Raw genomic sequence first — 86,413 nt, forward strand, 5'->3', positions numbered from 1 at the left:
GTACCGGCGTAGCGGAGGGGCACCGCCGCGCCCAGGGTGCTGTCCCACCAGCGGTAACCCCGCTTCTTCACGTCGAAGGGGAACTTCAGGTAGGCGTCGCCCTGGAACCGTCCAGGGGACTCGTCGCAGCAGTGCACGGGCTTGTTCGTACGGCGGTCGGTGACCCAGCGCTCCGTCGTCCACTGGAGCGACTTGCGCGGGTCCTTCAAGGGCAGCGTGCCCGGGGTGTCGATGGTCGTGGACACATCCCAGATGGCCTTGCCGCTGCGCTCGCTGTCCTCGACGTCGCCGAGCACCCGCCGGGTGATGGTGAGTTTCTGGTCGCGCTTGACCTTCACGGCTCCCGCGTCGAAGTAGTTTCCCTTGCCGGTGAAGACGGTGGTCACATTGACGTCGGTGGGCGTGCGCTTGGCTCGTGGCTCGACATACCAAGCCAGTAGTGGTGCCAGGACCAGCAGAAAGACGCCGAATCCCAGAATGATCAATGACAGAGGAGAGGTGGAACGGCGCATGGCAGTGCACTCCTGGGGAGGATGGGTCTCAGAGTGGTGCACGTCCTCGCGGCCGGGCCGTGGGGGCCCGCGCCGCCGGGTCCCGTCGTGCCGAGGGTCCCTGGGCCGGGAACCGTAAACGCAGGGTTGACTAAGTGTCAATGCTGATTACATGCTGGTGAACCAGCGGACCGGGCCGGTGCGCGGCTAGATGGAAGGGGCTCACCCCGCCATGCCCAGATTGCTCGCCGCCGCTTTGACCTGTGTGTTCGCCGCGGCCCTCGCCGTAGGTGCCGCGCTGGGCATCGTCGCCCTCCTGGGCGCCACGCCCGACCAGCCAAACGTTCCCCTGGTGACCTTCCCCTCGGCTTCAGCGGGGGAGCGATAGAGGTGCCCGCGCTCCGTCAGGCCTGGGCCGACGTCCCGCGCGTTCGCGTACGGCAGTTCGCCGACCTGGCACTGGCCGAGACCCCCGCTCTCGCCGACGACATCCTGCGGGAGATCCGCCGCGAGTACCCCAACCTGCTGCTGATCCCCGACGAGAACGGAGAGCCGCGAGCGCTCGTCGGCATCCGGCGCGCGCTGGAGCACTTCGTCCGCCACATGGCACACGGCCCCAGCCACAACGGCGACCACGCCCAGGTCTTCCAGGAATTCGGCCGGGGCCAGGTCCTGCACGGCCGCAACCTGGACTCACTCCAGGCCATGTACCGGCTCGGCGTCCGGCTGGCCTGGCGCCGCCTCGCCGAGATCGGCCAGCAGGTCCAGATCCCGGCACCCGCGATGTACGAGCTCGCCGAGGCGGGTTTCCAGTACCTCGACGGGCTCGTCGCCGAGTCCATGCGCGGCTACGCCGAGGCCGCGGCCCGGCAGGCCGGTGAACGGCTGCGGCTCCAGCGCCGCCTGCTTGACCTGCTGCTCACCGAAGCGCACCGGCCCTCCAGCGAGGTGCTCGCCGAGCGCGCGGCGCGCATCGGCTGGCCCCTGCCCGAAACCGTCGCCGTCGGCGTGCTGCTGCCTCCCTCGAAGGACGCGGTGGCGCCCGCCCTGGGCAAACGCGTCCTGCTCGACATGGAGAGCGAGCAGCCCCGGATCGTCGTCCCCGACCCCGACGCGGCCGGGCGCCCGGAGCTGCTGCGGCGGGCGATGGCGGGCTGGTCGGGCGCGCTCGGCCCGCCCGTGCCGCTCGCCGACGCCGCCAAGTCGCTGCGCTGGGCGGTGACGGCGGTACGGCTGATGGAACGCGGTCTGCTGCCCGGTGGCGAGGTGCTGCACTGCACCGAGCACACCGAGGCGCTGGTGCTGCTGCCCCCCGAAGAGCTGATCGAGGACCTGGCCAGGCGCCGTCTGGCGCCGCTGGCGCACTGCGGCCCGGTGCACGCGCGCCGTCTCGCCGAGACGCTGCTCGCCTGGCTGGAGACGCGCGGCGGAGCGCCGGAGGTGGCGGCCAGGCTGGGGGTCCATCCGCAGACGGTGCGCTACCGGCTGCGCCAGATCCGCGAACTGTGGGGCGACGAGGTGGACGACCCGGACAGCCGCTTCGAGCTGGAGCTGGTGCTGCGCGCCCGCCGGTTGCGCGGTGAGATGGCGCCGTACCAGCAGTGAGCGGCGGGCCGCACGGGAAGGTCGCGGGGCGAGGTCCGGGCCGGTGCCGGTGTCCGGACCTCGCCGGCCGCCGTGGCTCAGCTGAAGTCGAGGTCGCCCGTGCGCGTCCGCTTCAGCTCGAAGAACTGGGGGAAACCGGCGAGCAGCCGGGCGCCGTCGAAGACGCGCACCGCTTCCTCGCCGCGCGGGATGGCGGTGAGCACGGGACCGAAGAAGGCGACGCCGTCGATGTGCAGCGTCGGCGTTCCGACGTCCTCGCCGACCGGGTCCATGCCCTCGTGGTGGCTCTTGCGCAGGGCGTCGTCGTATACGGTGCTGTCCGCCGCGTCCGCAAGGTCGGTGGGCAGCCCGGCCTCGGCCAGCGCCTCCTCGATCAGGGCGCGGCCGACCTCACGCTTGTCGTTGTGGATGCGGGTGCCAAGAGCGGTGTACAGCTCGCGCAGCACATCCTCGCCGTGCTGCTGCGCCGCGGCGACGCAGACCCGGACCGGGCCCCAGTTCCGCTCCATCGACTCCTTGTAGCGCTCGGGCAGGTCCTCCCTGCCCTCATTGAGCACGGACAGGCTCATCACCCGGAAACGAAGGTCAAGGTTCCGGTGCTGTTCGACCTCAAGAATCCAGCGTGAGGTGATCCAGGCGAAGGGGCAGGCGGGGTCGAAGTAGAAGTCAACGCTGTGGCGTATCGATTCATCGCTCATGGTGTGCATCCAACCACTCGGGGGACCCGGCTATTCCTGGGTTCCGGCCGCCTCGCCGAGCATGCGCCGCAGCAGGTCCCGCAGCGCCGTGCGCTCCTGCTCGGAGAGGCCCGCGAGCGGCTCCCGCGCGAAGCCGAGGGAGCCGCGCAGCTGGTCGGCGGTCTCCAGGCCGGCCTCGGTCGCGGCGGCGAGCTTGACGCGCCGGTCCGCCGGGTCGGGGCGGCGCTCGACGAGGCCGCGGGACGCGAGCCGGTCCACGATGCCGGTGACGTTGGACGGCTCGCACTTGAGGCACTTGGCGATCCGGCGCATGGGCAGTGGCCCGCGGGCGAGCAGCGCGAGGACCCGCGCCTGGGCGCCGGTGAGGGCGTGGCTGGCCGCCGCCCGCTCGTATTCCTCGTGGTAGCGGGCCACAACGGTGCCGATGAGCTCGACAACCTCAAGGGTCAGTGGATCGGTGCGAGGGGCCATACACGCCAGGATACCCACTTGCTTGACATCATTAAATATATAGGTGCATGGTTGTTTCACCTAGTGAAGTATTTGGAGGGCTAGCCGCATGTCTGTCACCCACCCGACCGGTCTCCCCGCCACCAGCCGCGCATGGCACCTCGTCGCCCGCCCGCACGGCTGGCCGAAGCCCGAGGACTTCGCCCTGCGCGAGGTGGCCGTCGCCGAGCCGAGCCCAGGGCAGATCCTGGTCAAGAACACGCACATGTCGGTCGACCCGTACATGCGCGGCCGGATGAACGACGTCAAGTCGTACGTGCCCCCCTTCCAGCTCGACCAGCCCATGGACGGCGGCGCGGTCGGCGTGGTCGTGGCCGTCGGCCCCGACACCCCCGGCTTCACCCTCGGCGACCACGTCCTGCACGGCCTCGGCTGGCGCGAGTACGCGGTGGTCGACGGGAAGAGCGCCGCCAAGGTGGACCCGGACCTCGCCCCGCTCACCGCGTACCTCGGAGTCCTCGGCATGACCGGGCTCACCGCGTACGCGGGCCTTCTCAGCGTCGCCTCGTTCAAGAAGGGCGACGCCGTCTTCGTCTCCGGCGCGGCGGGCGCCGTCGGCAGCGAGGTCGGCCAGATCGCCAGGCTCAAGGGCGCCTCCCGGGTCATCGGCAGCGCCGGTTCCGACGAAAAGGTGCGCGTCCTCCTCGACGAGTACGGCTTCGACGCGGCCTTCAACTACAAGAAGGGCCCGGTCGCCGAGCAGCTGAAGGAGGCCGCGCCCGACGGCATCGACGTCTACTTCGACAACGTCGGCGGCGAGCACCTTGAGGCCGCTCTCAGCTCCCTCAACGTGCACGGCCGTGTCACCGTCTGCGGAATGATCGCGCTGTACAACGAGACCGAGCCGTCCGCGGCGCCGCGCAACCTCCCGCTGATCATCGGCAAGCGGCTCCAGATCACGGGCATGCTCGTCTCGGACCACTTCGAGATGCGGCCCCAGTTCGTCGCCGAGGTCGGCAGCTGGATTCGCGACGGCCAGCTGCGCTACGACGAGACGATCGTCCCCGGCGTCGAGAAGGCCGTGGACGCGTTCCTCGGCATGCTGCGCGGCGAGAACACCGGAAAGATGATCGTGAGTCTCGCGGACTGACCATCCCCCTGTCCGCACGCCGCCGGGCGGTTACGCTCGGGGTCAGCGTGTCGCGGTCGTGGGCGCGAGCCGTGGCACCCAACAGGAGGATTCACTATGACTGTCCAGCCCGTTGACGTCATCTACACCGCGGTCGCCACCGCTGAGAACGGCCGCGACGGCCGGGTCGCCTCCGACGACGGCAAGCTCGACGTCGTCGTCAACCCGCCGAAGGAGATGGGCGGCAGCGGCGCGGGAACCAACCCCGAGCAGCTGTTCGCCGCCGGTTACAGCGCCTGCTTCCAGGGCGCGCTGGGTGTCGTGGCACGCAAGGAGAAGGCCGACATCTCCGGCTCCACCGTCACGGCCAAGGTCGGCATCGGCAAGACCCCCGACGGCGGCTTCGGCCTGAAGGTCGAGATCTCGGCCTCCATCCCGGCCGTGGACGCCGCCACCGCCAAGGACCTGCTGGAGAAGGCGCACCAGGTGTGCCCCTACTCCAACGCCACCCGAGGCAACATCGAGGTCTCCCTCTCCGTCGCCTGACCACGGCCGCCGCGCCGCCCGTTCACATACGGGCGGCGCGGCGCCGCTGTCCCCACAGGTGCCCCGTCAGGGGCGCGGGGAACCGCGCGCCCAGCCGCGACGCACTCGCGGTCCGCGACGCACGGACAGTGTCTCGTCTTCCGAGGCCGCCGGGCTCGGGGGGAAGCAGCCCTGGCGCAGCCAAGGGGTGTGCCCCGTCAGGGGCGCGGGGAACCGCGCGCCCAGCCCCGGCGCACCCGCGGTCCGCGACGCACGCACAGGGCTCCCCCGTACGAGCCGCCGGCGACGGCTTAGGCTGCGGGCCATGCGAGATCTTGCGGCGGGCTTCGGCTATCTGATCAACGGGCAGCGCTGGGTGGCCAGGCACGGGCGGTGGTGGGGCTTCGGCATGCTGCCCGCCCTGATCACCCTGATCGGCTACGTGGGCGCGCTCATCGCCCTCGGCTTCTGGACCGACGACGCCATCGCCTGGCTGACGCCCTTCGCCGACGACTGGGGCACCCCGTGGCTCGGCCTGTTCCGCGGCGCGCTCGCCGTGCTGTTCTTCGGCGGCTGCCTGCTGCTCGCCCTGCTCACCTTCACCGCCGTCACGCTGCTGGTCGGCCAGCCGTTCTACGAGTCGCTGTCGGAGGCGGTCGATCGCTCGGTGGACGGCGTGGCCCCGGAATCGGGACTGCCGCTCTGGCGCGAACTGCTCATCTCCGCGCGGGAGAGCAGCGCCGTCGTCGTACGGGTCGTCCTCTGGGGCACGCTGCTGTTCGCCGCGGGCTTCCTTCCCGTCATCGGCCAGACCGCGGTCCCCGCCCTGGGCTTCTGCGTCACCGGGTTCTTCCTCACCGAGGAGCTCGCCGCCGTCGCCCTCCAGCGCCGCCGCGTGTCACTCGCCGACCGGCTGCGGATGCTGCGCGCCCGCAAGCTGCTCGTCCTCGGCTTCGGCGTGCCGCTGGCGCTGCTGTTCCTCGTGCCGCTGGCCGCCGTGTTCGTGATGCCGGGCGCCGTCGCGGGGGCGACGCTGCTCGCCAGGGACCTGCTCGGTGAGGAGACCGCGACCGGGGATCACGCCCCCGGCGAGGCGGCGGCGGGACCGGCGACCGCGTAGGTCGACGGGTCGGCCACCGGGCGAGCGGCACGACGCCGCGTGGGCTGAACCGTAAGCCGCCTTGGGGCGCTACGAGGCCGACCGCCCCGCCGCGGTCACGCGGTGCTGCCGCGCCGGGTCACCGTCCGGTAGGCCATGTCGGCCAGCTTCTGCTGGCCCTCCTTGCTCGGGTGGAACCAGTCCCACTTGCTCAACTCGTCGCCTGTGAAGCGGTAGTCGTGCACGGCCTGGTCGTACCGGCACAGCGCGTCCTTGGCGCACTCGTCCTTCAGGACCGTGTTGTAGTCGAGCACCCGCTGATGCACCTGGCCGCGGCGGTCGTCGGACGCCGCGTCCATGGACTGCGCGTCCCGCAGCATCGACGGGCAGATCCCCAGCTTCCACACCTGCCGCCCCAGTGGGTTCTTGCGCCCTTCCGACCACAGCCGTTTCAGGTCGGGCACGCTCGCCACGTACACCTGCGTCTTGGGCAGCGCGCGGCGCAGTGCCGTCATTGAGGCGTGGAAGTCGGCGCGGAAGCCGTCGACCGACGTCATGGCGGAGACCGAGTTCTGGCAGGCGTCGTTGGCGCCGATCATCACGGTCACCAGCTCCGGCTTCCGCACGGCGGCCGACCGGACCTGACCCGGCAGATCCGCCATCAGCGCCCCGGTCTTGGCGTAGTTCCAGCTGCGCTGTTCCGCGCGCGGCAGCAGCCGCCGCGCCAGGCTGTCTACGTCCGTGCCGGTGGACCAGGAGACCTCGGGGCAGTCGGAGAGCACGGAGCAGGCGTCGAACCCCCGGGAGATGGAGTCACCGATCGAGGCGATGGAGCCCGGACGGGTGTCCCACGTGGGAGTGGGTTTCACGGCGGGCCGCTTGGCACCCGAACGGCCGCTCTTGGCGGCGGAGTCGTCCGCTCCGCCACCACTGCAACCGGCGAGCAGAGAAGCCGCCGTGAGCAGTGCCGCCACGGCTTTGGTGTGCCGGAGCCGATGTGACCGACCGCGGTGCCGCATCGCTGTTCCCCCCTGCTGCCGACCAATGATATGTATCCGGGACCGACGGTACGTCACTCCTTGGGGTGGCCACCGCGCGGTAGCTTTTCCCGTGTGAGGTGGGCTCCAACCACTGGAGTACGCGTCCCGGCACCGGCTAAGTTACATCGCGTCACTTCCTGTCCCTTTTCGAGAGAATTACCCCCAGTAGTGTTTACTGCAGGTAGCCTCGGAGGCTGGTGCAGGTGTGATCGTTGGGGCAGAATGTCAGCTGCTGTCCCGGACTCGACCGGTACGGACGCGAGGCCGCTGGGGAAGGCGAACCTCGAACCGCACTGGAGGTCCCGGTGACGACACGTGGAGTTCTGTACGTTCACTCCGCTCCGCGCGCGCTGTGTCCGCACGTCGAATGGGCCATCGCGGGCGTTCTCGGCGTGCGCGTCACCCTGGACTGGATCAGACAGCCGGCCGCCCCGGGCACGTGGCGTGCGGAGTTCTCCTGGCAGGGCGAGGCCGGTACGGCCTCCAAGCTCGCTTCCGCGCTGCGCGGCTGGCATCTGCTGCGCTTCGAGGTGACCGCGGAGCCGTGCGCCGCCGCCGAGGGCGAGCGCTACAGCTCCACACCCGAACTCGGCATCTTCCACGCGGTCACCGGTATCCACGGCGACATCCTCATCCCCGAGGACCGGCTGCGGGCCGCCCTGGGGCGCGCCTCGCGCGGCGAGAGCGAGCTGGCGGCCGAGCTGACCAAGCTGCTGGGCAAGCCCTGGGACGACGAGCTGGAGCCCTTCCGCTACGCGGGCGAGGGCGCCCCGGTCCGCTGGCTGCACCAAGTGGTCTGACGCCGCCCCGGCGGCATCACGTACGACGCCCGCGCCCCGGCGCGCCGCATACGACGAAGGAGCGCCTGTCCGGTCGTGGTGACCGGACAGGCGCTCCTCTTATGACTGCCGTATGACTGCCGGGGACTGCCTCGCTCAGCGGCGGGTTCAGACGCTCCGGAAGGCCAGCACCACGTTGTGGCCGCCGAACCCGAACGAGTCGTTGAGCACGGCGATGGTGCCGCCGGGCAGATCGCGGGGCTTGTCGCGTACGACGTCCGCGTCCGCCTCCGGGTCGAGGTTGTCGATGTTGATCGTCGGCGGGGCGATCCGGTGCTTGAGCGCCAGCACGGACGCCACCGTCTCGATGCCGCCCGCGCCACCGAGCAGGTGGCCCGTCATGGACTTCGTCGCCGACACCGCCATGTGGTCGACGTCGTCGCCGAAGACCTTGCGCAGCGCCTTCAGTTCCGCGACGTCACCCTGCGGGGTGGAGGTCGCGTGCGCGTTGACGTGCGCGATCTCGGCGGGCTTGAGGTCGGTGGAGTCCACCAGGTTCCGCAGCGCCTGGGCGATGCCGTTCCCGGACGGCTCCGGCTGGGTGATGTGGTGGCTGTCGGCGGAGATGCCCTGGCCGATGGCCTCCGCGTACACCTTCGCGCCACGTCGGCTGGCGTGCTCGGCGGACTCCAGCACGACAACGCCGGCGCCCTCACCGAGCACGAAGCCGTTACGGGCCACGTCGTACGGGCGGGAGGCGCCCTGCGGGTCGTCGTTGCTCTTCGACATCGCCATCATGTTGCCGAAGGCGGCGATGGGCAGCGGGTGGATGGCCGCCTCCGTACCACCGGCGACGACCACGTCGGCGCGGCCGGTACGGATCATCTCGATGGCGTAGCCGATGGCTTCCGCGCCGGAGGCGCAGGCGCTCACCGGGGTGTGCACGCCGGCTCGCGCGCCCACCTCAAGGCCGACGTTGGCCGCCGGGCCGTTGGGCATGAGCATGGGGACGGTGTGCGGGGAGACCTTGCGGACGCCCTTCTCCTTCAGTACGTCGTACTGATCGAGCAGGGTGGTCACGCCGCCGATGCCGGAGGCGACGACAGCGCCGAGCCGGTCGGGGTTGACCGAGGCGTCCTCGCCGGCCTTGCCGGTGAACCCGGCGTCCGCCCACGCCTCGCGGGCGGCGATCAGCGCGAACTGCGCCGACCGGTCGAGCTTCCTGGCCTGCGGCCTGGGGATGATCTCACCGGGTTCGACGGCGATCTGCGCCGCGATGCGGACGGGCAGCTGCTCGGCCCAGTCCTGCTGGAGGGCGACGACACCGGAACGTCCGGCGACAAGCCCTTCCCAGAATGACGCGCTGTCGCCACCCAGCGGTGTGGTTGCGCCGATACCGGTGACGACCACCGTGCGATTGGTCGCGTTCACAGGAATTCTTTCTCCACGAGTAGAGGTGCGGAACCGCCACCGCCGAGGTGGCGACAGGCGAAATTTGAACTCAGACCTGGTGCTTGAGGATGTAGCTGGCCGCGTCGCCGACCGTCTTGAGGTTCTTGACGTCATCGTCGGGGATCTTGACGTCGAAGCGCTCTTCAGCGGCGACGACGACCTCGACCATGGACAGCGAGTCGACGTCCAGGTCATCGGTGAAGGACTTGTCCAGCTGGACGTCCTCGGCCGGGATTCCGGCGATCTCGTTCACGATCTCGGCGAGACCGGCGAGGATCTCTTCCTGAGTGGCGGCCATGATGGCGCTCTCCTTCGATTTGTGCGGTGAGGTACGCAGCGCCGACTGACCCGGGCTGCGTGATCTTGGTAGATCCGGGGGTTGATCGTACGGACTAGGGGAGGGTAACGACCGTAGCTGCGTAGACGAGACCCGCCCCGAAGCCGATGAGAAGAGCGGTGTCGCCGCTCTTCGCCTGCCCGGTCGCCAACAGCCGCTCCATAGCGAGCGGGATGGAGGCTGCCGAGGTGTTGCCGGTGGTCTCCACATCGCGGGCTACCGTGACGTGCTCCGGCAGCTTGAGGGTCTTGACCATGGAGTCGATGATCCGCATGTTGGCCTGGTGCGGGATGAAGACGTCGAGGTCCTCGGCGTCCACCCCGGCCCGGTCCAGGGCCTCCTGGGCGACCTTCGCCATCTCGTAGACGGCCCAGCGGAAGACCGCCTGGCCCTCCTGCGTGATGGCCGGGTAGCGCAGGTCGCTGACGTCGGTGGCGTCGCGGAAGATCTCCCACGACTCGGTCTGCTTGATGGTGTCGGACTTGTCACCCTCCGAACCCCACACGGTGGGGCCGATGCAGGGCTCGTTGGCGGGGCCGACGACGATGGCGCCGGCGCCGTCACCGAAGAGGAAGGCCGTCGCGCGGTCCGACAGGTCGGTGAGGTCGGACAGCCGCTCCACGCCGAGCACCAGCACGTACTCCGCGCTGCCGTCGGCCACGAGCCCTTTGGCGAGGGTCAGGCCGTAGCCGAACCCGGCGCACCCGGCGGAGATGTCGAAGGCGGCGGGCTTGCCCGTGCCGAGGCGGTGCGCGATCTCGGTGGCGATGGCCGGGGTCTGCTTGAAGTGCGAGACGGTCGAGACGATCACGGCACCGATCTGGTCCGGGGTGATACCGGCGGCGGCGATGGCCTTGCCGCCCGCTTCGACCGACATGGCGGCCACGGTCTCCTCGGGACCGGCCCAGTGCCGGGTGGCGATGCCCGAGCGGGACCTGATCCACTCGTCGGAGGAGTCGATGTGCTTGAGGATCTCCTCGTTGGGCACCACACGGGTCGGGCGGTAACCGCCGACGCCGAGGATGCGCGCGTACGGGGAGCCCTTGGCGGGCTTGATCTTCGACGTCATGCTCTGGGGACTCCTATTCGGCCGGGGGAGCCGGGATGGCGGCGTACTCGGCGATCAGTTCGCGGGCCGCCGTGAGGTCGTCCGGCGTCTTGAGAGCCAGCGTCCGCACCCCCGGCAGCGCCCGCTTGGCGAGCCCGACGAGCGTGCCCGCCGGAGCCACCTCGATCAGCGCCGTCACACCCAGCTGCTTGAAGGTCTCCATGCACAGGTCCCAGCGGACCGGGCTGGAGACCTGCGCGACGAGACGCTGGACGATCTCGGCGCCGGTGGTGACCGGCTGACCGTCCAGGTTGGAGACGTAGCGGGTGCGCGGGTCGTCGACGCTGACGCCCGCCACCAGTGACTCCAGCGTGGAGACCGCCGGGGCCATGTGCGAGGTGTGGAACGCGCCCGCCACCTTCAGGGCGAGCACCTTGCGGACGCCCTCGGGCTTGTCCTCGGCCAGCGCGGCAAGCTGCTCGGCGCTGCCCGCGGCGACGATCTGACCGGCGCCGTTGATGTTCGCCGGAGTCAGGCCGAGCTTGTCGAGGTGGGCGACGACCTCATCCGGGTCGCCGCCGAGGACCGCCGACATACCGGTGTCGGAGACGGCGGCGGCCTGCGCCATCGCAAGGCCGCGCTGGCGCACCAGCACCAGAGCCGTCTCAGGGGAGAGCACACCGCTGACGGCGGCGGCGGTCAGTTCACCGACGCTGTGGCCGGCGGTCACGTCGAAGGGACCGGGCAGGGCGGCCGCACCGGGCTGCCCCGGCTCGCCGAGCAGCGCCTGCGCGGAGACCAGACCCGCGGCGACCAGCAGCGGCTGCGCCACAGCCGTATCGCGGATCGCGTCCTCGTCGGCCTGGGTCCCGTAGTGAATCAGGTCCAGGCCGGACACGGCCGACCACCAGGTCAGGCGTTCGGTGACGCCGGGGAGGTCGAGCCAAGGAGTCAGGAAGCCGGGCTTTTGAGCACCCTGGCCGGGAGCGACGAGTACGAGCACTCTCACACTCTCTCTTGTGAGGGCCCCTGCCCGCCCGTGGGGACAGGGACGAAGAACCGTCTAGGGAATTGTGGGGCTTCGACAAAACGGAAGGGTCACGCTCCGGCGTCTGCCAGACGCCCCAGAATCAGGGCGATCCGGAGCGTGAAGGCTGACCGTACGTCGGATGGCGACCACCCGGTGACGTCGGTCACACGTCGCAGCCGGTAGCGCACGGTGTTGGGGTGGACGAACAGCATCCGGGCGGCGCCCTCCAGGCTGCTCGCCTGTTCCAGGTAGACGCTCAGCGTTTCCAGCAGCGCCGAGCCCGCCTCACCCAGAGGTCTGTAGATCTCCTCCACCAGCTGTTCACGAGCGGCGGGGTCGCCCGCCATCGCGCGTTCGGGCAGGAGATCGTCCGCCAGAACCGGCCGCGGGGCGTCCGGCCACGCCGGGCTCGCCTTCAGCCCGGCGGCGGCCGCCGCCGCCGAGCGGGTCGCCGAGAGCAGGTCGTTCATCACCGGGCCCGCGACGACGGGCCCGGCGGCGAACGGCCCGATCAGCGCCTTCGCCGTCTGGAGCGGGTTGTCCGAGCCGCCCGCGATGACCACCAGACGCTCGCCGAGCACCCCGGTCAGCACCTGCACCTTGGCATGCCGGGCGGCGCGCCGGATGGCCTCGACCGTCAGCTCGCTGTTGCCGTTGGGCGCCGTGCCGAGCACCACGCACACCGACTCGGGCGCGGTCCAGCCGAGCGCCGCCGCCCGGGACAGCGCGCCCTCGTCCGCCTCGCCGGACAGGACCGCGTTGACGACCAGCGACTCCAGCCGGGCGTCCCAGGCGCCGCGCGCCTCAGCGGCCTGCGCGTAGACCTGCGCGGTCGCGAAGGCGATCTCCCGCGCGTAGACCAGGACCGCCTCGCGCAGCACCGACTCGTCGCCGGGGGCCGCCACCTCGTCGATGGCGGACTCCATGACCTCGATGGTCGTACGGACCATCTCCACGGTCTGCCGCAGGGTGATCGCCCGGGTCAGCTCGCGCGGCGCGGTGCCGAACACGTCGGTGCTGATCGCCTGCGGAGTCTCCGGATGCCGGAACCACTCGGTGAACGCCGCGATACCGGCCTGCGCGACCAGACCGATCCACGAACGGTTCTCAGGTGGCATCGCGCGGTACCACGGCAGCTGCTCATCCATGCGGGCGATGGCGACCGCCGCCAGCTTGCCGGAGGACTTCTCCAGTCGGCGAAGGGTGGCGGGATGCGGGTGCGGGGTGGCGGAGGCGGGTTCAGGCACGAGGACAAGCCTGCCTTATCGGGTGGGGTGCACGGGGGCATGGGGTACCGGCTCGGGCTACCGTGGGCCGATGACGTGGGTGCAGCGGGCCGGTGAGCGATATCGGGGCGGCGCGGAACCGGGGATCGAGACCTGGCACGCCTTCTCCTTCTCGGGCTTCTACGACCCGGACAATGTGCGGTTCTGGCTGCTGGCGGCCTGCAACGAGGAACACCTCGCGCCCGGCGCCGGATTCGCTGAGCATCCCCACCGCGACCTGGAGATCGTCACCTGGGTGATCGAGGGGGAGCTCACCCACGAGGACTCCACCGGCCGCCGGACGGTTGTCAGGCCAGGCGATGTTCAACGGCTGAGCGCCGGGAGCGGCGCCAGGCACACCGAGCGGAACGCGGGCCGCACACCGCTGCGCTTCGTCCAGATGTGGCTGACGCCCGCCACCTGGGGCGGCGAACCGGAGTACGAGGTGGTGCGCGGCATCGCGGACGCCACCCCGTACGCGCTGGCGCGCACCGAGGCGGTCCTCCACGTCCGGCGGCTCGCCGACGGCGAGCGCACCGCGCTGCCGGACGCGCCCGCCCTCTACGTGCACGTGGTGCGCGGCGAGGTGCGGCTGGCGGGCGAGACGCTCGGCCCCGGCGACGCCGGGCGGCTCGACGAGCGCACCGGCCTGCAAGCACAGGCGCGCGGCGACGCCGAATTCCTGGTGTGGGAGATGCACGCCGAGCCGGACTACGGCTACTGACCTCCGGCTATCGCGCGCGGCCGGCACCGCCGGCCAGCTCGCCGAGCACCGCGTCCGTGAACACGGGCCAGCCCTCGACGGCCCACGGCCCGAACGGGCGGTCGGTCAGCGCCACACACGCCGCCCCCGCCGCCGGATCGACCCACAGGAACGTGCCGGACTGCCCGAAGTGGCCGAAGGTGCGCGGCGAGGAAGCGGAGCCCGTCCAGTGCGGGGACTTCGCGCCCCGGATCTCCATGCCCAGACCCCAGTCGTTCGGCTTCTGGTGCCCGTAACCGGGCAGCACACCGGTCAGCCCGGGGAAGACCACCGACGTCGCCTCGCTCAGCGTCCCGGGAGAGACCAGGCGCGGGCGCTGGAGCTCGGCGGCGAACCGGATCAGGTCGGCGACGGTCGAGACGGCGTCCTTGGCGGGGGAGCCCGGCAGCTCGCTGTCCGCCATGCCGAGCGGCTCGAAGACCGCCTGCCGCAGATACTCGGGGAACGGGATGTCGGTGGCCTTGGCGATGTGGTCGCCGAGGACCTCGAAGCCCGCGTTGGAGTACAAGCGGCGCTCGCCGGGCCCGGCCATCGTGCGATGCTCGTCGAAGGCGAGCCCGGAGGCGTGCGCCAGCAGATGGCGCACCGTGGACCCGGCGGGCCCGGCCGCCTCGTCCAGCTCGATGGCGCCCTCTTCGACGGCGACCAGCGCCGCGTAGGCGGCCAGCGGCTTGGTGACCGAAGCGAGCGGGAACCGCCGCCCGGCCGGGCCATGTGACCCGGCGACCGTTCCGTCGGCGCGTACGACGGCGGCGGCCGCCGTGGGGGCGGGCCAGTTCTCGATCATCCGCAGGCTCTCCATGGCAGCGAGCCTAACGCGGCCGGGCCTGACCCCGGAGGGGCCGAGGGCAGGTCAGGGGGCGGGGCGGGGCGGTGCGCGGAGCGCCTGATGACGGGGAGTGACGGGGGATGACGGGGCGGTACGTCAAGACGCACTCAAATATCCGCTTGCTTGGAGTGCACTCCAGCTCTCTAGCGTTGAGGGCATCGCGAGGGAACGAACCTGCGAAGGGTGGACAGCATGACCGTGATGGACAGCGTGATCGCCGAGACAAGGCCCAGCCTGTGCATCGGGCCCGTGGCGCATCCGCGTCCCGACGGGCAGGACCAGTACACGATCAGCGAGGTCGTCGCGGCGACCGGACTGAGTGCGCACACCCTGCGCTGGTACGAGCGGATCGGGCTGATGCCCCACGTGGACCGGTCGCACACCGGGCAGCGCCGCTACAGCAATCGCGACCTGAACTGGCTCGACCTCGTGGGCAAGCTGCGGCTGACCGGCATGCCGGTCGCGGACATGGTCCGCTACGCCGAGCTGGTCCGTGAGGGAAAGCACACCTTCCCCCAGCGCGAGGAACTGCTGACCGCGCACCGGGAGGACGTACGCCAGCGGATCGCCGAGCTGCGGAGCACGCTCGCCGTCCTCGACTACAAGATCGATATCTATGCTGACGCCCGGCGGGCGTCGGAGAGGGCCTGAAGGCTATGAGCACCGACAAGATCGCGACCGTTGGACTGGGCAAGGGCGGACCCCGGGTCGGCGTGCAGGGCCTGGGCTGCATGGGCATGACCCACTCGTACGGGCCGACGGATGAGGCCGAGGCGCGGGCCACGCTGGAGCGGGCGCTGGAACTGGGCGTCACCCTGTTCGACACGGCCGACATCTACGGCTTCGGCCTGAACGAGAAGTTCATCGCCCCGTTCGTCCAGGCCCACCGGGACGAGATCACGCTGGCCACCAAGTTCGCGATCGTACGGCGCGAGGAGGACCCCTCGTTCCAGGAGATCCGCAACGACCGCGCGTACATCCGGCAGTCCATCGAGGGCAGCCTGCGCCGCCTCGGCGTCGACCACGTCGACCTCTACTACATGCACCGGCGCAACCTGGACGTGCCGATCGAGGAGACCGTCGGCGCCATGGCCGAGCTGGTCACCGAGGGCAAGGTCAAGCACCTGGGGCTGAGCGAGGTCTCCGGCAACGAGCTGCGCGCCGCGCAGGGCGTGCACCCGATCGCGGCGGTGCAGTCCGAGTGGTCGCTGTTCAGCCGGGACGTCGAGGAGGGCGTGGTGAGCGCCGCCAAGGAGCTCGGCGTCACCTTCGTCCCGTACTCGCCGCTCGGCCGCGGCTTCCTCACCGGCTCCTTCGTCAACGCCGACCAGGAACTGGGCAGCGACGACTGGCGCCGCACCCAGCCCCGCTTCACCGGCGACAACGCGGCCGCCAACGCGGCGCTGCTTGAGCCGGTACGGAAGATCGCGGCGGCTCACGAGGCGAGCCTGGGCCAGATCGCGCTGGCCTGGGTCCAGCAGCGGGCCGACGTGCACGGTCTTCCCGTGGTCCCGATCCCCGGCACCCGCAAGCGCACGCGCATCGAGGAGAACACGGCGGCCACCCGCATCGTGCTCGGCGCGGAGGAACTGGCGGAGCTTGAGCCCATCGCGGGCCAGGTCGCCGGTGGCCGCTACGCGGACATGACCTTCACGTCGGTCGGCCGGGCGTAACCGCTGGCGCTCAGCTGGGGGAGCCTCTGCCCATGGGTCGCCCTCTGCGGGTGTGTTGTGGCCGGTCGCGCAGTTCCTCGCGCCCCTGAGGGGGTGCGCCCAAGGGGACGGGGAGGGAGCCGCGCGGACCCGGCGAGGAGCGCGGTGACCGTCGTGTGGAACAGGCGGCGGACGAAGGCCACGGCGAGGAGTACCCGCCGTGGCCTTCGCGCCGTGTCGCCGCCGGGGCGTGGACTCAGACCAGGTCAGCGCGGCACTTGGTGGCGTCCTCGGGCTCGCTGCCGGAGTCGACCGCGCAGCGGACGCCGCCGAAGTCGCCGAGGGTGACCCGGGCGAAGTTGCGCAGCGACTCCGTCCCCGGCGCGAAGTAGCCGGTGTGGCCCTCGGCCCGGGCGGTGGACAGCACCCGGGCGCCGAACCCGCTGGAGGCGGGGTCCGCGCCGTGCCCCAGGCCGAACAGCTCGATGTGGGGCACGTTGCCGATCCAGTCGGAGCCGTCCTTCGCCGCCCAGACCCGGGCGCCGGTGTGGAGACCGGCGGCGCTGTTCGTCCGCATCCCCGGGCTGCCGAGGACGACCAGGTCGGCCACCTCGCCGCCGTCGAGCCGGGACGCGGCGAGCCCGCAGACGACGGAGCCGTAGCTGTGGCACAGCACGGTGGGCGCGGCGGCGGGCGCCCCCTCGGCGGCGGCGAGCCCGCCCAGGAACCGGTCGAGCCGAGGCGCGCCCGCCGCCGCCAGGCGGCCGGTGGCGGCGTCGGGGCCGAGGCCGACCGGCGTCGAGTAGCCCGTCCAGGAGATCACGGCGGTGCCGGTCGACGGGGCCTGCCGCGCGAGTTCGGCACGCAGCGACTTCGCCATGCCGACCGGTGTCCCGTACGGCTCGGCGCCCTCGTCACCGGCGTTCCCGCCACCGGCGTCCTGCCCGGTGTACGCACCGAGGTCGATGTCCGACCCCGGCACGATCACCGCTGCGCGCCGGGCGGTCGTCAAGTCCCCGTAGACCTCGGCGATCTGGCCCCGGTCGCGTGGATCGAAGGCGAGGATGTGCCGGTCGCCTTCGAGCAGCGTGGCGTACTGCCCGGCCCGTTCGCGCGCCAGTTCACGGGTCCGCCCGGTCAGGCCGGTATCGGCGGCGCGGGCCAGCTCCTTGCCGCGTTCCGCCGTCAGCGCCCGGGAGTTGGCCTCGTAACGCAGCCGTACGGGCGCACCGTCCAGGTTCCCCACGACCAGCGGGTGCCTGGCGGCGAGCGACCGCTGCCGCGCCGGGTCGAGTCCGGCGAAGAAGCGGGCGACGGCGGTGGGCGAGGCGTTCGCCGGGTCGGGCCGTTCGCGACCGAGGGAGTGGTCGGCACGCCAGGCGGCGGCGCCGGGTGGCGGGCCGGTGATGGCGGGCTGGGTGTGCCCGACCGCCCATCCCGCGCTCCCCGCGACGGCGGTGACCGCGAGCGCCGCGGCGACGAGCGTGCGCTTGCCGCTGCCACGCCGCCTCTTGAAGAGCGCGAACCGCAGCCCCATGATGACCTTCTCCCTCGTCCGGAGGCTCGCCTTGTGGCGGCCTGGCGGAGGGAAGGTAAGAAGCGGACGGGTGAGGCGGCGTCACCCCACGGAGCCAACTCCCGGGTGGTACCGGGGTATCGCCGGGTGATACCGCAGTAGGGGGGCGGGGAAGCCAGGCGTGTCAGCAGCGGGCGGGGCACCGTGCTTCCGTGCGCGGCGCGCGGGCGCACGGCGGGCCAGACGCACGCATCGAGCGCTGATACCGAGCGCCGTGACCGCGCGCCGGTCACGGCCCGCCGGTCGACTGATCGCCGGTCAAGGTCGACTGCCTGCCGGTCACCGCGTGCCGGGGGCCACCAGCCCTGACTCGTACGCGAAGATCACGGCCTGGGCGCGGTCGCGCAGCCCGAGCTTGGCCAGCACCCGGCCGATGTGGGTCTTGACCGTCTGCTCGGCGAGGATGAGTGAGGCGGCGATCTCCGTGTTGGACAGGCCGCGCGCGATCAGCTCAAGCACCTCGGTCTCGCGGGGTGTGAGCCCGGCGAGGCGCAGCGCGGGGTCCTTGCGGGGCGCCGGGCGCTGCCGGGCGAAGTCGGCGATCAGGCGCCGGGTCACCGAAGGGGCGAGCAGCGCTTCCCCGGCCGCCACCACGCGCACGGCGGAGATCAGGTCGGCGGGCGGCGCGTCCTTGAGCAGGAAGCCGCTGGCACCCGCGCGCAGCGCCTCGTACACGTAGTCGTCCACGTCGAACGTCGTCAGCATCAGCACCTTGGGCAAGTGGGTCACGCCGGGCGGCGGGGACAGCAGTTGCCGGGCCGCCTCCAGGCCGTCCATCTCGGGCATGCGCACGTCCATCAGCACCACGTCGGGGTGGGTGCGGCGGCTGACCTCGACGCCCTGCCGCCCGTCCGGGGCCTCGCCGACGACGTCGATGTCGCTCTGCGCGGCGAGCAGCGCGGCGAAGCCCGCCCGCACCATGGCCTGGTCGTCGACAATGATCACCCGGGTCGTCATGGGGCTGTGGGGTCCTTCTTCTCTGGGGAGTGGCCGGCGTCAGCGGACGGGGGGACGTGGTGAGCGGGACCGAAGGCGCCGTCAGCCGTGGCGGACCCGGGTGGGCCGATGGGCAGCCGGGCGGCGACCCGGAAGCCGCCGTCGGGCAGCGGGCCCGTGTCCAGCGCACCGCCCACGAGCCGGACGCGCTCCCGCATGCCCACCAGGCCGTGGCCGGTCCCTGCGGTCTCCAGCGGCTGGTTCGCGGGCTGAGCCGGCGCGTAGTTGATGACGAGCACATTGAGATCGCTGCCCGTGGCGGTGAGGGAGACGTGGGTGGCGGCGCCCGGCGCGTGCCGCACCACGTTGGCCAGGGCCTCCTGCACGATGCGGTACGCGGACAGATCCACGGCCTGCGGAAGCCGGCCGAGGCGGTGCACGGCGTCGGAGATCTCCCACTCGACCGGCACCCCGGCCCTGACGGTCGCCTCGACGAGCTGCGGCACCCGGTCGATGCCCGGCTGCGGGGACCGTTCCGCGCTGCCGTGCGCGCCCGCCTGCCCGTCGTTGCGGAGCACACCGAGCAGGCGGCGCATCTCGGTCAGCGAGTCACGCGCGGTGGCGGCGATGGTGCCGAACTCCTCCTGTGCCGCGGGCGAGAGCCCCTCGATGCGGTACGGGGCGCTGTCGGCCTGCACGGTGATCACCGACATGTGGTGGGCGACCACGTCGTGCAGCTCCCGCGCGATCCTGGCCCGCTCCTCAAGCAGCGTGCGCCGGGAGCGCTCCGCCTCGCTGATCGTCTCCTGCTCCGCCAGCCGCCGCTGCGCGTCGCCGCGTTCCCCCAGTGCGCCGCCGATGAGGAGGGCGACGCCGGACAGGACGAACAGCAGGACGGGGGAGCCGTCGCTGCGGTCCTGCGAGACCAGTTCGAAGATCAGCCCGGCGGCCCCGGTCAGCAGCCAGACCGTGACCAGCGTGGGCCGCTTCTCGCGAAGGCCGAGAGCGAGTGACAGCAGCACGTATCCGCCGATCGCGCCCGGAGTCCACGGCCAGCCGTGGTCGTCGACACGCGGCGCGGCCAGCAGGGTGAACGCGCCCACGACATGGGCGGGAAAGATGATCCACCACGCCTGGAGCGGCCGGGTCACGCTGAGCAGCAGCGGAATGGTCTGGGCCGTCGCGAGCGCTCCGGCGAGCGCCCCTGGCTGCCCGTACTCGGTGGTGAGCACCGTGATGGTGGTGCCCAGCAGGATGACCGTGAGGGCGGCGGTGAGCAGGAACTGCAAGCGGCGCGGCCAGCGGCGCTCGGCGGGCCCGAGCCGCAGCGTGGCGGGGTCCACCGGGGTCCCCAGGTCGTGCACGACGCCACGCAGCGCGCGCCGCGCGGTGTGCACGGGGTTCTGCCGTGGCGGCTGCGGCGGCCTCGGGGGCGGTGGGGGCGGCGTGGTGGGCATGACGTCCCCAGCCTAGGCGTGCGCCGCGGGCGCCACGTCATACCGGAGGGCTGGGCCGCAGGTCATACCTGGGTAGGGGGTCGTGGCTCCCCGGCGCCGCGTGCGCCAAGACGCGTCCCGCACGCTCCCCGCAGGGTGCTTCCCGCACGGCTCGCGCCGACAGCGGACCAGCCGGACTTCCGGGTTCCGCGGGGACCGGGTCCGCGGGGACCGCGACCGCGGACGGGACCCTCCCGCACGGCCCCGTCCCGACCCTCCGGCGCTGACCTGCCCGGTACGCACCGCTCCCGGACGGACTCTCCGGCGCCGACCCGCCCGGCACGGGCCTGGAGCAGGCCCGCACGGGGTTCCCGGAGCCGCGGGCCGGTACGGCTCCGGGGCGGCCCCCGGAGCCCGGTGTGCCGGCTACAGCTCCGCCAGCAGCTCCGCCTTCTTCGCGGTGAACTCGTCGTCGGTCAGCAGACCGGACTGGTGCAGCTCGCCGAGGTGGCGGATGCGGTCGGCGATGTCGGCCGGGTCGGGCCGGGCGCCCGATGGCTTCTCCTCGGCGACCCCGGAGTGCTGGGCGCCGCGCCGGGTCAGGCCCAGGGGCCCGTCGACCGGTGCGGTGGCCCGTACGGCCTCCAGGACGGCGGCGGCGAACGGCAGCGAGTCGTGGACGAGGCCGTAGCCCATACCGAAGACGACCGCGGCCGGGTCCTGATCGGCCTCGCCAGGCTGGTCGCCGTCGGCTCCGCGCGCGATCAGCCGCAGGTGGCCGTTGAACACCTCGGGCGAACGCCACTCGACACCGGACAGCTCGGCGACCGAGAAGCGCTGGTCACCCGCCTTCCATTTGGCGGAGGACGCCCCGGTCCAAAACCAGCGGAAGGCCACGGCCGTCCCGTCGAAGGACGCCTTGCCGTCGTACGCCTTGAAGGTCAGCGGCGGCGCGGGCGCCGCCACCAGATAGGTGTCGGCGGGTGTCTTCGCCTCGGGGCCCAGGACCGCTCGTATCTCGTCGGCGTAGTACTCGGCGAGCGTCTCCCGCTCGGCTGGGAGCACCAGCCGGTACGGATCGCACCCCTCCTTCAGTTGCCCGTCCGCCGCTTCCATCAGCGGATCGGCGCCGGGTCGCGGCACCGCGCGCAGCGCCACTGTTCCGCGCTTGCCAGGAGTCAGCTCGACGCCTGCCAACGCCTCGTAGGGGACGCGGCGTTCGCCGAGTGCCTGGAGCAGCTTCGGCGTACGAATCCCCCGTTCGAAGCGGATGAGCACGGAGTCGGTGTCGAACTCCCAGACCGTGTGAAAACCGGCCAGCACATCACCCATGTGGCTCATCGTATGTGGCGGTCGCCCGCCCGTCCCCCCTTGGTGCGCTACGCGCGTCAAACCTCTATTCGGCATGCGGCGGCCCCCAGTCCTGCTCGGTGCTCAGCCGAGCCCCGTCGTGCAGGCGTCTCCGTGATCGCAGCTCACTGACGCGAACGCGCCGACGCCGACCTTGGCGAAGTTGGTGAGGCTTGTGGTGCCCGGTTCGAAGTAGCCGGCGTGGCCTGCGGCCCCGTCGGCGGACATCACCCGCGCTCCGAAGCCGGAGGAGACCGGATCGGCGCCGTGCCCGAGCCCGGCGACGTCGAGGTGCGGCACGTCGGCGATCCAGTCCCCGTTGTCCCGTGTCGCCCAGACCCGCGCCCGGGTGCGCAGGTCGGAGGCGTGGTCGGCGCGCATGCCGGGACTGCCGGAGACGGCGATGTCGGTGACGCTGCGCGGCAGGTCGTGGGCGGCCACCCCGCAGACCACGGAGCCGTAGCTGTGGCAGAACAGCGAGACCGTGGAGCGGGTGGGCAGGCCGCTGAGGGTGGCCCGCAGCCGGTCCGCCCCGGCCCTCGCGCGGCTGCCGGTGGCGGCGTCGATGCCGATGCCCGCGGGGCTGGTGTAATCCGCCCAGGCGATCACGGCGGTCTTCGCCTTCGGCTGGGCCGTCCGCTCGGCGGCGTACAGCGAGCGGGCCATGCCGACCGGTGCGGCGTTCTCGTGGTCGGTCCGCTCGAACGTCAGGAGGTTGGTGTCCACACCGGGCACCACGACCGACACCCGCTTCGCCTTGCCGAGGTCCCCGAACACCTCGGCCGCCCGCCCCGCTCCCGAGGGGTCGAACGCCAGGATCTGGCGCCCCGTGCCGAGCAGCGACTCGAACCGGTGCATGCGGCGGCTCGCTTCCTTCTGCCCCAGCGGAGTGAGCCGGTCGTCGTGCGTGCGCTCGCGCTCCACCAGCCTGGCGTCGTTGAGCGCGAGCCGGTTCGCCTGGTAGCGCAGAGCGACGGGGGCGCCGTTGAGGTTGCCGACGGCCAGCGGGTAGCGCTGGACGAGGCGGCCGAGCTGGGCCCCGGTGAGCGAGTCAAAGAACCGCGCCAGGCGGCGCGGCGGGGAGTCCGGGTCCGGGAGGGCACGTCCGCTGATGGTGCCCTTCCGCCAGTCGGCAAAGGAGACGCTCAGCGGGTCACCGGTGGCTCTGTGGCTTCTGATGGCCGTCCAGCCGGTGGTGGCGAGCAGCACGAAAACCACGGCCAGCGCGAGGAGCGTGCGCCATGCGGTAGCCGTGTGAGCCCATGACAGCGAAAAGGGGGAGCCAAGCTCCGGGAAGGAAGTCACCACGCAACACCCTAGGAGACGGGGGGCGGCGCTCGCCAAAACGGGTGAGCCATCTCACGATTAAATACGGACATTTGAGTGCACTTGGTTGGGTTGATGGCGCTGTTCTCGCGGAATTCGGCGGGGATTCTGACGGGATTCGTCCGCTGGTGCGGTGTGTGCCCCTCTGCGCCCCTCAACTTCCGTACGTCCCGCGCTTCCTCTGCGTCCGTACATCCCGTACACCTCGCACATCCCGCACGTACGGGCCCTCGCGCTTCCGCACGCCCCCGCAGATCCCCGTACGCCCCGCTGCTCCCTCAGCCCCGCTGGTCGCGCTCGTCTCGCTGCTCCCGCGCGGCGGGCCCGGCGGGCCGACGCGCCTCCGCGGGGCCGTGCCAGTCCCCGGCGAGCGCCGGGCCGAGGCCGTCCAGATAGGACTCCGTGAGCCAGCGCAGCGCTTCGACCGTCCAGTCCTCGCCCTCGCTCCAGACCATTCCCGACACCCGCATCACTCCGCCGAACGCGGCGACGATGACGCGCGGTCGCGGATCGGTGTCCATGTCCACGCCTTCGCGGCGGGCGATCTCCCGGGCGAGCCGTTCCTCCAGCTCGGCGAAACGGCGCAGATGGACGGCGAGCAGTGCCGGGGTGGACTCGATCATCCGGTACGTGCGCAGGTGGAGATCGAGCGGGACGATTTCCTGGATGGCCTCGTTGATGCTGTCCCAGGCGGTGAGGACGCCATTGCGCAGGGCGGTCAGCGGCGCCTCGTGGGCGGGCCGGTCGAGCACGGCGGAGTAGAAGTGAGCCTCCACCAGATCCTGTACGGCGAAGGCGACTTCCTCCTTGTTCGCGAAGTAGCGGAAGAAGGTGCGCTGCGAGACATCGACGGCGTCGGCGATCTCGTCCACCGTCGTGTCGTCATATCCCCGCTCGGTGAAGAGTTCCAGCGCCGAGCGCACCAGGGCGTCGCGGGTCCGCTGCTTCTTGCGCTGGCGCAAGCCGGTCGGTGGTGCCACGTACTCCGTCATCACCTTTCCGGTCTCTCCCTGGCCACGGGGGCTCCGGCCGGTCCGGCTCGGGCGGCTCAGGATACTCGGAGGCTATATGGCAGCCACCAGCTGTTGAACATGTTTGTCAATTGTCAGAGGCTGACATTAATCTCCTCGTATGACTTCTCGGACCACCGTCGCCGACGCGGCGCCGGAGAACCCTGGACCGGAGCCCCGCCGGGGGCTGCGGGGGCATCCGTGGCTGACTCTCATATCCGTCGCGATCGGCGTCATGATGGTCGCCCTGGACGGCACGATCGTCGCCATCGCCAACCCCGCCATCCAGCAGGACCTCGGCGCCTCGCTCGCCGACGTGCAATGGATCACCAACGGCTATCTGCTCGCCCTGGCTGTCGCGCTGATCACGGCGGGCAAGCTCGGCGACCGCTTCGGCCACCGGCAGACCTTCCTGGTCGGCGTCGGGGGATTCGCCGCCGCCTCAGCGGCCATCGGCTTCTCCGGCGACGTCTCGGCGGTCGTGGCCTTCCGCGTACTCCAGGGCCTGTTCGGCGCCCTGCTCATGCCGGCCGCGCTCGGCCTGCTGCGCGCGACGTTCCCGGCCGAGAAGCTGAACATGGCGATCGGCATCTGGGGCATGGTCATCGGCGCGTCCACGGCGGGCGGCCCGATCGTCGGCGGCCTGCTCGTCGAGCACGTGAACTGGCAGTCGGTCTTCTTCGTCAACGTGCCGGTCGGCGTCATCGCGCTCGTCATCGGCCTGGTGATCCTCAGGGACCACCGGGCGGAGAACGCCCCGCGCTCCTTCGACGTGCCCGGCATCGTGCTGCTCTCCGCCGCGATGTTCTTTCTCATCTGGTCGCTCATCAAGGCCCCCGAGTGGGGCTGGGGCGACACCACGACGCTGTTCTTCCTCGGCCTCGCCCTCGTGACCTTCCTGGTCTTCGCGCTCTGGGAGACCCGCGCCAAGGAACCTCTGCTGCCGCTCGCGCTGTTCAGGTCCGTGCCCCTGTCCGCCGGTACGGTCTTGATGATCCTCATGGCCTTCGGCTTCATGGGCGGCCTCTTCTTCGTGACCTTCTACCTCCAGAACGTGCACGGCATGAGCCCGGTCGACAGCGGCCTGCACCTGCTGCCGCTGACCGCGATGATGATCATCGCTTCCCCGGCCGCCGGAGCGCTGATCACGAAGGTCGGACCGCGCGTCCCGCTGGTCGGCGCCATGGTGCTGACCGCTGTCGCGCTGTACGGCTTGTCGACCCTGGAGGCGGGCTCGGGGACCGGCCCGATGTCCCTGTGGTTCGCGATGCTCGGCATGGGACTCGCGCCCGTGATGGTCGGCGCGACGGAGGTCATCGTGGGCAACGCGCCACTGGAGCTCTCGGGCGTCGCCGGTGGCCTCCAGCAGGCCGCCATGCAGGTCGGCGGAAGCCTCGGCACGGCCGTGCTCGGCGCCGTGATGGCCGCGAGGGTCGACAACGACCTCCCTGGCAACTGGGCCGACGCCAAGCTGGCGCCCGGTTCCGAGCACGAGATGGGCAAGGCGGCCGACGCGGTCGCCGTCGGGCTCCCGCCCGTGGACAAGCAGAACCCGCCGCCGCCGGAGATCACCGAGAAGATCACCCACGTCGCCCACGAGACGTTCATGTCCGGCATGGGCCTCTCGTTCACCGTCGCCGCCATCGTGGCCGCGCTGGCGGCCGGCGTCGCCGTGTTCACCAAGCGCGGCAGCAACGCGGAGGCGGCGGCGGGCTCGGCACACGTTTGAGGGAGCGCGCGGCCCCTCGGACCGCGCTGGGAGCGCCGGGAACGCGCGGGCGCGGCCCCGGCCGCCTCCGCTGAACCCCGGCTCCCGCCCCCGCCGGACCTGGCTCGGTCCCCCGCCGGGAGCCGTGCCCGGCGGCTGCCCGCCGCCGGCTCCCGCGCCGCTGCCTCCGGCGCCGGGCGGGGCGGCGTCAACCTCGCGTATCGACGGCCCCGCCGGGCTCAAACCGGCGGGGCTGTCCCCTATCCGGGTCGAGTGCCGGGCGGGCCCTTGGCGCGGTGTCGCGCGGCCCAGCAGGCTGCGGTCACGAGGGGGCGGACCGGCGACGGCCCGGCTTCCCGGAGGCGGGCCCGCCCGGTGCGTCCCGCCCGACCGACTGAACACCAACGACCGAACGACCACACACGGGGAGTGATGGCCATGCGCATGATCATGACGACGGTGGCAGCCGCAGGGGTGCTGGCGGCCGCGGCGGTGGCCCTGGCGCCACCGCAGGCGACGGCCGGGCAGCCGGGGGCGTCCGGTGCGACGCCTGCGGCCCAGGCCGGGGCGAAGGGGCGGCTCGGCGAGTGCGCGGCGGGCCAGCTGTGCCTGTGGGAGCGTTCGCACTTCACGGGGCCCCGCCATGCCTACGAGCTGTCCGGGACCGACATCGAAAGCTGCGTCCCGCTTCCGGCGGGCGCGACGGCCGCCTCGCTGGCGAACCGGACGGGGCGGCCGGTCACGACGTACCAGAGCGCCGAGTGCCAGGAGACGGGCGAGTACGACACGTATCCGGGGCAGGGCACGTGGGCTCCGGAGTCGCCGTACCAGATCCGGGCGATCAAGATCTGGGAACGCTGACCCGCAGGAAGCCGACCGGGGACGCCCGCACGAAGCCGGCAGCCGGGAAGCCGGCAGCCGCGCAGAGGCACAGGCCGCGACAAACAGCCACCTGGCGACGGCGGAGCGGGTGACGAAAGACGGCACGAAAGACGGCTGGGCCCGGACCAGAAAGGTCCGGGCCCAGCCGTCTCACCCTCAGCCGGTCAAGGCTCAGCGCCGCGTCACGCGTCGCCGCCCGCCGCGCCCGGGTCCGCGGCGGCGGCGTCCAGGAGCTGGTAGCGGTCGATGGCCTGCTTCAGGGCCGAGCGGTCGACCTTGCCCTGCTTCGCGAGCTCGGTGAGCACACCGAGGACGATCGACTGGGCGTCGATGTTGAAGAAGCGGCGAGCCGCCCCACGGGTGTCGGCGAAGCCGAAACCGTCGGCACCCAGCGACTGGTAGGCGCCGGGCACCCAGCGCGCGATCTGGTCGGGAACGGCGCGCATCCAGTCGGAGACGGCCACGAACGGGCCCTCGGCACCGGAGAGCTGCCGCGTCACATACGGGACGCGCTGCTCCTCTTCCGGGTGAAGCAGGTTGTACTCCTCCACCTCGACGGCGTCGCGGCGCAGCTCGTTCCAGGAGGTGGCCGACCAGACATCCGCCCGGACGTTCCACTCCTCGGCGAGGACGCGCTGGGCCTCGACCGCCCACGGCACCGCCACACCGGACGCGAGGATCTGCGCCGGGATGGCGCCCTTGTCGCCGTTCTTGAAGCGGTAGACACCCTTGAGGATGCCCTCGATGTCCACGTCGGCGGGCTCCGCCGGGTGCTGGATCGGCTCGTTGTAGACGGTGAGGTAGTAGAAGACGTCCTCGCCCACCTGGCCGTCGGCGGTCTCGCCGTACATCCGGCGCAGGCCGTCCCGCACGATGTGCGCGATCTCGTAGCCGAACGCCGGGTCGTACGCGACGACGGCCGGGTTGGTCGAGGCGAGCAGCTGCGAGTGGCCGTCGGCGTGCTGGAGGCCCTCACCGGTCAGCGTCGTCCGGCCGGCGGTCGCGCCGAGGACGAAACCGCGCGCGAGCTGGTCGGCCATCTGCCAGAACTGGTCGCCAGTGCGCTGGAAACCGAACATCGAGTAGAAGACGTAGACCGGGATCAGCGGCTCGCCGTGCGTGGCGTAGGCCGAGCCCGCCGCGATCAGCGAGGCCGTGCAGCCCGCCTCCGAGATGCCGTCGTGCAGCATCTGGCCGGTCGGCGACTCCTTGTACGCGAGGAGCAGGTCGCGGTCCACGGCCTCGTACTGCTGGCCCAGCGGGTTGTAGATCTTCGCCGAGGGGAAGAACGCGTCCATGCCGAACGTGCGGTACTCGTCGGGGGCGATCAGCACGAAGCGCTTGCCGATCTCCTTGTCCCGCATGAGGTCCTTCAGGACCCGCACGAACGCCATGGTCGTGGCGATCGACTGCTGGCCGGAGCCCTTCCTGGCCGCCGCGTAGGTCTTCTCCTCGGGCAGCGGAAGGGGCTTCGCGCGCACGACACGGGTCGGCACATAGCCGCCGAGGCCGTGGCGGCGGTCGTGCATGTACTGGATTTCCTCGGAGTCGCGGCCCGGGTGGTAGTACGGAGGCAGCCCCGACTCCAGCTCCTTGTCCGCGATCGGCAGGTGCAGCCGGTCCCGGAAGCGCTTGAGATCCTCGACCGTGAGCTTCTTCATCTGGTGGGTCGCGTTGCGGCCCTCGAAGTTCGGCCCGAGGGTCCAGCCCTTGACGGTCTGGGCGAGGATCACCGTCGGCTGGCCCTTGTGCTCCTTGGCCGCCGCGTACGCCGCGTAGATCTTCTTGTGGTCGTGACCACCGCGGCCCAGGTGCAGGATCTGGTCGTCGGTCATGTTCTCGACCATGGCGCGCAGCCGGTGGTCGCCGCTGAAGAAGTGGTCCCGGATGTACGCGCCGGTCTCCGTGGCGTACGTCTGGAACTGGCCGTCCGGGGTGGTGTTGAGCTTGTTGACCAGCACGCCGTCGCGGTCCTGCGCGAGCAGCGGGTCCCAGCTGCGGTCCCACACCAGCTTGATCACGTTCCAGCCGGCGCCGCGGAACTGCGACTCCAGCTCCTGCATGACCTTGCCGTTGCCGCGCACCGGGCCGTCGAGCCGCTGGAGGTTGCAGTTGACGACGAAGGTGAGGTTGTCCAGGCCCTCGCGGGCGGCGATGGACAGCTGGCCGAGCGACTCCGGCTCGTCCATCTCGCCGTCGCCGAGGTACGCCCACACGTGCGACTTGGAGGTGTCGGCGATGCCGCGCGCCTCCATGTAGCGGTTCATCCGCGCCTGGTAGATCGCCCCGAGCGGGCCGAGGCCCATGGAGACGGTCGGGAACTCCCAGAAGTCCGGCATCAGCCGCGGGTGCGGGTAGCTGGAGAGGCCGTACGGCGCCTTCGACTTCTCCTGGCGGAAGGCGTCGAGGTGGTGCTCGTTCAGCCGGTCCAGGAGGAACGCGCGGGCGTAGATGCCGGGCGACGCGTGGCCCTGGAAGAAGATCTGGTCGCCGCCGTCGCCCTCGTCCTTGCCCCGGAAGAAGTGGTTGAAGCCCACGTCGTAGAGGGAGGCGGAAGAGGCGAAGGTGGCGATGTGGCCGCCGACGCCGATACCGGGGCGCTGCGCGCGGGAGACCATGACGGCCGCGTTCCAGCGGGTCGCGTTCAGGACCTTGCGCTCGATCTCCTCGTTGCCGGGGAAGAACGGCTCGTCCTTGGTCGCGATCGTGTTCACGTAGTCCGTGCTGCGCATCTCGGGCACGGCTACCCGCTTCTCACGGGCTCGCTCGATCAGGCGGAGCATCAGATAGCGGGCCCGTTCCCGGCCTCGCTCATCGACGGCTGCGTCGAGCGAGTCGAGCCATTCCTGGGTCTCTTCGGGATCGAAGTCCGGGACCTGGCTGGGAAGGCCGCCAATGATGATCGGGTTGCGATCTGATCCGGAAGCCACGCTGTTCCTTCACTGTTCGGGTCGTGTCGTGCTCTGCACGCGAATGATGCTGCGCACGCGCGGGTCGGTTACCTGTCCCTCGGGTATCGCGCCGTCCTCCATCGTGTACCGCGGAAACCGGATACGTCATCTCTACCGGGTGGTAACCACCACGGGGTGAGACGGGAAGGCGCTGAGAGACCCGTCGGCTGGCGACGGCCAAATCGCAACCTTACGCCCCCTATGGGAGTCCCTTGTGTACGGCCGTTCGGGCCCCGGTGGCCTAAGGTGGCCGAATAACTTCACAAGCCGGGCAAATGCCTGTGCTCTGGATCACTGCGCCCTGTGGCGTCTGATGGGGAGTGCGGCGAGCCTCCCCCTTCACTCCGTATGCTCCGCATAACGCCGTATGGGGGCGGCCCCACGCGTTTGGGCGGGATCGGTGGCCGGGTACTTGCGCGAACAGCCCGGCCCGTGTGGACTACGCCCAATGCCCCGCGCCCGCGCGGGGCGATCAAGACAATTTCTGCAGGATGACAGGAGGCAATCCGTGAGCGCGACCGCGGACCACGCGGAGGAGCGGACCAACCCGGCCGCCAGGCTGGGTTTCGAGCCCGGGCAGGTGGTCCAGGAGATCGGCTACGACGACGACGTCGAGCAGGAGCTGCGTGAAGCCATCGAGGAGCTCACCGGTACCGAGCTCGTCGACGAGGAATACGGTGATGTGGCCGATGCCGTGGTGCTGTGGTTCCGAGAGGACGACGGCGACCTGACCGACGCGCTCGTGGATGCCATCACCATGATCGACGAAGGCGCCCCGGTCTGGCTGATGACCCCCAAGACCGGTCGCGACGGGTATGTGGAGCCCAGCGACATCGGTGAGGCGGCGCAGACCGCCGGTCTGTCCCAGACCAAGAGCATCAACGCGGGCAAGGACTGGAGCGGGAGCCGCCTGGTCACCCCGAAGTCGGCTCGTTCAAGCAAGCGCTGAGGTCGCTCGGCAGCACCCGTGTGAGAGCCCCCCTCCGACGACGTTCGGGCGGGGGCTCTGCGCGTAGGGTGGTCGCGATCTGTTGAGCTTCCTTCGAAGGGATATCTCCCCGTGGCTGTCGTGGTCGGTACGAAGGCCCCCGAATTCGCGTTGAAGAACCAGCATGGCGAGCAGGTCACGCTCTCCCAGTTCCGCGGCAAGAAGAATGTCGTGCTGCTCTTCTACCCCTTCGCCTTCACCGGCGTCTGCACGGGCGAGCTGTGCGCGCTCCGCGATGAGCTGCCGACGTTCGTGAACGACGATGTGCAGCTGCTCGCCGTCTCCAATGACTCGCCGTTCAGCCTGCGCGTCTTCGCCGAGCAGGAGAACCTCGGTTACCCGCTGCTCTCCGACTTCTGGCCGCACGGCGAGGCGTCGCGCGCTTACGGCGTCTTCGACGAGGAGAAGGGCTGCGCGCTGCGCGGCACCTTCGTGATCGACAAGGAGGGTGTGGTGCGCTGGACCGTTGTCAACGGTCTGCCCGACGCCCGTGACCTGGCCGATTACGCGCGGGCGCTCGAAGCGCTCTGACCTGCCCGGTGCGGATGGCGCCCCCGGCGGGCGCGACACCCCCGAAGACCGGCGCACGGTCGTACCGGTCGGAGGGAACCGCTCACTAGGATCGACACGTTGATCCGATGGCAACCGTATGCACGGGGGCACGATGTGCTCCTGACGAAACTCGAATGGGAGGACTCGTGGGAGTCAGCCTCAGCAAGGGCGGCAACGTCTCGCTGACCAAGGAAGCCCCTAACCTGACCGCGGTCATCGTCGGTCTCGGCTGGGACGCCCGTACCACCACGGGCACTGACTTCGACCTTGACGCCAGCGCGCTGCTGGCCAACGCCGAGGGCAAGGTCACCAACGACGGCAACTTCGTCTTCTTCAACAACCTGAAGAGCCCCGACGGGTCCGTCGAGCACACGGGTGACAACATCACCGGTGAGGGCGAGGGCGACGACGAGCAGATCAAGGTCAACCTCGCGGGCGTTCCCGCCGACGTCGACAAGATCGTGTTCCCGGTCTCGATCTACGACGCGGAGACCCGCCAGCAGAGCTTCGGCCAGGTGCGTAACGCGTTCATCCGCGTCGTGAACCAGGCCGACAACGTCGAGCTCGCCCGCTACGACCTGAGCGAGGACGCCTCGACCGAGACCGCGATGGTCTTCGGCGAGCTGTACCGCAGCGGTACGGAGTGGAAGTTCCGCGCCATCGGCCAGGGCTACGCCTCGGGCCTGCGCGGCATCGCCCAGGACTTCGGCGTCAACGTCTGACCGACGCCCCTCAGGCCGTACCGCTCCGGCGCCGCACACCTCCCGACCTTCCGCCGGGGGCCCGCTCATCCCGGGAGTGCGGCGCCGGACGCGTCCCGCGACGCGGCACCCACGGGCGCGGTGCCGGGGGCGGCGCGGTGCCGCCACGCGGTCGCCGGGCCCGGACGCCGGGACGTCCTCGCGGAGCGGCGCGCGGGGAGCGAGCAGAACGAGCGGAACACGCAGTATGAGCAGTACTGGCAGGACCAGCAGAGCGCGCGGTACGAGTAGTGCGGGTGACGCAGTGCGAGTCGTACGAGGCGCCAGATTTCCGGGGAGGACGTAAAAACATGGGCGTAACACTCGCCAAGGGGGGCAATGTCTCCCTCTCGAAGGCCGCGCCGAATCTCACCCAGGTGCTGGTGGGACTGGGCTGGGACGCGCGTTCCACCACGGGAGCGCCGTTCGACCTCGACGCCAGCGCGCTGCTGTGCCAGTCGGGCCGGGTGCTCGGCGATGAGTACTTCGTCTTCTACAACAACCTCAAGAGTCCCGAGGGCTCCGTCGAGCACACGGGCGACAACCTCACCGGCGAGGGCGAGGGTGATGACGAGTCGCTGATCGTGGATCTGTCCAAGGTTCCGGCGAATGTCGACAAGATTATTTTTCCGGTGTCGATCCATGACGCCGACAGCCGGGGCCAGAGCTTCGGGCAGGTGAGCAACGCGTTCATCCGCGTCGTCAACCAGGCGGACGGCAGCGAGTTGGCCCGCTACGACCTCAGCGAGGACGCCTCCAGCGAGACGGCGATGATCTTCGGTGAGGTCTACCGGTACGGGGGAGAGTGGAAGTTCCGTGCCGTGGGTCAGGGGTACGCGTCGGGTCTGCGAGGTATCGCTCTAGACTTCGGGGTCAACGTTTCGTAAAACCGCGCACAAGCGCGCGGGGGACCCTCACACACGATTGGGTGGCCAGTGCTCCTGAGAACCTTCGGCTGGTCCTTCGGCGTCACCGCCGCGGGACTCGCCTGTGCCGCGATCTTCTGGGGCTGGGAGGCGTTCGCCATTGTCGCGATCCTCTCGGTGCTTGAGATCTCGCTGTCCTTCGACAACGCGGTCGTCAACGCCGGTGTGCTGAAGAAGATGAATGCCTTCTGGCAGAAGATCTTCCTCAGTATCGGCATCATCATCGCCGTCTTCGGCATGCGGCTGGTCTTCCCCGTCGTCATTGTGGCCGTCACCGCGCAGCTCGGTCCCATCGAGGCCGTGAAGCTGGCGATGAACGACGCCGACAAGTACGAACAGCTGGTCACCGACGCCCACCCGGCCATTGCCTCCTTCGGTGGCATGTTCCTGCTCATGATCTTCCTCGACTTCATTTTCGATGAGCGTGAGCACCAGTGGATCGGCTGGCTGGAGCGCCCGCTGTCCCGGCTCGGCAAGATCAACGGGTTCTCGGTGTGTGTCGCGCTGATCGGTCTGCTGGTCGTCGCGACCACCATCGCCACCCAGGCCGCCCAGCACAGCGGCGGGCATGTGGACAAGGCGGCCACGGTGATGCTCTCCGGCATCGCCGGTCTGATCACGTATCTCGTCGTCGGCGGGCTCTCGGGACACTTCGAGAACAAGCTGGAGGAAGAGGAAGAACGGGAACACGAGGCCGAGGAAGAGGCCAAGCGGGAGGGCAAGGACCCCACCCTGGTCGGACTCGCCGGCAAGGCCGCGTTCTTCATGTTCCTCTACCTCGAAGTGCTGGACGCCTCCTTCTCGTTCGACGGTGTGATCGGTGCCTTCGCCATCACCAACCACATCTTCTGGATGGCGCTCGGCCTCGGCATCGGCGCGATGTACGTCCGTTCGCTCACCGTCTACCTGGTCCGCCAGGGCACCCTTGACGACTACGTCTACCTGGAGCACGGCGCGCACTACGCGATCGGCGCTCTCGCCGTCCTGCTGATGATCACCATCAAGTGGCACATCCACGAGGTCATCACCGGCCTCATCGGCGTCGGTCTGATCGCTGCTTCCTTCTGGTCCTCCGTTCACCGCAACCGCCGCATCGCGGCGAACGGCGGCGAGGGCCCCGGTGGCTCGAAGGAGAAGTCCGAGGTCTCCTCAGGAGTGTGACCTGGGGCAGGATGAGGGAACGCTCTGAAGGGGGCGGCCGCGAGGGTTCACCTCGCGGCCGCCCCTTCGTTGTGGGCACCGAGAGTGGGGGAGTGCGGGCATGGCATTCTGGGACAACTGGGGACGCGGGACCGGGCAGGACTTCGACAGCGGCAGCGCGTCAGGCGCCGTCGAACTGACCCGACGACATCCCTCGGTCTCCCTGACCAAGCAGGGCGCGGCGAGCGGCAACCTCCGGGTCAACCTCTCCTGGCGCATGCGGACCTCCGACTTCAACACCAGGTCGGCGCGCGGCAAGAGCCTGCTGCGGCACCCGATGCGGATGTTCCAGCCGGAGATGGTGCAGGCCCAGGGGCCCGCGATGGTCAATGTGGACCTCGACCTGGCGTGCATGTACGAGCTCAAGAGCGGCGGCAAGGGCGTCGTACAGCCGCTCGGCAGCTTCTTCGGCTCGCTCAACGAGCCGCCGTATGTGCAGCTCAGCGGCGACGACCGGTTCGGGTCGCCGTCAGGCGAGACGGTCTACGTCAACATGGACCACAAGGACGACTTCAGCAGGCTGCTCGTCTTCGTCTACATCTACGACGGCACGCCCGCCTTCGACCGCACCCACGGCATAGTGACGCTCTTCCCGAGCAACGGGCCGAGGATCGAGATCACGCTCGACGAGCGCGCTCCGCAGGCCCGCTCGTGCGCCGTGGTGCTCATAGAGAACGTCAAGGGCGAGATGATGGTGCGCCGCGAGGTGAAGTACGTCTACGGCTTTCAGGCCGAACTCGACCGGCTCTACGGGTGGGGTCTGCAGTGGGGCCGGGGATACAAGCAGGCCAAGGTGTGACGCGGTGAGCGCGTGCCGGGGAGGCGCGCCGCCCGGCGCCGCGACGGCCGTGGCCTGAGACGCCCGGCGGTGCGCTGCCGTGCCTCCCGGCCGGGTGCCGGGTGTCTGCCGGGTGCCGGGTGTCTGGGTGCCGCGTGCCGCCCCGGCTCACCTCCGCTGGAACTGCGGTCCCTGCGGTGGCAGCCGGAACGCCGGGTCGGGCACGCGCTGCGGGTGCTGCGGATAGCCGTAAGCGGGGTGCTGCGGGTAGCCGTAGGCGGGCTGCGGCGGGAGCGGCGGTGGAGCGGGTGGGGGCGGCGGAAAGCCGTAGCCCGTGCCGGGCTGCCGCTGCGGGACGGGCTGCGGCGGGACGGGCGCGGGGGCGGGCGGGGGCTGCTGCGCCTGCGGCACCGGCATCGGCGCCGGGATGGTGGGCGGCTCCGGCTCCGTGGCGGGGGTGCCCGCGCTCTCATCGACGGAGATGCCGAACTCGGTGGCCAGGCCGACCAGTCCGGAGTCGTAACCCTGACCCAGCGCGCGGAACTTCCAGCCTTCCCCGCGCCGGTACAGCTCGCCGCAGATCAGTGCCGTCTCCTCGCCCGTCTCGGCGGTGACGTCGAAGACCGCGACGGGGTCGGCGGCGTCCCCGGCCGCCGCGTCGTACAGCAGAACGCTCAGGTCGCGGACACGGCCGAAGGGGCCGCCGTCCGCGGAGGCGGCGAGTACCACGCGGGTGACGCCCGCTTCCAGCGCCGCGAGATCGGCCTCGATGGTGTCCGTGAGACCCTCGGTAAGCCGTTTTTTGGGCAGATGTCTCACCAGACCGGAAGGGTGCCGTGGCTGGTTGTAGAAGACGAAGTCCTCGTCGGAGCGGACGTGGCCGTCACCGGCCAGCAGCAGCGCGGAGGCGTCCACATCGGGTACATCAGGCCCCGGAGTCCAGCGCAGCACCGCTCGTACGGCTGTGGCCTGCAGCGGGATGTTCGACCCCTTCGACATCGCGTGCGTCATAGCCGCAATCCTGCCCTCCTGACGGGCGATGGAACAACGTGGGGGCGACGGAGGGCAAGGACATCGTACGGATGCATGTGAGTTACGCGATTTTCACGCTCTTGGGGAAGTCTTGACCGAGCATCGGCCGTACGATAATCGGCCACACTTCCGGCCGGTGGGGCCGTGGGAGTACTGCGGCAGCGCGGGGAGTTATATGCGTCATTTCGGACACTTGTCGGCTGAGGTGCGGAAGGATCTGTTCCATCGAGAGCCCGTCTCCTTTACGGCGGACTCCCCGAGCCAGATCCTCGCCACCGCCCTGGGCGCCACGCTCTACAGCCCCGCCACCCGCCCCAACCTCGCCGACGCCGTCGTCAAACAGGCAGGTCAGGGTGTGGTGTCCATGGTGCTGTGCCTGGAGGACTCCATTGACGACAGCGAGGTGGCACCGGCGGAAGCCAACCTCGTGCGGCAGTTCGCCGAGCTCGCCGAGCGCGGCGTCGGTGAGCTGCTGCCGCTGTTGTTCATCCGGGTCAGGGCGGCCGAGCAGATCCCGGACCTGGTCCGGCGGCTCGGTACCTCCGTACGGCTGCTGTCTGGATTCGTGCTCCCCAAGTTCACCGAGGAACGAGGCGTTCCGTTCCTTGAGGCGCTGGCCGCCAGCAACGCGGGGCTCGAACGGCGGCTCTACGCCATGCCCGTACTCGAATCACCCGAGCTGCTGCACCTGGAGACCCGCGCCGAGACGCTGAGCGGCATCGCCCGCACCGTCGACAAGTACCGCGACCGCGTCCTGGCGCTGCGGCTCGGAGTCACCGACTTCTGCTCGGCGTACGGGCTGCGCCGGGCACCCGACATGACCGCGTACGACGTCCAGCTCGTCGCCTCCGTCATCGCCGACGTCGTCAACGTGCTCGGGCGCGCGGACGGCACCGGGTTCACGGTCACCGGGCCCGTCTGGGAGTACTTCAAGCCGCATGAGCGCATGTTCAAACCGCAGCTGCGCCGCAGCCCCTTCATGGGGCAGGCGGAGGCGCTGCGCACGGCGCTCATCGAGCACGACATGGACGGGCTGCTCCGCGAGATCGAACTCGACCGCGCCAACGGCCTGCTGGGCAAGACCTGTATCCACCCCACCCACGTGGCGCCCGTCCACGCGCTGTCGGTCGTCAGCCACGAGGAGTTCAGCGACGCGGCGGACATCCTCGAACCGGACCGTTGCGGCGGCGGTGTGCTGCGCTCGGCGTACACCAACAAGATGAACGAGGTGAAGCCGCACCGCGCCTGGGCGGAACGCACCATGCTGCGCGCCGAGGTCTTCGGTGTCGCGCGGGAGAACGTGGGCTTCGTGGAACTGCTCTCGGCCGGGCTGCCCACAGGATGAGCCAGAAGCGGCAGCGCGGCGGCACGGCAGCGAACAGCGGCAGCGGACGGCGGCAGGGCGGGGCAGGAGCGGCGAGGCTGGTGCAGGTATGGCTCTTGTGGCTGGTGTGACAGATGTGATGGGTGTGAGCGCTGCTGATGGGGTTGCCACTGGCGCGTGGGACGGTCGGTACGTGGGATGAACGGGAACAACAGAGTGGGGCATGGCGTGATGTGGTCAGGGCAGTGGGTCGCGGACCAGCTGGGAGTCGGTCTGGACGACGCACCCACGGGCCCGCACGGCGGCGGCGACGGGAGTGCCGACGGCAGCGGCGGTGCGGGTGAGAGCGGTGGCGCCGGGCTGCGTGAGCTGCTCGGCCTGGCGCTGCGGCGCAACCCGAAGCGGGCCCATCTGCTCGTGTCGAACGTCCTGGGCAAGCACGTACCGCAGCGGCCGGCCACCGTGTACGGCGCGGGCGTACGGCTCGGCGAACGCGTCAGGGAGCTACTCGGCGACGCGGACGCGGCCCGCGCGGTCGTCCTCGGCTACGCGGAGACGGCGACCGGCCTCGGGCACAGCGTCGCCGACGGGCTGGCCCTCGCGCCCTACCTGCACTCGACCCGCAGGCCGGTGGACGGCGTCGAGCCGGTCGGCGGGTTCGAGGAGGAGCACAGCCACGCGACCTCGCATCTGCTGCTCCCCGAAGACCCCGGACTGCTCGCGGGGAACGGCCCGTTGGTGCTCGTGGACGACGAGCTCTCCACCGGCCGCACGGTCCTGAACACCATCGGGGCGCTGCACCGGCGCTTCCCCCGCGACCGGTACGTCGTGGTGGCGCTGGTCGACATGCGGTCGGCCGCGGACCGGGACGGGCTGGAGCGCTTCGCCTCTGAGCTGGGCGCTCGCGTCGATCTGGTCGCCCTGGCCTCCGGTACGGTGCGGCTGCCCGGCGATGTGCTGGGGCGCGGCCAGGCGCTCGTGGCCGCGCACGAGGACGCGGCCGCCGGGGCGCCGACACTCCCCGCGCCACGGTCGGCCGACGGGCGCCCGGCGGCCCACCGCGTGGACCTCGGCTGGCCCGCCGGGCTCCCCGACGGTGGCCGCCACGGCTTCACCCCGGAGCACCGGGCGACGCTGGAGGCCGCACTGCCGACGATGGCGGCACGGATCGCCCAGGGGCTGAGCGCGGTCCCGGAGCACGGTGCCGCCACGGCCGCCGGCGGTCCCGGCGAGCCGGCTCGCACGCCGCGCGTGCTCGTCCTCGGCTGTGAGGAGCTGATGTACACGCCGCTGCGGCTCGCCGGCGCCCTCGACGACGCGCTGCGGGCACCAGGGACCCAGCCGTGGGCCGGAGCCGACGTGCGGTTCTCCACCACCACCCGCTCGCCGGTGCTCGCCCTCGACGACCCCGGGTACGCCATCCGTACCCGCCTCACCTTCCCCGCCCACGACGCCCCCGTGGACGGTCCAGGCCCGCGCTTCGCCTACAACGTGGCCCCGGGCAGCGACGACGGCCGCAGATTCGACGCCATCGTCGCCGTCGTGGACTCGACGGCCGACACCGCCGGACTGCACCCCCCGGGCGGTCTGCTCGACGTGCTCGCCGACCACACCGACCGGCTGCTGCTCGCCGTCGTCCCCTCCTACGCCCCCGCCGCCCACCCGCGCACGCGCCCGCGTGTGCCCGACCGACAGGCGCCCCCCATGCCAGAACCGCTTCGCGGGCCCGACTTCTCCTCGTACGCCCCCGACGAGATCGGCTGGCTGCTCCAGGACTTCTCCGCCGTCACCCTGGAGGCGCCGACCGAGGAGCGGGAAGAGGCCATCCAGCGCGGCGGGGCGCACTACGCCGAGTCACTGCCCGTCGAGTACCAGCCGAGCGAGGCGTACCAGGCGCTGTTCCGGGCCGCGCTGGACACCTCGGCGGACCGGATCGCCCGGGCGGTCGGCGCCGTCACCGAGACGGTGCTCGCCGAACACCCGCTGCGGCCCGGCCGGAGCCCCCAGTCCCGCCCCGTGCTCGTCTCGCTGGCGCGGGCGGGCACCCCGGTCGGCGTACTGATGCGGCGCTGGGCGCGCCACGCGCACGGGTACGAACTGCCGCACTACGCCATCTCCATCGTGCGCGGCCGGGGCATCGACGCCGCGGCGCTGCGCTGGCTCGCCGACCACCACGATCCGGCGGACGTCGTGTTCATCGACGGCTGGACGGGGAAGGGCGCCATCACTCGCGAACTGGCGGCGGCCGTCGAGAAGTTCGAAGCGGCGGAAGGGGGCCGGCGCGGGGCGGGCCGGTTCGACCCGCGGATCGCCGTGCTCGCCGACCCCGGGCGGTGCGTGGAGACCTACGGCACCCGCGATGACTTCCTCATCCCCTCCGCGTGCCTGAACTCCACCGTCTCCGGCCTCATATCGCGCACCGTGCTCCGCGCCGACCTGGTCGGCCCCGGTCAGTTCCACGGTGCGAAGTTCTACCGCGAGCTGGCGGACACGGACGTCTCCGGCCTGTTCCTCGACACGATCTCCGCCTGCTTCGACGACGTGGCCGAGGAGGTGGAGGCCGACGTGAAGGCGTTGGCGTCCGCCGACCGGACCCCCACCTGGGAGGGCTGGGCCGCCGTCGAGCGGATCAGCGAGGCGTACGGCATCCACGACGTGAACCTCGTCAAGCCGGGCGTCGGCGAGACGACCCGGGTGCTGCTGCGCCGCGTCCCGTGGAAGATCCTCGCCCAGCGCGGTGTCGGCGCCGACCTCGACCATGTGCGCCTGCTGGCCGACCAGCGCGGCGTCCCGGTGGAGGAGGTCGACGGCCTGCCGTACACCTGCGTCGGACTGATCCACCCCCGCTACACGCGCGGCGCGACCGGCGCCGACGGAAAGGCCGCCGCACAGTGACCACCACCGAACCGGTACCGAACACCCCGGCGGCGCCGACGCCCACCGGGCCGACGGCGCACGCTCCGGCGCACCCGGCCGCGGCCCGCCCCGGCCCGACGCTCATCGCCAGCGACCTCGACCGCACCCTGATCTACTCCGCCGCCGCGCTCGGGCTCGACATGCCGGACGCGCTGGCGCCCCGGCTGCTGTGCGTCGAGGTGTACGAGCGCAAGCCGCTGTCGTACCTGACGGAGACCGCGGCGGCCCTCCTCGCCGACCTCGCGGCGACGACGGTGTTCGTGCCGACGACGACACGGACCCGGGAGCAGTACGGGCGCCTCAGCCTGCCCGGCCCCGCCCCTCGGTACGCGATCTGCGCCAACGGCGGCCACCTCCTCGTCGACGGCGAGAGCGACCGCGGCTGGCAGGCGGTGGTCCGCCGGGCGCTGACCGCCGAGTGCGCGGGCCTCGATGAGGTGCGGCGGCACCTCATCGCCACGGCGGACCCGGCCTGGCTGCTCAAGGAGCGCGTCGCGGAAGACCTGTTCGCGTATCTCGTGGTCGAGCGCGCGCTGCTGCCCGACGGCTGGGTGCGGGAGCTGACCTCGTGGGCGGACGAGCGCGGCTGGGGCGTGTCGCTCCAGGGCCGCAAGCTGTACGTGGTGCCGAAGCCGCTGACGAAGAGCGCGGCCGTCGCCGAGGTGGCGCGGCGCAGCGGAGCGGGCCACGTTCTCGGCGCGGGGGACTCCCTCCTCGACGCGGACCTCCTGCTCGCCGCCGACCTGGGCTGGCGGCCCGGTCACGGTGAACTGGCCGACGAGAACTGGTCGGCGCCGCATGTGACCGCCCTCGCCGAGCGCGGCGTGGCCGCCGGGGAGGAGATCCTGCGCCGCTTCGCGGCGGCGGCAGCGGCGACGGCTCGGACAGCGGGCACGGCAGGAACGCCCGGAACGGCACACACAGCGACAGACACAGCCGCAGGCACACCGACAGCCACAGGCACAACGACAGCCGCAGCCACAGGCACAACGCCAGCCGCAGCCGCTGCCGCCGCCGGGACGCTCACCCCCGCCGCTTCCCCTGGCCGGGCCGGGTGAGCCGGACGGCGACGAACGCGGCGACCGCGAGAGCGGCCGCGGCGAGCACCGCCTTGGAGTAGACCGACATGTAGGCGGAGACGTCCTCCCAGTTGTCGCCGAGCGCGTAACCGGCGAGGACGAACACGGTGTTCCAGATCAGGCTGCCCAGCGTGGTCAGGCAGACGAAGGCGGGCATCGGCATGCGTTCGATGCCCGCCGGTATGGAGATGAGGCTGCGGAAGATGGGGATCATGCGGCCGAAGAACACGGCCTTCGTGCCGTGCCGGGAGAACCAGCGCTCGGTCCTGCCGATGTCGGCGGCCTTGACCAGCGGCAGCCGCCCGGCGAGCGCGATCACCCGGTCCCTGCCGAGCAGCGCGCCCACCCAGTAGAGCGCGAGCGCTCCGACGACCGACCCGGCCGTGGTGCACAGCAGCACGGCCGGAAGGTTCATCTTGCCCTGCCCGGCGGAGAATCCCGCGAGCGGCAGGATCACCTCGCTCGGCAGCGGCGGGAACAGGTTCTCCAGTGCGATGGCGAGACCGGCGCCGGGCGCCCCCAGGGCGTCCATGAGCCCGGTCGCCCAGTCGGTGATGCGATCTGTCATGCCCCGAACGCTAGAAAACCGGGCGGTGCGGCGGCGATAGGGCGGGCCACCGGTTCCAGCGGCCGCGCTCCACAGCCGTAACCTGCGGAAATCCTCAGTGTGCGGGCCGGGGCATGCGGCTAGCGTGCGGGGCATGGGGAAGTGGGCGTGGCGTGGACTGCGCATAGCGGCGGGGCTCACCGTCGGCGGGTGTACGGCCGTCGTCGGGCTGCTCTACGCCGCCGTGGCCGGTCTCGCGCTGCTGAGTGTGTTCGTCTGGCCCCGGGCGCGGCACCACGTGCTGCGGGTGGTGGCGGGCGGGGCGCGGTGGCTGACCGAGCTGGAGCGGTGGCGGCTGGGGCGCTTCCTGGGCATCGAGATCGGCTCGGCGTACGGGGGCAGCCGGGCGCTCGGCTACCTCGCGGTCCGCTGGGTGCTGGGGGCGCTCGGCTCCCTGGTGGTGTTCACCGCGCTGGTCGGCCTGGGGTACGGATCGCTGCTGATCTGGGGGTGGGTGATCTTCAAGAGGGAGAACATCGACGCCCAGGTCCTCTCGGCGATCGCCGGGCTGTTCCTCCTCTTCCTCACCGCGCAGAGCGTCTTCGGCGTGGCCGCTCTCGAACGGCAACTGGCCTGGCGCCTCCTCGGCCCCAGCCCGCACAACGTGATGCGCCGCCGGATCGAGGAACTGGCCAGCAGCCGGGCGGGTGTCGTCGCGGCCGTCCACGACGAGCGCCGCCGCATCGAACGCGACCTGCACGACGGGGTGCAGCAGCGGCTCGTGGCCCTCGGCATGCTCCTCGGCAGGGCCCGTCGCAGCCAGGACCCCGAACGCGCGCACACGCTCCTCGTGCAGGCCCACGAGGAGAGCAGGCAGGCGGTGGAGGAACTACGCGCCGTGGCCTGGCGGGTCTACCCCACGGTGCTCGACGAGGCGGGTCTGCGCGCCGCGCTGGAGACCGTCGCCGAACGCTCCAGCCTCCCCGTACGCCTCGACTACGAGCTGACCGCGGAACCCGCGACGCCGGTCCGTACGGTGGCCTACTTCGTGGTCTGCGAGGCGGTCACCAACACCATCAAGCACGCGGGCGCCGCACGGATTCACATCACGGTCACGCGCGCGCCCGCGTCATCCGGACGCATGGCGCTCATGGCCGCCGCCGCGGTGGCCGACCGTACGCCGGTGTCTCCCGCCGCCCTCCCCGGTCAACTCCCGGCGCGCGTCCTGCGCGTACGGATCGCCGACGACGGCTCCGGCGGCGCCGACCCGGCGGGCAGCGGTCTGTTCGGGCTGGCCCAGCGGGTCGCCGCGATCGACGGCAGCCTGCGGGTCGACAGCCCGCCAGGCGGCCCCACCACCATCACAGCGGAGCTGCCGTGCGCGTGATCCTGGCCGACGATTCGACACTGCTGCGCGAGGGCCTGATCCGCCTGCTCGCGGAGGAGGGCCACGACGTCGTGGCGGCGGTCGGCGACGCCGTGGCCCTGCTCAGGGCCGTCGACGCGCACCCTGCCGACGCCGTCGTCGTCGACGTCCGCATGCCGCCCACACACACCGACGAGGGGCTGCGCGCCGCCCTGGAGATCCGGCGCAGCCACCCCGGGCTCGGCGTGCTGGTGCTGTCGCAGTACGTCGAGAAGCGGTACGCGACCGAGCTATTGTCCGGCGAGCTGACGGGGCACGGAGGTGGCGTCGGGTACCTGCTCAAGGACCGGGTGGTGGAGGTGGACGAGTTCCTGGACGCGCTGGAACGTGTCGCCGCGGGCCAGGCCGCCTTCGACCCGGAGGTGGTACGCCGGCTGCTCGCCCGCAGCACCCACACCGACCCGCTCGCCCGGCTCACCCAGCGGGAGCGGGACGTGCTCGACGCGATGGCGCAGGGGCACGCCAACGCCGCCATCGCGGCACGGTTGCACGTCTCCCGCAGCGCCGTCGAAAAGCACATCAACGCGATCTTCGACAAGCTCGAACTGACCGGCACTTCGGGCTACAGTCGCCGAGTACTCGCCGTGCTTCGTTATGTGGGAAGTTGAGGGATTACGTGCCGGAGTCCAAGCGCCCGCCGATCTCACCCGAGCTGCATGACTACGTCCTCGCGCACAACCCGCCACTGGACCCCGTACAGCGCGCGCTGGTGGAGACCACCCACGCCCAACTGCCGGGCCAGGCAGAGATGCAGGTCGCCGAGGAACAGGGTCCGCTGCTCGCCTTTCTGGTCCGGCTGACCGGCGCCCGGCACATCGTGGAGGTGGGCACCTTCACCGGTCTGTCCGCGCTGTCCATGGCGCAGGCGCTCCCGGCCGACGGGAAGCTCATCGCCTGCGACGTCTCCGAGGAGTGGACGTCGTTCGGGCGGCAGGCGTGGCAGAAGGCGGGTGTCGCCGACCGTATCGACCTGCGCATCGCCCCCGCGCTGGAGACGCTGCGCGCGATGTCCACCGACCCGCACATCGACCTGGCGTTCGTGGACGCGGACAAGCCCGGCTACATCGGGTACTGGGAGGAGTTGGTGCCGAGGATGCGCCCCGGCGGGCTGATCATCGCGGACAACGTCCTCTACCACGGCGAGGTCGTGGAACCCGCGGCCTCGGGCAACGCCGCCGCCATCCGCGCCTTCAACGACCATGTGCTGGCCGACTCCCGCACCGAGACGGTCATGCTTGAGGTCGCCGACGGCCTGACGCTGGCCCGCCGCGTGACCGACTGAGCGCCGACCGGCGGCCGCGGCCCGGGTTCACCTCGGAAACCGGGAACGGCGCGGCTGGAACCGCCCCGCCGACGGCCTCTGGCGGCGGCGTGGCAGCCGCGCCGCCGCACCCGCGGGTGATGGCCCCACCCTCCTCGGCCGAGCCCCGCACACGGCGCGGGAAGCCGCCCACGTACCCCACCTGACGTGGGCTTTTGTCGCCCCTGGGCCTACGATTACCCCCTGGGGAAAGGGGCTCGGATGGACCGGGATATCCGTACGGTGGACGACGTGCTCAGGCTGCTGGACGGCCTGTTCGCACCCGAGGCCGACCGCTGGACAGCTGACGGGGCCTCGTGGTGGGACGGCTTCTACGCCGACCGCTCCAAGCCGGTGCCGTTCTTCGTGGCGAAGCCCGACGAGAACCTGGTCAGCTACCTCGACCGCGGCCTGATCACCGCGGGGCGCGCCCTCGACCTGGGCTGCGGGCCGGGCCGCAACGCGCTCCACCTCGCCTCGCTGGGCTTCGAGGTGGACGCCGTCGATCTCTCCCCGGCGGCCATCGCCTGGGCCGAGGAGCGCGCCCGGGAGGCAGGGGCGGAGGTCCGCTTCCGCCGCGGTGACGCCTTCTCCCTCGTCGGCACCGAACCCGGGGCCACCGAACCCGGGGCCACCGAACCCGGCAGCACCGAACTCAGCGGCATCGAACGCAGCGGCCCGTACGACCTGATCTACGACTCCGGCTGCTTCCACCACCTGCCGCCGCACCGCCGCATCAGCTACCTCGCCCTCCTGGACCAAGTCCTCGCGCCGGGTGGCCTGTTCGCCCTCACCTGTTTCGCGGCGGGCGGTATGGGCTCCGAACTCCCCGACGCCGACTTCTACCGGCAGTCCGGCCTCCAGGGCGGCCTCGCCTACACGCCGGAGGCCCTGCGCCGGATCTTCTCCGACCTCACGGAGGTCGAACTGCGCCGGATGCACGACGAACCACCCGAGTCGCCCAGCTTCGGCGAACCCTTCCTGTGGACCGCCTTGTTCCGCCGCGCCGCCCAGCCGTAGCCGCCGCGCCAGGGCCGACGGGCCCCGAGCCCGTCACGACGACGACTGCGCCTGCGCCGCCGCGCGTTCGCGGGCGCGTGCGGCGCGTACGGGATCGCCGAGCCGCTCTTCGAGGCGGGCCTGGGCCGCCCAGTTGTACGGGCACACCGGGCGCAGCTGGATGCGTTCGCTCAGCAGAGTGCGCGCCAGCTCGGTGTGGCCACCGTGCAGGGCCGCCTCCACCAGGGTGCGCTGGACGGCGTCGCGCTGAGCGTGGCTGCCGCCGAACTCGTGCAGGCGGTGACGCACGGGCAGCAGCAGATCGACAGTCCGGCCGTAGTCCCGCAGCCCGTACGCGATCAGCGCCCGGCAGACCGGCAGGCCGATGTCCGCGGTCATGGCGCGGTTGGAGAGACCGCCCCGCGCCGTGGCCAGCCACGCCTCCCGGTCGCGCACCAGGCGTTCCGCCTGGGCGAATCGGCCCGCCCCCACGTAGGCCATCACGGCGTGGGCGTCGTTGAAGGCGTAGTAGGCGCCGTCCGCCCGGCTCTCCCAGGCATCGGCGAGCCGGGCCCACCGTGCGCTCTGGTCGTCCTGTGCCAGATAGAGGCGCCACAGCAGGGCCGCGGCGTCGATGAGTTCCATCGCCACTGCCGGCGCCCCCTCGTTGTGGAGCGCGGAGTCGTAGATCTCCAGCACCCGGGCGGTGTCGCCGAGTTCCAGGCAGTACAGGGTGTAGTGCCACCAGTTGTGCACGGTGAGCAGCGTGCCGGAGGCCCAGTCGTCGGTACGGGAGTCGAGGAAGCGGATTCCGTCCTGGTACCGGCCACGCATCTCATAGGTGTGCACGACGCCGTGCACGCCCCACACGTCATGGGGATGCCGCGCGAGGGCGGCCAGCCCCACCTCCTCAGCGCGTTCGTAGTGCCCGGTCTCCTCCAGGCCGAACGCGTACATGCCCAGCAGCGGACCACGGTGCGGATCGTCGTCGGGCCAGGCGCTCAGGGCGCCGCCGACGCGGTCGCGCAGACGGGGCGCGTCGCCGGTGAGGAAGTCATGCTGGTGCCCCACGGACAGCGCCAGCGCGTCGCGCGGATACGCGACGGTGAGCTCACCGAGCAGGCGCCCGGCGCCGCGGACGTCCCCGTCCAGCCAGGCGGTCGCGGCGGCGAGATGCATGCGCTCCCGCGACGTCAGCGCCCCCTCGTCAAGACCGGACCGGAACCGGCCAAAAGCCTGCCGCGCCGCGGCCGCGTCCTTCTCCTCGGTCCCCAGTACGCCCAGGTAGGCGGCCAGGACCTGCCCCATCGCCGACCGCGGCGAGTCGGCGAGCACCAGCTGCGCCCTCTCGGCGACTTCCGGCCGGAAGAACAGCAGGTCATCCAGGGCCTGTTCGTAATGGGCGCCGGCCTCGGCGCTGGTGCCGCTCATGCCGTGCCCGTGCCGGTCCGCTGTCATGGCTCGCTCCTTCGGGGGCGCTAACGCGTGTGGTTCAGGCTGAAAGCGAAGCCGTCCCCGCCACGCCGGACTGGCCGAGAGGAGACGGACGCCGTAAAGCCCAGGACAGCTTGCCCACCACACGGGCGCGGCATGGCACCCGGAAGCATGAGGGAGTCGGCAGGGCAGTGGCGGGGCGCGGTGACCGAGAAGTGAACAGCTGGTCGAAGCCTGTGGACTGCCCAGCGAACGCGCCCCGCGCGGTTAGGCTCCCAGCGGGGGACCCGCGCGGCCGGACCGGCACGAGTACGGGGCGTTACGGAGGGGAACTGCCGCTCCGTACGGTCACGGTGCCGCCACCGGACACCAGGAGAGACAGCCACCCCAGAGCAAGAGCGACGAACACCGAAACCGAGCACACCGAAACCGGCCACGGAAACTGGCCACCGAAACCGAAGTCCGAGACCGAACACCGAGTACGGCACACCGAGTACGGCCCGGCGAGTTCAAGAGGGGGAGAGCAGCAGTGGTGGACGGCGCGACGCAAGGGGGCAGCGCATCGGCGGGCCGACAGCAGACGATCTACCGCAAGGTGGCGGCCGACCTCCGCCAGGAGATCACCGAGGGCGCGTACGGCTCCGGCGGCCGACTGCCCGCCGAGGTTGACCTGGCTCAGCGGTACGGAGTCTCCCGGGGCACCATCCGCCAGGCACTGTCCGTGCTGCGCGCCGACGGCCTGGTCACCTCCCGGCGAGGCACCCGCCGCGTCGTCCTCGGCACCGAGCGCGTGCAGAGCTTCGGCGAACTGCTGAGCTTCACCCGCTGGGCGCGCTCGATCGGCGAGGAGCCCGGCGGCCAGGTCGTCGACATCACCCGCCGCCCGGCCGACAGCACCGAGCGCGAACAACTCCGGCTGCGCGCCGACGACGTCGTCTACCGGGTGCTGCGCGTCCGTACGCTCTCGGGACGCCCGGTCATGGTGGAGCGCGCGGTCTACCCGGAGCCCATCGGCGCGCGGGTGGCCGCGCTGGAGCCGGACACCGTCTCGCATACGGTGCCGATGGAGGAACAGGGCGTGCTCATCGCCGACGCCCAGCACACCATCGACCTCGCCCGCGCCGACGCGGACGACGCCCGGCTGCTCGGCTGCGCGGTGGGGGACCCTCTGCTGCGCGAGCGGCGCCGCAGCACGGACCCGGCTGGTTCGCCGATCGAGTGGTCGGAGGACCGGTACCTGCCGGGAACCGTGGCCTTTACGGTGCACAACTCAGCGGCGTCCAGCTCCCTCGCCCGCCGCCCGGGCACGGAGCCGACGGACGGCTGAGGGGGCGAGGCCTGTACGGGCTCGCCCCCTCAGCCGTCGCTGGGGCATCAGGACATCCGTGTGTCAGCCGCAGCAGCCGCCGCCGCAGCATCCGCCACCAGCGCCGCCGCCACCACCGCCACGCGGGGCGGTCGCGGTCGCGGTTCCGCCTACGGCGACCGTGGAGAGCAGCTTGACCGTGTCGTCGTGCCCGTCAGGGCAGGAGGCCGGCGCGCCGGATTCGGCCATCGGCCGGTTGAGCTCGAAGTTCGTGCCACAGGAGCGGCAGCGGTATTCGTAACGAGGCATGCCCGCAGCCTAACCGCAGCCGCCCTGCGGCCGACCGGCGTACGGCCGCTTCGACGCCGGGTAGCTTCGGCATCGCGAGCTTTCGGCGTCCGGCAGAGCCGCTACGTGCCCGCGCCCCGCTCGTCCCGTATCTCCTGCACGACCCGGGCCACGGTCCGCCGGACCGCCTCGGTCTCGGTCAGGAAGTGCCACCAGTCGGGATGCCGTCCCTCCAGCTCCGTGAGCGCGCGCTCCAGCCGGGCCACCGCGTCGTCCAGCGGCCGGGCGTGCCGCGGGTCAGGCGTGTTCCGCCCGGCCATGGCCAGTCGCTGCGCGTCCCGGATGGCGAAGCGCGTGCGCTCGACCTCCCGCGTCTGGTTGTGGGATACCTCGTCCAGCTGCCGCAGCCGTTCGCCCGCCGCCGAGACCGCCTCGTCGGTGGTGTTGAGCAGGGCCCGGGCGGTCGAGAGCAAGGAGATGGCGTCCGGCCAGCGCTGCTCGTCCCGGGCGACCCGCGCCTCCTTCAGCTTGGCCTCGGCCTGGGCGACGGACCGCGCGGCCTGCTCGGGCACCGGTTGCAGGTCCTGCCAGCACGCCGCGCTGTAGCGGCGGCGCAACTCGCTGAGAACGGGCTCGACGCCCTCCGCGCGGGTGGTGATGCCCTGGGCGCGCGTACGCAGTGAGACCAGCCGCTTGTCGATGTCGGCGGCCGTCGCGGGCAACCGCTCGGCCTCGCCCCGTACCGCCTCCGCCGTGCGCAGTACGTGGTCCGCACGCTGGATGGTCTCCTGCACCCCGTGCTGCCCGGCGCCCTGGTTGAGCTTGGTCAGCTCGGGGGAGAGGGCGGCGAGGCGGGCGGCCAGGTCGTCGGCGCGCAGCCCGGAGGGCCGTACGGCGTCGAGTGCGTTGCTGGCGGCGAGCAGCGCCTGCCGGGCCCGCTCGACGGCGGGCGCCAGCCGGGCCAGCTGCGTCTCGGCCGTACGCAGCAGTGGGCCGAGCCCCTGCGCGAACCGGTCCAGGTCACCCTTGGTGCGCTCCAGCTCCGCCTTGGCCCGCGTCAGCTCACCGCTCGCGCGAGCGGCGGCGGAGGCTTCGAGGTCGTCCCGGTCGAGGTCATGCGAGTCGACAGCGGTGATGTAGGCGTGACTGACCTGGTCGATGCGCTGCCCGAGAGCGGCGAAGTCGGCGGTCGCCTTGCGCGCGGCGGGGGAGTCGTCCACCGCAGTGATCATCTCGATGGAGATCCGCAGGTCACGCTGGGCGGTGTCCAACTCGTAGAAGGCCGCGGCCGCGGCGTCCTTGGCCGCCTGCGCGTCGGCCCGCTGACCTTCACTCCGGCCGAACCACCGCCGTGTCCCACCCCCGGCGAACGAGGCGGGCACCACGGCCACCAGCAACGGAAGAGGAAGCAGCAACAACCCGAGCGAGTCCCGGCCAGCCCGCACAGCGGCCCAGGCCCCGGCCCCCATCTCGGACGCGCTTCCACGGGGCATCGCCGCGCGACTGACCCGGCTGTCTACGGGTGAGGAACTGGACAGGCGGTAGAGCAGGCGACGTGCTAGGCGTGCAGACTGCGCGAATGTCGCCGTCACTACCCTCTCCCGATGGATCGCCCCAGGCCCGAATGCCATTCTCCCACCCCCTAAGGACGAACACATCGGCTGGTTAGTTCGCACTTCCCCCACCGATCTTGCCGCACCCCGGCCCCCGCCCCTCACCCCACCGTCCTCCACCTGAGCCTCCCCCGCCGGGCCACCCGCCGGGCCACCCGCCGGAGCCCCGGCCCCACAAGCCGCCCGGCCAGCGGAAGCCGCCCCCACCTGCGACGCTTGCCGCCGCCCGGCCACCCACCCACCCGCACGCGGACAGCAGCCCCAGCACAGGCCACGGGTTTGCGGGCACGGGGGCTGGCCCATGTAGGCTGTCTGCTCGTGCCAGGGCGCATAGCTCAGCGGTAGAGCGCTGCTCTTACAAAGCAGATGTCGGCGGTTCAAATCCGTCTGTGCCCACCACGCCTGACCAGCGACGGAGCCCCCATACCGAGACCGGTAGGGGGCTCTTTTCTGCTAAGTGGGAGCTGTATGGGAGCCGTCCGTCACGCGGCTTGGACGGAGAGGGGAGCGGTTCCTGACCTGGGCCTCTTGCTTGCACTCACGTTCTGCCCACGCCCTCGCCCGCTGTCACGGGCAGGGGCAGGGGCAGGGACAGGGACTAAGCATCGCGGTCGGGGCTCGCCGGGACCAGAAAGCCTCGGGCTGGTCGCGCAGCCTCCGGATCACGCGTGTCCGGCGTTCGGGCCGCCTTCCACGCTGCGACCAGTTCCGCGTACCGTGGATCGATCCATTCCTTGGGCATGGGCCACCTCCGTTCCTCAGGCTAGCGGTGCCGTCAGCCCTTCGGCTTGGGGATGATGACGATGGTGCAATCGCCGGAGTGCTGGCAGTTCGCGGCGACGGACACAAGGGTCTCGTCGGACGGCGGCCCCCACAACTCCGGGTCCGCTTCCCAGCCCAGTGCCGCGATCGTCTCGCGGGTCCGGTCCAGAATGGGCGGGTCGAAGTTGGCCGGGTCGTAGCCCGGGAAGTGGTGGACCATGCCGCCGAGCCGGTCGCACAGGTCGGCGTACATGGCGGTGTGGAGGATGAGAGCATGCCAGCCCTCGTCCACGATCCGGCTGGGCGCGAGGCTGACCCCCCGGTTGCGAGCGCAGGCTGTGACGAACTTCAGACCTTCCTCCACGATGCGGCCGGCCAGCTCCTGGGACATGTCTGGGTTGGCGCTCATCACGGTTGCGCGGACGTTGCTGAACTGCTCGTCGGAGATGAGCATGCGTGCGATGTGCGGTAGAGGTGTGGGGCTTGTGGGCCTGGCGGGTACGGTCATCACCGATCTCCTTCTGCAGGTCGGTTGGTGATCGACCCGTCCCGGCCGGAATTCCTGGCCGGAGTGCGGCTGGGACGGGCGCTTGAGGCAAGCCCGGGGTCGCGAGGGCAGGTGCGTGGTCGCGATGTGCTTGTCCTCATCGCGGACGCCCTCGGTGTCCCGCTGGCAGATCTCGTGCTGTGAGGGCCGGAGGCGGCATGGAGTGCCAGACTCCAGCAGCGGTGTCGCCTTTGTGCCAGCTGCACCAGCGGATCATGACGCGGACTCTGTCTTCTGGTGGCACGGGCAGTCGCAGCGGATGCGCATGAGGGGGGCGCCCTGCCCGGGTTTCCGGCCTGAGAGGTACACGTCGCCAGGGCCTTCGCAGCGCCGATGCGCGTCGGCGTACTGCGGGTGGTCGGTGGCTACGCGGCACTCGGGTGTGAGCGTCTGGTTCACGGCACTCCGCGAGCAGACGTTGGCGTCGGCGATGGCGGCGAACAGGCGCTGCGCGTCAGTCAGCAGCCGATCAGGGCCGGGAGGCACGCGCCACCAGATGAGGAATTCGCGGTCCAGCCCCGGCACGTAGACGAACGAGCCGTCGTCCCCGCTCACCTCTACGGTGGCGGGCGGCAGGTAGTCCTTCGCTGCTCCGGGCTCGACCAGCCAGTACAGGCGGCGTTGGTCGTCGTCCTGGATGACAGCGCCGGTGTGCTCCCCGAGGCTGGTCAGGACGTCGGCACCCAGGCTGAGGGGCATGCCGAGCACGTGCCAGCCGTACGCACCGACGCTGGCCCACCGCACATCGGTCCCCGGCGGAATCCAGTCGAGCTTCTCCATCGTGGTCATCCGCATGCCTCCGCTGAAGGGCCCGCCCAGCCCGGAGCGGCGTGTGCATGGACGGGACGATGGGGCTGCCGCTGGCCAAGACGCTAGGAGCGTGATGTGCGCCACTTCCAGCAATGTGCATAGTTGTGCAACTCGGCTGTTCGGCTGGGGCCCGCGCCTGTTGGCGCTCTTGACTCTCTGCATGGGCAGTTCGAAGAATATGCACACAACGGCACATCCCGTGATCGGAGGATGGCATGGCGTTAACGTTCATTGGCATCGACCCCAACACCGGGGACCGTGAGAGCCCAACGGTGTGGGTCGACCGCGAGAAACAGGAACTCGTCCTTCAAGGATGGAAACCGAGCCCCGCCCTTGAGGCGGAGTGCGCAGCTTTGGACCCACCTGGGCACGCCCGCGGAACCCCGGACCACGAAGCTGTCATCCGCATCCCTGCCCGGATGGTCCACCTGATCAGGGAGGCATGCGGTGCCGTCGAGCGACCCGACGTTTGATGAACTGATGCACGCGTGCACGAAGTCCGCCGTACACCTGGAGATGCGTGACTCCTACGCCGCTGACTACGAGACAGGGCCGTTCGCCAACTGGCGGACCGGCTTCCGCCATGACCCTGCCGACCGCGAGTCCTGGTGGCGCCCCTGGCTCGACCTCGTGGCAGAAACCACCGAACGGGGTGTGATCGTGCGCCGCGCTCGTATCGTGTCCGAGCCCGTGAGCGAGTACACCCGCTTCCTGTATGACGGCACGTTCACCAACGTCGCGGCAGGTGAACAAGTCCGCTGGCTGCCACGGCGGCGTGCGTCCGATATCGCTCTGCCCGGAAATGACTTCTGGCTGTTCGATAACAAAGCCGTCCACTGGAACCACTTCGCGGGGAATGGGGCGTCTGGCGGCGGTGAGGTCACCACCGATCAGAAGGCAGCCAAGCTCTGCGCCAGCGCCTTCGAAGAGGTATGGGCTCGCGCAACGCCGCACGACCAGTATCAGATTCACTAGCGCGACCCACGGACAGGCTAGCTCATGACCACATCTCCGTCCTCCTCCGCTCAGGCCGCACGTGAGTCGGTAGCGCAGCGGCTACGTGATCTACGGAAGAGAGCGGGACTGACGATCACTGAGCTGGCCGACCGGTGCGGGTGGCACCACGCAAAAACGTCTCGCATCGAGAACGCCCGCACAGCCCCTTCTGTGAGAGACATCCGCAGCTGGTGCCAAGCGTGTGACGCGAATGGTGAAGTGGACGATCTCCTCGCCAAGTCACTAAACGCCGAGTCCATGTATACCGAGTGGCGCCATCAGGTACGCAACGGCCTGAAGCACCTCCAGGAAAGTGGGCGCGCCCTATTTCAGGAGACCCGGCTATTTCGGATCTACTCCTCCACCATGGTGCCGGGACTCCTTCAGACCGAGGGATACGCTTCGGCCCTGCTCAGCAGCATCGCGGACTTCCGTAAAATCCCCACCAACGATGGCGCCTCAGCTGCGGTGGCACGAGTCGAGCGTTCCCAGATCATTCACCAACCAGGTCGCCGCTTCGTGCTGCTGGTCGAAGAGGGTGTTCTCTACCATCAGCTCGGCGATGGTGACGCGATGGCTGCACAGCTCGGTTACCTGCTCGCGGCTGGAGCTTTGCCCTCCGTCTCGCTCGGGGTTATTCCCTTCGTAACGAAGACGCGTGGACACTGGCCAGTCGAAACCTTCCACATTTACGACGACAAACTCGTGTCGGTGGAATTAACGTCTGCTCGTGTCAGCATCACGCAACCGGGCGAGATCGAGCTGTATTTGACTGCCTTCGAGCGGCTGCGGAACATGGCGGTGTACGGAGCAAATGCGCGGGCGTTGATCGTGCAGGCCATCGAAGCACTTCGGTGACGCCCGCTTAAGATCCAACCTGTGGATATCCCCGACAGACTCATCGCACTCCAGCAGGCCGCCGTCACCGCACACGCAGCCGACCACGCTCTGAACCGCGCCGGGGTCGAAGCCGCGCTCAAGCGCGCCGTACGCCGCCCCGAGCCCGCCGAGTGGGCACCCCGGGCATGACGAAGCGCCCCCTCGACGCCCGAGGGCGAGAGTGAGGGTGCCCGGGAGAATGTGCGGGCTGCGCTCGGTGGCGGTAGTGGACTCCGGGCGGTGCAGTGATCGAACTGGCCGAGAGTCCACAAGGAGTCCACAACCCCCCTCGGGGAGTCTCGGGAGAACTCGGGGGCTGCACAGGGAGGGCGTCAGCCGGACCGCGTCCCGACTCCCGGAAGGTCTCGGAAGGTCTCGGGAATTCTCTGCCCTGTGGAAAGAAGCTCTTACAAAGCAGATGTCGGCGGTTCACATCCGTCTGTGCCCACCAGGCCTGACCTGCAACGGAGCCCCGTACGAAGATCGGTACGGGGCTCTTCCGCTGCCCGAAGGGAGCGAAACGGGAGATCAACTTCCCGGAGCGATTCAGACCGCTACCCGCAGGTCCTGCCGACGCGCCCGCCGCCACTGAGCCCCCGCGCTTCCTCCCGCGTTCCCTCCGCATCTGCCGAGTCACCTGCTCGCACACGCCCTCGATGTCCTTCGTGGTCGTCGGAACATCCGGCTAGGGAGGACACTGGGCGTATGGCCCTACCTGAAACGCATCATTGCTCGACCTGTTCGGACGGTGCCGCTCAGGGCACCGTCCTCCACCAAGACCTCGTCGTCGGAGCACCGCTGTCCATGGAGGACCTCACCGACGCGCAGCGCCTCGACCGGTTCGCCAGCAAGTACGCCCACGATGGTTGCCAGGTCAGAGAGGTCCGACGGGTCGCGCATGACAACCTGAGCGGCTACGCCTGGTCCGTCCACTTCACCGAGAGTTCCTGACCACTCGATCACCGGGCATCTCAGAGGAGACGCCTGCGAGGAGGGGCCCGGCCGGATGGACAGCTTCGGATTACGTATAGCGGACGGCGTGCCCCGGCCTGTCTGAGCGGGGCGGGGCTTCCCCGTGTCGCGACGGACGCCAGGCGGGAGGCGGCGCGGTACCCGTCTCCAGCCCAGCCGGCCATCTCCGACCGCTGCCCGTCAGATCGGAAGCCCAGCCCCGGAGGCTGGTCAGGCCGGGTGGTGGTCGGGAACGGCGTTGAGCGCGATGTCGTGTTCGAGCAGGGCCTTCATCGCGCACAGCGCGGTAGTGAAGCCGCCGACGGTGTCGTTCACCCAGCGGACGGTGTCGTCCCCCGAGCCCTGGAAACCGGTCTCGGTGGCCTCGACGAACGTGGCCTCTGCCGTGCGCGGGGTGAACCTCAGCTCGACCGTGGTCGGCTGCTCGGCATTGCCCCATGCGAACCGGATCAGGCGCCCCTCCCGCACTTCCTGGACCCGGACGTCGGCTGATGCTCCGTAGGTCTCCCACTCCCAGCGCAGCTCGGCCCCCGCAACCATCGGTCCGCTGCTTTTGCTGTACCAGAACCGGGAAGTGACGGCCGGATCGGCAAAGGCCTGGAACGCCTCCTCGGCAGGTTTGCGGATGAGCATGCAGGCGTACGCGGCAGGGGCGTGCGTGAGGTGAGGTTTCTCCATAAACGTGATCATGCACCGCTACGGGGCCACGTCCGTGGACGTGCTCCTCTACGGCCCGGCCCTGTCGCCCGTTCCTCCCATACGCCACCACAAAGAGCTCTGACCTGACCGGAAACGTCGGCCAGGACCGGGCTCGCGGCTCCGCGCCGGTTGGGTGTGGCGGCAGCCAACCGGAACGGAGCCAGGCGCTGGTGAATCAGGCCAGGCCGTTCCAGCCCCAACGCGGCGTGGTGCCCGGGTCGCCGAGGTCGGTGTCGGCAGGGTTGGACGATACGTCGCGGGCGATCCTGGTGCCCCAGTCGAAGTACTCGATGACGCGGCGCCGCAGCAACTCGTCGTCCGGGAGCTCCTTCTCGACGGCCGTTGTCATCAGCTCCATCCAGCGCAGGCGCTGCTCCTCGGTGATCGACAGGCCGAGGTGGGAGCGCAGCAGGGATTGGTGGCCGCCGAGTTCGTCAGTGAACCGCGTCGGGCCACCGAAGACCTCGGCGAGCCAGACGGCGACGTGCTCGATATGCGTACGGCTGAAGTCGGCGAAGACGGGCGCGAGCAAGGGGTCCGTCAAGACGGCGTCGTAGAAGGCGTTGCTCAGGCGGTTGAGTGCTTCGAGGCCGCCGACGGCCTCGACCAGGGGACCCATGGGATCGGTCATGGCGTCTCTTCGGGCTCGGATGTCACGGCGGTCCGCTCGTAGTGCTTCATTTCCTCGATGTCGCTGATGTAAGGGCGGATGGCAGCGAGGAAGGGCGGGAAATGGGGGCCGAGGCGAAAGCCTTGCTCGTGGGCCTCGACGGAGGTCCATTCGATGCGCAAGATGTAGCGCTCCGGCTCCTCGATGCCGTGGGAGAGCTCATATCCAACGCATCCCGGGGCGAGGTCCAACTGCTTGGAGGCGGCCGAGTAGGCGGTTTTGAACTCGGCTCGGCGTTTCGCCTCGGCGATCCGATAGCGGACATATTCGATAATCAAGGATCTTCCCAATCGGTCGTTGATCGCCCCCAGTCCGCACTGGGATGGTCAAGGGGCGTGGTTTCGAGGGTGGTTGTGTGCCAGCTGATCCGATGGGTCAATGCGATCCGATGAGTCAACGGCACCGTACTGACGCACTGGTCCGACGCGTGTTCTGCCGCGGTCGCCGCTCCTGCTGAGCGGTCAACCCGCGCACCCGGAGGGACTCTGTCACCACGTCTCCACCCACCGGCTCCTCTGTGTCCAACCTGCGGCCCGGTTCCTGAGCCCTGGTGCGAGCAGCGGCGCCGCGAACCTTGCGCGTCACAGCGTCAGTCCGCGCTAGGCGTCTGTTCCCAGATCCGATCGCATGATGTTCCGGAGAGACTTGATGGACCGCATCGAGTTGGTGAAAGCCTCGTTCAGGTCAGCGCCCGAGGCGCTCTCCTGGAGCCTGTCCCGTACGTCGCGCAGCCTTCTCAGGGCGTCCTCAGAGCGCTCGACGACATCCATCGGGGCGGTGATGGCCAGCTGGTAGCGTCGAGTTCGACGTCCTCACCACCCTCCAGAGCTCCGGACCGCCCTACGCCCTGACCGCCGGGACCTTCCTCAAGGCGTCCATGGTGTCCTCCGGTACGATCACCAACCGCATCGACAAGATGGAAGCCAAGGGCCTGGTCGAACGCGTACGCGATACGGAGGACCGGCGCAGCGTCAAGATCCGTCTCACCGAACGCGGACATGAGGTCACCCGGGCCGCCTTCGGCGACCACTTGGCGAACTACGAGCGGTTGCTCGCCGATGTGGACCGCGAGCTGGTCGGGAAGTCGGCGGAGAGCCTCCGGCAGGTGCTTGAGGCTCTCGGTGACACCACCATCAAGTGACGCCCCACCCGGGTGCCCTTGAGGCAGTCGGCGTTCCAGGAGGGGGCGCGCACACGGCAAGCCGGGCGTGCGACGGGACCGCTGGGTCTCCCGAACGCTCTCTCCGGTGCTCCGCCCCACGCCCACTACGCGTCGCGACGCGCGACAGCTTCCTGTGCCGCACCGCTGAAGCCGAGTGCGGAGGAGCCGCTGATGGGGCGCTGCGGGGTGCGGCGTTCGCGGCGGGGACCGCTGGGTTCGGCTTTTTGCTCGCCTGGTGGCGGAGTCGCCGCTGAGGCGTGCGGTGGGTCGGCGGCTGTGCGGGCGGTCGGCCCGCCGTCCTGGGGGCGCCGGCTGGAGCCGTGAGCGTGTGCGCCCGTCGTCCATCCGTCCGCCTCGGCGTCAACGTCCTTTTCAGCCCAATATGGAGAACCGCAAGGCGTTGCGCGTAACTTCACCTGAACGAGTGTTGTTGGCTGTTCAAGAATCGTTCATGCACCCCGGGTGGCGGATAACCACCGTTAGCGTGGCTTACCTGCTGCCCCGGTCCCTGGTGGCGCTCAGGCATGGCAAGCGCGTCGGTAGGTGCTCAGTCGCATCTGCGTCGCATGCTTCAGGGCAAGGCAGATTTGGGGACATCGGCATGTGCTGTGATCACTACCGTGAAGCTAGGGCAAGGGAGCCGGCGAAAACACCGAAGGTGCCCCACCAGCAGGCGGCACCCGCGTCGGGGGACGGGACGGCCGGGGTGGACAAAACGGGAAACCGAAGAAGGGTCGCGCACCTCGCGCTGAATCTGGTGCGCGAAGCGGAGGAGGCGGTCCGCGATGAGGTGCGGACCCGGGTCTACACGGAGCGTGGGTGCACCGTGGTCGAGTTGTACGGAGAAGTGGATCTCGCCGCCACACCGGAGGTCAGGTCCCGGCTGGACGAGGTGACCGGGCCCTCCGCGCCCTCGCTCGTCGTGGTCGATTTGCGGCACACGACGTTCTTCGACTGCTCAGGGCTGGCGATGCTCCTGCGCGCTCGGGAGCGGCTGGCCGAGCGCGGCGGGCGGCTCGGTGTGATCTGCACAGCCCCGACGACGCTCCGGGTGCTGTCCATCACCGGGCTCACCGCACTGTTCAGGCCCGCGCCGACTCTGGAGCAGGCCCTGGAGCGGGCAGCGTGATCGGTGCCAGCGGCTGCCTGCGGGAGGCGCCCGGCACGTCGGCGGGCTGGGCGCGGTCACGGGGGAGTGACAGCAGCAGCGGACTGTCGTTGCTGAACAGCCACCGCTGGTACGCCGCGTTCGCCCAGGCCAGCTCCAGATAAGCGGCCTTGAGGTCCGCGTAGAGGGCGGCGGTGTCCGGGACGATCTCGCTCTGCGGCCGGGAGACCATGAACAGCCGTACGGTGAGCGGATCGTCGCGCAGGGGGCGGATGACGGTGCCCTCACGCGGGCTTGAGGTGGGCTGGCAGGGGGAAACGGCCTCACCCGAGGCGACCAGTTCACCGGCTGTCGTGTTGTCCCTGACGTGCACCAGGCGCGGGTCAAGACCGGCCCTGGCGAACACCCGGCGCATCGCCGCGCACTCGTCGTCCACGGTCAGGTCGACCACCCACCGGTCGTCGGCCAGATCCGCGAGCGCCACCACGGAGTGACCGGCGGCGGGGTGGGTGGCGGAGAGGGAGATGAACTGGGGCTCCCTGACCACCAGGACGCGTCGTTCCACGCCGCCCGGGATGGGCAGCGGGAAGCCCGCGAACTCGTGGACGAACGCGACATCGAGCTGGTGCGTCGCGACCATCTGCAGCAGCATGGTCGCCGACACGTCGACATGGATGGTGGTGTCCGTGTCGGGCAGCCGGGCGTGCAGCCTGCGCAGCCAGCCCGCGACCGCGCGGTTGCCGGTGCTGCCTATCCGTAGACGCGCGCCGTTGACGTTGGCCGCGGCGTCCTTCGCCGCTGTGATGAGGGCACTCATATCGGCCACTATCGGCCGCGCCCGAGCCAGCACCGAACGTCCCAGGGGGGTGGGCTGGCTGCCCGTCTGCTCACGGGTGAACAGCAGCCCCCCGATGGCGGTCTCAATGCGCCTGAGCTGCGTGGTGAGGGAGGGCTGCGTCATGCCGAGGCGCAGCGCGGCCTTGCGTACGCTGCCTGCGTCCGCAATAGCACAGAGTGCCCGAAGGTGCCGCACGTCGAGCTCCACGGCCGGAGCATAACGGCGCTCTCATGACTCACACCAGCCTCACAAAGCACGCGAATGCGGCCTGACGGCGCGCGTGGTCCGAAGTATGGCCAGGTGGTATGGGCGCAGGAGCGAAGTCTTATGGGCGGGAAAGGGAGGGTTGTTCGTTACGTAGATCTATTGGATGGGGCTATCGCCAGCTGGCATCATCCGCGCCACGTCGAACTGGCTGAGACTCGGCGGGACCAGAAGTCATCCGGAACGTCTTGATCGCTACCCCACAGCGGTCGGCTGACTTCCGGACGAGAAGGAGTCCCCCCACATGAAGCACTCCAGGATATTCCTGTCGGTCTCGCTCGGCGTCGGCCTTGCCGCCGTGACCGCGCTGCCCACCTCCGCGTCGGCGGGCCAGGACGCGAGCAGCGGCAGCGGCCGGAGCGGCGTCGCGGCGTACGGCGGCTCCGCTGAGGACAACGCCGCCACCAAGGCGTTCTTCGAGGCGGTGATGAAGTCCGCCAAGGCCAAGCAGGCCAAGAGCGGCGCGAAGGCCGTCACGGTCACCTACGACGCCAGCAAGGCCCCCAAGTTCGCGCAGCAGATCGCGAGCAGCACGCAGATCTGGAACTCGTCGGTCGGCAACATCAAGCTCCAGGAGGGCTCCGGCGGTGACTTCGAGTACCGCGAGGGCGATGACCCGCGCGGCTCGTACGCCAGCACAGACGGTCACGGGAAGGGCTACATCTTCCTCGACTACAAGCAGAACGCGGAGTACGACTCGACGCGGGTCACGGCGCACGAGACCGGCCACGTGCTCGGCCTGCCGGACCACTACGAGGGCCCGTGCGAGGAGCTGATGTCGGGTGGTGGCCCCGGCCCGTCCTGCACCAACCCGAACCCCAACAAGGAGGAGTCCGGCAAGGTCGACCAGCTGTGGGTCAACGGCCTGAGCGGGCTGGACAAGAGCGCCCTGCTGAAGGCCGGCCGCTGAGCCCGGTAGCCGTCTGAACGAGCGGCGGCCCGGCCCCCTTCCCGCGTGCGGCGGAAAGGGGGCCGGGCCGCCGGCGGACTGCGGCGCGTGCGCTCTACGGCACACCTCGCGCGGCACCCCCGTGTGCCGTGTGACATCCCCCGCGTGTCACGCGGCGTCGCCCGTGTCCGCGTAGAGCGTGTCCTAGTAGAGCTTCTTCACAGCGGTGACGGTGGTCTTCTTGAAGTCGGGCACTTGGGCATGGGCGAAGTCGCCCATCTGGCCCCAATTCACGACGGTGACGGTCCTGCCGTCCCGGCCGACCGAGAACATGTTGATGTCGGAGGCACCCCAGCTGTGCGCCGTGTGGATGCCGTAGACGTTGGCACCCTCTTCGACGTTGAGCTTCCCGTAATCCTTCCACTCGGCCTTCACGTCGGGGTCCTCCTGCTCGGCCTTGTCCGCGCATTCCCGGATGGTCTTGTTCCACAGAGCCGCGAGCGACTTGGCGCGCGCCTCGTCCCGCTCGACGACGGTGACCTGGACGGCGCCGGTGTCGTACTCCGTCCAGAAGTTCCGGTGCACGGAGGTGGCGCCGGGCAGCGCCGGGCCGACGCAGAACGGCAGCGGGTCGGGCGTGCCGGGCGTGACACCGCTCGCGTACCAGGCGGACGAACGGTGCGGCGGCAGCTCTTGGGGCGCCAGGAACGCGGGGTCGCCGGAGGCCGCCGCGGAGCCCTGTGCGGTGTGCTGGGCGGCGGTGGCCGTCGGCCCGAAGGCTACGGCGGTGGCGGCCGTGGCGAGTACGGCGAGGCCCACGGCGGTGACACGGCCGGTGCGGGCCCGAGGCTCGCGGGTACTGGTGGTGGCACCGCCGGCGGTGGCGCGGGCGCTGACGGTGCGGTGAATGTCCGAGTGCGTGTTCATGAGGGCAAGTTCGCCACGGCCGGGCCCTGCCCGCAATGATCTAGCACCCATCCGGGATGCTGGAACGCTGAGACCCCGTCTGAGCTGCGGGTATGAGAGACGCCTGGAACGCGGTCCCGGGATGGGCGGGTGCTCGCCGCACTAGGATCGGGCACTGTGTCTCCCCCATCGCCCCCACGGCGCCGCAAGCCGCGCGCCGACGCAGAGCGGAATCGGCTCCGCGTTCTGGAGGCGGCGCGTGAGTTGTTCACGGCGCGCGGTGAGGAGGTGCAGATGCCGGAGGTGGCGCGAGCCGCCGGGGTCGGCGTCGGTACGGTCTACCGGCACTTCCCGAGCCGGGCCGCGCTGATCGCTGCCGCGGGCGAGCACCGGTACGCGGGGATCGTCGCGTTCGGCCGTACGGTGTGCGTCCCGTACGAGGACGCGGCAGCGGGACTCGACCGCTATCTCCGGCACATCGGCGAGGTACTGAGCGCCGACCGGGGGCTCGCCGTATCCATCGAGGGCACGCTCGGCAGGGCACGGCCAGAAGGCCCCGCGGCCACCGAGCTTGAGGCCATCGTGGCCGAACTCATCGCCCGGGCACGGGCGCAGGGAACACTGCGCGCGGAGGTTCAGCCGACGGACCTGATGATGATCGTCTGCGGGCTGGCAGCGATTGTCCGCAACGAGGTGGGGGACTGGCGCCGGTACGTCGAGGTGACCCTGGCCGGGCTGCGGCGGCCGCCCCCGGCGAGCTGACCGCCCTGGGGCGGACCGTGTCCGGCGGACCGGGCGCCACGAGCCCAGCCCCCGCCTCGGGCAGGGGCTGGGCTCGGTGTTCCAGCTGCCAGCGGCCGTACGCGCCGTCGCGGGCTCGTCGGCGCGCGGGGGCGCGGGCGGCGCCTTGGTTACGCGCGGAGTTCGTCGGCCACCAGCTCCGCGATCTGTACGGCGTTCAGCGCGGCACCTTTGCGGAGGTTGTCGCTGGAGCAGAAAAGCGCGAGGCCCCGCCCGTCCGGGACGGTCTCGTCATGCCGGACGCGGCCGACGTACGTGGGGTCCTGTCCCGCGGCCTGGAGCGGGGTGGGGATGTCGGAGAGCTCGACGCCGGGCGCGTCGGCGAGCAGCGCGACGGCCCGCTCGGGGCTGAGCGGACGTGCGAAGCGGGCGTGGATCTGGAGCGAGTGACCGGTGAAGACGGGCACGCGCACGCAGGTGCCCGAGACCTTCAGCTCCGGAATGCCGAGGATCTTGCGGCTCTCGTTGCGGAGCTTGCGCTCCTCGTCGGTCTCACCCGAACCGTCGTCGAGGAGTGACCCGGCGAGAGGCAGCACATTGAAGGTGATCGGGCGGACGAACTTGTGCGGAGCGGGCATCTCGACCGCCGAGCCGTCGAAGGTGAGCTGCGCGGCCGTCTCGGCCGTCTTGCGGATCTGTTCGTCCAGCTCGCTGACGCCCTCAAGCCCGCTGCCGGAGACCGCCTGGTACGTGGCGACGACCAGGCTGGTCAGCTCCGCCTCCGCGTGCAGCGGCCGCAGGACGGGCATGGCGGCCATCGTCGTGCAGTTGGGGTTGGCGATGATGCCCTTGGGGCGTTCGGCGACGGCCTGCGGGTTGACCTCGGAGACCACGAGTGGAACGTCGGGGTCCATCCGCCAGGTGGAGGAGTTGTCGATCACCACGGGACCGGCGGCGGCGACCCGGGGGGCCAGTGCCTTCGAGGTCGCTCCGCCCGCCGAGAACAGCACGATGTCCAGACCGGAGAAGTCCGCCGTGGCCGCGTCCTCGACAGCGATCTCGGTGTCCTGCCAGGGCAGGGTGCGCCCCGCCGAGCGGGCCGAGGCGAACAGCCGGAGCTGCTCCACCGGGAAGCCACGCTCCGCCAGGACGCCGCGCATCACTCCGCCGACCTGGCCGGTGGCACCGATGATTCCGATCCTCATGCTCTTCCTTCGCTTTCTTCGCTCTGTTTCGCGTCCGGGCGGCCTCACGCGACCGGTCGCGGTACCTCTTCAGCTTCCCCTGCTTGTCGGTTTTCCTCTGCCTGTTTTTCCCGGCCCGCATTCCTCAGCCCACGCCCGGGCGGTGTCTCCGCTTGGTCTCCGGACTCCCGGCGCGTCACCCCGAGGGGCATGCGGTCGGGCGCGGTCTGCCCGGTAGGACGGACGCGGTGAGGGCGCAGTTCCGGCCAGGAATGTGATCTTCCCCCGCCGGGTTGCCGCTGATGGTGACCTTGCGCGCTCGGCGGCTGAGGAGACGCCCGAGGTCCCGGGCCGTAGCGGACGGATGACTGATCCGGCCACACATCTTGCTCGCGGCGCCGGTTGAGGCCACGGTTATGCCCTGCGGGCGTGCCGCGCGCCTGCTTCGGACACGGATCGGAGGCGCCATGGGTCCCCTCGTTCCCTTCGTACCACCACACGAAGTCATCGGTGAAGGACCGCACCGGGTCATGGCCGTGCACGGGTGGTTCTCGGATCGCGCCGCGTACGCCGCGATACTGCCGCATATCGACCGGCGCGCCTTCACCTACGTATTCCCGGATCTGCGCGGTTACGGCAAGGCGCGCGACGTTCTGGGCGAGTACACCACCACCGAGGCGGGGCAGGATCTGCTCGCCCTCGCCGACCAGCTGGGCTGGGAGCGGTTCTCGGTGGTCGGGCACTCGATGGGCGGTGCCGTCGCGCAGCGCGTACTCGCCGCGGCGCCGCACCGGGTGCGGCGGATGGTGGGCATCTCACCCGTGCCCGCGAGCGGGGTCCCGATGGAGGGCGAACAGTGGGAGCTGTTCGCTTCAGCCGCCGCGCGTCCGGAGAACCGTCGCGAGATCATCGACCTCACCACCGGCAACCGCCACCCCGCCGCCTGGCTCGACCTCATGGTCAGACACTCGGTGGAGCACAGCGACGCCACGGCGTTCCGGGCGTGGCTCGACTCCTGGGCGCTGGAGGACTTCCACGAGCAGGTCGCGGGCTCGAAGCTGCCGGTCCAGGTGGTGGTGGGCGGGTACGACCCCGCTCTATCGGCCGAGGTGATGCGGGACACCTGGCTGCGCTGGTACCCGGCGGCGACGCTGGTGGAGCTGGCGTGCGCCGGGCACTACCCGGCCGATGAGACACCCCTGGAGCTCGTACGGGTCATCGAGACGTTCCTCAGAGAAGAGGACAAGGACAGGGAAGAGGAGGCCGACGAACGGGCAGCCAGCTGATCCGCAACCGCCCCTCCCGGTGCCCAGCGCCTGTCGCCGGTCGCCTGTGGCCTATCGCGACGCGTCGTCGGCCTTCTCCCGCAGTTTCTCCGTGCGCTCACGCTCGGTCTGCTTGTAGTCGGGCAACAGCTGTTCCATGATGCGGTCCACGTATCCCTGGGTCTCGTTGAACTCAGGGATACCCCGCGCCCGCAGGACCGCGCCGGGACCGGCGTTGTACGCGGCCAGGGCCAGCTTCGTACGGTCTCCCGGAACGTCCTTGACCGAATCGAAGAGGTGGCACAGATAACGGGCCTGGGAAGGGATGGCGTCCTTCGGGTTCCACACGTCGGCCTTGCCGTCGCCGTCCCCGTCACGTCCCCATTCCGACCAGGTGACCGGCGCGAACTGCGCGATCCCCTCCGCCTTGCCCGAACTCGCCTCGGGGTCCCAGCCGCTCTCCGCGTCGATCTGTGCGGCCAGCAGTGGCACGGTCAGCGGCGAACAGGTGCGTGCGGCGGTCTCAAGTGCCGGACGGTGTTCGTCCGGCACGGTGGGCAGCGGCGGGGGTGAGTCGTCCGTCAGCTCGCGTACGGCGAAGACCCCGGCGCCGAGCAGCGCCGCGCTGGCCACCACCGCGACACCGAGCCGAGCGCGACGGGTCACCATGCTGAAGCTGCTGTGGGGGCGGAGATGCGCATGGGAGGGACGATAACCGGATTTACGCGAGCGACCGTAATCCGGCGTACCCGGACGGTGGTTGACCGGCCGTCGGCCGTGACGCGTCGGCGCCTGCGGGGACCCGCGGGCCGAAGCCTCAAGAGGCTTGCTGGGCCTCGTGGTTGCCGGGGCGGCTCATCACGTAACCCGCGCCCGCGCCCACCGCGAACAGCGCCAGCACGGATACACCGGCACCCACCCATGTGGCGCCGAGCCACTGGCCACCGAAGTAACCGAGGCCCACGCTGTAAGCGGCCCACATCAGACCGGCGAGCGCCGACCACGGCAGGAACTCGGCGACCTTGCGGTGTGCCGCGCCCGCACCGAGGCTCACGACCGAGCGTCCGGCGGGCGCGAAGCGCGCGAGGACGACGAGCGCGCCCCCGCCGCGCACCAGCGCCGTACCCAACTTCTGCTGCGCGGCGGTCAGTCGGCGCGAGCGGGCGATGGCGCGGTCAAGGCGCTCGCCGCCGCGCCAGGCCAGCCGGTAGGCGACGAGGTCGCCGAGGACGGAGGCGGTGGCGGCGCACAGCACCAGCGCGAGCATCTCGGGAACGTCGGCGTGGGCGCTGACGCGGGCGGCTCCCACGGCGTCAGCGGTCGTGGTCCCCGCGGCCGCGGTGGCTGCCCCGATGACGAGAACGCCACTGGGCAGTACGGGGAGAAAGACGTCCAAAAGCACGGACGCCCCAATGATCACGTAAATCCACGGGGTGTGTACTACCGACCCCAAGGTCTCCAGCAACGTCTCTCCCGGTCCCGTTCCCCCGCCGCGACGTCGCAAGGGAGCGGCAGGAGCGGCCTCTACAGCCATACAGCGTACGCCTGTGTCGTTGCAGCATACCGACTGGGACCGGTCGATGTTGCTGGAATCACGCCAAGTGAGCCCCACGGGTGCACATGGCGTGATGGTTGCGGTGCACTGTGCGCCCACGGCGCGAGCCCGGCGCGATCGAGCGGTGCCGCGCCCGCGTGAGCGCCCCTGGTCGAGGCGATGCCCACGCCCCGGCCAGGGGCGCTTGGCGCGCCTGACCAGGGCGTGGGTACCCAGGAAGTACGGCGATCAGTTCCGGTCGTACGGGCTCTGTACGGGCTCCGTGCGGAGTTCCTGCGGGGTCCGTACGGGCCGGATGGCGAGCAGATCCGGCTTCGATCCGGCGGTGACCGGCCCTCACGGGCGGGTCAGCTGGTCCTGTGCCGTGCTGTCGCGCCCCGGCCCGGCGACGATCACATGGGACGCAGATCACGTCGGGCCGTGCTCGCGTGGAGCGTTGATCAGGTCGCGTCGATCAGGCGGCGTTGATCAGGCCGCGCTGATTCAAGCGGCGCTGGCCGGGCCGGGTCGGCCGAGGCCGCGGTGAACGCCGGGGCTGATCGCGGTGGGGTACTGGGCGGTGGGGCGAGTGGTTGCCCGGTGGGGCCCTGTGGGGGTCAGACGCCGGTTGTCTGGCGCTCCGGCGTGGCCGCCTCCTGGTCGCGCTCGATGCCGAGGAGCCGGTCGAGTGCCCAGCTGCCGGGGCCTACGACGGCTATGAGCAGGAAGGCCCAGCAGAACATCGCGGAGGCCTCGCCGCCGTTCTGCAGCGGCCACAGCTTCTCCGTCTGGTGCTCGGTGAAGTACGCGTACGCCATGGAACCGGAACAGACCAGCGCGGCGAGCCGAGTGATCAAGCCGGTCATCACGAGGATGCCGCCGACCAGTTGGATCACACCCGCGTACCAGCCGGGCCAGGTGCCCGGGTCGATGGTGCTGCCGGCGCCGTCGACGCCACCGAGGGAGCCGAAGATCGAGGAGGCGCCGTGGCAGGCGAAGAGCAGGCCGACGACGACCCGGAAGAGAAAGAAGACGTGTGGCTTCGCGCGGTCGAGCAGCGCGTTGAGGGGGGCGGAAGAAGGCATGGGGGACGAACTCCTCGTTTCGGGGACGGGAAACAACGAGGAGGCCAGGTTAGGTACACCTAATCGTTTGTTGCAAGTTCAAGTTTCTGCCAGGCTTCCCGCAGCGGCCTCGGGAAGGGCCCACCGGGCCGCGCACGCGGGAGGGGCGTGGGGCGGATGTCGCGGGCGTTGTCCATCGCCGCAGCCCGCAGCGCCGCGCGAGCCACGGCGTCCGCATCGCACAAGGTCACCGAGTTCACGCCAGGCCGGGCGCCCGCCGCCGTGACCCAGTGAACGCCTTCGGTCGGCACGCCGAACGCGAAGCGGCGCGGGTGTGGTCGCCCGGCGACGTCAACCAGGTGGTATGGACTTTTGGTGACGTCCAGGCCACCCGTCTCGGAGCCCTCCACCCGGTGCGGGCGGCAGTGGCCGGAATCCATCAGTCCGATGAGCAGCTCGTCCCCGGTCCGGCGCACGTCCGGCGCGGGGAGCCGGGCTTCGATCAGCGTCGTCACGACCACGGGCGCGCCCGGCACCTCAGCCGACCGCGCGCGGAACCCGGGCGGTATCGGCCCCTCCGCACCCGCGCTCGCGCCCGAGTCCACCGCCGAACCGGAGTCCTTCGCCGGTGCCGGCCTAGCCGTCGGGCCTGAGCCCGTCTCCGGCCCCAGGCTCACCTCCAGCCCCGGGCCGAGGACATCGAGGACGCCCGCTTCGATCAGTGCCGTCAGCTCCGCGATCCGGCGGCGGGGCGGGCCGATGGACAGGAACGCGTTGAGCGGGGTGTACCAGCGGTCGAGGTGCGCGTTCCGGGACGCTCCGGAGAGTCCTCGGTGATCGACGATCTGGCGGAGTTCGTTACGCAGATCACGCAGCACGTCCAGGGCGGCCTTGACCGGCCCTGTGACGTTGCCGAGCCGAGCGTGCGCGACGTCCTCCCGCAGCCGGGCCAGCAGCCAGCGCCGGAACTCGCCAGGACCGGCGAAGGTCCGGTCACCGTGCGGGCGCGACACCGTCTCCCAGGACCAGTGGTCCCGGGCCGGTATCCCAAAGGCGTCCAGTACGGCGCGTACGGCGGTCTCGTCGGCCGCGCCGCCCCCGGCACCCGTACGGACCGTCGTGGTCGTCGTGGCTGCCTCACGGGCTCTCGGCGCCGTCCCGCCTACCGTGGCGGCCGCAGTGGCCGTCACGGCGCTCCCGGTCCTCCCCGCGGCCGCTGTGAACCGGTCCCGGAACTCCGCGCGGACGCTCGCCGACGCGCGGCGGCGGGCCAGCAGCGCGTCGTAGTACACGGCTTCGACCTCCGCGGAGACCAGCGGCCAGACCTCCGCCAGGAAGTCGGTCGGCGTGCCCGCGTCCGCGCGTGCCCGAAAACTCGCGATCACGTCCGGAGTGAGCAGCAGTGGTTCATGGCGGCCGTGCGCGCCCTTCTCGTTGTCGCCGCGCGCCTGGTAGGGGACGCCGCGCCGGGAGCCCGCGTACAGCCGCGGCTCGCGGCCGGAAGGACGATAGGTCAGCTCACCGTGGTCGTCGGGGACGAAGACGCCGCCGCGGCCCGATGTGAGGAGCGCGACCTGGTCGAAGAAGTTGAGGCCGAGGCCGCGCAGCAGCACGGGTTCGCCGGGCGCTATCCCGGACAGATCGAGGTCGGCCGGGTTGGCGGGCGGGTAGTAGCGCAGCCCGTTGCGTGCTGCGTAGGCGGCACAGCGTTCCTCGGCGGGGCTGAGCGCCGTGGGCAGATGCCCTTGCGCGAGGACCACGGCCGACAGGCCGGTCAGTTCGCACGGGGCGGCCCCGTGGTTCCCCAAGGCCCCGTCGGCTTCCTCGGCCCGTCCGGGCGCCGTAACCCCTTCTTTTTCACAGGCGGGTCCTTGGGCGGGTTCGTGGGCGGGTTCGCAGGCGAGGGTGAGCGACTGGCTGCCGTCCGGGTGTTCGGTCAGTCGTACGGCGCGCGCCGCGTGGAAGCGTACGGTCACGCTGTCCGGTGCGGCGCCTGTCACCTGCTCGTACACCCATGCCAGGTAGCGGCCGTACAAGGCGCGGCTGGGATAGTCGTCAGGCCCGAGGTGCTCCGCGCCCGGAGCGGGCTCCTCCGGGAGCTGGGCACCAGGTGGTGGGCCCTCGGGGGACGCGGCCCGGGCGGCGGCCCACTCGTAGAGGCTCGGGCCTGGCCTGACCGGGCCCTCGCAGGTCACGCTGGCGTCGGTGAACAGGGTCACCTGGGAGGCGACGGTGTTCATCAGGAGATCGTGCGGCTGGCTGGTGCGCCACACGCGGCCGGGGCCCGGCGGGTACGGGTCGACCAGGTGCACCGTGAGCCGCGTACCAGGAAGCAGTTCAGGGGCCGAGGCGCACAGCCGCTCCAGCACGCTGGTGCCTCGGGGGCCTGCGCCGACGATGGCTATGGCGGCGTGCTCTCCGGCCACGGCGGGGTCTCCTGGCGGTACGTGGGCGCGACGGGCGGACGCGGCGGCGCGGGGCTGCCGGCTGGTGCCATGGTCGTCACCACCGGTGGAAGGCGGGGCGGCTGACCTCGCGGACGGACAGGTTCCGCAAGGTTCCGTACATCACTATCGCCGCGCCGACGTGCCTGCGTACGCCTCACAAGGCAGTGATGTTGGCCATTGCGTGCGCCGCGCTACTGTGCTCGGCGATGGCCGTCGGCAGCGGTCAGCCAGGGGGCGCCGTGGTGGGCGCGGTCGGCGGCGGCGCGAGGAAGCGGCGTTCGAGGGCTCCGGGCGGGAGCCGCTCGGGTGCGGCGTGGCTCCGAGCGGGGCCGCCCTCGCGGATCGCGGCGACGAGCCGGGCGAGCTCGTCGGTCCCACGGTCGGCTCCCGGCCCGCCTCGGGGTGTATTTTTTAGCCGCCCGTGTCCGCCAGCCAGTACGAAGCGCTCATCTGGAGCGCCCCGCCCGCCCCGCCCGCCCCGCGCCCATGCCGTAGCCGCGGCAGCCCCAGACCGGGTTCGCGGCCCGCGGTAGTCGCCCGCGCGCGGTCTCCGTAGTCTCCGCAGCACGCAGTGCGTTGTTCGCAGACCGCAGTGGTTCCGCTCGCCAGGAGGACTCATGAGTTCCGCCGTGCCAGCCCCCGTCGCCTCGCTCGTCGGCTCCATGCCGGAAGGCGTCGAATTCCCCACGCCGCCCACGTTCGACTCGATCGAGGCGGACCGCCAATACCGCAAGGAACAACTCACGGCGGGACTGCGGCTGTTCGGGAAGTTCGGCTTCTCCGAGGGCGTCGCCGGGCATATCACCGTGCGCGATCCGGAGAACCCCCAGTGGTTCTGGGTCAATCCGTTCGGCATGAGCTTCAGCCAGATCAAAGCGTCCGACCTGCTTCTCGTCGACCATGAGGGCCAACTCCTCCACGGCAGGAAGCCAGTGAACAAGGCTGCCTTCGTCATCCACTCGCAGGTCCACGCCGCCCGGCCCGACGCGGTCGCCGCGGCGCACTCGCACTCGCTGTACGGCAAGGCGTTCTCCAGCCTCGGCATCCCGCTCGACCCGATCACCCAGGACGCCTGCGCCTTCTTCGAGGACCACGCCGTCTACAGCGACTACCGGGGCGTGGCCGACGAACTGGACGAGGGCAAGCGCATCGGCGAGGCCCTTGGCCCGCACAAGGCGGTCATCCTCGCCAACCACGGACTGCTCACGGTCGGCCAGACGGTCGCCGAGGCCGTCTGGTGGTTCGTCACGATGGAGCGCTCCTGCCAGGCCCAGCTCATCGCGATGGCCGCGGGAACCCCCACGCTGATCGACCGGGAGACCGCCCTGAAGACCAGGGCGCAGATCGGCGGCCACTTGGCGGGCTGGTTCCAGGCGCGGCCGCTGTGGGACCAGATCACCGCCTCCGACCCCGACTTGTTCGACTAGGCGCGCTCGTTCGACTAGGCGGCGCGGCGCATGGCAGGCCGGCCCCGGCTCTGGCCCGGGGGCCGGCCGGGCGTGCGCCGGCCGGGCGTGCCGGGCGGGGCTGGACCTTCGCGGCCGAGGGCCGCCTCGTGCCGGGCGCCATGCGCCCCCATGCGCCATAATCCGACCGTGCCCCGTATCCGCCGCAGGCCGCTGGACGCCCGATGACCATCCGTGTCCTGCTCGCCGACGACCAGGAGCTGATCCGCAGCGGCTTCCGCATGATCATCGATGGCACGTCCGACCTTGAGGTCGTCGGCGCCGCCGCCGACGGCGACGAAGCGGCGGTACTCGCTGAGCAGTTGCGGCCGGATATCGTCCTGATGGACGTGCGGATGCCGCACGTCGACGGGATCGAGTCGATCGAGCGGATCGTCGCCTCCGGGAATCCGGCCCGGATCATCGTGCTGACCACGTACGACGTCGACGACGCCGTGTTCGCCGCGCTCCGCGCCGGTGCCTGCGGCTTCATGCTCAAGGACGTGCGCCCGGCCGAACTCGTCGAAGCGGTACGGGTGGTCGCGCGCGGCGAGGCGCTGCTCGCCCCGACGGTCACCCGCCGACTGCTCGACCACTTCGTGCACGCACTGCCTGGCGGCACGCCGCCCGCGGAACTCGACGTGCTGACCCAGCGCGAGAGGGAGGTGCTGGGGCTCGTCGCGCTCGCGCTGTCGAACGCGGAGATCGCCGAGCGCCTGTCGCTCACCGAGGCGACGGTGAAGGCGCATGTGTCCGCCGTGCTGCGCAAACTGCGGCTGCGCGACCGGGTCCAGGCCGTCGTGCTCGCGTACGACCTCGGACTCGTCCACCCGCGCCCCTCCTGAGCGGGGTCCTGCGTCCGGTCCGCGTCCGCGCGGGGTTCGCGCCCGCCCCGTGGTCCCTTTCCGTGCCCGCGCGTGCGCCCGCATTCCGTGCCCACGCGTGCGCCCGCGCCCGTGCCCGCGTCCCTGTCGCGTCCGTCTCAGGTCGTACGCGCGTGGGCACGTCTCCGCCCTGCGTCGGATCTCAGCGGGCCGGTCTTGATCTCAAGTCGAGGCCGGGGGTGGCTCCAGCGCCCGATGTGAGCCGAGGCGCCCCGGACCTAGCGTCGAAGGGAGACAACTGAAAAGAAATCAACTGAAAAGGAGAAGATGAGCATGGTGCCGACCTCAGCGGCCGGAGCCACCCGCTCCGGTGGCCGCCATCGCGCCGCGTGGGCGGTCCGCGTCGCGGGCGCCGCCGTCCTGGCCCTCCCACTCGCCGCCGCGCCGGCCGCGGCCTCCGAGTCAGGGCGGCGCGCCCCGGATCAGCTGTATGTCGCCCCGTGGGGCGACGACTCCTGGCTGGGCACGATCGACCGCCCGTTCGCCACACCCAGCCGTGCCCAGCAGGCGGTGCGGACCAAGACGGCCGGGATGGCCTCGGACGTCGTCGTCAACCTGCGCGGCGGTACGTACACCCTGACCGATCCGCTGAAGCTGTCCGACAAGGCGGGCGACTCCGGTGCCAACGGCCACCGCGTCGTCTACCAGGCGTACGGCTACGGAACGAAGGACGCCGAGCGTGTCACCCTCAGCGGCGGCCGGACCGTCACGGGCTGGCGGTCGGCGGCGGGCGGGGCCTGGCGTGCGGACGTCGGCGACCTGGAGACCCGGCAACTGTTCGTCGGCGGCAAGCGCGCCGACCGCGCGGCGCTCAGCGAGGGGCTGCCCGGCAAGGTCACCAAGACCGAGACCGGTTACGTCACCGACAGCATCGCGCCGCAGTCCTGGAAACGCCCGCAGGACATCGAGTTCGTGTACACGTTCGCGACGGCGTTCTCGGAGGGCCGCTGCGGGGTCGCGGGGATCTACGGGGACGCCAAGAAGACCACCATCACCATGGACCAGCCCTGTTTCCGCAGGGCCAACCAGATCTACGGGAAGATCATCGAGGACCCGCCGGGCCTCATCGACCCGACCCGGGTGGAGAACAGCGCGAGCTTCCTGCGCAAGCCGGGCAGCTGGTATCTCGACCGGTCCCGGCCTGGCCACCACGTGCTCTTCTACCTGCCGCGCCCCGGCGAGCAGGGGAAGCCGCGCGACGTCGTCGCGCCCGTACTGGAACGGCTGGTCGACGGGCAGGGCGCGGAGAAGGCACCGCTGCACGACGTCGCGCTACGCGGCCTGACCTTCACCCACACGACCTGGCTGGGTCCCGACCAGCCCGCCGGTTTCCCGCACGTCATCGGCACCTGGTACTACGTCGGTGAGGACCCGGCGGAGGAGGAGTCGGTGGCGATCCCGGGCAGTGTGGCCTTCCGTACCGCCACCCGGATCACCATCGAGGGCAACCACTTCACCCACCTGGGCTCGCAGGCCCTCGAACTGACCGAGGGGAGCTACGGAAACGCCGTACGCGGCAACGTCGTCAACGACGTCTCGGCCGGCGGCATCCACATCGACGGTCCGGTGGGCGCGCCCAAGGACGAGCGCGGCAACCGCGTCGAGAACAACTGGGTACACCATGTGGGAGTGGACTACCGGGGCTCGTGGGGCATTCTCCTCAACGAGCCGCACGATTCCACGGTGGCGCACAACCAGGTCAACGACATTCCCTACTCGGGGATCGTCTTCCTGAACTCCGGGGGAGACGGGACGTCGTCCAGCCGCACCCGTGTCACCGACAACCGTGTGCACGACACCAACAGCGTGCTGATCGACGGCGGCGGCATCTACGCCAACGGGCCGCAGGGGCCCTCGTTCGCCGACGGCGCCGTGATCAAGGGCAACGAGGTCCACGACACGACCAACCCGGCCGCTACGGAGCCGGTGTACCCGCCATACGCGATCTACACCGACGACGGCGCCGACTTCGTCACCGTCAAGGACAACGTGATCTACCGCAACCAGCGGTCGCTGGGCGGCGTCGCGCCCCGCAGGGTCAGCTTCCGCGACAACTTCTGGGACAACACGAAGGCCGTCTGGTGGGGCGACGCCAAGGAGGTCACGATCTCGGGCAACACCAAGCTGTCCGCCATCGACCCCGAGGGTTCCTGCCGCGCCGACCGGTCGTGCGCGGCCATCGTCGACAACGCCGGTCTGGAGCCGCGCTACCGGTCGCTGCTGAACATCCGCTGAGGCGCGCCCGCACGGTGCGGTTCCACGGGCCCGTGGCGCGCGTCGGGACTACTGAAGGGACTGCGGGACTGCGGGACTGCGGGACTGCGGGTCTACGGGGCTCCGCAGGGCGGCCGGTGGCCCGTTCCGCGCTGCGTGTCAGCGTGGGGCGGGCCAGTCGCGGTCCATCGCGGTCACCAGCCGGGCCTCACCTGAGCCGTCCTTACGGGCCTGGTCGAGCCGCAGCCGCGCACCGCGCCCGTGCAGCGTCAGGGTCATCAACTGGTTGCCGAACCAGGGGCCGCCCGACCGCCGCCAGCTCAGTGCGGGCTGCCCGGCCCGGCCATGCCGTGCGAAGGCTCTGCCGAACCAGCGGCCCGCCCTGCTCCAGCCGAACCGGAAGCCCACCCGCACCGACGCGGGAATGCTGTTGTGCACCGGCGAGCAGGTCAGCTGGAGCACCCGGCTGGCCGGTGGCTGCGGCCAGTGCGACCAGTCGGGCTCAGCGATGTACGCGTGGTGTACGTCTCCGGACAGGACGCTGATCGTCGCGGGCGCGCCGCGTCCTCGGCCCACCTCGGCGATCAGGTCGGTGAGGGCGTCGAAGGACTCGGGGAACGCCGCCCAGTGCTCCAGGTCGGCGCGCTGCCGCAGGTTCTCGGCGAACCGCGCCCAGCGCGGCCCGCGCTCCCCGGCGCTCAGCGCCGCGTTCCACGCCTCGGCGTCATGCACGAGGTGAGGCAGCAGCCACGGCAGCGAGGTGCCGATGAGCAGGTGGTCGACGGCACTGGGGCCCGCCAGCGCCTGTTCGCGCAGCCAGGCCATCTCGTCCTTGTCGAGCATCGCGCGGGAGCCCTCGTCGAGTACCCGGGCGGCTCGCGTGTCGATCATCAGCAGCCGCACCCGGCCGAAGTCGCGCCGATAGCTCCAGCGGGTGAACGCCGGGTCCTCGTCGGCGCGGGCGGCGAACTCGCGCAGCACCGCCGTGGCGCCCGCCCCGGCACCGGCTCCCGCATCGAGCCCGCCGTCGGTTCCGGCTCCGTTCGTAGCCCCGTCCCCGGTGCCTTCTCTGGCCGTCCGTACCGCCGCGTCGCCGTCGGCCGCCCGTACCGCCGCGTACAGCTCGTCAGCGGCGAGTTCGGCGGGCGAGAGGTTGCCCAGGTGCTGGTACACCCAGTACGACATCAGGCCGCTGAGCACCCGCTCCCGCCACCAAGGCGTGGCTCGCATGCGGCTCAGCCACGCGGCGCTGGTGTTCCAGTCGTCTATGACGTCGTGGTCGTCGAAGATCATGCAGCTGGGCACGGTGGACAGCAGCCAGCGCACCTCGGGGTCCAGCCACGACTCGTAGTAGAGCCGGGTGTACTCCTCGTAGTCGGCGACCTGGTGCCACGGGGGCTCGCTGAGATCGCGCCGACCGGCCAGCCAGCGGCGGGTGGCGGCGGAGGTGTTGTCCGCGTACACCTGGTCACCGAGCAGCACCAGCACGTCGGGCCGTTCGCCGTCCGGATCGCCGGCGATGCGGCTGGCGAGGGTGTCGAGCGCGTCCGGGCCGATCCGGTCGTGGGTGGAGGCGTCACCGGTCGCGTCAGAGCCGGGCGGGGCGGCCCACCGGCAGGAGCCGAAGGCGACGCGTACGACGTTGGCCCGCCCCTTCCCCGTCTGCTCTCCCGCGTGCTCTCCCGTCTGCGCGGCGATCGCTTCCCGCGCCCGCGCGGTACTCGGCGGGGTGCCGGTCTCCGTTCCGTTGCCGGTGGCGGCCCCGGTGCGGGCGCCGGTGTCCGTGCCTGTGACGGCATCCGTAGCGGTGTCGGTGCGGCCGTCGCGGGCGGGCGGGGTGCGGATGGTGCTCGCCGGGAACCGGGAGTCCGGCAATGGCCATACCTGCTCGCCGTCCAGCAGTACCCGGTACGGCGTCACGCTGTCCGGGCGCAGGCCGGTGACGTGGATGAGGGCGTAGTGATGCCCGGCGATCTGCCAGGTGCGGGCCGCCCCGCCCGCGCCCGCCGCCTCCGCCGGGGAGTCGCCCGCCTCCGGAGAGTGACCCGCCGCCGGGGAGTCATCCGACTGCGGGGCGCCGTTCGCCTGCGGGGAGTCATCCCCGCAGCGCACCTCCGCCAGGCAGGGGCGGTCGGCCTCGACCCATACGATCGCGCTCTCGCCGGTCTCCCAGTCGACCTGGCGCAGCAGTGGTCCCAGGCGCAAGCCGGCCATCCGCTTCCCCTTCGTCGCTCCGTCGTTCCGTGGCCCGCGGGCCCCGGACTGCCCGTCCTGTGACCGGCTGGTCACAGGACGAACCGCGTTCCGGTCGTACGGACTCGCGCTCGTACGGTACGGAACGACGGAGGCGGACGGGTAGTTTCCGCCTTGGCGCGGACGGGTGTGTCAGCGGCGGAAGGGTGTCAGCAGCGGTTGAGGATGCGGCCGAGCGCGTCCTTCTCGGCCTGGTCGACCTTCAGGGCGTAGTGGTGCTTCACGCTGACCCACATGCGCGCGTACATGCAGTGGTAGCCGGAGACAGGCGGCAGCCACTTCGCCGGGTCCTTGTCGCCCTTCTCCTGGTTGACGTTGTCGGTGACGGCGATCAGCTGCGCCCGGGTGAGGTCGTTGGCGAAACCTTCCCTCTTGGCGGTGGTCCAGCTGTTGGCGCCGGACTTCCACGCCTCTGACAGCGGCACCATGTGGTCGATGTCCACGTCGGAGGCGGCGGTCCACGTGGCACCGTCGTACGGGGAGAACCAGCTGCCCTTCACGGCGGCGCAGCTGCCGTCCTGCTCGACGTTCTTACCGTCGCGCTTGAGGACGACCTCACGGGTGTTGCAGGAGCCCGTCTGGGTGCTCCAGTGCGGGAACTTGTCGCGGCTGTAGCCGTCGGAGGAGCCCTCGGCCTGAACCGTCAGCTGACTGAGGTGTGTGCGCGCGGTGGCGGCGTCCGGCGGGGTGGGCGGTGCGGCCTGCGCGCTCGGGCCGCTCAGCACGATACTGCCGACGAGGGCCGTGAGGCCACCGATGGCGGTGAGGCGACGCGCGTAGACGCTGCGACGCGAAAGCGTCCTGTCCGTACGGGGCATGGTGGGCTCCCTCAAGAGTGTGGGGGGAACGGGCGCTGTGGCCCGGCTATGTTCTCGGTGCCTGGTTTCCGTGGGGTAGGCACTAGGTAACAGAGTGACGACGCGGCCATGTCAAATCAAGAGGGTGTCCCAAGTCGGCGCGCCATCATGACCAGCCCATGGCCAGCACGTTGACGCCCCGTAAGGTGGCCGGATGCAAGGCGCCTCCCACCTCGCGGGTGCGGCTCTGCTGCCCGTGAGTCCCACGCTCGGGGTGCTGCTCGCCGCCCTGCTCGCTGCCGCGGCGACCGTCGGGGCCCTGGCCCACCTGACGCACGGCACCGGCCGGAACCGGAGCCAGGAAGGCGACGGCGGTGGCCAGAGCCACGCCCGCGCCGTGGTGACCGCCGGACTGCGCGCCGCGGCCCAACTCGCCGCCGTCTCCCTCCTCATCGGCTGGGTCATCGGCCACGTACCGTTGCTGCTCGCGTTCATCGCCCTGATGTACGCGGTCGCCGTGCGCACCGCCGGCCGCCGGATCACCGCCAACGCCACCTGGTGGTGGGCCGCGCCGCCGATCGCGGCCGGGGTGCTGCCGGTCGTGACCGCGTTGCTGCTCACCGGGCTCGTACCGGTCAAAGGCATCACCCTGATCCCGGTCACCGGCATCCTCATCGGGGGCGCGCTGACCGCGACCGTGCTGGGCGGGCGGCGCGCCCTGGACGAACTGGAGGCGCGGCGCGGCGAGGTGGAAGCGGCGCTCGCCCTCGGACTGCTCGCCCGTGACGCCCGCCTGGAGGTCGCCCGCCCCGCCGTCGCCGACGCGCTGGTGCCCGGTCTCGACCAGACCCGGACTGTGGGCCTTGTCACACTGCCTGGGGCGTTCGTCGGGATGCTGCTCGGCGGGGCCTCGCCGGTCGAGGCCGGGGCTGTGCAGCTGTTCGTCCTGGTCGCGCTGATGGCGGTGCAGGTCGTCGCCGTCGCTGTGGTGCTTGAGCTGGTCGCCAGGGGACGGCTGCACCGGATCACCGCGCCTGACGTATCCTCGTCGGCAGCAGAAGGGGAGTAGCTCTTCGCCGGACCGTCGACATACTGCTCGTCCATGACCCGTCCACCCGTGCGGTGGGGCGCCGCGCGCGTCAGGGCAATGACCGAGCCGGCGCCCGGAGGCCGGTAGACACGTCTCGTACGTGTCACCGTGCCAGCGAGACCTTCGGCCGCAGTGTCCGACGCTGCCGTGCCGAAGCGACCCCTTCCCAGGGCCTTACTCGGTGCGGAAGCCCCCACCGATCAAGGAACGCAGCCCGTGTTCAGCCTCACCGTCGCCGCCGTGACCTTCGGCGTGATCTTCCTTGCCGAACTGCCCGACAAGACCGCTCTCGCGGGACTGATGCTCGGCACTCGCTACCGCGCGTCCTACGTCTTCGCGGGGGTCGCCGCCGCCTTCGTCGTCCACGTCGCGCTCGCCATCGCCGCGGGCAGCGTGCTGACACTGCTCCCGCAGCGGCTGCTGCAAGCCGTCGTCGGCGTCCTCTTCCTCGCGGGCGCGGCGATGCTGCTGCTGAAGAAAGACGAGGACGAGGAGGAGGTCAAGAAGCCCGCCGACCAAAGCTTCTGGAAGGTCGCGGGGAGCGGTTTCACGCTGATTCTGGTCGCCGAGTTCGGTGACCTCACCCAGATCATGACCGCCAACCTCGCCGCCCGCTACGACGATCCGCTCTCGGTCGGCCTCGGCGCGGTCCTCGCGCTGTGGGCGGTGGCGGGCATCGGCATCGTCGGAGGCCGCACGCTGATGAAGTACGTGCCGCTCCCGCTGATCACGAAGATCGGCGCGTGCGTGATGCTGCTGCTCGCGGCCTTCAGCCTGTACGAGTCGGTGGCCGCGTAGGCCGTGTCCGGCGGAGCGTGCTCAGGCCGTGTCCGGCGGGTCGGGCTGGGGGAGCCTGTGTCTGTGTGTCGTGGAGCGCGGGTGCGTGGTGGTTGCTCGCGCAGTTCGCCGCGCCCCTGGCGGGGCGTGCCGCGCGTTGCCGGAGGCCCTGAGGCGGGCCTCCGGCCCGGCCCCGTAGGGGCGGTGGCGCACGGCCCTGACCCGGAACGGCCGCCATGGGTTGTCCTGAGGTGACGCGGTGCTGGTTGCTGCTCGCTGCTCGCTGCGTGCTCTTGCCGGCTGCGGTGCTCAACGGCTCAGCTGGTGAGTTGCCCGGCTGCCCGGCTGTTGAGGTGTTGAGCTTGTTGGGGGCGGGGTGGTAGGTGGGCGTGCGTACGTGGGGGAGGGCGGGGCCTGGTGTGCTGCTGGGGCGTGGTCAGCGGTGCGGGGCTGACCGGCGTGCGGGGATGGTGACCGGCTGGGCCGGCGCGAGCGCGTTCACCGATTTCGGAGGGCTCATCGGCTTCCGTGTCCGGCGTGGCGGGGAAACGCGTGCACGCCGCTGGGAGTCCGCCCCGACCCGTCGTACGCAGGCGGGTTCGGTGGTCCATTCCACGCCGCCGCGCTCCGGGCGGATGAACACGAGGAAGGACGTGCGCCGGGTGACGGGCGAGGTGAACGGTCCCGCGTCGGTCAGTACGCCGGTCCGGCCGGTGGCGGTGTCCTCCACCAGCTCGCCGATCGCCGCCCGGGCTTCTTCCTCCGTCATCCGTGCCACCCGCCACCGACGAGCGCGCGGAACGGGCGGGCAGGACGGGATGGGCGGAACAAAGCCTGCCGCCGGGCGCGTTGAGGGATGACGCCCGTCCGGGGCGTCGGCTGGGCGTCTATGGCCGACCCGGCCAGAGGCGGCTCGCCGAGGTGTACGGGGCACGGGCGACCAGGAGCGTCCAGCGTCGCTGGAAGTCTCCTGGCGAAGGTCATCGTTGTGCCCCCTTCCGGACGAGTGGGGCCGGCTTCCGCAAGGTGTCCGCTTTCACGTCGTCAAGAGTGAGCCAGGTCGCGGCCATGGGCAGGGAGCGCCGGGTTGTACGGCGCGTCAGGCAGGAAATCAGGCAGTACCACTTCGGGACACGCGCAAGCGGGCGCGCGCCGGGTCTCGAAGCGCGGGCGCGAGCATGGGCGCGGGCGCGTGGAGGAGTCGTGAGGCGTGTGCCGTACGACGGGAGCGCACGCCGAAATCGGCCATGTGCGCGGGCTGCCGGGGGGCGGGTCGCCGTGCCGCCCGAGGCTGAGTGCTCAGAGCCCGAGGGGCGGCTCCGCGGAAGCGCCCCTCGGTTCTCTCTCGGTGCTTGTCACTGCCTTCACTGCTGTTACTGCCGTCACGGCTCTACGTGGTGTCAGGCGGTGATGTGCAGGGCGATGCCGCCGTCGGGCAGTGCTTCGACGCGGACCTGCTCCAGGTCCCTGACGTGCGCGGTGGGCGTGTGTGCCGCCGCGCGCGGGCCGATACCGACGACGCGCATCCCGGCCGCCTTGGCGGCCGCGATGCCCACCTCGGAGTCCTCGAAGACGACGCAGTCGGCGGGGGCGAAGCCGAGTTCGGCCGCGCCCTTGAGGAAGCCTTCCGGGTCGGGCTTGCTCGCGCTCACGCTCTCGGCGGTGATCCGCACCGAGGGCATCGGGAGTGCGGCCGCCTCCATCCGGGCCTGCGACAGGCCCCTGTCGGCCGAGGTCACCAGGGCGTGCGGCAGGTCGGCGAGCGCGGCGAGGAACGCGGGCGCGCCAGGCACGGGCACGACGCCGTCGAGGTCGGCGGTCTCCCAGGCGAGCATCTCGCTGTTCTCGGCCAGGTTCTGCTCATGCGGCCGGTCGGGGAGCAGTGCGGCCATCGTGGCGTGGCCCTGCCGTCCGTGGACGACCTTGATGACGCTGTCGCCGTCCAGGCCGTGCTCGGCCGCCCAGCGCCGCCAGCAGCGCTCCACGACGGCGTCGGAGTTGACGAGCGTCCCGTCCATGTCGAGGAGCAGCGCCTTGACGGCACCGATGGTCTGGGAGGTGCTCGTGGGAGCCATGCGGCACTCCTGGGGCTCGATGGGCGCGCGTGGCGCGGTGGGGCAAGCGGTTCCGCCCGCGGTCAGGGTGACGGGCGGAACCACTTTGTTTGCTAACGATACAAAGAGAAGCGCCCCGCGCGCCAGCGCCCCCGGGCAAAGCCTTGGCTAACGGTGCTCGGCGACCGTTTGCCGTACGCCGCCCACCCTCCGTGTGGGACAAGGCCCTCCTGTTCCCGGCGTCCGCATGGCGGCTTTCCCGGAGCCCCTCGCGGCGGGTCAGGGTGCTTCCGCGCCGCGGGGAAGCACCCTTTGCCCGCACGCCCCGACCCCCTGCGTCGACGGCATCACTCGGCGCCGCCTGCCGCGCCTCACGGTTCGTCGGTGCGGGCTTCCAGGTAGCGGCGCGTTGCCGGGCCGTAGACGCCCTCGGGGTCTTCCGTGAGGTCGTGGCGGCGCTGGTAGGTGGCGACCGCTTCCCGCACGTCCTCGTCGTATTCGCCGTCGATCGAACCGCTGTACGTCCAGGTCTGCCGCAGTCGGTCCTGTAGTTCGGCGACCTCGACGCCGCTGTCGCCTTCGCGCAGTACGGGTGGACCGGACGGGGCGGAGGGATCGGAGGGGGCGGAGGGCTCCGGCGGGTCGGCGGGCGCGGAACTCGCCGGGGGCTTGGCGTCGCCGCCAGGTGCCTGCGTGGGCGAGGGCTTCACCGGGGCGGACTTCGACCCCGTGTCCGACGCCGACGGCGAAGGGCGTCCGCCCGTGGAGCTGGACGCGGAGGCCGACCCGGAGGCGGTGGCCGAGGGGGACGGCGAGCCGCTGCTGGTCATCTTGCCGTTCCAGGTGGGCAGCGGCTCCGTCGGCGCCGCCGTGCGCTCGTCCGGCAGTGCCCGGTCGCCGCGGTCCTCGCCGTCTCCGTTGCCGCCGACCAGGCCGGTGCCGAAGGCGATCGTGCAGACCACGGCGACCGCGACGGCCGCCCCGAGCACCACGGCGACCGGGCGCCGCCGCCGGTGACTCGCGGGCCTGACCGTGCCGACCAGCCCCGGGCCGCCGGCACCCGTGCCGTCCCGGCCTTCGGTGCCGCCCCGTAGCGCCCCATGCGTCGTCACGTCGGTGATGCCGTCGGCCGCACCACCGCGCCTGCCACCGGCCGTGCCATCACGCCTGCCGTCAGCGGCGCCGGTCGCGCCGGTGCCGGGAGCGCCAGTGGCCGCATCGCTTGCCGCGCCGCTCGGCGGGCCACCGGCCGCGTCGTCGGCGGTGCCGCTGGTTCTGGTTAACGCGCCACCGTGGCCCGCGCTGGGCGTTCCGTCGACGAGCGGCCGTTCGGCGGGGAAGAGGCGCAGGTCTTCCGGCGCGGGGCCGCGGGCGGGCGCCCCGTCCTCGTGGGGCGGGCCGTCTCCGTAGCGTGCCCCGTCCCCGTGGGGCGGGCCGTGTCCGCGCGTGGCGGTTCCGGGTATCCGTATGAGCCCGGTCTCCGGCGTCGTGCCCGCTGCCGTGTCCGGGGTGGTGTCTGCTGTCGGGTCTGGCGTTGGGTCCGGCCGGTCGCCAGCGCGCGCCGCGCACTCGCAGCCGGGACGCCCGTTCGCGCGCGGGGGCGCGAAGCAGTGCGGGCAGGGCTCTGCCGTCACGGTTCTCCCTCCCTGGAGTCGCAGCGATTATGCAGACCGGGTACGCGTCCGCGCAGCGGTTCCCCGTGCTGATGGCATGCTTCGGCAGGCCGTACCGGGGCAAACGGGGTGAGGATGGGAACAGAGTGCTGACCGCCCTCGGCGGATCAGCGGTACCGGACCCGAGGGAGCCAGCATGGTCCAGGACGCGCGCCCGCCCAGCGCCCCGGTCGCGAGCCACGCCACGGGACACCAGAAGCGCAGCGTCCTCGTGGCGATCAGCGCACTCCTGCTCGGCATGCTGCTCGCCGCGCTGGACCAGACGATCGTCGCGACGGCGCTGCCGACCATCGTCAGCGACCTCGGCGGTCTGGATCATCTGTCCTGGGTCGTCACCGCGTATCTGCTCGCCTCGACCGCGGCGACCCCGCTGTGGGGGAAGCTCGGTGACCAGTACGGCCGGAAGAATCTGTTCCAGATCGCGATCGTGATCTTCCTGGTTGGCTCGGTGCTCTGCGGCATCGCCCAGAACATGCCCCAGCTGATCGCGTTCCGGGCCGTCCAGGGCCTTGGCGGCGGCGGGCTGATCGTGCTGTCCATGGCGATCGTCGGCGACCTGGTCCCGCCCCGTGACCGCGGCCGCTACCAGGGCTTGTTCGGCGCGGTCTTCGGAGCCACCAGCGTGCTCGGACCGCTGCTCGGCGGGCTGTTCGTGGACCACCTCAGCTGGCGCTGGGTATTCTACATCAACCTGCCGGTCGGCGTGGTCGCGCTGCTGGTGATCGCGGCCGTCCTGCACATTCCCAAGCACGGCACCCGCCACACCATCGACTACCTCGGTACCTTCCTCATCGCCGCCGTGGCCGCCTGCCTGGTGCTGATGACCTCGCTCGGCGGGGTCAGCTACCCGTGGGGCTCCTGGCAGATCATCGGGCTCGGCGTGCTGGGCCTCGCGCTGCTCGTGGTCTTCGTGGGAGTGGAACGGCGGGCGGCCGAGCCCGTGCTGCCGCTGAAGCTCTTCCAGAGCCGGACCTTCGTGCTGTGCTCGGTCATCGGCTTCGTCATCGGCTTCGCGATGTTCGGCAGCATGACGTACCTGCCGACGTTCCTCCAGGTCGTGCAGGGCGTGACGCCCACCATGTCCGGCGTGCACATGCTGCCGATGGTCCTCGGCCTGCTGATCGCCTCGACGGGCTCCGGCCAGATCGTCAGCCGCACCGGGCGCTACAGGATCTTCCCGATCGCCGGGACGTTCGTCACCGCGCTCGGACTGCTGCTCCTGCACCAGCTCGACCGGAACAGCGGCGTCTTCGAGATGAGCGTGTACTTCTTCGTCTTCGGCTTCGGGCTCGGACTGGTCATGCAGGTCCTCGTGCTCATCGTGCAGAACTCCGTCGGCTACGCGGACCTGGGCGTGGCCACCTCCGGCTCGACGTTCTTCCGCTCCATCGGCGCCTCGTTCGGCGTCTCCATCTTCGGCACGATCTTCGCCAACAAGCTCGGCCCGCGGATCGCCGACGCCCTCGCCGGTCAGCAGCTGCCGCCCGGTGCCGACCCGGACGCGCTCTCGTCCGACCCGCGCGCCGTCAGCCAGCTGCCGCCGGGGGAGCGCACCGGGGTGCTCGACGCGTACGCCCTGTCGATCACCGACGTGTTCCTGTACGCGGTGCCGGTCGTCCTGATCGCCTTCGTGCTGGCCTGGTTCCTGCGGGAGGAACCCCTGCGCGGCAGCGTCACCGCTCCTGACGCCAGCGAGGTCTACTCCAGCAACCCGGTGGAACGCACCTCACGTGACGAAGTGGCACGTGCCCTGTCCGCCCTCGGCAGCCGCGAGGGCCGCAAGCACGTCTACGAGAAGATCACCGAACGCGCCGGGCTCGATCTGCGGCCCGCCACGAGCTGGCTCCTCCTGCGTGTCAGCCGCTACGGCTCCGTAGAGCCCGCCTTGCTCGCCGAACGGGCCGACGTGCCGATCGGTCTCGTCACCGAGGCCGCCCGGCAGGTCGAGGAGCGCGGACTCGCCGTCAGGGAGGGGCTGCCGCTGGTCCTCACCGACCGGGGCCGGGAGGCGGCGGCCAAGCTCTCCAAGGCCCGCGAGGAGTCCCTGGCGGAGCTGCTGGGCGACTGGTGGGGTCCCGAGCGCCCGAGAGACCTGGCCGAGCTGCTGCGGGAGCTGACGGGCGAACTGTGCGGCTCGGACGGCGAACGCCCCCGTAACGGCGGCACCCGCCGCCCACCCCTGCCCAAGCGGGGGTCAGGGGCGTCGTAAGGGTGCGGGGCACGTGGGACGGGGCGGCCGCCGTCCGCCCCGTCAGCCGAGCTGCTTGGTGAACCAGTGCTCGGCGTACTCGCTGTCGTTGTACGGCGGGGTCTCGACGTAGCCATGGCGCGTGTACAAGGCCCGCGCCTCGACCAGGTCGTTCCGGGTGTCCAGCACGATCCGCTCCGCGCCCATGTCCCGGGCGGCGGCCTCAGCGGCGGCGAGCAGTGCCGCGCCGCCGCCCTTGCCGCGCTCCGACGGCCGTACGTACAGCCGCCTCAGCTCCGCCGTGCCCGGGTCCAGCAGGAACACCCCCGCGCAGCCGGCCGGCTGGTCGCCGTGGCGCGCGAGCAGGAACCTGCCCCGAGGCGGCACGAGGTCGTCGCTGTGGAACTCGGCCAGCCCCGTCTCGATCTCCTCATCCGTCGACCTGCGGCCCTCGTGGAGCAGGAAGTAGCGGTCGCTGACCTCGATCAGGTACGCGCGCAGCAGCGCACTGGACTCGGCGTCGGCCGCCGGTCGTACGGCGACGTCCCAGGACAGTCGGAGGGAGGAGGCTGATGTCATGCCGGTCATCTTCTCCCCGGATTTCCCTGGCCCGCACATAATTTCCGGCGCCGTGACCGGCCACGAGGTGCCACCAGCGCGCGAGGCGCCTTCAGCTCACGAGGCGCCTCCAGGCGCGGCCTCGCCGGGCACTTCCCGGATCAGATCGCCGGATCAGATCGCCGGATCAGACCGCCGGATCAGTTCCCGGGGCAGGTTTCCGGACCGATCAGTTCCCGTCAGTTCTTCGGGGCCGCCTGCTGCACGACCTCGAACGACCACAGGGTGGAGCCGGAGGCGGCGGGCTTCGGCCGCTCCGCCCCGCTGGCGTCCCCGCCCTGGCCCTGGCTGCCCTGGCCGCCTTGGCCGCCGCCCTGGTGAGCCGCCTTCATCGGGCCCTCCATCCACGCCTGGAAGTCCTCCTCGCTGCGCCAGCGGGTGTAGACCAGGTACTGGTCGGTGCCCTCCACGGGGCAGCAGGTGCGTAAATGTACCTTTATTTTCATGGGAGATGACCTCTTAGCGAGAGCACAGTCGGGGGAACCTCGAAGGCCAGAACTGGGCAGTGCTGGTCAGGCTCTCCACCGACGAGAGTGAAGATCTGGTACCGGAGGACGCGGCCGATCAGGATCGCCGCAAGCCCTTCACCGGCCGGGACATCAAGAGTACGGATGAACAGACGCGAGACGGCCGGGAGTTCGTAGAGCGGCGTGGTGGTCGGATCGTTCATGTGTACTTGGAGCCCGACACTTCCGCATGGAGAAAGAAGCGCAAAAGGGAGAAGGATGGACGCGTCGTCTACCGCGTTGTGCGACCGGTCTTCGAAGGCGCTTTAGAAGCAATGCCGTTGCTTTACGGGCCTGCGGCTTGGGGTCTTGTGATGAGGATGGCTTGCGTGCCCGTGCGGGTCGGATGCGGCCAGAGACGG

General features: G+C 70.9%; 80 protein-coding genes, 1 tRNA gene and 3 pseudogenes (1 of these 84 only partly in view). 43 read left to right on the top strand and 41 right to left on the bottom strand.

What is annotated here, in order from left to right:
- On the bottom strand, positions 1–512 hold the 5' portion of the coding sequence (gene pgfA, locus AC5P1B_RS17350) for a cell envelope lipid trafficking protein PgfA (protein ID WP_493888092.1). 442 nt of this gene lie to the left of the window's left edge; only the first 512 of its 954 coding nucleotides appear in the window; the start codon lies at positions 510–512; the stop codon falls past the left edge of the window.
- Positions 513–723: 211 nt separating this feature from the next.
- Here pgfA and AC5P1B_RS17355 point away from each other — a divergent pair, with 211 nt between their 5' ends.
- Both AC5P1B_RS17355 and AC5P1B_RS17360 read left to right on the top strand, forming a co-directional pair.
- Positions 724–879, top strand: coding sequence for a hypothetical protein (locus AC5P1B_RS17355; RefSeq protein WP_493888093.1), 156 nt, complete (start codon positions 724–726; stop codon positions 877–879).
- Positions 880–881: 2 nt separating this feature from the next.
- Positions 882–2,096, top strand: coding sequence for a PucR family transcriptional regulator (locus tag AC5P1B_RS17360; RefSeq protein ID WP_493888094.1), 1,215 nt, complete (start codon positions 882–884; stop codon positions 2,094–2,096).
- Positions 2,097–2,173: 77 nt separating this feature from the next.
- Here the strand turns inward: AC5P1B_RS17360 and AC5P1B_RS17365 are convergent, their stop codons facing one another.
- The gene (locus AC5P1B_RS17365; protein ID WP_493888095.1) at positions 2,174–2,794 is read right to left on the bottom strand and encodes a mycothiol-dependent nitroreductase Rv2466c family protein; all 621 of its coding nucleotides are present in this window, start codon (positions 2,792–2,794) and stop codon (positions 2,174–2,176) included.
- Positions 2,795–2,824: 30 nt separating this feature from the next.
- Positions 2,825–3,265, bottom strand: a complete 441-nt coding sequence (locus AC5P1B_RS17370) for a MarR family winged helix-turn-helix transcriptional regulator (RefSeq protein ID WP_493888096.1) — start codon at positions 3,263–3,265, stop codon at positions 2,825–2,827.
- An 88-nt stretch (positions 3,266–3,353) separates the two neighbouring features.
- Between AC5P1B_RS17370 and AC5P1B_RS17375 the strand changes: the two genes are divergently transcribed.
- The 3 genes from AC5P1B_RS17375 (at position 3,354) to AC5P1B_RS17385 (ending at position 6,018) form a co-directional block, all read left to right on the top strand.
- Entirely contained in the window at positions 3,354–4,394 is a 1,041-nt protein-coding gene (locus AC5P1B_RS17375) for an NADP-dependent oxidoreductase (protein ID WP_493888097.1), read from the top strand.
- 96 nt (positions 4,395–4,490) lie between these two features.
- Positions 4,491–4,919 (top strand): organic hydroperoxide resistance protein, encoded by a 429-nt coding sequence (locus tag AC5P1B_RS17380; RefSeq protein WP_493888099.1) that lies wholly within the window; start codon positions 4,491–4,493, stop codon positions 4,917–4,919.
- A 304-nt stretch (positions 4,920–5,223) separates the two neighbouring features.
- Positions 5,224–6,018 (top strand): EI24 domain-containing protein, encoded by a 795-nt coding sequence (locus tag AC5P1B_RS17385; protein WP_493888101.1) that lies wholly within the window; start codon positions 5,224–5,226, stop codon positions 6,016–6,018.
- Positions 6,019–6,113: 95 nt separating this feature from the next.
- Here AC5P1B_RS17385 and AC5P1B_RS17390 read toward each other — a convergent pair whose 3' ends face one another.
- Complete coding sequence (locus AC5P1B_RS17390) at positions 6,114–7,016, bottom strand: SGNH/GDSL hydrolase family protein (RefSeq protein WP_493888103.1); 903 nt, start codon at positions 7,014–7,016, stop codon at positions 6,114–6,116.
- 326 nt (positions 7,017–7,342) lie between these two features.
- Between AC5P1B_RS17390 and AC5P1B_RS17395 the strand changes: the two genes are divergently transcribed.
- Complete coding sequence (locus AC5P1B_RS17395; protein WP_493888105.1) at positions 7,343–7,837, top strand: DUF3145 domain-containing protein; 495 nt, start codon at positions 7,343–7,345, stop codon at positions 7,835–7,837.
- A gap of 147 nt (positions 7,838–7,984) precedes the next feature.
- On the opposite strand, the gene fabF is transcribed toward AC5P1B_RS17395, so the two are convergent.
- The 5 genes from fabF to AC5P1B_RS17420 form a co-directional block, all read right to left on the bottom strand.
- On the bottom strand, positions 7,985–9,247 hold the full coding sequence (fabF, locus tag AC5P1B_RS17400) for a beta-ketoacyl-ACP synthase II (protein ID WP_493888106.1): 1,263 nt from the start codon (positions 9,245–9,247) through the stop codon (positions 7,985–7,987).
- A gap of 70 nt (positions 9,248–9,317) precedes the next feature.
- On the bottom strand, positions 9,318–9,566 hold the full coding sequence (locus AC5P1B_RS17405) for an acyl carrier protein (protein WP_493888107.1): 249 nt from the start codon (positions 9,564–9,566) through the stop codon (positions 9,318–9,320).
- A 94-nt stretch (positions 9,567–9,660) separates the two neighbouring features.
- On the bottom strand, positions 9,661–10,674 hold the full coding sequence (locus AC5P1B_RS17410; RefSeq protein WP_493888109.1) for a ketoacyl-ACP synthase III: 1,014 nt from the start codon (positions 10,672–10,674) through the stop codon (positions 9,661–9,663).
- Between the two features lie 13 nt (positions 10,675–10,687).
- On the bottom strand, positions 10,688–11,656 hold the full coding sequence (locus tag AC5P1B_RS17415; protein ID WP_493888111.1) for an ACP S-malonyltransferase: 969 nt from the start codon (positions 11,654–11,656) through the stop codon (positions 10,688–10,690).
- A gap of 95 nt (positions 11,657–11,751) precedes the next feature.
- On the bottom strand, positions 11,752–12,930 hold the full coding sequence (locus tag AC5P1B_RS17420; protein ID WP_493888112.1) for a PucR family transcriptional regulator: 1,179 nt from the start codon (positions 12,928–12,930) through the stop codon (positions 11,752–11,754).
- A gap of 70 nt (positions 12,931–13,000) precedes the next feature.
- Between AC5P1B_RS17420 and AC5P1B_RS17425 the strand changes: the two genes are divergently transcribed.
- Positions 13,001–13,672: a pirin family protein gene (locus AC5P1B_RS17425; protein ID WP_493888114.1), complete on the top strand. Its 672-nt coding sequence runs from the start codon at positions 13,001–13,003 to the stop codon at positions 13,670–13,672.
- Positions 13,673–13,679: 7 nt separating this feature from the next.
- Here the strand turns inward: AC5P1B_RS17425 and AC5P1B_RS17430 are convergent, their stop codons facing one another.
- Positions 13,680–14,513: a serine hydrolase domain-containing protein gene (locus AC5P1B_RS17430; RefSeq protein ID WP_493888116.1), complete on the bottom strand. Its 834-nt coding sequence runs from the start codon at positions 14,511–14,513 to the stop codon at positions 13,680–13,682.
- 228 nt (positions 14,514–14,741) lie between these two features.
- Between AC5P1B_RS17430 and AC5P1B_RS17435 the strand changes: the two genes are divergently transcribed.
- Positions 14,742–15,191, top strand: a complete 450-nt coding sequence (locus AC5P1B_RS17435) for a MerR family transcriptional regulator (protein ID WP_493888224.1) — start codon at positions 14,742–14,744, stop codon at positions 15,189–15,191.
- Positions 15,192–15,196: 5 nt separating this feature from the next.
- Entirely contained in the window at positions 15,197–16,213 is a 1,017-nt protein-coding gene (locus AC5P1B_RS17440; protein WP_493888117.1) for an aldo/keto reductase, read from the top strand.
- A gap of 235 nt (positions 16,214–16,448) precedes the next feature.
- On the opposite strand, the gene AC5P1B_RS17445 is transcribed toward AC5P1B_RS17440, so the two are convergent.
- From AC5P1B_RS17445 to AC5P1B_RS17470, 6 genes are all read right to left on the bottom strand, one after another.
- A complete protein-coding gene (locus AC5P1B_RS17445; protein WP_493888119.1) occupies positions 16,449–17,729 on the bottom strand; it encodes an alpha/beta hydrolase in 1,281 nt (426 codons plus the stop codon).
- 318 nt (positions 17,730–18,047) lie between these two features.
- On the bottom strand, positions 18,048–18,725 hold the full coding sequence (locus AC5P1B_RS17450; RefSeq protein ID WP_493888121.1) for a response regulator: 678 nt from the start codon (positions 18,723–18,725) through the stop codon (positions 18,048–18,050).
- A complete protein-coding gene (locus AC5P1B_RS17455; protein WP_493888123.1) occupies positions 18,722–20,161 on the bottom strand; it encodes a sensor histidine kinase in 1,440 nt (479 codons plus the stop codon). Before AC5P1B_RS17455 ends, AC5P1B_RS17450 begins: the two co-directional genes overlap by 4 nt.
- 405 nt (positions 20,162–20,566) lie before the next feature.
- Positions 20,567–21,472, bottom strand: a complete 906-nt coding sequence (locus AC5P1B_RS17460) for a DUF4429 domain-containing protein (RefSeq protein ID WP_493888125.1) — start codon at positions 21,470–21,472, stop codon at positions 20,567–20,569.
- 102 nt (positions 21,473–21,574) lie between these two features.
- On the bottom strand, positions 21,575–22,795 hold the full coding sequence (locus tag AC5P1B_RS17465) for an alpha/beta hydrolase (RefSeq protein WP_493888127.1): 1,221 nt from the start codon (positions 22,793–22,795) through the stop codon (positions 21,575–21,577).
- A 299-nt stretch (positions 22,796–23,094) separates the two neighbouring features.
- Positions 23,095–23,808 (bottom strand): TetR/AcrR family transcriptional regulator, encoded by a 714-nt coding sequence (locus AC5P1B_RS17470; protein ID WP_493888129.1) that lies wholly within the window; start codon positions 23,806–23,808, stop codon positions 23,095–23,097.
- 139 nt (positions 23,809–23,947) lie between these two features.
- Here AC5P1B_RS17470 and AC5P1B_RS17475 point away from each other — a divergent pair, with 139 nt between their 5' ends.
- Both AC5P1B_RS17475 and AC5P1B_RS17480 read left to right on the top strand, forming a co-directional pair.
- A complete protein-coding gene (locus AC5P1B_RS17475) occupies positions 23,948–25,555 on the top strand; it encodes an MFS transporter (RefSeq protein ID WP_493888131.1) in 1,608 nt (535 codons plus the stop codon).
- Positions 25,556–25,972: 417 nt separating this feature from the next.
- Complete coding sequence (locus AC5P1B_RS17480) at positions 25,973–26,395, top strand: peptidase inhibitor family I36 protein (RefSeq protein WP_493888133.1); 423 nt, start codon at positions 25,973–25,975, stop codon at positions 26,393–26,395.
- 203 nt (positions 26,396–26,598) lie between these two features.
- Here AC5P1B_RS17480 and aceE read toward each other — a convergent pair whose 3' ends face one another.
- Positions 26,599–29,346: a pyruvate dehydrogenase (acetyl-transferring), homodimeric type gene (aceE, locus tag AC5P1B_RS17485; protein WP_493888135.1), complete on the bottom strand. Its 2,748-nt coding sequence runs from the start codon at positions 29,344–29,346 to the stop codon at positions 26,599–26,601.
- A 529-nt stretch (positions 29,347–29,875) separates the two neighbouring features.
- Here aceE and AC5P1B_RS17490 point away from each other — a divergent pair.
- The 6 genes from AC5P1B_RS17490 (at position 29,876) to AC5P1B_RS17515 (ending at position 34,572) form a co-directional block, all read left to right on the top strand.
- Positions 29,876–30,316 carry a DUF3052 domain-containing protein gene (locus AC5P1B_RS17490; RefSeq protein ID WP_493888137.1) on the top strand — a complete coding sequence of 147 codons (441 nt, stop codon included), beginning with the start codon at positions 29,876–29,878 and terminating at the stop codon, positions 30,314–30,316.
- Positions 30,317–30,427: 111 nt separating this feature from the next.
- Positions 30,428–30,886 (top strand): peroxiredoxin, encoded by a 459-nt coding sequence (locus AC5P1B_RS17495; RefSeq protein WP_493888139.1) that lies wholly within the window; start codon positions 30,428–30,430, stop codon positions 30,884–30,886.
- A gap of 167 nt (positions 30,887–31,053) precedes the next feature.
- Positions 31,054–31,629, top strand: a complete 576-nt coding sequence (locus AC5P1B_RS17500) for a TerD family protein (RefSeq protein ID WP_493888225.1) — start codon at positions 31,054–31,056, stop codon at positions 31,627–31,629.
- A gap of 329 nt (positions 31,630–31,958) precedes the next feature.
- Entirely contained in the window at positions 31,959–32,534 is a 576-nt protein-coding gene (locus AC5P1B_RS17505) for a TerD family protein (RefSeq protein WP_493888141.1), read from the top strand.
- 48 nt (positions 32,535–32,582) lie between these two features.
- Complete coding sequence (locus AC5P1B_RS17510) at positions 32,583–33,734, top strand: DUF475 domain-containing protein (RefSeq protein ID WP_493888143.1); 1,152 nt, start codon at positions 32,583–32,585, stop codon at positions 33,732–33,734.
- 100 nt (positions 33,735–33,834) lie between these two features.
- Entirely contained in the window at positions 33,835–34,572 is a 738-nt protein-coding gene (locus AC5P1B_RS17515) for a TerD family protein (RefSeq protein ID WP_493888145.1), read from the top strand.
- 147 nt (positions 34,573–34,719) lie between these two features.
- On the opposite strand, the gene AC5P1B_RS17520 is transcribed toward AC5P1B_RS17515, so the two are convergent.
- Positions 34,720–35,562 (bottom strand): TerD family protein, encoded by an 843-nt coding sequence (locus AC5P1B_RS17520; RefSeq protein WP_493888146.1) that lies wholly within the window; start codon positions 35,560–35,562, stop codon positions 34,720–34,722.
- Positions 35,563–35,758: 196 nt separating this feature from the next.
- Between AC5P1B_RS17520 and AC5P1B_RS17525 the strand changes: the two genes are divergently transcribed.
- From AC5P1B_RS17525 to AC5P1B_RS17535, 3 genes are all read left to right on the top strand, one after another.
- A complete protein-coding gene (locus AC5P1B_RS17525) occupies positions 35,759–36,928 on the top strand; it encodes an HpcH/HpaI aldolase/citrate lyase family protein (RefSeq protein WP_493888148.1) in 1,170 nt (389 codons plus the stop codon).
- Positions 36,929–37,138: 210 nt separating this feature from the next.
- A complete protein-coding gene (locus AC5P1B_RS17530; protein ID WP_493888226.1) occupies positions 37,139–39,802 on the top strand; it encodes a phosphoribosyltransferase in 2,664 nt (887 codons plus the stop codon).
- A 161-nt stretch (positions 39,803–39,963) separates the two neighbouring features.
- Positions 39,964–40,881 carry an HAD family hydrolase gene (locus tag AC5P1B_RS17535; RefSeq protein ID WP_493888227.1) on the top strand — a complete coding sequence of 306 codons (918 nt, stop codon included), beginning with the start codon at positions 39,964–39,966 and terminating at the stop codon, positions 40,879–40,881.
- Here the strand turns inward: AC5P1B_RS17535 and AC5P1B_RS17540 are convergent.
- The gene (locus tag AC5P1B_RS17540; RefSeq protein WP_493888149.1) at positions 40,847–41,470 is read right to left on the bottom strand and encodes a DedA family protein; all 624 of its coding nucleotides are present in this window, start codon (positions 41,468–41,470) and stop codon (positions 40,847–40,849) included. The genes AC5P1B_RS17535 and AC5P1B_RS17540 overlap by 35 nt on opposite strands.
- A gap of 133 nt (positions 41,471–41,603) precedes the next feature.
- Here AC5P1B_RS17540 and AC5P1B_RS17545 point away from each other — a divergent pair, with 133 nt between their 5' ends.
- The 4 genes from AC5P1B_RS17545 (at position 41,604) to AC5P1B_RS17560 (ending at position 45,195) form a co-directional block, all read left to right on the top strand.
- The gene (locus tag AC5P1B_RS17545; RefSeq protein ID WP_493888151.1) at positions 41,604–42,836 is read left to right on the top strand and encodes a sensor histidine kinase; all 1,233 of its coding nucleotides are present in this window, start codon (positions 41,604–41,606) and stop codon (positions 42,834–42,836) included.
- Positions 42,827–43,483 carry a response regulator gene (locus AC5P1B_RS17550; RefSeq protein WP_493888152.1) on the top strand — a complete coding sequence of 219 codons (657 nt, stop codon included), beginning with the start codon at positions 42,827–42,829 and terminating at the stop codon, positions 43,481–43,483. Before AC5P1B_RS17545 ends, AC5P1B_RS17550 begins: the two co-directional genes overlap by 10 nt.
- 8 nt (positions 43,484–43,491) lie before the next feature.
- Positions 43,492–44,157, top strand: coding sequence for an O-methyltransferase (locus tag AC5P1B_RS17555; protein WP_493888154.1), 666 nt, complete (start codon positions 43,492–43,494; stop codon positions 44,155–44,157).
- Between the two features lie 240 nt (positions 44,158–44,397).
- The gene (locus AC5P1B_RS17560; RefSeq protein ID WP_493888155.1) at positions 44,398–45,195 is read left to right on the top strand and encodes a class I SAM-dependent methyltransferase; all 798 of its coding nucleotides are present in this window, start codon (positions 44,398–44,400) and stop codon (positions 45,193–45,195) included.
- 33 nt (positions 45,196–45,228) lie between these two features.
- Here the strand turns inward: AC5P1B_RS17560 and AC5P1B_RS17565 are convergent, their stop codons facing one another.
- Positions 45,229–46,632: a tetratricopeptide repeat protein gene (locus tag AC5P1B_RS17565; RefSeq protein ID WP_493888156.1), complete on the bottom strand. Its 1,404-nt coding sequence runs from the start codon at positions 46,630–46,632 to the stop codon at positions 45,229–45,231.
- Between the two features lie 508 nt (positions 46,633–47,140).
- On the opposite strand from AC5P1B_RS17565, the gene AC5P1B_RS17570 reads away from it, so the two are divergent.
- Positions 47,141–47,935 (top strand): GntR family transcriptional regulator, encoded by a 795-nt coding sequence (locus tag AC5P1B_RS17570; protein ID WP_493888158.1) that lies wholly within the window; start codon positions 47,141–47,143, stop codon positions 47,933–47,935.
- A 63-nt stretch (positions 47,936–47,998) separates the two neighbouring features.
- On the opposite strand, the gene AC5P1B_RS17575 is transcribed toward AC5P1B_RS17570, so the two are convergent.
- Entirely contained in the window at positions 47,999–48,223 is a 225-nt protein-coding gene (locus AC5P1B_RS17575; RefSeq protein ID WP_493888159.1) for an FmdB family zinc ribbon protein, read from the bottom strand.
- A 101-nt stretch (positions 48,224–48,324) separates the two neighbouring features.
- Positions 48,325–49,695 (bottom strand): hypothetical protein, encoded by a 1,371-nt coding sequence (locus AC5P1B_RS17580; RefSeq protein WP_493888161.1) that lies wholly within the window; start codon positions 49,693–49,695, stop codon positions 48,325–48,327.
- Between the two features lie 444 nt (positions 49,696–50,139).
- Between AC5P1B_RS17580 and AC5P1B_RS17585 the strand changes: the two genes are divergently transcribed.
- Positions 50,140–50,214 (top strand) — tRNA-Val (locus tag AC5P1B_RS17585).
- A gap of 376 nt (positions 50,215–50,590) precedes the next feature.
- Here the strand turns inward: AC5P1B_RS17585 and AC5P1B_RS17590 are convergent.
- Positions 50,591–51,085 (bottom strand): glycine-rich domain-containing protein, encoded by a 495-nt coding sequence (locus AC5P1B_RS17590; RefSeq protein ID WP_493888162.1) that lies wholly within the window; start codon positions 51,083–51,085, stop codon positions 50,591–50,593.
- A gap of 252 nt (positions 51,086–51,337) precedes the next feature.
- Complete coding sequence (locus AC5P1B_RS17595) at positions 51,338–51,913, bottom strand: hypothetical protein (RefSeq protein WP_493888164.1); 576 nt, start codon at positions 51,911–51,913, stop codon at positions 51,338–51,340.
- Between the two features lie 236 nt (positions 51,914–52,149).
- On the opposite strand from AC5P1B_RS17595, the gene AC5P1B_RS17600 reads away from it, so the two are divergent.
- From AC5P1B_RS17600 to AC5P1B_RS17620, 5 genes are all read left to right on the top strand, one after another.
- Positions 52,150–52,407 (top strand): hypothetical protein, encoded by a 258-nt coding sequence (locus AC5P1B_RS17600; RefSeq protein WP_493888165.1) that lies wholly within the window; start codon positions 52,150–52,152, stop codon positions 52,405–52,407.
- Positions 52,382–52,909: a DUF6879 family protein gene (locus tag AC5P1B_RS17605; protein WP_493888167.1), complete on the top strand. Its 528-nt coding sequence runs from the start codon at positions 52,382–52,384 to the stop codon at positions 52,907–52,909. The genes AC5P1B_RS17600 and AC5P1B_RS17605 overlap by 26 nt, the downstream gene beginning before the upstream one ends.
- A 24-nt stretch (positions 52,910–52,933) precedes the next feature.
- Entirely contained in the window at positions 52,934–53,788 is an 855-nt protein-coding gene (locus tag AC5P1B_RS17610) for a helix-turn-helix domain-containing protein (protein WP_493888169.1), read from the top strand.
- A gap of 21 nt (positions 53,789–53,809) precedes the next feature.
- Positions 53,810–53,959 (top strand): hypothetical protein, encoded by a 150-nt coding sequence (locus AC5P1B_RS17615; RefSeq protein WP_493888170.1) that lies wholly within the window; start codon positions 53,810–53,812, stop codon positions 53,957–53,959.
- A 555-nt stretch (positions 53,960–54,514) separates the two neighbouring features.
- A complete protein-coding gene (locus AC5P1B_RS17620) occupies positions 54,515–54,760 on the top strand; it encodes a hypothetical protein (RefSeq protein ID WP_493888172.1) in 246 nt (81 codons plus the stop codon).
- 231 nt (positions 54,761–54,991) lie between these two features.
- Here AC5P1B_RS17620 and AC5P1B_RS17625 read toward each other — a convergent pair whose 3' ends face one another.
- The 3 genes from AC5P1B_RS17625 to AC5P1B_RS17635 form a co-directional block, all read right to left on the bottom strand.
- Positions 54,992–55,459: an SRPBCC family protein gene (locus tag AC5P1B_RS17625; RefSeq protein ID WP_493888174.1), complete on the bottom strand. Its 468-nt coding sequence runs from the start codon at positions 55,457–55,459 to the stop codon at positions 54,992–54,994.
- Between the two features lie 196 nt (positions 55,460–55,655).
- The gene (locus tag AC5P1B_RS17630; protein ID WP_493888175.1) at positions 55,656–56,111 is read right to left on the bottom strand and encodes a group II truncated hemoglobin; all 456 of its coding nucleotides are present in this window, start codon (positions 56,109–56,111) and stop codon (positions 55,656–55,658) included.
- On the bottom strand, positions 56,108–56,428 hold the full coding sequence (locus AC5P1B_RS17635; RefSeq protein ID WP_493888177.1) for a putative quinol monooxygenase: 321 nt from the start codon (positions 56,426–56,428) through the stop codon (positions 56,108–56,110). The genes AC5P1B_RS17630 and AC5P1B_RS17635 overlap by 4 nt, the downstream gene beginning before the upstream one ends.
- A gap of 530 nt (positions 56,429–56,958) precedes the next feature.
- On the opposite strand from AC5P1B_RS17635, the pseudogene AC5P1B_RS17640 reads away from it, so the two are divergent.
- Positions 56,959–57,291 (top strand): annotated as a pseudogene (locus tag AC5P1B_RS17640) (MarR family winged helix-turn-helix transcriptional regulator); the annotation flags it as partial.
- Between the two features lie 679 nt (positions 57,292–57,970).
- On the top strand, positions 57,971–58,441 hold the full coding sequence (locus tag AC5P1B_RS17645) for an STAS domain-containing protein (protein ID WP_493888179.1): 471 nt from the start codon (positions 57,971–57,973) through the stop codon (positions 58,439–58,441).
- Here AC5P1B_RS17645 and AC5P1B_RS17650 read toward each other — a convergent pair.
- Complete coding sequence (locus AC5P1B_RS17650; protein ID WP_493888181.1) at positions 58,395–59,465, bottom strand: LysR family transcriptional regulator; 1,071 nt, start codon at positions 59,463–59,465, stop codon at positions 58,395–58,397. The genes AC5P1B_RS17645 and AC5P1B_RS17650 overlap by 47 nt on opposite strands.
- A gap of 301 nt (positions 59,466–59,766) precedes the next feature.
- Here AC5P1B_RS17650 and snpA point away from each other — a divergent pair, with 301 nt between their 5' ends.
- On the top strand, positions 59,767–60,432 hold the full coding sequence (gene snpA, locus AC5P1B_RS17655; RefSeq protein WP_493888183.1) for a snapalysin: 666 nt from the start codon (positions 59,767–59,769) through the stop codon (positions 60,430–60,432).
- Positions 60,433–60,615: 183 nt separating this feature from the next.
- Here the strand turns inward: snpA and AC5P1B_RS17660 are convergent, their stop codons facing one another.
- Positions 60,616–61,338: a hypothetical protein gene (locus AC5P1B_RS17660; protein ID WP_493888184.1), complete on the bottom strand. Its 723-nt coding sequence runs from the start codon at positions 61,336–61,338 to the stop codon at positions 60,616–60,618.
- A gap of 156 nt (positions 61,339–61,494) precedes the next feature.
- On the opposite strand from AC5P1B_RS17660, the gene AC5P1B_RS17665 reads away from it, so the two are divergent.
- Positions 61,495–62,079, top strand: coding sequence for a TetR/AcrR family transcriptional regulator (locus AC5P1B_RS17665; RefSeq protein WP_493888185.1), 585 nt, complete (start codon positions 61,495–61,497; stop codon positions 62,077–62,079).
- Positions 62,080–62,228: 149 nt separating this feature from the next.
- Here the strand turns inward: AC5P1B_RS17665 and AC5P1B_RS17670 are convergent, their stop codons facing one another.
- Positions 62,229–63,263, bottom strand: coding sequence for an aspartate-semialdehyde dehydrogenase (locus AC5P1B_RS17670; protein WP_493888186.1), 1,035 nt, complete (start codon positions 63,261–63,263; stop codon positions 62,229–62,231).
- A 446-nt stretch (positions 63,264–63,709) separates the two neighbouring features.
- On the opposite strand from AC5P1B_RS17670, the gene AC5P1B_RS17675 reads away from it, so the two are divergent.
- Complete coding sequence (locus tag AC5P1B_RS17675) at positions 63,710–64,528, top strand: alpha/beta fold hydrolase (RefSeq protein ID WP_493888188.1); 819 nt, start codon at positions 63,710–63,712, stop codon at positions 64,526–64,528.
- A gap of 51 nt (positions 64,529–64,579) precedes the next feature.
- Here AC5P1B_RS17675 and AC5P1B_RS17680 read toward each other — a convergent pair whose 3' ends face one another.
- The 4 genes from AC5P1B_RS17680 to AC5P1B_RS17695 form a co-directional block, all read right to left on the bottom strand.
- Positions 64,580–65,176, bottom strand: a complete 597-nt coding sequence (locus AC5P1B_RS17680; RefSeq protein WP_493888190.1) for a lytic transglycosylase domain-containing protein — start codon at positions 65,174–65,176, stop codon at positions 64,580–64,582.
- A 148-nt stretch (positions 65,177–65,324) separates the two neighbouring features.
- A complete protein-coding gene (locus AC5P1B_RS17685; RefSeq protein ID WP_493888191.1) occupies positions 65,325–65,972 on the bottom strand; it encodes a DedA family protein in 648 nt (215 codons plus the stop codon).
- Positions 65,973–66,658: 686 nt separating this feature from the next.
- Positions 66,659–67,126 (bottom strand): DoxX family protein, encoded by a 468-nt coding sequence (locus AC5P1B_RS17690; protein WP_493888193.1) that lies wholly within the window; start codon positions 67,124–67,126, stop codon positions 66,659–66,661.
- Between the two features lie 59 nt (positions 67,127–67,185).
- Positions 67,186–69,531 (bottom strand): FAD/NAD(P)-binding protein, encoded by a 2,346-nt coding sequence (locus AC5P1B_RS17695; protein ID WP_493888195.1) that lies wholly within the window; start codon positions 69,529–69,531, stop codon positions 67,186–67,188.
- A gap of 638 nt (positions 69,532–70,169) precedes the next feature.
- Between AC5P1B_RS17695 and AC5P1B_RS17700 the strand changes: the two genes are divergently transcribed.
- The 3 genes from AC5P1B_RS17700 (at position 70,170) to AC5P1B_RS17710 (ending at position 74,116) form a co-directional block, all read left to right on the top strand.
- A complete protein-coding gene (locus AC5P1B_RS17700) occupies positions 70,170–70,979 on the top strand; it encodes a class II aldolase/adducin family protein (RefSeq protein WP_493888196.1) in 810 nt (269 codons plus the stop codon).
- A 203-nt stretch (positions 70,980–71,182) separates the two neighbouring features.
- On the top strand, positions 71,183–71,842 hold the full coding sequence (locus tag AC5P1B_RS17705) for a response regulator (RefSeq protein ID WP_493888197.1): 660 nt from the start codon (positions 71,183–71,185) through the stop codon (positions 71,840–71,842).
- A gap of 312 nt (positions 71,843–72,154) precedes the next feature.
- Positions 72,155–74,116 carry a NosD domain-containing protein gene (locus tag AC5P1B_RS17710; RefSeq protein ID WP_493888198.1) on the top strand — a complete coding sequence of 654 codons (1,962 nt, stop codon included), beginning with the start codon at positions 72,155–72,157 and terminating at the stop codon, positions 74,114–74,116.
- A gap of 138 nt (positions 74,117–74,254) precedes the next feature.
- On the opposite strand, the gene AC5P1B_RS17715 is transcribed toward AC5P1B_RS17710, so the two are convergent.
- On the bottom strand, positions 74,255–76,309 hold the full coding sequence (locus AC5P1B_RS17715; RefSeq protein ID WP_493888199.1) for an alkaline phosphatase D family protein: 2,055 nt from the start codon (positions 76,307–76,309) through the stop codon (positions 74,255–74,257).
- A 188-nt stretch (positions 76,310–76,497) separates the two neighbouring features.
- The gene (locus AC5P1B_RS17720; RefSeq protein ID WP_493888200.1) at positions 76,498–77,166 is read right to left on the bottom strand and encodes an HNH endonuclease family protein; all 669 of its coding nucleotides are present in this window, start codon (positions 77,164–77,166) and stop codon (positions 76,498–76,500) included.
- A gap of 193 nt (positions 77,167–77,359) precedes the next feature.
- Between AC5P1B_RS17720 and AC5P1B_RS17725 the strand changes: the two genes are divergently transcribed.
- Together AC5P1B_RS17725 and AC5P1B_RS17730 are read left to right on the top strand one after the other, a co-directional pair.
- Positions 77,360–78,214, top strand: coding sequence for an ABC transporter permease (locus tag AC5P1B_RS17725; RefSeq protein ID WP_493888201.1), 855 nt, complete (start codon positions 77,360–77,362; stop codon positions 78,212–78,214).
- 237 nt (positions 78,215–78,451) lie between these two features.
- Entirely contained in the window at positions 78,452–79,033 is a 582-nt protein-coding gene (locus AC5P1B_RS17730) for a TMEM165/GDT1 family protein (RefSeq protein ID WP_493888202.1), read from the top strand.
- Between the two features lie 415 nt (positions 79,034–79,448).
- On the opposite strand, the gene AC5P1B_RS17735 is transcribed toward AC5P1B_RS17730, so the two are convergent.
- The 3 genes from AC5P1B_RS17735 to AC5P1B_RS17745 all read right to left on the bottom strand — a co-directional run bounded on the left by AC5P1B_RS17735 (position 79,449) and on the right by AC5P1B_RS17745 (position 82,700).
- A complete protein-coding gene (locus tag AC5P1B_RS17735; protein WP_493888203.1) occupies positions 79,449–79,781 on the bottom strand; it encodes a hypothetical protein in 333 nt (110 codons plus the stop codon).
- A 631-nt stretch (positions 79,782–80,412) separates the two neighbouring features.
- Positions 80,413–81,087, bottom strand: coding sequence for an HAD-IA family hydrolase (locus AC5P1B_RS17740; protein WP_493888204.1), 675 nt, complete (start codon positions 81,085–81,087; stop codon positions 80,413–80,415).
- Positions 81,088–81,437: 350 nt separating this feature from the next.
- Positions 81,438–82,700: a peptidoglycan-binding domain-containing protein gene (locus AC5P1B_RS17745; protein ID WP_493888205.1), complete on the bottom strand. Its 1,263-nt coding sequence runs from the start codon at positions 82,698–82,700 to the stop codon at positions 81,438–81,440.
- Positions 82,701–82,875: 175 nt separating this feature from the next.
- On the opposite strand from AC5P1B_RS17745, the gene AC5P1B_RS17750 reads away from it, so the two are divergent.
- Positions 82,876–84,948: an MFS transporter gene (locus AC5P1B_RS17750; protein WP_493888206.1), complete on the top strand. Its 2,073-nt coding sequence runs from the start codon at positions 82,876–82,878 to the stop codon at positions 84,946–84,948.
- Positions 84,949–84,990: 42 nt separating this feature from the next.
- On the opposite strand, the gene AC5P1B_RS17755 is transcribed toward AC5P1B_RS17750, so the two are convergent.
- Together AC5P1B_RS17755 and AC5P1B_RS17760 are read right to left on the bottom strand one after the other, a co-directional pair.
- On the bottom strand, positions 84,991–85,506 hold the full coding sequence (locus tag AC5P1B_RS17755) for a GNAT family N-acetyltransferase (protein WP_493888207.1): 516 nt from the start codon (positions 85,504–85,506) through the stop codon (positions 84,991–84,993).
- A gap of 218 nt (positions 85,507–85,724) precedes the next feature.
- Positions 85,725–85,958, bottom strand: a pseudogene (locus AC5P1B_RS17760) (antibiotic biosynthesis monooxygenase family protein); the annotation flags it as partial.
- Between the two features lie 92 nt (positions 85,959–86,050).
- On the opposite strand from AC5P1B_RS17760, the pseudogene AC5P1B_RS17765 reads away from it, so the two are divergent.
- Positions 86,051–86,413, top strand: a pseudogene (locus tag AC5P1B_RS17765) (hypothetical protein); the annotation flags it as partial.

The sequence above is a fragment of the Streptomyces sp. A01 genome (assembly GCF_059026195.1).

Bases quoted from the DNA above. Each gene is read 5' to 3' on its own strand.
- AC5P1B_RS17450 (WP_493888121.1), bottom strand. From the start codon at position 18,725: ATGACGACCCGGGTGATCATTGTCGACGACCAGGCCATGGTGCGGGCG.
- AC5P1B_RS17710 (WP_493888198.1), top strand. From the start codon at position 72,155: ATGGTGCCGACCTCAGCGGCCGGAGCCACCCGCTCCGGTGGCCGCCAT.
- AC5P1B_RS17375 (WP_493888097.1), top strand. From the start codon at position 3,354: ATGTCTGTCACCCACCCGACCGGTCTCCCCGCCACCAGCCGCGCATGG.
- AC5P1B_RS17740 (WP_493888204.1), bottom strand. From the start codon at position 81,087: ATGGCTCCCACGAGCACCTCCCAGACCATCGGTGCCGTCAAGGCGCTG.
- AC5P1B_RS17410 (WP_493888109.1), bottom strand. From the start codon at position 10,674: ATGACGTCGAAGATCAAGCCCGCCAAGGGCTCCCCGTACGCGCGCATC.
- AC5P1B_RS17725 (WP_493888201.1), top strand. From the start codon at position 77,360: ATGCAAGGCGCCTCCCACCTCGCGGGTGCGGCTCTGCTGCCCGTGAGT.
- AC5P1B_RS17560 (WP_493888155.1), top strand. From the start codon at position 44,398: ATGGACCGGGATATCCGTACGGTGGACGACGTGCTCAGGCTGCTGGAC.
- AC5P1B_RS17470 (WP_493888129.1), bottom strand. From the start codon at position 23,808: ATGACGGAGTACGTGGCACCACCGACCGGCTTGCGCCAGCGCAAGAAG.
- AC5P1B_RS17565 (WP_493888156.1), bottom strand. From the start codon at position 46,632: ATGACAGCGGACCGGCACGGGCACGGCATGAGCGGCACCAGCGCCGAG.
- AC5P1B_RS17455 (WP_493888123.1), bottom strand. From the start codon at position 20,161: ATGCCCACCACGCCGCCCCCACCGCCCCCGAGGCCGCCGCAGCCGCCA.
- AC5P1B_RS17480 (WP_493888133.1), top strand. From the start codon at position 25,973: ATGCGCATGATCATGACGACGGTGGCAGCCGCAGGGGTGCTGGCGGCC.
- AC5P1B_RS17545 (WP_493888151.1), top strand. From the start codon at position 41,604: ATGGGGAAGTGGGCGTGGCGTGGACTGCGCATAGCGGCGGGGCTCACC.
- AC5P1B_RS17625 (WP_493888174.1), bottom strand. From the start codon at position 55,459: ATGGAGAAACCTCACCTCACGCACGCCCCTGCCGCGTACGCCTGCATG.
- AC5P1B_RS17705 (WP_493888197.1), top strand. From the start codon at position 71,183: ATGACCATCCGTGTCCTGCTCGCCGACGACCAGGAGCTGATCCGCAGC.
- AC5P1B_RS17750 (WP_493888206.1), top strand. From the start codon at position 82,876: ATGGTCCAGGACGCGCGCCCGCCCAGCGCCCCGGTCGCGAGCCACGCC.
- AC5P1B_RS17630 (WP_493888175.1), bottom strand. From the start codon at position 56,111: ATGACCGATCCCATGGGTCCCCTGGTCGAGGCCGTCGGCGGCCTCGAA.
- AC5P1B_RS17735 (WP_493888203.1), bottom strand. From the start codon at position 79,781: ATGACGGAGGAAGAAGCCCGGGCGGCGATCGGCGAGCTGGTGGAGGAC.
- snpA (WP_493888183.1), top strand. From the start codon at position 59,767: ATGAAGCACTCCAGGATATTCCTGTCGGTCTCGCTCGGCGTCGGCCTT.
- AC5P1B_RS17475 (WP_493888131.1), top strand. From the start codon at position 23,948: ATGACTTCTCGGACCACCGTCGCCGACGCGGCGCCGGAGAACCCTGGA.
- AC5P1B_RS17515 (WP_493888145.1), top strand. From the start codon at position 33,835: ATGGCATTCTGGGACAACTGGGGACGCGGGACCGGGCAGGACTTCGAC.
- AC5P1B_RS17715 (WP_493888199.1), bottom strand. From the start codon at position 76,309: ATGGCCGGCTTGCGCCTGGGACCACTGCTGCGCCAGGTCGACTGGGAG.
- AC5P1B_RS17675 (WP_493888188.1), top strand. From the start codon at position 63,710: ATGGGTCCCCTCGTTCCCTTCGTACCACCACACGAAGTCATCGGTGAA.
- AC5P1B_RS17700 (WP_493888196.1), top strand. From the start codon at position 70,170: ATGAGTTCCGCCGTGCCAGCCCCCGTCGCCTCGCTCGTCGGCTCCATG.
- AC5P1B_RS17460 (WP_493888125.1), bottom strand. From the start codon at position 21,472: ATGGGTGATGTGCTGGCCGGTTTTCACACGGTCTGGGAGTTCGACACC.
- AC5P1B_RS17525 (WP_493888148.1), top strand. From the start codon at position 35,759: ATGCGTCATTTCGGACACTTGTCGGCTGAGGTGCGGAAGGATCTGTTC.
- AC5P1B_RS17380 (WP_493888099.1), top strand. From the start codon at position 4,491: ATGACTGTCCAGCCCGTTGACGTCATCTACACCGCGGTCGCCACCGCT.
- AC5P1B_RS17505 (WP_493888141.1), top strand. From the start codon at position 31,959: ATGGGCGTAACACTCGCCAAGGGGGGCAATGTCTCCCTCTCGAAGGCC.
- AC5P1B_RS17385 (WP_493888101.1), top strand. From the start codon at position 5,224: ATGCGAGATCTTGCGGCGGGCTTCGGCTATCTGATCAACGGGCAGCGC.
- AC5P1B_RS17620 (WP_493888172.1), top strand. From the start codon at position 54,515: ATGGCCCTACCTGAAACGCATCATTGCTCGACCTGTTCGGACGGTGCC.
- AC5P1B_RS17365 (WP_493888095.1), bottom strand. From the start codon at position 2,794: ATGAGCGATGAATCGATACGCCACAGCGTTGACTTCTACTTCGACCCC.
- AC5P1B_RS17720 (WP_493888200.1), bottom strand. From the start codon at position 77,166: ATGCCCCGTACGGACAGGACGCTTTCGCGTCGCAGCGTCTACGCGCGT.
- AC5P1B_RS17390 (WP_493888103.1), bottom strand. From the start codon at position 7,016: ATGCGGCACCGCGGTCGGTCACATCGGCTCCGGCACACCAAAGCCGTG.
- AC5P1B_RS17355 (WP_493888093.1), top strand. From the start codon at position 724: ATGCCCAGATTGCTCGCCGCCGCTTTGACCTGTGTGTTCGCCGCGGCC.
- AC5P1B_RS17680 (WP_493888190.1), bottom strand. From the start codon at position 65,176: ATGGTGACCCGTCGCGCTCGGCTCGGTGTCGCGGTGGTGGCCAGCGCG.
- AC5P1B_RS17405 (WP_493888107.1), bottom strand. From the start codon at position 9,566: ATGGCCGCCACTCAGGAAGAGATCCTCGCCGGTCTCGCCGAGATCGTG.
- AC5P1B_RS17440 (WP_493888117.1), top strand. From the start codon at position 15,197: ATGAGCACCGACAAGATCGCGACCGTTGGACTGGGCAAGGGCGGACCC.
- AC5P1B_RS17755 (WP_493888207.1), bottom strand. From the start codon at position 85,506: ATGACATCAGCCTCCTCCCTCCGACTGTCCTGGGACGTCGCCGTACGA.
- AC5P1B_RS17520 (WP_493888146.1), bottom strand. From the start codon at position 35,562: ATGACGCACGCGATGTCGAAGGGGTCGAACATCCCGCTGCAGGCCACA.
- AC5P1B_RS17670 (WP_493888186.1), bottom strand. From the start codon at position 63,263: ATGAGGATCGGAATCATCGGTGCCACCGGCCAGGTCGGCGGAGTGATG.
- AC5P1B_RS17445 (WP_493888119.1), bottom strand. From the start codon at position 17,729: ATGGGGCTGCGGTTCGCGCTCTTCAAGAGGCGGCGTGGCAGCGGCAAG.
- AC5P1B_RS17595 (WP_493888164.1), bottom strand. From the start codon at position 51,913: ATGACCACGATGGAGAAGCTCGACTGGATTCCGCCGGGGACCGATGTG.
- AC5P1B_RS17425 (WP_493888114.1), top strand. From the start codon at position 13,001: ATGACGTGGGTGCAGCGGGCCGGTGAGCGATATCGGGGCGGCGCGGAA.
- AC5P1B_RS17530 (WP_493888226.1), top strand. From the start codon at position 37,139: ATGTGGTCAGGGCAGTGGGTCGCGGACCAGCTGGGAGTCGGTCTGGAC.
- AC5P1B_RS17370 (WP_493888096.1), bottom strand. From the start codon at position 3,265: ATGGCCCCTCGCACCGATCCACTGACCCTTGAGGTTGTCGAGCTCATC.
- AC5P1B_RS17660 (WP_493888184.1), bottom strand. From the start codon at position 61,338: ATGAACACGCACTCGGACATTCACCGCACCGTCAGCGCCCGCGCCACC.
- AC5P1B_RS17430 (WP_493888116.1), bottom strand. From the start codon at position 14,513: ATGGAGAGCCTGCGGATGATCGAGAACTGGCCCGCCCCCACGGCGGCC.
- AC5P1B_RS17590 (WP_493888162.1), bottom strand. From the start codon at position 51,085: ATGACCGTACCCGCCAGGCCCACAAGCCCCACACCTCTACCGCACATC.
- AC5P1B_RS17540 (WP_493888149.1), bottom strand. From the start codon at position 41,470: ATGACAGATCGCATCACCGACTGGGCGACCGGGCTCATGGACGCCCTG.
- AC5P1B_RS17580 (WP_493888161.1), bottom strand. From the start codon at position 49,695: ATGCCCCGTGGAAGCGCGTCCGAGATGGGGGCCGGGGCCTGGGCCGCT.
- AC5P1B_RS17600 (WP_493888165.1), top strand. From the start codon at position 52,150: ATGGCGTTAACGTTCATTGGCATCGACCCCAACACCGGGGACCGTGAG.
- AC5P1B_RS17610 (WP_493888169.1), top strand. From the start codon at position 52,934: ATGACCACATCTCCGTCCTCCTCCGCTCAGGCCGCACGTGAGTCGGTA.
- AC5P1B_RS17535 (WP_493888227.1), top strand. From the start codon at position 39,964: ATGCCGGACGCGCTGGCGCCCCGGCTGCTGTGCGTCGAGGTGTACGAG.
- AC5P1B_RS17575 (WP_493888159.1), bottom strand. From the start codon at position 48,223: ATGCCTCGTTACGAATACCGCTGCCGCTCCTGTGGCACGAACTTCGAG.
- AC5P1B_RS17690 (WP_493888193.1), bottom strand. From the start codon at position 67,126: ATGCCTTCTTCCGCCCCCCTCAACGCGCTGCTCGACCGCGCGAAGCCA.
- AC5P1B_RS17435 (WP_493888224.1), top strand. From the start codon at position 14,742: ATGGACAGCGTGATCGCCGAGACAAGGCCCAGCCTGTGCATCGGGCCC.